We start from the raw sequence: 110721 nt of genomic DNA on the forward strand, positions 1-110721 counted from the left end.
AGGTCCGGAGCTGTCATGACCCCGCCTACCGACCCGTGCGGTATAATGACGGTGCCCACGGACGGTGCTGCCGGCACTCGGTCGCCCTCGCGTCCGCGCCGGCGTCGATGCCCGCGGGCTCAGGCCGCTGGTTTGCCCGCTGCGTCGTCCCCGCGGACGCGAGCGCGCTGCTCGGGGACCGCGTCCAGGTCGGGGTCGACGTCGCCGAGGACGAGCATCGCGTAGTACCGGAGGTACGTCTGCACTGGCACCTGGGCGAGCGCGAGGACAGCGAGCACCGCGAGCGCGTACACCACGCCGACGACCACCAGGAGCGCGATACCCGCGGGCTCGGAGACGAACGCGAGGACGGCGCCACCGACCGCGAACAGGACGCCGAACGGGACGAGGAGTGCGAGCGCGAGCACGAGCGTGACGACGGCGACGAGGATGCCACCGAGGATGCTGAGGAAGAACGACGCGACGAGGTACGCGAGGAACTGGAGCGGTTCGGTCCGGACCGACGGCCAGAGGCGCCGCCAGCCCGCGAGGACGCCGCACTCCTCGAGGAGCATGATGGGGACGACGAACACGGTCGTGAACCCGTTCACGAGCCCGACCGTGATGGCGAGCACGACGAAGATCGGGAGGAGCAGGAGGAAGAACGCGACCGCGACCCCGCCGCCGACGGTCCCGACGTCGAGCACGCCGACGATGACCGGGACGGCGAGCACGACGACGCTCCCGAGCACGAACGCGAACAGCGCGAGCCGGAACCCGAACAGTCGGAGGCCCTGACGCCAGTGCGCGCCCCAGTACTCGCGGACCTGAACGGCCTCCTCGCGGAGGGACCGGACGAACACGAACTCCATCACGGACCCGACGAACCCGAACAGGACGACAAGCGTCAGGGCGACCGCGACGATGGCGGCGGCGGCGAGGAGTTCGACGCCGCCGAGCGGCTCGAAGACGACGTTCGGCGGCCCGCCACCGCCGTTCCCGCCACCACCCCCGAACGTCCACTGGACGCTGTTCGCGTTCGCGCCCGGACCGCCGATGAAGAACGCGACGATCGCGAGCTTCACCCACGTCGAGCGGTCGACCGGTCTGAGGAACCCCGTCGTCGCGTCGAGCGCATCGTCGAGGTTCTCTAGAGCATGGAGCGGGGCCATGGCGCGCGTTTCACCGTGAATAGCTGTAGTAATACAGTAACAATCGGACGGTAACCGGTGCCTTCCCCGTCTTGCCGTGGCCGAATACGTCGGGACTCGTCCGGTGGTCGGCGACGGTATCTTGGACTGGACGTCTCGGTGTCGCGTGTCTCGGTGCTGGGGATAATGGATACCATTGCGCGTACGCGACCACGCGCGCCATCGCGAGCGTGAACGCGCGCCCGAAACGCCCGTGAGCGGGCGCGAGCGGACGTAACACGCACACACGCGCACATGACAGGAGAAATATATGTGTGGGCGGGGGTGTGTCTGTGGTGGTAGATCATGGCGAAGGTCATCGACGACAGATTCGGCGAGCGCATCGCGGCAGGACCGAACGACAGCTCCGAGGACGAACGCGAGAAGCGACGGCTGGCCGCCACCGGAATCCGCTGAACGGACGTTCAGGGGGTCGGAGCGGGAGACGATCGAGACGTGTCGACGGAAACTCACACTTTTTCGTGCGGACTCTCGAAGGAGCAGTCGTGCTCAACGTCAACATCTCCGACTTCATGGTCGAACTGAAGGACGGCTCCATCAAGAACGTCGGCGCGCCGACGAAGTCCGCGGAAGCGAAGCTCTTCGACCCCGACGACGTCGAGATCCGCGAGTTCGGTGACAGCCAGGTGAAGGTCGTCGCGACCGACGCCTCGGGGAACGAGGTCCAGATCGCGATGCTCGCCGACCAGTTCGAGGACGTGCTCGCGGACGCGAACGCGCTCCGCGAGGAGAGCCGCGTTTTCGAGTGACTGCGCGGTGCGGGCGGCGTCTTCGAGTGACTGCGCGGTGCGGGCGGCGTCACTCGGCGGTCGCGCGAACGCAGATGAAGACGGGGTTCGTGGCTTCCTTCTCGTAGCGTTCGGGTCGCTGTTCGCGGAACGCCTCGGTCGGCTGCGGTTCGAGGACGTCCGCAAGCCGGAAGCCGTTCGCGAGCAGCGGCCGGAGCAGCTTGCCGAACGGCCGTCGATAGTACGGGACGTCGACGTCCCACTCCTTCGTCAACCGCTCTATCTCGAAGTAGTTCTCGGCGGCCGGCGCGTCCGCGCCGAACTGGTCGAGCGGGTGGCCGGTCGAGAACACGAGGAACCCGCCGTCGCGGAGGACGCGCCGGAACTCCGCGAAGACGTGGTCCCAGTCCTGGACGTAGCTGAGCGCGAGTGCGCTCACGATACCGTCGAACGCGTCGTCCTCGAAGTCCAGTGGCTCGCCGAGGTCGCCCTGGACGAACTCGGCGGGCGCGTCGTCGGGGAGGGCGTCGCGAGCGTACGCGAGCATCTCGTCGCTCACGTCCACGCCGACGACGTCGGCGCCGCGCTCGACGAGCCACGCGGAGTAGACGCCGGTGCCACAGCCAGCGTCCAGGACGCGCTTCCCGTCGACGTCCGGGACGAGCGACGTCGTCCCGGGGAACTCCAGGTGCGCGTTGTACGCGTTCTCCCGGACGTCCACCGCGTACGAGTCCGCGAGTTCGTCGTACGCGTCCCGAGCGATGGGGTCGTCGGCGTCGTCTGGAGTCATGGGGACTCGAATCGCACGCGTCGGGGTGGAAAAAGTGCTGTGGTCACCGGGACCGCCCAGGGAAGCGTTGCCGGCCGGCGAACGCCTTTGTGGGTCGGCGTCGACGATTGCGACGATGCTCCAGGGAGTGCTGCCGGACGTCGCGACGCTCGCGGCGTACACGGTCGCCGCAGTCGGGCTCATCCTCGCGCCCGGCCCGGACACGGCGTTCGTGCTCGCGCAGTCCGTCGGCGGCGGCCGCACGGCCGGTGCGCGTGCGGCGCTCGGCGTCGCCGCGGGCGTGCTCGTGCACACCGTCGCCGCAGTCGCTGGCCTCTCCGTGCTCTTTCGCGTGTCCGCGGTCGCGTACGACGTCGTCCGACTTGCAGGCGCCGCGTACCTCGTCTACCTCGGCGTCGCGACGCTCCGCGGGGGCGACGGCGGGCTGTCGGTCGACGACCGGACTGCCAGCGGTAGCTTCCGGCAGGGCCTCGTGACGAACGTCCTGAACCCGAAGGTCGCGCTGTTCTTCCTCGCGTTCCTCCCGCAGTTCGGCGCCGGCGTCGAACTCCTCCCGCTCGGCGCGCTCTACGCCGCCATCACCGCCGTCTACCTCGGCGCGCTCGCGCTCGCCTCCGGGACCGCCCGTGCGCTCGTCGACCGCCCCGGCGTCCGCACGTGGCTGCGGCGCGGCTCCGGCGGGACGATGCTCGTACTCGGCGCGGTCGTCGCACTCGGCGAGGACGTCATCGCTTGAGACCGCCATCGACCGGCTGCTGGAGTGCTCGCTCGAGACCGTCGTCGAGCGGCTGCTGGAGTCCTCGGCTGTCACCTCGACCGACCGGCTGCCGGGTGCGACGCGGTCGCATCCAGTTCCGAGGGCCTTTAGGCCGCGAACCGACTGAATCCGCTAATGACCGATACCGCCGCCATCGAGGTCTCCGACCTCGTGAAGGAGTACGGCGACCTCCGCGCGCTCGACGGCCTCGACCTCCGCGTCGAGGACGGCGAGTTCTTCGGCCTGCTCGGGCCGAACGGCGCGGGGAAGACGACGTTCATCGAGATACTCGTCGGGCTCACGCGGAAGACGAGCGGGCACGCCGAAGTGTTCGGGCACGACGTCGTCGACGACTACCGCAACGCCCGGGACGCCATCGGGCTCGCGCCCCAGGAGTTCAACGTCGACCGCTTCTTCCCCATCCGCGAAGTGCTGGAGCACAAGGCCGGCTATCACGGCATCCCGCCGGAGGAAGCCGGCGAGCGCGCGGACGAGGCGCTGAAGCGAGTGGGGATCTACGACAAGCGCGACGAGCGCTTCGACTGGCTCTCCGGCGGGATGAAGCGCCGGCTCCTGCTCGCTCGCGCGCTCGTCACCGACCCCGACCTCCTCATCCTCGACGAGCCGACCGCGGGCGTCGACGTCCAGCTCCGCCGGGACCTCTGGAACGTCGTCCGCGACCTGAACGCGAACGGGACCACGGTCCTCCTGACGACGCACTACATCGAGGAGGCCGAACGCCTCTGCGACCGCGTCGCCGTCATGGACGAAGGGAGCGTGCTGGACGTCGCGACCCCCGAGGACCTGATGAGTCGCGGCACCGACACCATCACCATCACGCTCGCGGACCAGCCCCGCGAGGTCCCCGCGTTCGACCGCGACGCGGTGCTGGACGCCGCGGTCGACGGCGACCGCCTCACGGTCCGCGTCGAGGACGGCGGGCGCGCGGTCGCGGACGTCGTCACCGCGCTCCAGGCCGCCGGCCACCAGGTCGTCGACCTCGACGTCTCCCGGACGAGCCTCGAGGAGATCTTCGTGCAGATGACCGGCGACGACGCCAGCACCGCGCGCGACGGTGACGCGGGCGACGGCGGCGCGAGCGACGAGGAGTCTCCCGCCCAAGCGGAGGTGTCCCAGGCGTGAGCGTCGCCTCGAGCATCCCTGGCCTCTCGACCGGGACCGTGACGCTCGTCCGCCGCGAGATACTCCGGTACGTCCGTCGCCCCCGGAACACGTTCCTGCCGCCGTTCATCAACAACGTGCTGTACTTCGCGGTGTTCGGCGTTATCCTCGGCGAACGCATCGGAAGCTACGGCGACGCCATCCCCTACATCCTCTTCGTGCTCCCGGGTCTCGTCGTCCTCGGCGCGGTCTCGAACGGCTTCGAGAACGCGTCGTTCTCGATATTCCACGGCCGCTGGAACGAGTACATCCACGAAGTGCTGACGAGCCCGCTGAGTTACGGCCAGACGACGTTCGCGTACGTCGCCGCCAGCACCCTCCGCGGCGTCCTCGTCGGCGTCATCATCGCGGTCGTCGGCGTCGCGTTCACCGTCGCGCACCCCGCGTACGACCTCGTCTCCATCGCGCACCCCCTCTACCTCGCGGTGGCCTTGACGCTCGTCGCGGCGCTGTTCGCGTGCATCGGCGTCGTCGGCGGCCTCTGGGCGCGGGACTTCGACTACCTCACCGTCCTCAACCAGTTCCTCATCCGCCCGCTCGTCTTCTTCGGCGGCGTCTTCTACCCGCTCGACGCCCTCGACGGCCTCTTCTACACGCTGAGCTTCCTGAACCCGATGGTGTTCACGGTCGACGCCGTCCGCTATGGCTTCCTCGACGTGAACGTCCTGAACCCGTGGCTGTCCCTGGGCGTGCTCGCCGGCGCGACCGCGGTCGTGTTCGCCATCGACGTCGCACTCGTCAAGCGCGGGTACGGCCTCACCGAGTGAGGACGAACCCGGCTTGCGCCATCACCGCGTCCGCTCGACTCGGCGTTCGAACGTCCGGGTCCGTCACCGCTTGCGTTCGCGTCGTTCTTCCTCGCTGAGGACGCGCACGTACGACCGCCCGACGAGCCCGCCGAACAGGACTTCGCGGATCGACAACTTCCGATCGGGGCCCTGGAACCGTATCTGTTCGAGACGTTCGCGAGTCGTCTGGAAGTAGTTCACGGCGGTCACGAGGACGACGCCCCCGACGGTGTTCCCGAGGAGCACGGGAAGGACGAACTGCGAGAGTCCCGTCGCGAGCGCGATCTCGCCGAGCACGACGAGGTAGACGACCTCGGTGAACGAGACCACGACGTGGTAAAGGTCGCTCAGTGGAATCGCCAAGAACGCGAGGTACACGATGAGTAGTCGAGACACCGTGTCCTGGACCGCGTAGTCGATCCAGACGACGCCGCCGACGATCAATCCCGCGAAGACGGCCTTGAAGAACAGGCTCCCCCAGGGCGTCTGGACGCCGGCCAGTGCGATGTCGACGGCCGTGGCCTCCTGCGACGCCGAGAAGACGCCGGTGCCAGCGAGCACGAGCGCGCCGAGGAGACCGCCGGTGAAGTTCCCTGCGAGCACGACCAGCCACTTCCCGAGGAGTTTCGGGACGCTCACGAGGCGTTCGAGGACCAGGGCGACGGGCGGGAGCGTGTTCTCGGTGTACAGCTGGTAGCCGCCGAGGATGATGTAGATGAACCCAAGCGGGTACAGAACGAGGCTCGCGAGCGGAGCGCCGCCGGTCGACGCGGTCCCGGAGACGTACAGCAGGAACGTGAGCGTGATGGCGAACCCGGCGGCCAGGCCGCTGAAGAACAGTTCTCGCCGCGTCGACGTGATCTCCTCGTCGGCCGCGAAGACGATTCGCTGGAACACCTCGTCGGTCGAGAACCGGTCGCGGAGCAAGGTCCCCCTCGCCGGCGCACCGCTATGGGACTTGTCGACGACTTCCCGAATCGGGATGTCCTCCTCTGGATCGTCAGGTGCGGTCATTGAACGTCAGCACTTCCGGGAGAACGATACTTATTCTCCTGGGATGGACGCTCCCTCGACGCACGCCGCGTTCGTCGACGCGAAGTCCGGTCGCGGACGCGCTCACTGTTGGTTCTTCGTAGCGTCGGCGTCGCGTCGATCCTGGTCCGCGTCGTCGGATTCGATGGCGTCGAGGGAGTCGGGGATGCGGTTGGTGACCACCCAGATGGTCACCCGGTAGACGCCGTACCCGAACGCGACGAACAACAGGAGGTCGAGGAGGTAGAGTTCGACGAACACGAGTGGCGTGATCTGGTCGAGCACGATCTCGGTGGTGAGAGAGAGCACCGCGAAGCTGAGGATGATGAGGATTGCCGGGGTGAAGAGGAGCAGGAGCCCGATGGCGATCGCGATCAACCGGTTTCGAGGGGGTGACAATCCCATACGTGGTCTATGTCACCTGACGGCAAATACTATTTGTAGCGACGACGGACGACCTCGCGGCCAGGAGTACTCGCGTCGCGGCCCGGGCTACCCGTCGCCGTGGGTCGCGACCGGCCCGGTCGGACGGGCGTCGACGCGCTCAGAGGTCAGCCGTTGACCGTGGACGGGCCGGTCGCACACGAGGGTACGGGCGGGCGCGACGAACCACTCGGGTCCTCCGCAATCGGCCGTTCCGTGTGCCATGCCTCGACCGACGTCGCGACGGACACCTCAACTCGCTGATTCCACCACGGTTAGGATGGCGGCGGTCGTAGCGTCGTGCATGTCGAGTTTCGAGACGCTCGCCGCGAACGTGGACGCCGACCTCGAACGCGAGGACGTCGCGGTCAATGGGGTCCGCCTCAGCGTCGTCACCGCCGGTCCCGAAGACGGCGACGTCGTCGTCTTGCTCCACGGGTTCCCGGAGTTCTGGTACTCGTGGCGCGAACAGATCCCCGAGCTCGTCGACGCCGGGTTCCGCGTCGTCGTCCCGGACATGCGCGGGTACAACGAGAGCGAGAAGCCACGTGGTATCGACGCGTACCGGGTGGACCGGCTCGTCGAGGACGTCGTCGGCCTCGTCGAGCACTACTCGTCGACCGGCTCGGCGCACGTCGTCGGCCACGACTGGGGTGGTGCGGTCGCGTGGTCTGTCGCCATCCGGCGGCCCGACGTCGTGGACCGCCTCGCCATCCTGGACGCGCCCCACCCCGAGCGGTTCCGCGAGCTCCTGCGGACGCCCGCGCAACTCCGGCGCTCGTGGTACATGCTGGCGTTCCAGCTGCCCTGGCTGCCCGAGTTCGGGCTCACTCGCGAGGACGCACAGGCGGTCGGGCGGCTGTTCGCGGGGTCGATGCCGCGCGAGGAGACCAGACACTACCGCGAGGCGTTCCTCCAGCCAGGTGCGGCGACCGCGACGGTGAACTACTATCGGTCGTTCGTCCGCGAGGGCGCTCGCGACGAACTCCCGCTCTCGTCCGCGCGCATCCCCATGCCCGAGGGGCGCGTGGACGCGCCGACGCTCGTCTGCTGGGGGCTCGACGACGAAGCGCTCGTCCCCGCGAACGCCGACGGCCTCGGCGAGTGGATCCCGGACCTGACCGTCGAACGCATCCCGGACGCGAGTCACTGGGTCCAGCTCGACGCCGCCGACCGCGTGAACGACGCGCTCCTCGCCCACCTCCAGACCGCGTGACGCGGCCGGCCCGGGACGCAAAACGGTAAGGCGCGCCGCCCCGAACCGGCTGGTATGACAGACGACGCCGACCCGCTGGCGTGGGAGACCCACGCCAGCGACGTCGCGTACGCGTGCCCCGGGTTCGAGGTCGTCCACCAGGACGTCCGGCTGCCCGACGGCACCGACACGGACTTCGATTACCTGACCGAGCCCGAAGCGGTCGTCGTCCTGCCGTTCGCCGCGACCGGGAACGACAGCGACGAGGACGCCGCCGCGGGGGACGACGACGCGGCCGAGGTCGTGGTCATCGAGGAGTGGCGCCAGGCCGTCTCGCGCGTGAACCGCGGGCTCCCGGCGGGCAGCATCGAACCCGACGACGACGACCTCGCGGTCGCTGCGCGCCGCGAACTCCGCGAGGAGACCGGGTACGAGGCCGACGCCGTCGACCACCTCTGCACGGTCGAGCCCGCGAACGGCCTCCTGGACTCCGTGCATCACGTCTACGTCGCCACCGGCTGCGAGCCAGCGGGCGAGCAGGACCTCGACTTCAACGAGAGCATCCGCGTCGACACGACCGGGTTCGACGACCTCCTCGCCGCGGTGCGGGACGGCCGGATACGGGACGGCCGGACGCACGTCGCCGTCACGCGGTACGCGCTCGAACGCGCGCTCGACGACGGTTCGAGAGACGGCGGTGCGAGAGCCGGAGCGAGCGCAGCCGTCGACGCGGACGCCGCCCCGACCCAGGGAGGTGATGGGGCGTGAGCGACGACCACGGGAGGGACGACGGTGCAGAGTCCGAACTGGGCGAGGACACCGGCTGGGCCGACGACGGTGACGAGTGGAACGACCCCGCGAGCCTCCACGAGGACGACTCGGGGCGCGACAGCGCCGACGACGTCAGCGGTCGTCCAGTCGAGGTCGGCGCCGATAGCTCCCTCGCCCCCTGGGAGACCGGCGTCGGCGAGGGCGGGTTCCTGCGGGCGCTCGGCGAAGCCGTCGGCGCCATCGTGCTCTCGCTCGTCGTCGCCGTCGTGCTCGCGCTCGGCACCGGGCTCGCGATGCTCCTCGCCGGATTCGAGGTGACGTCCACGCCGACGCTCCTCGTCTCCCTGACCGGCACCCAGGCGGGGTTCGCGGTCGGCGTCTACGCGTACCTGCGCTGGCGGAACGAACCGGCGTCGAACCTCGGCATCGCCGTCCCCGACCTCAAGGGCCTCGTGCTCGTCGTCGTCGGCCTGCTCGCGACGCTCGCCCTGTCGCTCACGGCGAGCCTCGCGGTCACGCTCCTCGACCTCCAGCCGGCGCAGAACGCGACCACGTCCCAGGCCTCGAGCGACCCGACGTCGCTCCTGTTGCTCATCCCCGTCATGCTCCTCGTCGTCGGCCCGTGCGAGGAACTGCTGTTCCGCGGGGTCGTCCAGCGCCGCATCCGCGAACGGGCGTCCGCGCCGGTCGCCATCGTCCTCGGCGGCGCGCTGTTCGCGAGCATCCACTTCATCGCGCTCGTCGGCGACCTCTCCGCGATCGCGACGACCATCGGCATCCTGTTCTTCCCGTCGCTCGTGTTCGGCGCGATCTACGAGTACGGGAAGAACATCGTCGTGAACGCGCTCGTGCACGGACTCTACAACTCGGTGCTGTTGGCGCTGTCGTACCTCGCGCTCCAGTTCGCGCCCGAGAGCGCGCAGTCCGACGGCGCCGCCGCGATACTGGACGTGGTCGCGGTACTGCTCTGAGCGCCTCCGCGACCGCCTGGTGCCACTGACCGGCACCAGAACGACTACGCTCGCCGAGCGCCTATCGTGGGTCGTGAAGGCAGCTAACGCATCCGTCGCGGGCGTCGTCGTCGCCGCACTCGTCTTCGTCGCGTACGGCACGCTCGTCTTCGAGGGCATCGTCGGTACCGCCGTCATCGTCGTGGCGCTCGCTGCGGTCGTCGCAGCGTTCGCGCTCTCGAGGCGCGAATCGACCTGAAGCGGCCCTGGCGACGTCCATCGCGGCCACGAGCGTGCGCGGTCGTGGCACGTTCGACGCGTCCGGGGCGGCGAAGACGACACCCTTACCGACGCGAGGAGCGAAGCGCGGGGCAATGAGAGACCACTTCGAGGCGCGCGACTTCGACGGCGCGGGTCGCGTCGGGCGACTCGACGTCCCGCGCGCCGGCGTCACGGTGGAGACGCCCGCGCTCCTCCCCGTCGTGAACCCGAACATCCAGACGCTCGAACCCCGGCGGATGGAGACGGAGTTCGGCGCGCAGATACTCATCACGAACAGCTACATCATCAAGACCTCCGAGGGCCTCCGCGAGGACGCGCTCGAACGCGGCCTGCACGACCTGCTCGACTTCCACGGCGCCATCATGACGGACTCCGGGAGCTTCCAGCTCGCGGAGTACGGCGACATCGACGTGACGACCGAGGAGATCCTCCAGTTCCAGTACGACATCGGGAGCGACGTGGGGACGCCCGTGGACATCCCGACGCCACCGGACGCGAGCCACGAACAGGCGAGCGATGAACTTCGGACGACCCAGGAGCGCCTCGCGGTCGCGGAGGGCGTCGACGTCGGCGACATGCTCGTGAACGCGCCCGTGCAGGGGTCGACGCACGCGGACCTCCGCGAGGAAGCCGGGCGGCACGCCGCGAGCACGGACCTGGACGTGTTCCCGGTCGGTGCGGTCGTCCCGCTGATGAACGACTACCGGTACGGCGACATGGTGGACGTCGTCGCCGCCGCGAAGCGCGGCCTCGACCAGGACTGTCCCGTGCACCTCTTCGGTGCCGGGCATCCGATGATGTTCGCGCTCGCCGCGGCGATGGGCTGTGACCTCTTCGACTCCGCCGCGTACGCGCTCTACGCCCGCGACGACCGCTACCTCACCGTGCGGGGCACGAAGCACCTCGACGACCTCGAGCACCTCCCGTGTCCGTGTCCGGTGTGCAGCGAGTACACGCCCGCGGAACTGCGTGCGCTCGGCGAGCGCGAACGCGGCGACGAGCTCGCCGCGCACAACCTCCACGTGTCGTTCGCGGAGATGCGTCGCGTCCGCCAGGCCATCCGGACCGGGTCGCTCATGGAACTCGTCGAGGCACGCGCCAGGGCGCACCCGGCGATGCTCGACGGGTATCGCGCGGCGCTCGACCACGCCGAACAGCTAGAGCGCACGGATTCCGCATCGAAGGACACGTTCTTCTACCTCTCCGGGGAGAGCGCACGCCGGCCGGAGGTCGTCCGGCACCACGAGCGGCTCGACCGCCTCGCGCCCGAGGGCGACGTGCTCCTCACCGAGGGCGACAACGACGACGACTTCGACGCGTCCTGGACGGTGGAACCGCCGTTCGGGCCGTTCCCGCGCGCCCTCCGGAACACGTACCCGCTGACCGCGGAGGTCCCCGACAGGCTGGACGGCGCGGCGTTCGACGCGGCCGCGGACGGCGTCGCCGCGCTCTGTGCGGGCAGCGACGCGGCGTTCACGCTCGCACACCGCGACTGGCCCGAGCGCGCGCTGGAGCGCGTCCCCGAGGGCGTATCGCTCGTGAACCTTCACGGCCGCGAGCACTGAGGGAACCCCTCGAGAACCTCGGTTCGCTCGTCGTCGCAGCTCGTGGCGACGCTCGCTCGCGCGCTGGTCGACGTGCGCCGAACGCTCCCCGTCGAGGGCGCGCGAACGCACTGTCGCACTCCTCTCTGGCGGTAACACTCGGTGCTCGCGGACGATTCTCGTCGTGCCAGTGGCTCCTGGTTCGTCGAAAGGGGGGGAATGGGGGAAGTGAAAGAGGGAGTGCCTCTGACACGGATGCCCACCTCGGCATCCACAACCGAAGACGTAGTACCGGTTAATTAATTTTTGGGCGCCGGGCATCTGGGACGCATCCGGGGACGTGACGACGACACTCGCTCGAAGATTATTAAGAGAATACCCGGGTAGTATTTTCGGAACCTCTTGGTATTCGTTGGTGGTGGTCGACCGTTCGACGACCGGTCGCTCGACCGACCCGCGCGCCCGGCGCGCAGAAGGGAAGATACAGGGGAGCGCGGCCCCGACGACGCGTCATGACCGAGTACTTCGAGGTGCTCTCGCGCGACGGCGCCGCGAGAGCCGCCGAACTCCGCCTCGCCGACCCCGTGGCGACGCCGGGGCTCGTCGACGACGTCGTCGAGAACGCCGGCGGCATGTGGCCCGAACACCAGGACGTCCCCGACGGCGACGAGCGCACGCTCACCGTCCTTCCCCACCGCGGCCTCCCCGCCGGCACCGCCGACGAGGTCGCCGACTCCTTCGCCGTCACCGCGCCAGACGTCGACTACCCGAGCGCCGCCGTCGTCAGTTCGAACCACGTCGAAGCCAGCGGCGCGGACGCGTACGTCCTCTCGGACGTCCAGGGGTTCCTCGGGCACGCTCGCGGCTTCAAGGACGCCATCCTCTCCGTGAAGGACGCGGTTCCGGAGGACGCCGCCGTCTACCTCTCGGGCGCGGCAACACCGCGGAACGTCGCCGTCCTCGCGTACGCCGGCGTCGATTTATTCGACACCGATCGCGCCGTCGCGCTCGGCACCCAGGGTCGCTACCTGACGACCGACGAGAACCACTTCCTCGACGACCTCGACGAACTACCGTGCGCGTGCGAGGCGTGCCGGCAGCCCCGCGAGGAGTTCGACCGCCAGGACTGCGTCGACCACAACGTCGCCGTCCTCGAAGCCGAACTCGCTCGCGTCCGCCGCCGCATCCGCGACGGCCGCCTCCGCGACTACGTCGAAGGCCAGGCACGCCAGGACCAGTGGCTGACCGCCCTCGTGCGCGAACTCGACCAGGAGTGGGGGTACCTCGAAGCGCGGACGCCCGTCTACCGGAACGCGCACATGGACGCGACGACCGAGGACACCCTCAATCGCGTCGAGATACAGCGCTTCGCCCAGCGCGTCACCGAACGCTACGAGAACCGGTTCGACGCGCCGCTCGTCCTCGTCCCGTGCTCGGCGACGAAGCCCTACAGCGACTCCCAGAGCCACTACCAGTTCCGCGAGGTCATCCGGTACCGCGCGCACCTCGCCTCGATCACCTCGCCCATCGGCGTCGTCCCCCAGGAGCTCGAGCTCACGTATCCCGCCCAGCACTACGACACCGTCGTCACGGGCGAGTGGACCGCGGGCGAGGTCGAGTTCGTCGCCGAGGTCCTCCGCCGGTACCTCGACGCGAACGACTACCCGCGCGTCGTCGCACACGTCCCCGACGACTACCGCCCCATCGTCGAACGCGCGCTCGAAGCGCACCCCGACCTCGACGTCGAGTTCACGGTCGCCGACCACCCGACGACCGACGAGAGCCTCGCGAACCTCGCGGCCGCACTCGAGGGCGAGTCCGCGTACGGGAAGCGCGAACGCCAGCGCAACACCGTCCGCGCACTCGCGGACTACCAGTTCGGCGCTGGCGCCGGCGACGACCTCTTCGGCGACTTCCAGGTGACGAGCCGCTACCCGAAGCTCCAGATTCGCGCGGACGAACCGCCGACCGCGGGCGACGACCAGAACGCCGCACCCCAGCTCGCGACGATGGTCCCGAACTACGGGACGCTCTCGTTCACGCTCCGCGGCGCGCGCCGCTGGCTGGAGAGCGACGTGCCGACGAAGCGCGTGCAGATCGACGCGTTCGTGCCCCACGGGAGCGTGCTCGCGCCCGGCGTCGTCGACGCGGACTCGGACATCCGCGAGGGCGACGAGGTCGTCGTCGAGGGCCCGAAGGCGTTCGCCATCGGTCGCGCACAGATGCACGGCGACGCGATGGTCGAATCGACGCGCGGCGAAGCCTGCAGCGTCCGCCACGTCGAGGAGACCTGACGCGCCAGACGGACTCCCGGCGCGCGAGGATGAAGGCTGGCACGCGAGGATGAGGCCTGGAACGCCAGGGGCCGGGAGCGACGGGCTCGCACGGACGAACCTGTTGCGCACCGTCTTTATGAGGCCACGAACGCTGGATACGGTATGATTCTCGATGCGGTCGAGAGGACAATCACGGGTGGGTCGCCGTGAAGGACCACCCGTTCCCGGAGGAGGTGCTGTTGCTGACGGCCGGCGACGGCCGCGTCCGCCCCGGGCGGCTCCCGGAACTCCTGTCGGTCGTGCAAGCTGACCTCTCGCTGCGCCTGCAGGAGTACCGCGAGCAACACGAGTGCGCGTACGAGGACGACCACCTCGTCGCGTTCTTCGTCGCGGCCGACCACTGGCTCGCCATCGCCGACCGCCTCGGGTTCGAGACGGGTGCGGTCGACGCGACCCGGTCCGCGCACGCCCGCCTCCTCGTCGGCCTCGGCGCGGACGTCGGGCGGACCGACGAGTTCGAGACCGCGCTCGACGTCCAGGACTGCGTCGTCATCGAGAAGACCGCTGCCTGAGTCGCCCCGCCCCGGTCGCTCGCTCTTGCTCGCCGGCGCCGTCACGCCTCGACGACTCTTCACGCCTCGTCGTCAGTTGCGTCGGTCGCGGCGACCGCGTCCCGGTGTGCGCGGGCGACGGCGTCGCGGGTGACGCCGGCGGCGAGGTGGCCGTCGCAGTCGCAGTCCGACGCCCCGAACCCCTCGGGGCCCGCTGGGAGGCGACGCGCGACCGCGCACTCGACGTCGCGCTCGGGCGTGGTGACGACGTCGCGGACGCTCGCGGCGTCGTGTGCGAGGAGGTAGTCGACGTGCCAGTGCGTCCCCGTTCGCTCGCCGGCAGCGAGCTCGCGGTGCCGGTCGACGCGAGCGAACCCGCCCGGTCCGAACGCGCTCCCCGTGTACGCGTACGTCCCGGCGTCGAACGCGACGCTCCCGAGCGCACCCACCGCGAGCTCGACATCGCGGGCGACGTCGACGACGAGCGTGTACGTCCCGACGGTCACGCCCGGTCGTTCGGCGGGCGTCGCCAAGAGTCCGGCGGGCGTCGTCAAGGGTCCACCGGACGACGGGTCGCCTCCTGGGCCACGTCGGTATCGGACCCACCGCAAGGTTTCTGCCCGCTGGCGTCCACGACCGAACGTGACCGCTCGCTCGCGCTGGCTCGTCGTCGCCGTCCTCGCCGTGGTCGTGCTCGTCGCGTCGCTCGTCCCCGGCGGTGGCGGGTCGTTCTCGAGTCCGTTCGGCGTCGTCGGCGCCGACAAGTGGCTGCACGCGGTCGGGTACATGGTGCTCGCCGGCGCCGTCACGTACGCCGACGGTCGCGCACTCGTCGGCGTCGCCGCGGCGCTCGCGTACGGCGTGCTCGTCGAACTCCTCCAGCTCGGCGTCCCCTACCGCTCCGCGAGCGCGCTGGACGCGGTCGCTGACGGCGTCGGCGCGCTCGTCGGCGCTGGCGTCGTCGCAGCGCTATCCGCCGCGTTCGAGCGCTACGCCGGCGACGCCGCGGCGCGCTCGACGCGCGACAGGTAGCGTTCGAGGACCGCGGCCGCGGCCGCCCGCACCCGCTGCGCGCCCAGTGACGCGACTCGCCCGGCGACGTCCATCGTCGCGTCCACGCGCACCACCGCCCCGTCGCGGACGTCCGCGACCGCGACCACGACGCGCGCGTCGAACGACCCCGCGTCCCCGTCGCCGCCGCCCGAGAGGACGAGCCGGCCCGCGTCGTGCTCCTCGACCGTGAAGTACGACTCGAAGGACGCACCGCTCCCGACCGCGGAACCGTCACCGACGTCGGGACCGCGGTCGGCGTCCCGCCCTCCGGGCACCGCAACCGGCCCGACGAACGTGTCGCCGCGGCGCACTCGAGGTGGCGGGTCGCGGACGCCAGCCCCCGGCGTCCCAGCGCGACCCGTCGACTCCCGCGTCTCCTCGCGTGCCACGCGCTCTGCGCCCCCGAGCGTCTCCGGGTCCGCGAGCACGTCGAACACCGTCTCACCGTCCACGTCGAGCGTCCGTTCGACCGAAACCGTCAGGTCACCGATGACGTTCGTCATACCACCGCTTCGGGTCCCACGACGGTGAGCGCGCCCCCAAGGTGGCTTGGGCGAGCGCGCCACGGTTCGCGCGCTGAGGCCGACTACTCGCCCGCAGTCGTGCGGATCTCGAAGCGCGCCCCGTCGTCCGCCGACGCCGCGACCGTCACCGACCAGTCGTGCGCTCGCGCGATCTCCGTGACGATACCGAGCCCGAACCCGGTCCCGTCGGCCGCCGTCGAGTACCCCATCTCCATCACCGCGTCCCGGTCGTCCTCGGGGATGCCGACGCCGTCGTCCGCGACGAAGAACCCGGCCCCGTCCGCGAGCGCCCCGACCGACACCGTCAACGCGTCACGGCCGCCGTCCGAAGCGGACACCGGTTCCCCGTCGGCGACCCTCTGGGAGCCAGCGGAACCGTGTTCGACCGCGTTCTCGGACTGCGTCTGAGAGCAGGGAGAACCGTGTTCGACCGCGTTCTCGGACTGCGTCTGAGAGCAGGGAGAACCGTGTTCGACCGAGTTCCGGAACAGGTTCTCGAGGAGTTCCTGGAGTCGGTTCGGGTCCGCGTCGACGACGAGGTCGTCCGCGCGGACGTCGAGCGTCGCATCGTCGGTGTCGACGTGGCGCCACGCGAGCGTCGCCGCGGCGCCGACGTCCACGCGTTCGGTGTCGCCGACGACGTCGCCCTGGCGGGCGAGCGTGAGGAGTTCGTCGAGCATCCCCTCCATCCGCGTGAGTTGCGTGCGGACCTCCTCGACGGCGGTCACGTCCCCGGTGTCGAGCGCGAGGTCCGCGTAGCCGCGTGCGACGCTCAGCGGGTTCCGGAGGTCGTGACTGACGACGCCCGTGAACGCGTCCAGTCGCTCGTTCTGTCGTTCGAGCTCGCGTTCGCGCTCCTTCAGCGGCGTGATGTCCGTGTAGATGAAGTACCCCGACCGGGTGTCGTCGTCGCCGGCGACCGGAACGCTCCGCAGGAGGAATCGCCGCGTCCCCGTCTCCGTTCGCCGCTCGACCTCGTCGTCGAGTCGTTCGCCGTCGTTCACCGCCGCGTGCAACTCCTTGGCAGCGTCCCGGTCGGCCGCCGGGACGAGCAGGTCGGTCACCGGTTCGTCGATAGCGTCCGCGGGCTCGTACCCGAACGCCCGGACGAACGCGGAGTTCACGCGGTCGACGACCGGGCGGCCGTCGACGAGCCGGTACTGGAGCGCGGGGTCCGGGACGTTCTCGAACAGCGCCGCGAACCGGTCGCGTTCGCGCGTCACGAGCGCCTCGTAGCTCACGCGCTCCCGGGCGTGCTCGACGTACGTCACGAGCAACTCGGCGAGCTCGCGGTCGGTGTCCGTGAACGCGCCCACGTCCGTCGACAGCGCCTGGAACACGGCGTCGTCACCGACGGGTATCGAGAGTGCGGACTGATACGACGGGTCCGTCGGCGCCGCGTCCGCGTCCGCGTCCAGGTCCGGCACCACCTCGGTCTCGCCGCGACGGAGCGTCCGCCCGGCGATACCCTCGTTCGCGTCGAGCGTCGGCGCGCTCGGCTGGAGTTCCACCGCCACCGCGGCCGCCGGCACGAGCCGGTCGTCCTCGACGCGGCAGACGACGCACGCGTCGAACGCGAGCACGTCCGCCGCGGACTCAACCGCGATGTCGAAGATCTCCGATTCGGTGCCAGCGCCCGAGAGCGCCGTCGCTGCGTCGTGTAGGCGCTCGATCCGTTCGCGCGTCGCCCCCATTCTGCATCCCGTACGCCGGCCGCACTCTTGACTGTACGGGCTCGATGAATCGGTACCCGCGAGTGCGGACGGTCCCCCGAGCAGCCGCTCCGCTCACGCGACCGGGTAGAACGGCGGGGTGAGTCAGGCGACCGGGTAGAACGGCGGGGTGAGTCAGGCGACCGGGTAGAACGGCGGGGTGAGTCAGGCGACCGGGTAGAACGGCGTGAGTTCGTTCGACCAGTGAAGTTCGCCGTCGTACACGACGAGGTACCCCTCGTCGTCGAGGAAGTCCGCGAGTTCGGTCGCCGACAGCTCGAACGCGAGCCCGTTCGCGAGCAGCCGCGGTCGGACCTCCGGGACGTCGGGATGCCAGAACAAGCCCGCGGTCGGCCCACCTGCCTGCCCCGTGACGGTGAACGTCCCGTCGCCGTTCGCGACCACGTGCAGCGGCATGTAGTTCACGCTATCGTCCGCCTGGAGCGTGTGCGTGCCGTCGCCCGCGACCACCACGTCGAACGCGCCGTCGACGTACCGGTCGACGAGTCGACGCGACAGCTCCAGCCCGAACCCGTTCACGAGCAGGCGGACGAACGACTGCGCGGCCGCTCGCGATACCGCGCCCGTCCGGGACGCCCCGGCGACCGCGCCAGCGTCGACCAGCGACTGCACGACCGCGCTCGCGGCGTCCGCGTCCGTCGACGCGCCCGTCAGGTCGAGCGCGAACAATCGTGCACCGACCGCCTCGACCGTCTCCAGGTCGAGGACGCCGTCGGCGCACACGACGCCACCGTCGGGCGCGCGCTCGGCGACGACGTGCACGAACGCACGCCGGTCGGCGAGCGCCGCCGCGAGCCCCGCGGTCGTCGCATCCCGTCGCTCGGTCACGGACAGGTCGACGAGCCCGTCGTAGTGCCGGTAGAACGCCATCACCGCCTCCCGGTCGCCGTCCCGCCGGTGCCCGACGACGAGGACCTCCGGCGTCCCGTCGTCCAGGCCCGCGTCGAGATGCGCGAGATAGTTCTCGTACGCCGCGGGCGACGCCGCGTACGTCCCCGGGCGCGTCCCCGGTGCGAGCCACGCGGACGTCACGGACGGGTCCGCGCTCGCACCGACCGCGTCGAACCCCGACGGCAGGTAGACGCGCGCCTCGTGGTGCACGAGATGCGGGAGCGCGGTCGCGTACGCCGCGGTCGGCTCGACGAACGCGACGTGCGAGCGCTCCGGGAGGCGACTCCGGATCCGCTCGAACGGCGCGTCCAGGTACGCCACGAGGCGCTCCGCGGGCGTCGCGTCGAACAGCGCGTCCGCGTCCAGGTCGACGTCGTCGAGGAACTCGACCTCCGCGAGGTCCGTCCCGCCGCGCGCGGCGTTCACGAGACAGTCCGCGTAGAACGTCCGCTGGAAGACGTCGTTCGCCGCCACCCCGAACTCGGGGAGCGCCGGGAACTCGTGGACGACGTCGTGCTCGGGAACCCGGAGTTCGGGCGTCTCGCGGTCCGCGACGCGGACGTCGGCCGCGAGGTGGTACGCGAGCGGCGCCGCCGGAATCCCGTACGCGAACTCGTCGGGGAGCACCAGCTCGATGCCGGTGTCCGGCACGGCGTCCGCGACCGCGTCCGGGACGTCGGTCTCGTCGCCGAACGCGAGCCGCGGCGGGTACTCGCGCCACCCCGGGAGCGTCCGGTCCGGGCCGAGCGACAGGTACGCCGACGACAGCGTCGACAGCGCGGTCGCGAGCCCGCTCGCCGTCGCCGGCACCGTCACGGTCTCTTCGGGGTAATCGACGAGGCTCCAGTACCCGAACGTCACCGCCGTCGGATGCTCGAACGACAACCGGACGCGGCCGTCCGCGAGCCGCGAGAGCGTCCCCGCGCCCGTGAACTTCAGGTACGCGCCGAGCTGCGAGGTGACCTTCAACAGGTGCGCGTCCTCGGCGAGCGACCACGTCTGCGTTCCTTCGCCGAGCTTCTCGAACCCCTCCGCGTCCGCGTTCCCAAGCTCGACGAGGTCCTCGCCGAACGTCAACTGGGTCGCGCGCGCCGCCACGAACTCGTCCAATCCCTTCACCGGGATGGCTTCGGGCGTCGCGTCGTCGTCCCACCCGACGACGTCGATGGCGAGTTCGTGACCGATGCGGTCGACCGCGCGTAGCGTCGCGTCCGACAGCCCCACGTCGACCATTACGCTCAGTCCGTCGGCGACCGTAATACGTTTGCTGGCACTCGAAGAGGATTTGAGCGTTCGACTCGTGGACCCGATAATGAGCGAACCGAGTCCGGAGGTCTACGAGCGCGGTCGCGGGATGGACGCGCACAACGAGGTGATGCGCGGCATCCGCGCGCAGAAGGACGCGACGTACGACCCCCACGAACCCACGCGGGTGTGGCTCGACGAGGACAACACGCCCGGCGGCGTCTACGACAGCCTCACCATCATCCTCAACACCGGTGGGTGTCGGTGGGCGCGAGCGGGCGGCTGCACGATGTGCGGGTACGTCGCGGAGTCCGTCGAGGGCGGGAGCGTCGCGCACGACGCGCTTATGGACCAAATCGACGTGTGCCTCGACCACGAGCGCGAGAACCTCGGCGAGCCCGGCGAGGACGACGAGCAGGCGGGTCTCATCAAGATCTACACCTCGGGGAGCTTCCTCGACGAGCGCGAGGTCGGCGCCCAGACCAGGCAGGCCATCGCCGAGACCTTCGGGGACCGCGAGCGCATCGTCGTCGAGAGCCTCCCTGACTTCGTCGACGCGGAGAAAGTTCAGGACTTCACGCAGCACGGCCTGGACGTCGACGTCGCCGTCGGCCTGGAGACCGCGACCGACCGCGTCCGGCACGACTGCGTGAACAAGTACTTCGACTTCGCGGACTTCGAGGACGCCGCGATGGCCGCGAAGGAAGCGGGCGCTGGCGTGAAAGCGTACCTCCTGATGAAGCCGCCGTTCCTCACGGAACCCGAAGCGCTCGCGGACATGAAGGCGAGCGTCCGGAAGTGCGCGGACGTCGAGGGCTGTCACACCGTCTCGATGAACCCGTGTAACGTCCAGCGGTACACGATGGTGGACGAACTCTACTTCCGCGGGGGCTACCGGCCGCCGTGGCTCTGGTCGGTCGCGGACGTCCTCGAGTCGACCGCCGACGAGGACGTCATCGTCGTCAGCGACCCCGTCGGGCACGGGTCCGAGCGCGGCCCGCACAACTGCGGCGAGTGCGACGACAACGTCCAGACGGCCATCAAGGACTTCGACCTCCGCCAGGACCCGTCGGTGTTCGAGCAGGTCAGCTGCGAGTGCGAGGCGACGTGGGAGACGGTGCTCGAACGCGAGACCGAGTACAACGCACCGCTGGTCGACTGACCGCGGCGCGTCTCCTGGCCGACGGTGTGACCGCGGCGCGTCTCCTGGCCGACGGTGTGACCGCGGCGCGTCTCCTGGCCGACGGTGTGACCGCGGCGCGTCTCCTGGCCGACGGTGTGACCGCGGCGCGTCTCTTATCCGGGACCTCTCGTTCGTCGTTCGCGCGTCGAGTCCTCAGTCGTCGCCGAGCGTTCGTCCGCCGTTCACGTGGGCGTCGGCGCGCTCGTCGAGGGTGACGGTCCCGGTCTCGTCGACGGTGACGTCCACGCCGGCGTAGGGGAACGTGAGGACCGCGCTTGAGTCGTCCGCGATGGCGTCCAGGGCCTCGGGGTCCACGGTCTCCGCGAGCGGTGGGAGGTCCAGCGCGTCGCGGTCGGTCCTGGCTGCGGTCGCTTCGATCACGCGCGCCGACGCGCTCCCGTCTGCGCTACTCATGCGCGTCCCCGGGAACGGACGCCACATAAGCGTTCGTCAGACAACTCGAAACGCCGCGTTCGTTCCCCGGCCGTTCACGGCGTCACCCGGGGTATTCAGGGTGGTTTCGTCGCTGCCCGGTAACTCGAACCGGATCGCTGGAGAAGACACTTCACGTCGGCGTCCACACGTCGGCGCGATGCCTCGCCCGCGAGCACCGACGGCGACCATCGCCTGCATCGTCCTCGTGGCGACCGCCGGCTGCGTCGCCGGGCCGCTCGGCGGCAGCGACCGGGTCTCGACCGTCGACTGCACGCACCGACTCGACAGCGCGAACGCGACGACCGGCCCCGCGCTCCCCGACGAGCAGGACGTCGCGAACGGGACCGAACGTCGGTCGCTCGTCCGCGCCGCTGAACGCCACGTCGCGTGGCACGCGTACAGCGCCGGCGAAGGCGAGGACCCGGACGTCGACCTCCGTGGAATCACCGTCGAGAACCAGTCGAGCGGGTTCGTCGTCCACGTCGCCACGGTCGCCGTCGGTCCGGCGCACGTCGACGACCCCGCCGTCACGGACGAGTGGTCCGCGCACTACCACGTGGACCGGAGGTCGATCCGACGTGCGGTCGCGCCCGTGAACGAGAGCGCCGACCCGGAGCGAAACGGGACCGTCGTCTGTGGGTAGCACAGCGGACGCGTTCCGATACTGCCGTCTGCCGGTCGGTCGTGCCGACGCGGACGGCGTCGTGACTCCGGAACAGGACACCACAGGAACGAGTGCGTGACGCCGCCCGATGCGGCGCCAACCTCCTCACTATGACCCATTGCGACCAGAATGACTTAAAGAGCGTGCGGGAGCGTCTCACGATTGGGATTCGTGAGACTGGAGGTGGACGGAAGTCGTCACTGACGGATCGAACGACCGTAGAAACGCGTGCGACGCCGACGATGTCGGAGTCAACCTCCTCACTATGACCCATTGCGACCAGAATGACTTAAAGAACCGTGCGGGTCGTTCTCGCGGAGCCCGTTGTCCGGTGCGTCGACGAACTACGCTGGGTCCGCTGCATGACTTGACAACACGCGTCGCTGTACGAACGAACGACCGTAGAAACGCGTTCGACGCCGCGCGATGCGGCGCCATCCTCCTCACTACCGCCCATTGCGACCAGAATGACTTAAAGAACCGTGTGGATGAGTCCCAACCGACCGCGAGAATCCGGTACCCGGACTGGCGTGATGCATGCTAACGTTCGCCCCAGTATCGGTGGCGTCACCTACGGACACCGGTGTCCGCGTCTCGTTAAGTACGGCAAGCGGCTACGAGTCGACCACGACCATGTCCCAGCAAAAGTCCGACTACGCAGACGACGCCGACATCGACGCCGCCCTCGACGACCAGCCCGACGAGGAGACGCTCGCCGAGACCGTCGACAACCTCGAAGCGAACGGGTTCGAGGTCGTCGTCGTCGACACCGCCGACGACGCGCTCGACGCCGTCGTCGACCACATCCCCGCCGGCGCGTCCGTGATGAACGGGCACTCGACGACGCTCGAAGAGATCGGGTTCGACGACTACCTCGGCGGCGACGACCACGACTGGGAGAGCCTCCCCGACCACGTCTGGAGCATCGACGACGACGCCGAACGCCAGGCCGCGCGCCGCGACGCCCAGACCGCCGACTACTTCCTCGGCAGCGTCAACGCCATCGCGTCGACGGGCGAACTCGTCGCCGCGGACATGTCCGGGAGCCGCATCGGCGCCTATCCGTTCGCCGCCGGGAACGTCGTCATCGTCTCCGGCGTGAACAAGATCGTCGACACGCTCGACGACGCGTTCGACCGCCTCGAGAACGTCGCGTACCCCCTCGAGAACGAGCGCGCACAGGAAGCGTACGGCGTCGGCTCCGCCATCGCGAAGCAACTCGTCTTCCGCAAGGAGATGGAGGACGGCCGGACGACGGTCGTCCTCGTCCGCGACCAACTCGGGTACTGACGACGAGACCCGGCCGGACCGCACCTCCTCTCAATCGTCGGCCTGGATGACGTCCGCCTCGGTCGCGATGGGGACCGAGAGCGTGACGACGGTGCCACGCGGCTCGTTCGGCTCGAACTCGATGGAGCCGCCGGACTGACTGACGACCCAGTCGACGAGCCAGAGCCCGAGCCCGCTCGCGTGCCGGAGTTGCGTTATCTCGCGTTCCTCGCCGATGAGTTCGCGCTCCGTCTCCGGGATACCGGGGCCGTCGTCCGCGACCTGCAAGCGGAGCATGTCGTCGCGGTCGCCCGCGTAATCCGCGCGCACCGTCACCGTCGGCGTCGACGAGTCGTTGTGCTGGACGGCGTTCTCCATCACGTGATAGATCGCGGTGCGGAGCATGTCGTCCGCCCGAACCGCGACGTCCGCGGTCACCTCCACGTCGATGACCGCGTTCGGGTACTCCTCGCGGATGCGTGCCGCGCTCGTCTCCACGCTCTCGGTGACGCTCACTGGTCCCGTCGCCTCCGTGTCCCGGTCGAGCGTCCGTTCGACCGCGCGCGTCTTCTCCGCGAGCCCGAGCAGGTCGTCCGCGCGCTCGATGACCTGGTCCGCGTACCCGACCGCCGTCGAGTCCGTCACCGCGTCCTGGAGCATCTCCGCCGACCCCTTGATGATGTTCATGCCGTTCCGGAGGTCGTGCCGGAGGACGCGGTTCAGTATCTCGACGCGCTTCTGGCGTTCCTTGCGCTGCGTGATGTCCGTGTACACGAAGAACGTCACCGGTTCGTCGGCGTCCGAGTCCACCGGGACCGCCGTCAACTGGAAGTCACGCAGCCCGTCGGTCGTCCGGCGTTTGACCTCCTGCTCGACGACGTGTCCCTCGCGACCACGGCGGTCGATGTCCTGGGCTTCCGCCAGGCGGTCGACGGGCACCACGAAGTCGTTCAGGTTCCCGCCGACGAGGTCGCCCGACCCGTACCCGAACACGCCCTCGAACGCCGGATTCACTGCCTCCACGATGGCGCCCTCGTCGGTGTGACGCGTCTGCACGACCGGGTCCGGGACGTTCTCGAACAGCGCCGCGAACCGGTCGCGTTCCCCACGCAACCGCCCCTCGAACTCGATGCGTTCCAGGGCGTCCTCGACGTGCCGCATGAGGAGTTCCGCGAGCTCCAGGTCGTCCTCGCCGAACCCACCGACCTCGTCGCTGACCGCCTGGAACACGCCGTGTTCGCCGATCGGAACCGAGACGAGCGACCGGTACGTGCGTTTCTCCGGCGTCGCCTCGTTGTCCGCCCTGACGTCCTCGAACAGGAACGACTCGCTCGTCCGGTGGGTCTTTCCAGCGATGCCGTCGCTGACGTGCGCGGTCTGCTTGTAGCCCTCCGGCTCGATCTCCGAGGACAACCCGACCGAGTACAGGTACTCGCCGCGGACCTCGTCGACACCGCAGACGTCGAAGTCGAGGATGCCTTCGGCCGCCTCCACCGTCAACCGCCACACGTCCTCGCGTCGCTCGCAGTCGTCCAGCAGCGACGCGACCTCGTGGAGGTGCTCGATCTTCCGGCGTTTCTCGCCGAGCTCGGACTGGATGCGTTTCCGCTCGCGGACGTCCCGGACGACGCCCGCGACCCCGCCCTCGCCCACGCCACCGGGGAGGACGCCGACGCTCGCCTCGCAGGGTATCTCCGTCCCGTCCGCCGCCCGTATCCGCACCTCGAGCGTCACCACGCCCGTCGTCTCGCCCTCGTCGTCCGTCATCTCGGACAGCTGCTCGGTCGCGTTCGCGTACGTGTCCTCGCCGACGAGCGTCGACGCGTGCATCCCGACGAGTTCGTCGCGATCGTACCCCGTCATGTCGGTGAGCGTGTCGTTGACGGTCTCGACGAACCCGTCGCTGTCGAGCGCGAACACGCCCGCGCCGACGGTCTCGACGATCGTCTGCTGGAAGCGCAGTTCCGCCTCCCGACTCGTCCGGTCGAGCGCCGCGGTCGCCGCGGACGCGAGGATGGTCGACAACTGGATGGCCGTCTCGTCGAACCCGTGTTCGTCGCGCGAGCCGAGTGCGAGCGTCCCGTGTCCGTCGAGCGGATGCACGACCGCGCTCCGGATGGGGGTGTCGTCGGGAAGCGTCGTCGCCGACTGGATGTCGGACTGGACGACGCGACGGTCGCCGGACGCGAACACCTCCCAGTTCAGGCTCTCGCCGGCGACGACCTGCGGAGGGTCGCCGAACTCGGCCGTCGCCGCGGTCGCGTGCAGCGTCTCGCTGTCGTCGTCCGCGAGGTACACCGCGGAGTACGGCTGGTTCAGGATCTCCTCGACGGCCGTGACGACCGTCTCCGCGACCGTTTCGGCGTCGTCGGCGCGGACGAGGTCGCGCGTCACCGACCGTAACTGCGCGATGGTCTCCTTGCGTTGCTCGCGGTCGGTGACGTCGTGGACGAGCGACACGGAACTGCGGACGTTGCCGTCATCGTCGCTCGCGTTCGTCGAATGCCACTCGCACGTGATGCGCGTGCCGTCCTTCCGGACGTTCTCGTTGACGTTCGTCAACCGTCCGGGGGTCGACAGCGCCCTGTCGCAGACCGGTTCGACGTCGTCGCGCGCGTCCGGTGGGACGACGAGGTCGAGGAGATCTTCACCGACCGCTTCCTCGCTCGTGTACCCGAACAGCGCCTCTGCGCCGTTGTTCCAGCGGACGATGACGTCGTCCGCGTCGACCTCGACGAGCGCGAGCGGCGCCTCCTCGACGACGACGGCCGGGTCGGCCGGCACCGAGTCGGTCGGGACCGAATCGCGCGGGCTCGAATCGGTCGGTCTCGAGTCCACGGCCGCGTCGTCGTCGACGAGAGCCGCGACGCGCTCGGCGAGCACGGACACGTCGTCGGTCTTCGGGACGTACGCGTCGGCGCCTGCGGCGACGACGTCGCCGGCGACGCGTTCGTCGCCGTGCGCCGTGTAGACGACGACGGACGTCCCCGGGACGTGCTCGTCGACGTGCTCGCAGAAGGACGTCGTCCCGTCGTCGGCGGGGTCGGCGTCCGGGAGCGCGTACTCGGTGACGACGACGTCGAACCGTGCGTCGGCGAGCGCTGCACGCGCCGCTGCTGCTGTCTCGACGGTCGTCACGTCCGCGGACAGTGCCGACGTCACGGCCGGCACGTCCGGAGACCCGTCGACGTACAGGACGCGAGGCCCGCCTCCCCGCTCGTCCGGATCCGATGCCACCACTACTCGTCTTGTGTACTGGTGGCCCAGGGTTTAAGCTTTGAGGCAGGTTCACACGCGTGGTGTCGTCGCCACGCCGTCACCGATTATTCTGCGTCGACGGCGCGCACGAATCCCTCGAGGAGCGGGCGGCCGTCGGTGCCGCCGACGTCCGCGAGCGCTGCACGCTCGGGGTGGGGCATCAGGACAGCGGTGGTGTCGCGTTCGCCGAGGACGCCCGCGACGTTGTGCTTCGAGCCGTTCGGGTTCGCGTCGACGGACGGGTCGCCGTCTTCGTCGCAGTACCGGAAGAGCACGCGGTCGTTCGTCTCCAGTTGCGTGAGGCGGTCGTCGTCGATCTCGTAGCGGCCTTCGCCGTGCGCGATGGGGAGCGAGATGACGTCCCCGGGTTCGTAGCCGGCGGTCCACGGCGTGTCGGCGTTCTCGACGCGCAGGTGGACGTGCTCGCACTGGAAGCGCGCCGATTCGTTCGTCGTGAACGCGCCGTCGGTGAGGCCGCTCTCGCAGCCGACCTGCGCGCCGTTACAGACGCCGAGGACGGGGACGCCGTCGGCGGCGGCGTCGCGGACGTCGTTCATGATCGGCGAGCGGGCGGCCATCGCGCCGGCGCGGAGGTAGTCGCCGTAACTGAAGCCGCCGGGGAGCATCACGCCCGTGACGTCCTCGGGGAGGCCGTCCTCGTGCCAGACGATCTCGGCGTCGACGCCGACGGACTCGAGCGCGCGGAGTGCGTCGCGGTCGCAGTTCGATCCGCCGAAGCGGACGATGGCGACGGTCATGCGTCGCGTTCGGCGACCGCGACCTCGTAGTCGTGGATGGTCGGGTTCGCGAGCAGTCGTTCGGCCATCTCGCCCGCGCGGTCGCGGGCGGCGGCCTCGTCCTCGGCGTCGAGGTCGACCTCGAAGCGGTCGGCGGCCCGCAGGTCCTCGAGGTCGAAGCCGAGGCGTTCGAGCGCGCGCTGGGTCGTCTCGGCCTCCGGGTCGAGCACCCCGTGCTTCAGCCGGACGGTCACCGTGGCGGTGTACGCGGTCATCGACTGGAAGCGCGCGTTCGTGGTCAAAAACTCTTGTGCAATCCGCCTGTGATACACGTTTGTGGATAACGTGGCGACCGGAGGGAGCCACGTCGCTGCCGAGCGGCGAGTGGAGCGAGCCGTGAGGCTGTATACCAACGGGAGTCCCGCGGCGGAACGGGCCGACCGCTGGGAGGTCCGTGGAGGGTCGTGGCGACCGGAGGGAGCCACGTCGCTGCCGAGCGGTTCGACGGGTGCTCGACGCTGTTCCCCGGGTGGTTGGCGGGTCCCGGTACGACTATACTGCGGCGCGTGCTGCCAGTGAACGCATGACAGACAGCTCCGGAAAGTCGCTGCGTGCCGGCGTCGTGCAGGGCTATCGGTGGGTGCTCGGGCTCGGGCACGAGCGGAACGTCGGTGGCCTCGAGCGGACGATACGGTACCTCTTCGGGTTCGGGTGTCTCGCCGCCGCGGCCGGCGTGCTGCTCGCCCCCGTCCTCGAGAGCGGGGTCGGTAACGTGCCCTTCGCGGCCGTCCTCGCCGTCAGCGGTCTCTACCTCGTCTACGAGGCGCAGGTCCAGTACTGTCCGCTCAACCACACCGTCGGCAGGAGCACGTACCGCCCGTACGAGTGACGCACCGAACCCCGGCGCGGCATCGAGTGCGTCCACTGGCTGACCGTCCACAGCGGCGTGGCAGGCGCGGCCGCGACACCGGGGGGCGCGCTTATACTCGCAGCACCCGTACCTGTCGACATGAAGCGAGCCCTCAAGGTTCTCGGTGGCGCGCTCGGCGCGACGGCTGTCGCCGTCGCCGTCTGGGACGCGTGGGCGCGGTTCGGGCAGTCCGACGTGGAGACGGTTCCGTACACGGTCGTCGAACGCGACGGTGCGTTCGAACTCCGCGAGTACCCGGACGTCGTGGTGGCGCGGACCGTCGCGCCGAGCCAGCGCGAGGCGTTCCGCCGGTTGTTCGCGTACATCGACGGCGCGAACGAGCGCACGCAGGGCGTCGCGATGACGGCGCCGGTGACGACCACGCACGGCGTCGACGTCGCGATGACCGCGCCCGTCACCACCGAACCCGTCGAAGCTGGCGTCGAGATGGCGTTCTTCCTGCCGTCGACGTACACGCTCGACGGCGCGCCGACGCCGACCGACGACCGCGTCGAACTCGACGTCGTCGAACATCGCCGCGTCGCGGTCTACCGGTTCTCGTGGTTCGCGACCGACGCCAGCGTCGACCGCGGCCGCCGCCGCCTCGACCGTGCGCTCGCCGACCGTGGCCTCGCCCCCGCCGGCGACCACGAACTCCACCGGTACGACGACCCGCGAACCCCGCCCTGGCAGCGCCGGAACGAACTCGTCGTCGAACTCGCCTGACCGGTCGTCGAGACTCGTCACGAAGCTATCTTTAAGCTCTGAGCGAGCGTCCGGTTCGGCACGTTAGAGCTGCTCGTCGCCGCGCTCGTCGTCCTCGTCGTCGTCGCAGTCGTCGCGCTCGGCGCCGCCGCGGTCGGCCTCGTCTCCGTCCGCGAGTTCTACCGCGGCCGGACCGAGGGCATCGACGTCTCCACCGTCGACGACACCGACCCCGCGGACCCGACCGTCCGCTGAACGGGCTCCTCGGACCCAGGCGGTGACGAAGACCCCTGGCGGTACGTGACGCGTTAGCGTCCACGCACCCCGTCCACGGTTGCGTGGAAGGGAACCCTTTTGCTCGCGGGTGGCCTCAGCGTCGACTGATGTCTCAGTCGACCAGCAGTCGGAGGTGGCACCGATGACCAGTGACTTCGCCGAGATCACGGTCGTCGGAGGAGACAAGACCGGACTCATCGCGAGAGTGACCTCCCTGCTGTTCGAGCGCGGAATCAACATCGAGGACCTCGACCAGGCGGTCCGCGAGGACGTCTTCCGGATGACGCTGCACGCCGACATCGACGAGATGGTGTGCACGCAGGACAAGCTCCGCGAGGACCTCGGCGACCTCGGCGACGAACTCGGCGTCGACATCCAGGTCCGGTTCCCCGAGGACCGCGAGACCCAGCAGATCGCGGTACTCGTCACGCAGGAGAGTCACTGCCTCGAACGATTGTTCCAGGCGTGGGCGAGCGGCGACCTCGGCGCGGACATCTCGGTCGTCATCGGGAATCACGACGACCTGGAGCCCCTCGCCGAGAAGTACGACGTGCCGTTCCACGACGTCGGCGACGAGAAGGGGACGCCCGACGAGAGCGAACTCCTCGACCTCCTCGCGGAGTACGACGCGGACCTCATCGTGCTCGCGCGGTACATGCGTATCCTCAGTCCGGACGTCGTGTTCCGGTACGAGGACCGCATCATCAACGTCCACCCGAGCCTCCTCCCGTCGTTCCCGGGCGCGAAAGCGTACCGGCAGGCCCTGGAGGAGGGCGTCCGTATCGCGGGCGTCACCGCGCACTACGTGACGACGGACCTCGACCAAGGGCCGATCATCACGCAGCGCGCGTTCGACGTCCCCGACGACGGCGGCATCGAGGACCTCCGCGAGCGCGGGCAGCCCCTCGAAGCCGAAGCGCTGCTCGAAGCCGTCCGCTTGCATCTGAACGACGAGGTGAGCGTGCATCGCGGGCGCACCCGCCTCCGCGAGAACCGCGAGGGATCCTACCAGCTCGGCCTCCCCGACGAGGCCGACCGCGCGAACCCCGACCGGCCCGTCGACGGCCTCGGGGACGTCGTCAGCGACGACGACTGACCCGGACTGTCACGTCGACGTCGGTTCGTTCTAGCCCTGCTCCCAGTTCTCGAGGCAGTCGTCGTCGCAGAAGTGAGCGTGTTCGCTGTCGCCGTCGACGATTCGCGAGCGGACGCGGTGACTGTCGCCCGTCACGGGTGCACCGCATTCGGTGCACGCGGGGGCGTCGTCGGCGTCCACGTCGCCGACGTCGGACGTAGGGTCGACCATGCTACCGGACATCATGCTCCGGACTGGCTTGAACCACCGGAGGCCGGCAATTATTCGGAGTCGGCGGCGTCCTCGTCGTCGTCGTCCGCGACCGCGTCGTCACTGTCGTCGTCCGTCGACTCCGCGTCGCCGGTTGCGTCCTCGGTGACGGCGACGAGGCCGTCGGTCCCGGCGAAGGCCTTGGCGTCGCCGTCGCGGACGCTGATGCCCTTCGAGGCGAGGTGCCGGGTCTGGTTCTGCGCGAAGTCCTCCTCGGTCGTCCCCCTGGTGGCGAGGACGACGACGTGCGCCGAGCCCTCGGGTCGCATCGTTCGGCCCGCGCGCTGGGTGCCCTGCCGTCGGGATCCGCCGAGGCCGGACGCGACGACCGCGACCTCGGCGTCCGGGAGGTCGATGCCTTCGTCCGCGACGCGGGAGACGACGAGGACCCTGCGGTCGCCGTTCCGGAACTCGCGGAACAATCTGTCGCGTTCGCTGTGGGCCATCTCGCCGGAGATGAACGGCGCGTCGAGCGCCTCCGCGAGCTCGCGCCCGTGGTCGAGGTACTCGACGAACACGAGCGCCTTCTTGTCGGGGTGCTCGCGGTCGAGGACGTGCTCGGTCTCCGCGATCTTCGCGGGGTTCGCGGCCGCCGCCTGACGCTTGTCGTGGCCGTCGCGCTTCGCGTGGCGCTCCTGTGCCTCGTCGCTCCCCCACGGCACGTACCGCACCTCGACCTCGGGGTCCTGGACGAACCCGGCGTCGAACAGTGCGTCCCAGTCGGTGCCGATAGGTGGGCCGACGAGCGTGAAGATCTCCTCCTCGCGGTCGTCGCCGCGGACGGGGGAGGCGGTGAGGCCGAGCCGGTGCTTGCTCTGGAGGTCGACGCTCCGCCGGTGGATGGGGGCGGGGACGTGATGCACCTCGTCGTAGACGACGAGCCCCCACTCGCGGTCGTCGAACAGCTGGCGGTGCCGGTCCATGCCCGCGGTCTGGTACGTCGCGATGGTGACGGGTCGGATCTGCTTCTTCCCGCCGTGGTACTCGCCTACTTGAGAGTCACGCAGGTTCGTGTGCGTCAGCAGTTCCTCGCGCCACTGCGTCGCCAGTTCGCGACTCGGAACGAGTACCAGGGTTTCGCCGCCGACGGCCTCGATGCAGCCCATCGCGGCGACGGTCTTCCCGCTCCCGGGTGGGCCGACGAGGACGCCCGCGCCCTGCTCGTCGAACCGGTCCACCCACTCCTGCTGGTAGTCCCGCAAGCGAAGGTAGAGTTCGACGTCGAGGTCGTCGCCGGTCTCGAGGTCGCGGCCGTCCTCGACGGGATACCCCGCCTCGTACAGCACGCGCTTCACTTCTGCGACGCGGTCCTCGGCCACCCACGCCTCGGTGTCCGAGATGACCGCACGCAGCGCGCCCTCCGGGAGGCGTTGCTCGGCGACGTTCCCCAGCAGGCTCTCGTTTGCCGCGACGAGCACGACGTAGCCGTCCTCGTGCGTCCGGAGCTCGAACCGGTGCGCGCGCTTGTACTGCTCGACCACCCACTCCTCGAACGTCGACGGCCACACCGGCAGCACCGACTTCATCGTCGCCACCAGCTCCTCGTGCGTGTCGTACGGCGCCTGCCAGACGTCCTCGCGGCGGACCTCGTAGAGGTACCCGCCGGTCCGCGTGGTGTCCTTGAGGCGCGCGAACTGCGCGAGTTGCGCTCGCGTGAACTGCTCGGGCTGGTCGACGACGATCTCGCGGCGCTCCGGGAAGAACACGACGCGTTCGCGTTCGACCATCCGCGCCCAGTCGCTCGCGTAGAACACCGTCGGGTCCTCCGCGACGCTCGCACGCTCGACGTCGCCGCGCTCCTCCAGGGCGTCCAGCGCCTGCATCGCGCGCTCCTGGCTGACGTCGAGGCGGCGCGCGAGTGCCGTCGCCGTGATGACGGGCCGCCCGTGGTCCTCCAGCGCGTCGTAGAACCGGTCGACGGACAGCTCCTCTGTCTCCGTATCGCTCTCGGTCACTACCCGCCGGTAGCGGCCGCGCAGGCAAAGGGATACCGTCCCATCGTCGACCCGACGCGGCCGGTCGCGTCGAGGTCCGTCGGCGCGACCGACGACGCCGTCGCAATCGCCCGTTCCCACGCGTTGAGAACGGTTTCGGCCTCCTGAGAACCACGGTCTCTTTATATGCGGTTGGTGGTCGAATCCTGAAGTGTAGAGGTGCAAGCCAATGTCCGCACAAACCCGGCAACTGGACGCAGAACTGTTCGGCCGAGAGACCAACTTCGAGTATAGCGAGCACTGGATCGGCTACGCGCTCGTCGGCCTCCGCGTCGTGATGGGATGGGTCCTCCTCCAGGGCGGGCTCACCAAGCTCGTCACGTACCTGGACGCGAACCCCGAGAACAACTGGACGGCCGCGGGCTACCTCGCGAACGCCATCCCCGAAGGCAACCCGTTCATGGATATGTTCACCAGCATGGCCGGGAGCGGACTCGTCGACATCCTCGTGATGTGGGGCCTCACCCTCACTGGCATCGGCATCATCCTCGGCGCGTTCGTCCGCTGGAACGCGTTCTGGGCAGCGGTCATGATGATGATGTTCTGGGCGGCGAGCCTCACCGGCGGCCTCATGCAGGGGCTTCCCCTGGCGCACGGCTGGGTCGTCGACGACCACGTCGTGTACGCGATGCTCCTGTTCGGTCTCGGCGCCATCGGCGCGGGCCGCATCCTCGGCGTGGACGGGTTCCTCGAGGAACTCGACTTCGTCAAGGAGAACCGCTGGGTCCGCCTCCTCATGGGCTGACCCCGTCGACGCCCTCCAGTTGCGCGCGGGTTGCGCGCACCAGCCGACGTTCTTCGGCGACTACGCTGCTGAGACGCAACGCCGTCGTCCGTCCCTGAACTGGACCGTTGTCGTCGGTGCGCTACGTCGCTGTCCTACTGGTTGTCGAGTCGGCGGACCTTCCCGACCGCAGACGAGAGCGGGGGTGCATCGAACAGTTCGAGGCCGGTGTAGGCGTTCGTGCCGGCTGCGTACATGTCCCGAGCGATCTCGACGACCTCGTCGTCGAGCGGCTGGGGGTCGACGTCGCACAACGCCTTCCAGTCCGCCTCGTCGCGTTCCTTCGCCGCCGCCTTCGCGTCCGCGACGGCACGCACCCAGTCCGGTTGCGTGCGCTTGTGGTACTGGCGGATGACCTCCTTGGAGAGCTGGGTGCCCTCGTAACTGAACCGGTTCTCGTCGAACGTCCCGACGACGTCCGCGACGCGGATCTCGCCCTGGTAGTAGAGGCACTCTATCTTCCCGTCCTCGTGCGTGAGGCCCTGCGACGCCGCTTGCTCGGTGACGACGTCGTTCACGTCGCGCGCGACGCGCTCGAGGTCGTCGACGCTCGCGACGCCCGCGATGGCGTCCGCCTCCTCGCGGGAGAGATAGCGGTCCGAGCGCTCGTACTTCGTGGAGAACTCGACGACGGGTTCGGCGAGGTCGACGGCTTCGTCGGGCCACGCGTCGTACGCGAGGCCGTGGTCCTCGGGGTCGGTCCGCGAGCGGAGACTGGAGCCGACGGGAACCTCGTTCCGGAACACGATCTCGAGGGGCACGAGGTAGTTCTCGCCGGCGTCGGCGTGGTACGCGTCGTAGTCGTAGTCCCGGCCGTCCACGGGGAGGTCCGGTACTTGCGTCAGGTCGATCGCCATCTCCCAGGGCGGACTGGTGGCGTCCTGTAGCGCGACGACGTCGCCGTCGTCGACGACGCCGCGGTAGTGCGTGGAGATTCCGGCGTCCTCCAGCAGTTCGAAGTTGAACGCGCCCATCGAGCACAGCGAGGCGCCCTTGTCGGGGATGCGGTCGGGCATCTTCCCCCAGTCGAACACGGAGTAGTCGTCGGTGAACACGAACGCGCCACGGCCGAGGTCGTCCTCGCTCGCGGGTTGTTCGACGCGGAAGTCCTTCACCGAGGTCACGACTCGCACCCTCCGGTTGCGGCGACGGTCATGTCTCGAACGCGGATTCGCGGGGTAATCAACTTTCATGACTGCGCGTCGCGAGCCAGGGGGTCGACCTGGGACCGAACCGGGCGCCCGAAGGATTAATTTTCCATACATTCGTGGGTCGGTCCAACGATGCACGTAATCACAGCATTACAGGTGGCTGGGTGGGGACGGTGACGCTCGTCGACACGCTCGTCGGTGGGAGCTTCTACCTCGTCCTGCCACTGCTCGTGTTCGGGTACTGGCTGACGATGCGGGACGCGCGCATCGGCGCGGCGATCGCGGGCTACGCGCTCGGCGTGGGCGTCGGCGTGGGCGTCGGGAAACCGATCGCGCTCGCCGCGGGCGTCGGGCTCGCGGCCGCGTTCGCAGGCGTGGCGCACGTCGACGACCGTCTCGGGTGGGGCGTCTCCGCGGGTGCGGCCGGCGCGCTGCTCGGTGCGGTCGCGGGCGGTGGCGCAGCGACGCTCGTCGGTGCCGGCGCCGCGGTCGCTCTCGGGCTCGCGGTCGGCGCGCTCGCCTGGAAGTTCCCGCGCGGCACGCTCCCGATCGCGACGAGCGTCCTCGGCGGCGTCCTCGTCGTCGTCCTCCTCACCGCACAGGACGGCGGTGGCGGGGGCGAGACGACGATCACGAACGGTCTCGCCGCCGCGGTCGCCGTGAGCGCGCTCGTCGGACTCATGATCCAGCCGTGGTCCGCGGAGATCGGCGACAGCGTCCCGCCGCTGCTCCCGCTCCGCGTGCGGAACTGGTTCGACCTCGTTCCCGAGGGCGGCGTGGAGGACGCGGTCTGCCCGAACTGCGGGCAGCGCGTCGACCCGGGCGCGCCGTACTGCGGGAACTGCGACGCGTCGCTCGCCGGCATCGTCGGACCCGCCGACGGCGCCACCGGGGACGCGACCGGGACGACCGTCACGGACGTTCCCGACGACGCCGTCGCGGTCGACATCCCGTGCCCCGAGTGCGGCGACCGCCCCATCGAGGAGGCGGCGACCGGGTACGGCGTCGTCGGGATGCTGCTCGCGTACCGGTGGAGTTCCCGGACCGTCATGGGCTGTCATCAGTGCAATCGCTCGCGGCTCTGGGGGCTCGCCGGGAAGAACCTCCTCCTGGGATGGTGGAGCATCGCGTCGCTGTTCGCGAACCCGTTCACGGTCCTCTGGAACCTCGGCCGTGGCGCGGTGAACCGCGGGCCGACGACGAAGCTCGCGCGGACGCTCGCGGAGTCCGGCGTCGACTTCCGGTACCTCGCGGACGCGAGCGAGTTCGACGCGAGCGACTACGGCCAGCACGAACTCCTCCAGCGCGGCCTCCTCCGGCTCGGCGTCGCCGTGATGGTCGCGGACGGGCACGCGGACCCGAGCGAAGCTGCCGCCATCCGCGACAACGCCCTCGAGTTGTTCCCGGACGCCGACCGGAACGCGATCGAGGGGCGCGTGACGGAGTACGCGAACGCGACGACGAACGCTGCGAAGGTCGCCGACGGCCTCGCGGAGACGCTCACGCGCGACGGCCGCCAGCTCGCGCTGCGGTTCGCGGCGCAGGTCGCGGTCGCCGACGGCGACGTCGACGACGCGGAGGCCCAGCTCCTGGCGACGATGGCTGACGAGCTCGAACTCGACGACGGCGCCGTCCAGAACGCCATCGGCTCGGGCGTCTCGACGGAAACCGCGCCCGACCCGTCCGCGGCACTCTGAGCGCGCTCGAGCCCGGAGCGCTCGCGGTCGTGGGGCGTCCGACGGGGGCCGGTTCCATCACGCTTTTGCCGTCTACTCGCCTGGTTCGAGTCGATGACCAGCGCGCTCGACCCCGAGGCCGTCCCCGACGACGGCGACTTCGAGTTCGACGTCGTCCCCGAGACAGACCAGGGCTTCGAGAACGCGCTGGCGAAAGCACGCTCCGGCGAGCGACTCGACGTCGCGGACGGCATCGAACTCATCACGACCGGGACCGACGTCGACGGCATCGACCACGAGCGCAAGGAGCGCGTCCTGCAGGCCGCGGACGAACGGCGTCGCGACGTCGTCGGCGAGGACGTGACGTTCGTCGCGAACCTGAACAACAACGTCACGACCGCGTGCAACACCGGGTGCCTGTTCTGTAACTTCAAGGACACCGCGCACACGTTCGAGGACGACTACGAGGGCGAGACGGACGGGTTCACGAAGACGCCCGCGGAGTCCCGTGCGGTCGTCGCGGACGCGCTCGACATGGGTATCTACGAGGTGACGTCGGTGTCGGGGCTGCATCCGGCGTTCGCGCTCGACGACGAGCACCACGAGATACTGCGGGCGAGCGACTGGCGGGAGACGAACTACAAGCCCCCCGAGCGGTACGCGACGGATCCGGGGACGTACGTCGAGCAGATGGACGCGATGAGCGTCGGCGACGTCCACCTGCACTCGATGACGCCCGAGGAGGGCTATCACGCGCGACGCGGCACGGACTGGACGTACGAGGACGTCTACGGTCGGCTCGCGGACGCCGGCCTGGATTCGGTGCCGGGGACCGCAGCCGAGATCCTCGTCGACGAGGTCCGGGACGTCATCTGTCCCGGGAAGATAGATACCGGCGAGTGGCTCGCGGCGATGGAGGCTGCCGGGAACGTCGGCCTCGACCTCACCGCGACCATCATGTACGGGCACGTCGAGAACGAAGCGCATCGCGTCGTCCACCTCGACGAGGTCCGCGCGCTCCAGGACCGCGTCGACGGCGCAATCACGGAGTTCGTCCCGCTCTCGTTCGTCCACCAGCAGACGCCGCTGTTCGAGCACGGCGTCGTCGACGGCGGCGCGTCCCCTGCCGAAGACGCGCTCATGATCGCGGTGTCGCGGCTCTACCTCGACAACGTCGACCACGTCCAGTCGTCGTGGGTGAAGTACGGCGACGAACGCGGCCTCAAGTACCTGCACTGCGGCGCGGACGACTTCATGGGCACCATCCTGAGCGAGGAGATAACGAAGCGCGCGGGCGGCGAGTACGGCGAGTTCCGGAGCTTCGACGACTACGTCGAGATGATCCGCTCCATCGGCCGCCGTCCCGTCGAGCGGTCGACGGACTACCGACAGCGTCGCCCCATCGAGGGCGAGGGCCCGCACGGGCCGCTGCTCGGGCCGCGCGCGGACGGCACGCCGATGCTCGCGCGCCGGGACGCCGACGGCGAGAGCGTCGCCGCGGACGACTGACCGCGCCCACTCGCCGTGCTGTCTCCCGGTGGGGTGAACCGTGGCGGCTTTCGTGCTCGACCTCCTCGGTCCTCGCGTGAATCACCTCGCGCCCGCGCCGACCGACGACGCCGACGAGAGCGACGGCGACCGGTCCCTCCTCCCCCGGCACGCTCACATCGTCGTCTACGAGCGCGAGGACCCCGACGCGGACGCCACCGCCAGCGGCGCGAGCCAGCTCGTGACGATATACGACTGCGGCGCGGCCCAGAAGCCGCCGTCGGCGCAGTTGCTCGGGGAGCTCGGGAGCGTCCGCGCGGCCTGCGAGACCACGGGGAATCCGACGGGGTACGTCGTCAGCATGCGCGAGCCGAGCGTGCTCGTCGACGAGGGCGACGGCCACTACGTCGTGCGGCCGCGGTAGCTCCGCACGCGAGGTATCCGTTCGCTGATAGCATCGAACGGGCTTTGTGTCGACGGGTCGAACGTCCGAGCGATGACGCGACGGTTGGTCCCCGTCCTCGTCGTCGCCCTCGTCGTGCTCGCGGGCTGTACCGCGCCGAGCACGCCCGCCAGCGACACCGAGGCGACCGGGAACGGAACGACGGCAGACGGTATCGACACCACGACTGACGACGCGAACGCGACCGGTCCACTCGAACGCGGGCCGACGCCGCCGGGCGTTTCGACGGACGCGAAGGCCGCTGGCGTCGTCGTGAACGCCAGCGCACTCCTCGATGCCCACGAGCGCGTCCTGCTCGCGGACGGCTTCCGGGCGACCGTGGACTCGCGGACGGCGTACGGGCCCGGGCCGATGCGGAACGCGACCGCGATGGTCGCCGCCGGTCCGGACGCGACGCTCGTCCGCACCGAATCGGTCGTCCATCGCGGTAACGGCACCGTCGCGTACGAGATCTGGCAGAACGAGTCCACCACGCTCGTCCGCACGACGACCAACGGCAGCAGCCGGATCCAGACGCTCCGCGACGACCCCGAGGAACGGGAGCTCACGGGCGCGTCGACGCTCGAGGGCGTGCTCGAGGACCTGAACTTCTCCGTCGCGAACGTCACGACCGAGGACGGGAGACGCGTGTTCACGCTCACCGCGTCGCACGCCGCCGCGAACACCACCACGAACGGGACGTACACCGCGCGCGTCGTCGTCGACGAACGCGGCGTCGTCTCCGCGTACCACGTCCGACAGAACGCGACCGGGCGGGACGTGACCCACGAGTGGACGCTCGAATCGCTCGACGTCACGCCGACGCGCCCGGACTGGGTCGCGAACGCGACCGAGCGGACGCGCCGGAACGCGACCGTCGACGCGACCCGGACGGTAGGGATGGAGGCGGTCAGCGGGTGGTGATGAGGGTGCGGAGGCGGCGTTCGCCCTTCGCGGTGATGCTGTAGAGGCCGGCGGTGCGCGAGCGCACGCAGCCGTCGACCTCGAGTTCGTGACAGACCTGGTCGACGAGCCGTGGGTCGCCGCCGACGCGTTCGGCGAGTTCGCTCACGTGCAGGGTCGGGTTCGCGTCGAGCGCGGTCAGGACGGTCGTCTCCGGTGGGTCGTCCGCGTGCATCGGTCACGTCTTGGGCGACGTGACACATGAACGTCTCTAGGAGGGATACGTACCGGTAGGCAACGCTCTATGGTCGTTCGGAGCGGTCGGGACGCTCGCGGTCGACGCGCTCGTCGCGAACGCGAGCGCGTGCTCGACTCGGCGTCTCCGACGTGGCTGCGTGACCGACCGGGAGACTACAGGACCTCTCTAAGTAACCGAATTACTTTTCTCTCGATAGGACGGAGTCGGAGTCGATGACGCGACGGTTGGTCCCCGTCCTCGTCGTCGCCCTCGTCGTGCTCGCGGGCTGTACCGCGCCGAGCACGCAACCGGCCCCGACCGACGGGTCGACGACGGTGGCGACCGGGACGCCCACGACTGACGCATCGACGACGACCGGAAGCGGCGGCGACGACGCCGACGACGGCTCGACCGACGGCGACGCCGCCGACGCGAACGCGACGGCGGCGAACCCGGGCGACGAGGCGCCACCCGGCGTGACGCTCGCCGGGAACGCCTCGGGAGCGCTCGCGAACGCGAGCGCGCTCCTCGCCGCACACGAGCGCGTCCTCTACGCCGACGGCTACCGGGCGACGCTCGTTTCCCAGGTCGCGTACGGGCCCGGACCGGCGACGAACGCGACCGCCGCCGTCGTCGCCGGCCCCGGCGGCGACCGACTTCGGGTATCGATGACGCGGACGCTCGGGAACCAGAGCGCGGGATACGAACTGTTCGCGAACGAATCGACCGCCGTGATGCGGCTCGACGTCCGCAACGAGACCCAGTACCGGAACGCGGGCGGGCCGTACACGACGACGCAGTACACGGGCGTCGCGCAACTGGCGAACCGTCTCGACGCGCTGAACTTCTCGGTCGCGAACGTCACCGAGCGCGACGGCCGCGACGTCTACACGCTCACCGCATCGAAGACGGTCAGCGCGCACCCGAACGCCTCCGCCGCGCGGACGAACGGGACGTACGACGCGACGCTCGTCGTCGACGAGCGCGGTCTCCTCGCGTCGTACCGCGTGGCCGCGAACACCACGCGCCTGACGCGGAGCTACGAGTGGACCGTCGAGTCCCTCGACGCCTCGCCGACGCGCCCGGACTGGCTGTCGGCGGTCCCGACCGCCGCCCGCCGGAACGTAAGCGTCGAGGTGGACGTCCGCCGCGAGCACTACCCGAACCCGAACGGGACGGGGTACGTGGAGAACCACGGCACGTTCACCGTGACGAACGACGGGCCGGACGCGCTCCCGCCGGGGACGAACGTCTCCATCACGAGCAACGGGACGACGTACGCGACGACCGTCGACCGCGCCATCGCGGCGGGCGAGACGGTCGCGTTCGCGCGCGTCGACGGGGACCTCGTCGTTCGCGCGAACGCGTCGGCGTTCGACGACCCGCCGAACTTCGCGAACGAGATCGACGTGTCCGTCAGTGCCGGCGGCGTCTCCCTGGTCTCGCTGTCGTCGAGCTACAGTTCGGTCTCGGTCGGCGGCGACGACGGCCCCGACGACGAGGTGACCGAGAACGCGACGCAGTACGCGCCCGGGGTGACGAGCGACGGCGTCGTGTACGCCGACCGCCTCGTCGACAACCACACCGCGGCCGTGACCGCGACCGGGTTCAAGGTCCGCGGGACCGAGACGGACGTGTTCAGCGAGAACGGGACGACGACGAGTCGGTCCAGCGAGCGCGTCGTCGTGGTCGCGTCGACGAACCGGACGCGCGTCCTCGAGCGCACGGTCCACGACGACGGGCGCGTCGTCACCGCCTGGAAGCGCGGCCGGCATCGGTTGACGCGCGTCGACGGTAACGAGACGCTGTACCGGCCGCGGACGACCATCCACCCGGCGTCGTCGCTCGCCGTGCCGGTGTCCACGTCGCGCGCGCTGGCGGCCGGGGAGTTCGAGGTCGTGAACGTCACCGAGCGCGACGGCCGGACGTTCGTGACGCTCACCGCCGATAGCGCCGACCCGCCGTACGACGGCGTGGACGTGCAGTCCTTCGACGCGCGCGTCGTGGTCGACGAAACCGGTCGCATCCACGCGTTCCGCGCGAACGCGACGTACGTCGACGCCGAGGACGGCGACGTCTGGGGTGGCTCGGCCTCGTTCGAGCTCGTGAGCACCAGTGAGGGTGCGCCGTTGCGACCGTCCTGGGTCGAGGACGTGCCGGCGAACGCTCGTCGCGACGTCGCCGCGAGCACGGACGTCGACGACCGGTCGCGCGTCGCGCTCACGGCGTACGGCGAGCACGCGGTCCCCGCGGGGACGACGGTCGTCGTGACGATCGCGGGCGACAGGTACGAGACGACGCTCGACAGCGCGCTCGACCCCGAGACGACGCGGTACCTCTACGTCGTCGACGACGAACTCCGGGTCGCGACCGAGCGCGCGGACGCCGTCGGTCGTCGCCTCGTCGACCCGTCTTCGGTACGCGTCGTCACGCCCGACGGCGTCCTCCTCGAGGACGACGACCTCTACCTGCCGGCGACGAACGACTCCGCGACCGTCGCGCCCGCGGTCGTCTGAGGCCGCGAGCGTTCTCGGTGAACGGTGCGAGCGCTGTCGGTCGACGTCGAGGGCCTCGTCGTCACCGGTGGTCTCGCGTCCGCTGGTCGTTCGTGCGGCGAGCACTCGGTGTGATCGAAAGAAGGGCCACGACGCCCCCTGGGCAGGGGGGCGTTCGCGTAGCGGGGGGTCGGGAGATGACAGGCGATGGTGGACGCGAGTGGGCTGCTCGCGGCCGTTCGTCAGAGGTGTTCCCGACGCCTTCTCGTAGTCGCCCGGGCAGCGTAACGCTGTTGCGCCGGATACGAGGGTATCTTAAGTACCTGGTGCGATGGAGTTTAGTTCCCGGCCGGCGGAGCAAGGTGGGTATGCGGTACGTCACTGCGGTGTACTATCCGGCGTCCGGGGAGGCGTTCCAGGCGTGGGGGCAGGTGCTCGCTGACACGGATGGCGTTACGCGCGAGTACATCCATCGCGTGGAACTCCACGACGATGGTACCGTCGCCGCGCTCGTCTCGGTCCGCGGGGACGTCGCTGCGGCGGAGACCGCGCTCCGCGAGTGCTCGAGCGTCCACGACGTCGCCGTTCAGAATCCCGAGGACGGTGGGGCGCTCGCGTACCTCCATCACGACACGAACCCGCGGGCGGCGGCGATGCTGCGGGCGCGCCGCCAGACGTGCGTCGTCATGGACCACCCGATCGTCGTCCGGGAGTCGGGCGCGTTCGAGGTGACGTACCTCGGGACTGACGCGGCGTTCGCGGAGACGTTCGGGGAGGTCCCGGACTTCGACGTTCCGTTCGACGTCCTGGAGACCGGCGAGTACACGCCGTGTCGGCGCGACGCGTTCGACTGTCTCACGGACCGCCAGGAGGACGTCGTCGCCACCGCGGTCGAACTCGGGTACTACCAGAATCCGCGCGAGGCGACCCAGGAGGACGTCGCGGACGCGCTCGGGTGTTCGCCCGGGACCGTCGGCGAGCACCTCCGGAAGGCCGAAGAACGTGTGTTCTCGCAGTTCCTCACCGACTGACCAAGCATCCGGCGGCCTGGCGGCCGCCGGTTCTTGGGGCCGCTGACTGATCGAGCATCCGGCGGCCGCGAGGCTGCCGGTTCCGGTATTTTCGACTGAGCGAGCGTCCGGCGGCCGCGAGGCTGCCGGTTCGCGTCGAGCGCGCTCGTCAGGGCGTGACGATGGGGTCGCCGTGGTAGACGCGTCGGTAGCGTTCGCTGGCGGGGCCGTCGTCGTGGAGGGCGTCGAGGACGGGGTCGTCGAGCCAGTCGTCGCCGGGGGCTGGGGTGCCGTCGAAGTCGTCGTGGCGGAACTCGGTGGGGAGGTAGCGTTCGTGGACGGGGAGGCGTTCTCTGAGGGGGACGTCGGCGTCGCGTGCGATGGCTTCGAGTTCGCGGAGTGCGGGCCAGGCGTACTCGGGGTTGATGTGGTCGTCGGTGACGGGGGAGACGCCGCCGAGGTCGTCGATGCCGCACTCGAGGAGGTCGCGGACGGGTGCGAGGTTCGGGGGGACCTGGACGGAGACCTCGTCGGGGAGGACCCAGCGCGCCATCGCGGTGACGCGACGCATCGTGTCGACGTCGGGCGTGCCGCCGTTCCAGCGGTCGTTCTCGACGACGGGTTGGACGATGACCTCCTGGACGTGGCCGTGGCGTTCGTGGAGGTCGCGGATGACGAGGAGGCTCTCCGCGCGAGCTCGCCAGCCCTCGCCGACGCCGACGAGGATGCCGGTCGTGAACGGCACCCGTAACTCGCCCGCGGTGTCGATGGTTCGGACGCGCTGTGCGGGCGACTTCTGCCGTGGGCCGGCGTGTGCGTCGACGTCCGCGGTCGTCTCCAGCATCACGCCCATGCTCGCGTTGTACGGCGCGACCGCCGCCATCTCCGCCTTGGTCTGGTCGCCGGGGTTCGAGTGCGGGAGCACGCCCGATTCGAGCGTGTGCTCGCAGACCGCGGCGAGGTACTCGTGGACGTCGTCGTACCCCCAGTCGTCGAGCTGGCGGTGGATCTCGGTGTAGCGGTCGTCGGGGTCGTCGCCGAACGTGAACAACGCCTCCGTACAGCCGGCGGCGCGGCCGCGTTCGAGGACGGCGTCGACGTCGTCGTCGTCCATCAGCGTCGCTTCGCCGGGCGGGTCGAAGAACGTGCAGTACGTGCACGTGTACCGGCACGCCGTCGTCAACGGCAGGAAGACGTTCCGCGCGAACGTCAACTCGTCGGCGGGCTCGACGTCCGCGGGCGTCACCGACAGCGCCGCGTCGACGTCGCGCTCGCTGACGGCGACGTCGACGTCGTACTCGTCGGCGCCCGGAAGCATACCGCGTCCTCCGGGACCCGCGGCCAAAAGGATGACTCACCGCGGCGACGCCTGCCGGCGCCGTCACTCGACCGTCGCCGCCGTGGCCCTCGAACGAGACTGTCCCGACGCCGTGGCTAGCAGTCGATAGGCCGACGACCGCCCGAACCCCACCCCTTGGGATAGCGGGTCGGTGGAGCGGTCGTCGTGCAGGGAAGGTGACGATGCGCGACCGTTCCGCGCACTCCACTCTCTCTCGAAGACCCACTTCAAGGGTATGCCTGAATCGACAGCCGTCTCCGTGTTCGTTCACCGTCGCGAGTCGAGTGTCGTCGCGAGCGTCGACTCGGGCGGCGACTCCGCGGTCGACTCACTCGTCGTGTCGAACCGCGTGCACCGACCCGTCGGCGCGCTCCGCGAGTGCGAACCCGTGGTCGCGGAGCCAGTCCGCGCTCGCACCCGCGCCGTGGGCGAGCACCTCCGCGAGGTCACCGGGTTCGTCCACGTCCGTCGCGAGCCGATGCGAGTCCACGACCGACAGCGTCGCACCGACCTGCGCCGCCGCCTCGCGGTGATCGACGAACGACGCGCCGTGGTAGTCCACGCGGAACGCCGGGTGGCGAGCGACGAGCGCGTTCGTCCCGACGCGCCGCCCCGGTGCCAGCACCACGTCCGCGTCGCTCGCGAACAAGCCTCGGAGCGCGGTCGGCGTCGCCAACGCCAGGTCCGCCATCACGACCGCCACCGGCTCCGTGCGCGACGCCAGCACGTCGTTCACTGCCGACGTCAACGCACGTTCGTCGACGGTCACGTCGACGTCGACGTCGACGTCGTCCGCGAGCGACGCCGTCGACAGCACCGACGGCGTGGGCACGCCCCGCGTCCGCGACAACGCATCGAGAACGTCCTCGAGCATGACGCCAGCGAACTCGCGGCGCTCGGCGGTCGTGAGTACGTCAGCGAGCCGCGTCTTCGGGTTCGTCGGCGAGAACGGAACGACGACCTCCACGAGAGAACCCCCGGGCGTCAGCCCAGGCGACTGGTGTCCTGCTGGTTCTGCCGGTACCAGTACACGCCCCCGCCGATGAGGAGGAGGACGACGACACCGACGCCCGCGTAGATGAGTAACTGCTGGGTCTGCTGGCTGGACTGCGCCGCCTGCTCGGCATCGTTCGCCTGCTGTTCGGCCTCCTCGGCATTCGTCACGGCCGCCTCGAAGTCCTCGTTCGAGTAGAACCGCTTCGCGTCCTCGAGCGAGTTCTCGGCAGCACCGACGTCACCGTCCGCTTCGTCCGCGCTCGCGATGGCGTCCTCGGCGGACGTGATCGCGTCCCGCGCTTCCTTGGAATCAGCCGTGTAGTGTGCGGCCGTCCACGTTTCGATGGTCGACGGCGCGCCAGTCGAGCCGTCGCTCGTCACCGGCACCTGCGCGAGTTCCATCGCCAGGAACGACGGCTGGGGATCGTACGACCAGTTGCCGACCTCGGGCACCGTGCCCTCGACGGTCACGCGAACTTCACTGATCGGCGACTCGACGTTCCGTTCGCTCACGGTGACGTTCTGCCCGGTTCGCGTCACCTCGTCCGTCACGTCCCCGTCGACGCCGACGTACTCGACGGTCCAGAGCGGGTCTCCGGTGAGTTCGGTGGACACGTTCAGTTGCCAGTTGTTGTTCTCCGAGTACAGGTCGGTGAGCGTCACCGACGCCTCGTACTGCGTCCCAACCTCCGCCTCGCTCGGGACGTCCTCGGAGTCGACGCTCACCGCCATCACCGGCGTGGCGACGGCCGAAAGCGCGAGCATCGCGACCAGACAACAGGCGAACAGCCTAGAATAACGGGTCGAGTTCATCTTCGTCATCTTCCACCAACTCCTCCAAATTATCTTCGCTCTCCTCCCGGATCGACTCGATGTTGTCCTGCGCTTCGATCGCGACCTGCTGGAGTTCCTTGATGCGGGGCACGTCGTTCACGCCCGACAGCAGGATACAGGCCGCGACCTGGGGCTCCTTCACGGGGAAGTCGCCGCCGCGCACCTCCATCGACCCGGTCTGCTCCTCGAGCCACTTCCGCCCGCGCTCTATGCCTTTCCGGTTCAGGTGCTTCGGCGGGCCGGACATGACGAGGAGTGCGCGCTCGGCGCCCTCGATCTCGCACGGCAGCGTCAGGCGGCCGAGTGCGGCCTTCCGGACGAGGCTCGTGATGCGGTTCGTCGTGTGCGCGGTGTCGACCTGTTCGTCGCTCCCCGTGAATCGGGAGAGGAGACCGCCGCTGTCGTCGAGGTCGACGCCTTCGCTCGCGTACCCGACGGTGGAGACGCCACCGCCCGCGAGCGTGTTGATGATCTCCGAGGAGTCGACGACGGATTCGGCGACCTCGTCGCCTTCACCGACCTCGCCCGCGCCGAACAGCACGCCGAAGCGCGTGACGATCTCCTTGTTGATGTCGTCGTAACCGCCTTCGACTGATTCACCGGCTTGGCGCCAGGAGTCGTTGTCGAACACGAGGAGGTTGTCGACCTCGCGCACGAACGTCTGGAACGAGCGTGCGGCGTTCAGCGTGTAGATGCCGCCCTCGTCGCTGCCCGGCAGGACGCCGAGGCCGTACACGGGTATCGTGTAGATGCGCTTGAGGTGTTTGGCGAGGACCGGGGCTCCACCCGAGCCGGTCCCGCCACCCATCCCGGCGACGACGAGGAACGCGTCGACCTCGTGGGTCGGGATGGCGTCGATCGCACCCTGGACCTCGTCGACGTCCTCCTCGGCGATCTCCGCGCCGAGCTCGTTGTCCGCACCCACACCGTGTCCTTTGACGCGGGATTGCCCGATGAGTACCCGGTTCTCCTGCTCGATGTTCTCGAGGCCCATCAGGTCCGCTTTCGCGGTGTTCACCGCGATAGCGGCGCGGACGATGCCGCTCCCGGTCCGCTCGTCGTACTCGACGAAACGGTCCACGATCTTCCCGCCTGCCTGACCGAATCCGATCATCGCCAGTTTCATGGTTTGAAGGGGGGCTCCGTTGGCTTGATTAGAGAGTGATGAACGACATAAGGCTTTGGATGGTTTAAATATACACGTGCCATCACTTTCGAGGCGATAATCGCCCGACGGTGCGTGCTTCGAGCGGAATGTAGGCACACGTTATCGAGAAAATTCCGTGACACGAACCCGTTCTATTTAAGTCGGGGCGCGTTCCGGGGTGCCGTGGTGCTGCCCCGCCGCCCGTTCAAGCCGTCCTTGGCTCGAATCCGGACGTTTCAGGCGGCCCTTGGGAAGGGCGAGTCGACGATACCGAGCGCGGAACGAGCGCTCGGACGGCGTGGCGTCGACGACCGCGACCTGTCGGTGCGCGCTCAGGCGGCGCTCGCGGAGTCCGTCCGCGAGGTCGCCGCACCGCCGTCGTCGGTGACGCCGAGGTAGTCCGCGAGCGTCCGCAGGTCGGCCTCGTCGACGCCGAACGCGGTCACGTCGTTCTCGGCGACCGTGTTCTGTATCTTCAGCGCCTTCGCTTGCTCCGGACCGAACGGGAAGAACGGGACCGGGCCGGCGACGGTGAGTCCGGTCTTCATGAACCACATCGGCAGGGTCACCATCTTCGGGTTCTTGCCCTCTGCCGCCCACGCGAGCTCGGTGACCTCGCGCATCGTCAGGACCTCGGGGCCGCCGATCTCGTAGACCTCGCCGCGGTGGGCGTCGTCCTCGACGGCGCTCGCGACGAGCGGCGCGAAGTCCTCGATCCAGATCGGCTGGAACTCGTTCGTCCCGCCCGCGGGTAGCGGTGCGACGACGGGCGTCGTCAACTGCTTGGTGAACCCGACGAACTCGCCGCCGTCACCGAAGATGACGGACGGCCGGAGGATGGTCCATTCGAGGTCGGACTCGCGGACGATGCGCTCGGCGTCGCCCTTCGACCGGATGTAGGACGTCAGTCCCTCGGAGTCCGCGCCGAGCGCGCTCTGCTGGACGAGGTGCTCGACGCCGTGGTTCTCGCAGGCCTCGACGACGTTCGCGGTGCCCTGCGTGTGCACGAGGTCGTGACTCAGGCCGCGTGGCGGCTTGAACAGTGGGGAGAGCGCGACGAGGTTCACGGCCGCGTCCATCCCCTCGAAGTGACTCTCGAAGGAGTCGTACGCGGTCACGTCCCCCATCGCGGTGTCGACGGTGTCGGGGAGGTCGGCCTCGCTCGGGTTGCGCGCGAGCGCGACGACGTCGTGCCCGCGGTCGGCGAGTACGCGACAGACGTGTCGTCCAACGAATCCGGTTCCGCCAGCGACGATAACTTTCATATCCGATATATGATGCGGGGGGCAGATAAGCGCTAGCCCAACGCGACGCCGTGGTCGAAGGGCACACCAGCGCGGGCGGGCACGGCGATGCCGGCGTCGAGGATGACGGCGTCGAGCGCGAACGGGGCGTGGACGCGTCGCGAGCGGGGAGCGGAAGCGTAACGTGTGCGCGTCCGCTACTCGGGCGCATGCTCGTCACGCTCGAAGGCCTCGACGGGAGCGGGAAGACGACCGTCTGGGAGGCCCTGCACGACGTCTACCCGGACGCGGTCTTCACGCGCGAACCCACGGACTCGCCGTACGGCGAGGCGGTCTACCGGTCCATCGAGGACGACGACGCGGACCCGCTCGCGGAGCTGTTCACGTTCGTCGCGGACCACGCCGACCACCTGTCGCGCGTCGTCCGGCCGGCGCTCGCCGACGGCGACCTCGTCGTCTCCGACCGCTACGTGGACTCGCGGTGCGCGTACCAGGGCGCGAGCCTCGAGGGCGTCGTCGACCGCCCTGTCGAGTACGTGCGGGGCGTCCACCAGCCGTTCACCGTCCAGCCCGACCTCACGATCTATCTCGACGTGGACCCGGAGACGGCCGTGGACCGGTCGGGCGCGACGAACAAGTTCGAGCAGTTCCAGTACCTCTCGGCGGTCAGCGAGAACTACGACCGACTCCAGGAGTGGATGCCTGAGCGGTTCGTGCGCGTGGACGCGACGCAGTCCCCGGAAGCGGTGCTGGACGAGGTCGAGCACGTCATCGAGGCGGTCGTCGAGGCCGGCGGGCGTCGCGCGGCGGGGTACGACCCGCTCGATACGGGCGAGGGCGAACGCGAGGACTACCAGGGCGTCGGCGACGGGCTCGGCGAGGGCGTCCGCGACCCCGACGCCTGAGCTCGGGGCCGGAACTCGACGCCGCGACCAGCAGTCCGTCGCTGCGAGTGGCTGGGCGTCACCGCGAGTGGCTGGGCGTCACCGCGAGTCGCCGGGAATCACCGCGAGTCGAGGGATTCGGGGAGTTCGACCTCGTCGGGCGACGGCATCCAGAAGTAGTCGAACGTGATACCGAGCATGAGTGGCATCGCGATGACGACGAGGACGGCGGTGTACCGCGACCCGAGGTTCCCGCCGATACCGAAGATGCCCGAGAGGACGAGCGTGGAGACGAAGAGCACGAACGCACCGCCGACGGCGGCGTAGATCGCACTCCCCCACCCGGTCTCCAGCCGGTTCCTGAACAGTCGCGTGACGAGGGCGGCCAGCGCGGTGTGCACCACCACGAGCACGCCGATACCGACGAGGCCGACGGTCGTGACCATACCCGAGTGTGGGGGCTCCACGAACTAACCCCCATCGACGCCGCGTCTCCGCTGGCGGTCGCGTCGAGGTCGGCGTGACCGACCGCGACGACGAGGGGTTTACGTCACACGTAAATATCCGTCGCGACCCGTGACCCCGCGACGGACTTACTCGCGGTCGAAGGAGCGTTCTCGGGGACGGACCGCAAGTGCTTTTTCCGGAGCGGTGGGAGGCGAGAGCATGCATCGGGTCATCGGCGAGCGCGACCTCGCGGACACGCCGTTCTCGGCGGACGAGGCGCGCGCGCTCTATCGGGACATGGTACGAGCACGACGGTTCGACGAGCGCGCGCTGGCGCTCCAGCGCCGCGGGTGGATGAGCGGCTACCCGCCGTACAAGGGCCAGGAGGCGTCGCAGGTCGGCGCCGCGCACGCGATGGCGGCGTCCGATTGGTTGTTCCCGACGTACCGCTCGAACGGCATGCAGATCGCGCGCGACGTCCCGATGAGCGACGTCCTGCTCTTCCGCCGCGGGTTCCCGGAGTACGAGAGCGACCACGACGTCCCGAACTTCCCGCAGGCGGTCCCCATCGCGACCCAGATCCCGCACGCGGCGGGCGCGGGCATGGCGATGAACTACCGCGGCGAGGACGACAAGGCCGCGCTCTGTTACTTCGGTGACGGCGCGACCTCCGAGGGCGACTTCCACGAGGGCCTGAACTTCGCGGGCGTGTTCGACGCGCCCGTCGTCTTCTTCTGCGAGAACAACAACTGGGCGATCTCGCTGCCGCGCGAGCGCCAGACGGCCGCGGACTCCATCGCGCAACGCGGCGAGGCGTACGGGATGATGGGCGGGCAGGTCGACGGGAACGACCCGCTCGCCGTCCGCGAGTTCACCGAGAGCGCGCTCGAGTCGGCGCGCGACGGCGAACCCGTGCTCGTCGAGAGCCTCACGTACCGACAGGGCGCACACACGACGAGCGACGACCCGTCGCGGTACCGCGACGAGGCCGAGGACCTCCCGGAGTGGCGGACCCGGGACCCGCTCGAGCGCTACGAGGAGTACCTCTTCGAGCAGGACGTCCTCACCGACGAGTACGTCGACACCATCTACGAGGAGGCCGACGAGGAACTCGACGACGCCATCGAGACCGCGGAGAACACGGAGCCCGAGGACGTCGCTGACGTCTTCGAGCACGTCTACGACGAGGTACCCGAGGGGCTCCGCGAGCAGCAGGCGTTCATGGAGTCGTTCGCGGCCGAGCACGACGTGATGGAACTCGACCACTAGGCGCGCTGCGCGCTGTCTAGGGTCGCTCTCTGGCGTCGAGTCGCAAGGTCTGGGCGAGGAGTGGCGCGGTTCGGTCGTTCCTCTGGTCTCGAACCTGCTGGCTCGTTCGGGAGGCGGTGAGCGTCGGTGCCCGCGGTCAGTTCATCGAGATGTAGGTCTTGGTGTCCGAGACGCCGTCGAGTCGCTGCATCTCCGAGGAGACGGTGTGGAGGACGTCGTACACCTCGGGGGCGTCGACCTCGCTGATGATGTCGTAGTTCCCGGCGACGATGTGGGCGGCGTGGACGAGCTCGATGTCGCGGATCTGCGCGAGGAGGTCCTCGGATTTCCCGGCGGCGGTCTTGACCATGATGAACGCGTGAACCATCGACGTGTGGTACACGTTGGCACGTCAAAAAACTTCCCCTCGACCACCAGACGACGGCGGGGTAAGGTACTTGAAGGGGTCCGTCGTACACGGTAGTATGCGGTTCGTTATCATAGGAGCTGGCCGAGTCGGTCTTCGGACGGCCCGCGTCCTCCGCGAGGAGGGCCACGACGTGACGTTGCTCGAACGCGACGAACGGAAGGTAGAACGCGCTCGCGACCAGGAGTTCACCGTCGTCCAGGGCGACGGCTCCCACGAGGACCGCCTCGAGGAAGCCGGCATCGCCGACGCCGACGCCGTCGGCGCACTCACCGGCGACCTGAACACGAACTTCGCCGCGTGCATGATCGCGAAACACCACGGCGCGCGCACCATCATGCGCATCGACGAGGACTACCGCGAGGACATCTACCGGAAGTACGCCGACGAGGTCGACGAGATCGTCTACCCCGAGCGTCTCGGCGCCATCGGCGCGAAGAACGCCTTACTGGGCGGCGACATCCGCGCCATCGCCGACATCGCCCAGAACCTCCAGATCGTCGAACTCTCCGTCACCGAAGCCTCGCCCGTCAAGGGCTACACGATCAGCGAACTCCAACTCCCCGCGGACGCCACCGTCCTCGCGTTCGGGAAGGAAGGTCAATCCGTCGGCATCCCGAACCCCGACGAGTCCCTCGAACTCGGCGACAGACTCGTCGTCCTCGCGGACTTCGACGTGCTCGGCGACGTCAGACAGATAATCGTCGGCGACGCGGGCGGTCGCGCCGCCACCCTCACCGGAGGTGCTTGAGATGCCAGTCACCGCGTACATCATGATCAAGGCGAACACGGGCGAGGCGGATCGACTCAGAGACGACATCGAAGCGCTCGACGGCGTCGAGCACGCGTACATCGTCGCCGGCGACGTCGACATCATCGCGAAGGTGTCCGTGGAATCGCCCGGCGAGGTCAAGGACGTCGCCGCGACACAGATCCAGGGCATCAGCGGCGTCGAGGACACCCAGACGTACATCGCGATGGACTGACGCCGACCCGCCAGTTCCGCTCTCACCCCTGCTTCGCCTACGGACCGCACGCCGCGAGCGCGCTGGCTGTACCGACCGCACGCCGCGAGCGCTCGCGGCCTACAGCGGCGTGCCGCTGCGGTCGCCACCGTCGTCGCCGGCGGTGTTCTGTGACGCCTGCGACCGGAGGTCGGCGGCGACGCCGACGTAGTCGTACCCCGGGATGAGGCCCTGCACCCACGTCCCCTCGACGTACTCCGCGAGCGCCTTCGCGTCCGCGACGCCCTCGGTGGCGTCCCAGGACTCGTACGCGAGCTCGACGCGAACCGTCTCGGGGCCGCGGTCGACGACCGGCGGGTCGCCGTAGCTCGTCTTCGCGACGTCGAACGCGTCCTCGAGCCGTCGCTCGAACGTGTCGAACCAGCCGTCCTCGACGACGGGCGCGACCGCTTCTGGGTCGGCGACGGTCGCCGACAGCGTCGGCACGGGGACGAGGACGGTGAACGCACCGGCCTTCCCGGAGTCGGTGGCGGTTACGGTGACTGTCACGTCGAACGCGGTCGAGTCCAGCGCATAGCGGTCGTCGTCGGTCGGCGCGAACGCGTCGTGACGCTCGAACGCGCTCGCGACGTCGCTCGGCGTACTCGCGGCGTCGGAATCGGTCATGGGGTCGTTTCGAACTCCGCGGAGAAGGGGGTTGCGTTCGCGGCCGTCCCGCTGTCGAGTCGACTACCGCGAGTCGAGGACCTCGCGGAGCGCGCCCGCGAGCTCCTCGAAGTCCTTCAGGGTGAGGCCGTCGGTCGTGACGAACACGCCGCCGCGGTCGACGGCGATGCGGATGAGGAACCCGTTCTCGAACACGCGGATGGTGTACTCGTGCGCGCCGAGCTCGCTCCCCGCGTACGCGGACTGCGTGGTCTCCCACTCGCGCCACTCGTGACCGACGAACGTCCCGAGGTCCGCATCCCGCTCCAGGTCCCCGCGGAGGTACAGTTGCTCGTAGTCGTCGCGCGAGAAGTACGTCACCGACCGGAGGCTGTCCCCGACGGCGGTCCGCGCCGTGGTCACGACCTGGTCCGCGACGCCGTCGTCGAGCAGAGTCGTCATATCTCTCCCCTCTACCTACATGGTGAAAAACCACCCGCCACGCGCCGACGACCGCGAGCGGTCGCGACCGCGACCCTTCGCAGCGTCCGGCCGTTCGAGATTCGACGAACGTGTACAGCGGTACCCGCGTCGACGCATTCTCCGACCGGCCTGCCCGCTACTACCCTGGAATCGCAGGTCTCGGGCGCTCTCTGCGGCGACCGGGGGTTTTACCTGGGTTCGTCGTGCACGTGAAGGTGGTCTTCGAGGATTCGGGGGCCCAGTCGCCGACCGATTCAGGCACAGGTCGTCGACTGCAGGCGGCCGCCCCCGCCATGCCCACTTCGGGCGGCCGCCAGGACCGCGTCGCGAGGGACGGCTCCCGAACGAAGCGTCCGTGGCGGTCGTGACCCCGGGCTCCCTCGCGACCGGTTCGTAGCCCAACGTTTTTGCTCGCGACCATGGAACGACGACGTGATGCTGCTCGCGCTCGCGCTCGCCGTCGCGTTCGCGGCCGTCGTCGGTATCGTCGCCGGCCGCCAGCGCCGCCGTTCGACCACCGTGGAGTCGCTCCCTGGCGTCGTCGGCGCCACGAGCGCCGCTGCGCTCGCCGGGTACGCGCTCGGCGACGGCCTCGGCGCGTTCGAGACCCTACTCGGGTACGGCGCCCTCGCGCTCGCCGTCCTCGCCGTCCTCGTCGGCCACGCCGCGACGCTCTCGGCACGCGACACGAACGCCGACGCCTGACCGGGGTTCCAGTCATCGCGACCACCGCTGTCGTTCACACGTCGTTTCTCGCGGAAACTGCCTCATAACGATACGCCGCTGGCGCCTCGTATGGGACGCCATGCCACGACACCTCGAGTGCGTCGTCGACGGCTGCGACGCCGTCATCGAAGCCGACACCGACGACGCCATCATCGAACAGGCCACAGCGCACGCACGAGAAGCCCATCCGGACGTCGACATCGACGACGAGATGGAACGCGAGCTCCGCTCGCACATCACCACCATCTGACGTGACGGGCCACGAAGCGACCGGGTCCGTCAGCGGCCGCCGAGTCCGTCAGCGGTCGCCGGCGAGCGGCGCGTACCCGTCGTCGAGCATGAACGCCGTGTACCAGCGCGCGCCCCGAGCGAGCAGGTTCAGCGCGTGCAGCCCGAGGACGATGAGGAGCGCGCCCGCGGCCGCGACGAAGACGGCGTCCCCGAACGTGCGGACGCGCCAGGCGTCGAGCGTCCACACCGCCTCGAACCCGACGAGGAGCTTGTTCCACGCGACGTACAACGACGGATGTAGCTCGACGGGACGGTCCGTCACGACGCCGACGTACAGCCCCGGCTCCTGGTAGTAAAGCGGCACGAGGAGCATGCTGACGCCGGTCGTGAGGACGCTCGTCGCGAGCACGAACGCGAGCGTCCCGAACGCGAGCTTCGAGGGCAGGTAGACGACGGTCTTCCACGTCGAGACGTCGGTCAGGACGGCGACCGTGCGCTCGCGGAGCGACGCGTCCGCGGGGAGGGCGCGCGACCCCAGGTCGATGTCGAGGAGGGACCTGGCGAGGACGCGCTCGATCGACCCGGCGACGAGCGCCCCGACGACCGTCAGGAGGAAGATCGGAACGCCGACGAGGAGGACGGCGAGGGCGACGCCGAGACTCAGGCCGACCGCGACGAACACCAGGTACGCGATACCGAGCGGGAACGCCAGGCAGAGATAACAGAGGTTCAGGTACGTCTGCGCGCGGACGGGAACGCCGAGGAACGCGCGGAGGTGAGCGGTGAGCGAACTGGACCGCGTGGCGGACATCGGTACCTAACTCAGCCGGTAGTTCGAGTATAAACGTTCGGGTCGAGTTGGCGAGCGAGCAACTCGCCACGGGGATTCCTGGTTCCGGCCGAGAGCGGTCGACGTGACGTGTTCGTCGCGCTCTCGCTCGCCGCCGTCGCTCGCCCGCCCGACCACGACGCTTTTGTCGACGCTCCAAGTAGTCGCGTGACGATGCCGCCGGAGGGCGAGGTCGACGAGGTCGACGAGGTCGTGGACCTCATCAGCGACGGCTACGCGTGGCGCATCCTCGTGCAGACGCGTAACGAGGCGAAGTCCGTGGACGCGCTCAGCGAGGCGTGCGACGCGGACCCCTCCACGATATACCGGCGCGTCGAACGCCTCCAGGACGCCGACCTCCTCACCGACGACCAGATGCTCGACCCCGACGGCCACCACTACAAGGTCTACAGCGCGAACCTCGACGCCGTCCACGTCTACCTCGAAGAGCACGGGTTCGACGTCGACGTCGACCGCCGCGAGGACCCGAGCGACCGCTTCACGCGCCTCTACGAGGGATTCAAATGACCGGGAGCGAACTCCAGTTGGCCGTGGGCCCGATGCAGACGACGACCGGTGGGGACCCGCTCGTCGTGCTCGCGGCACTCGGCGCGCTGTTCGTCGCGACCGTCCTCTCGCTGTACCTCGCGCTCCGCCTCTACCGGGGCTATCAGGACGGCGGCCAGCCGGGGATGGCGGCGCTCGGCGTCGGCCTCGTCCTCCTGACGACCGTCCCGATGACGCTCCGCGTCGTGCTCGCGACCGTCCCGGGCGTCGACGGGACGGCGCGCGTCCTCGCGGTGACCGCCAGCCAGCTCGCGGGCCTCCTGCTCATCCTGGGGGTGGTCTACGGTGGGCGTTGAAGCGTACGGCCGGCTCCAGGCGGCCGTTTCCGGCTCGAAGGGGGTGAGGTATGGCGGGCGTTGACCCCGGGGCGATAGCGGCGGTGGCGGCGGCCGCGACCGCGCTCGCGGGGACCGTCGTCGCCGCGCTCGCGTACCGCGGCGCGAGACGGAACGACAGCGCGACGATGCGGTACCTCGCCGTCGGTATCGCGTGCATCGCCGTCGTCCCGTTCGTGCTCCTGTACGGCGTCATGCCGACGCTCGCGCTCTCGGACGCACAGTCGCTGCTGGCGGTGTCGCTCGCGAACGTCGCCGGCCTGCTCGCCATCCTCTACTCGCTCGACGGCACCTGACGCAACGTTCTCTTACTTATACCTTTGGGTCAGTTGGTGGGCGGACAACTCGCCAGCGCTTGATATGGGGCGTTCGCACGAACTCCGAGTTGCCCATGCACCAATCGACCTCGTCGAGTGCGCGCCGGTCGTTCCTGGCCGCACCCGTCGACCCGTTCACGTACCGCACGCTCGGCTACCTCGCGCTCGCCGCCCCCGTCGGCCTCGCGTACACGGTGCTCCTGAGCGTCGGCCTCGGGCTCTCGCTCGGACTGAGCATCACGCCGCTCGGCCCCGTCGTCGTCGTCGCGACGCTCCTCGCCGTCGTCACGCTCGCGTGGCTCGACGCCCGCCTCACCGGCGGCGTCCTCGGCGTCGACGTCGCCCCCGAGTTCCCCGCCGTCGACCAGGGCGTCGTCGCGTTCCTGACGGAACTGGCAGTCGGCCGGGCGACGTGGACGAGCGTCGCGTTCCTCTGCTATCGCGCCGTCCTCGGCCTCGTCGCGTTCGTCGTCCTCGTCACCGGCCTCTCCCTCACGGCCGCGCTCCTCGTCGCACCGTTCGCGTACGGCGACACGCTCGTCGTCCAGACCACGACCACGCACGTCGTCGACACCTTCGCGGAGAGCGTCCTCGTCGCCGCCGCCGGCGTCCTCACGGGCCTCGGCACGCTCTACGCGACGAACCTCCTCGGCCGCGCCAGCGCGCACGTCACCGGCGCGCTCTTCGCCGACGCCTGAGCACAGCGCGTTCTCGACCCCGCCGCTTCGGCCCGCAGCCCCCGTACCCGTTCTCCACCGGCTCTCCCCGCCTCGACGACGGACACCGACCGCCAGCACCTGCCGCCGGGACGAAAGTCACTGCGCTCTCGAAGCACTCGGCTCTCTCGTCACGTGCGTCGGCATCGCAGCGAGACCGCAGAAGGAGTCCGCGCGCCGACCTACTCGAGCGCCGACACCGTCACGTCACCCGTGCTCGTCTCGAACACGAGTTCGGGGCCGCCGTCGCCGAGCGTCCCCGACGCGGACTGCTCGCGAACCGACCCGTCCGCGAGCGACAGGTCGTTCACGACGACGTCGCCCGTGCTCGTCGACGCCCGCAGTTCCGCGTCGACGTCGGCACCGACGGCCGCCGTCACGTCGCCAGTGCTCGTCTCGACGGTCGTGTCGCCGTCGATCGCAGGGACCTCGACGGTGACGTCGCCCGTGCTCGCGTCCGCACCGCCGAACGCGTCCACGTCCTCGACGACGACGTCGCCCGTGCTCGTCGACGCGCGCGCCGTGCCCGCGACCGACCGCAGCGTCACGTCACCGGTCGAACTCGCAGCCGTCACGTCCCCGGTCACGCCCTCCACGTCGACGTCACCGACCTGCGTCTCGGTCTCGGCGACCGCGAGCGACGACGGCACCGTCACGTCCAGGTCCATCGACGGCTTCCCGGACAACCCGCCGTCGCCCGTCCAGACGCCCCGCAACCGCACGCGGTCCTCGGGGCGCGCCACGCGGAACTCGAGCTTCGAGAGGTCCGCGTTCACCGAACTCGACTGCTTCACCACGTCCACGTGGACGTCCTCGCGGTCCGCCGAACGAACCGTGACGTCGCCGACGTCGATCGCCACCGCGAGCGCCGAAGCGCCCTCGACGGGGACGCGCTCCGTCGACTCCTCGCGCTTCCCTACGAAAGGCGTCAGGCCACTGCAGCCCGCCAGCGCGGCCGACAACGCCGCACCGGCACCAGCGAGCAACCGCCGTCTGGAGGTCATTCCTACCATACCACAACCAACCCACCACGCATATTTCAACCGGAACGCACGACTGCGGACGCACCAACTCCACCAAAGATTCAAATACGAAGACTCGCCCCGGCTGGCTGGGAGTGGGCCGCGTCGAGACCGCTAGTTCGCCGCGATGTCCATGAGCGCCCGGAGCTCCTCGGCGTCCTCCAGTTGCTTCCGGCGGAGTTGCTCCTCGATACCCGGCTCGTCCAGTCCCTCGAGCGCGTTCAGCGCGCGGTCGATACCGCGCACGCGCCGCACGATGGCCTCGCCGTCCGCGACCGAGAGGTCCTCGCGCTCCAGGCGCTGCTTTCGCTGCAGGCGCTCGCGCTTCAACGCCCGCTTCAACGACTCCAGGCGCTCGCGCTCGCTCTCGGGGATCCCGTCGAGGTCGTCGCACTCGAAGAGGAAGGCCTTCACGTCCACCGTCTCCCCCTGCACGGTCAACTCGTCGGGGATGTCGCCGCCGACCGTCCCCGACCGCCGCTGCAACTTCGACAGCAACCGCTGGCGCTCGCTGTCGTTCATGGGTCTACTCGAACCGACGGACGGAGGTGAATTAGGCGTTCCGAGCAACGCATTACTCTAACGCACCCGACACGAACGCTTACCGGGGCCGCGACGAACGACGGAACGATGGACCGCGCCGACGCCGACACCACGACCCTCGCCGACGCGACCGCCGTCTTCGAGCGCGTCACCCACCCCACGCGCGTCGCCGTCCTCCGCGCGCTCGCCGACGCCCACGCCGACGCCCCCACCGACCCCTGGCTTGCGTACACCGACCTCAAGGACGCCGTCGACGTCCGCGACAACGGGAACTTCAACTACCACCTCGACGCGCTCGACGACCTCGTCGTCAAAGCCGACGCCGGCTACCGGCTCTCCCGCGTCGGCATGGAACTCCTCACCACCGCCGCCAGCGGCGTCCTCGACACCGACTGGACGTGGGGCCCCAGGGACGCCCCCGGCACCTGCCCGTTCTGCGACGCCGACCTCCAGTTCCACTACACCGACGGCAAACTCCAACTCACCTGCGGCACCCCCGAGCACGCGATGGCGCTCTCCGCCCCACCCAGCCTCCTCCAGACCACTCCCGAGAGCGACCTCGTCGACAACGTCGCGTTCCTCGGCTACCAGTGGAGCGAAAGCACCCGCCAGGGCGTCTGCGCCGACTGCCACGGCCACCTCACGGGCGAACTCGAACACGGCGGCCTCCAACCCGACCACCACCACTACCGCGCCGACTGCCAGCGCTGCGGCTACCAGCACGGCGTCCCACTCGGCCTCCACCTCCTCACGCACCCCACCGTCACCCACTTCCACCACGACCACGACATCGACGCCCGCACCACCCCCTGGTGGACGCTCGACTGGACCACCCCCGGCACCGAAAGCGTCATCGAGACCGACCCCCTCCGCCTCCAAGTCGACGTCGAACTCGACGACGAACGCCTCACCCTCACCATCGACGACGACGGCACCATCGCTTCCACCACCCGAACCACGACCACCGATTAACTGACCATTTACGCCTCCCGACCGTCTTGGAAGCGGATTTCGATGGATTCCGGTGGCCGAACACCATTCACCCCCTCCGAAAGTGCGAACGTCGTCACTCACGGGAACTCGAACCGAGCTAGAAGAACCCTCACTCGACAGCCGCTGCTCACCGTCGTTCGCAGCGGCAGTGCGAGGGGAGGGATTCGAACCACAGTCACACGGCCGTCCTCACTTCGTTCGGACGCTGCGTGCTCCCTGGTTCGAACCCTCGTTCGACAGCCGCTGCTCACCGTCGTTCGCAGCGGCAGTGCGAGGGGAGGGATTCGAACCGAAACCAGACGTGCTCGCTCACATCCGTTCGCTGCGCGCGACTACTAGGGTTCGAACCCTCGTTCGACAGCTGCTGCTCACCGTCGTTCGCGACAGCGATGCGAGGGGAGGGATTCGAACCCACGAACTCCTACGAGAGCGGATCTTAAGTCCGCCGCCTTTGGCCTGGCTCAGCCACCCTCGCTCGTCCGGGCTTACCGCCGGGGGTGCAAAGTCGGTTTCGCTTGCCGGTCCCTCGCAGGATTTATTCAGGAACGCCGACAACTCGATGGCGATGCCCTCCGATACGCCGTTCGTCGACCCGCGAACGAACGAGATCGACGCACTACAGGTCCTCCGAGAGGCGATACCGCTCGCGAAACTCGTCGCGCTCGTCGCCGCGACCGCACTCGTCCCGTTCCTCTTCGTCGTCCTCTTCGGCGCGGGGTCGACGCTCGGCACCGTCTTCCTCGTCGCCGCCCAGTTCGTGCTCGCCGTCGGCACCGGCCTCGTCCTCATGTACGTCGTCGCTCGCGCTCGCGAGCTCACCGACGACGACCGCCGCGACCGGCGCTAGCTACCAGTCGACGCTCAGCGTCCCGTCGCCGTGCGGGTTCGGCGCGATCTCCTCGTCCGTGCGACGGTCGACGACGTGGATGATACCGACGTCCTTCTTCGCCGGACACGCCTCCGCGGCGGCGAGGTTGTGCTCCAGGTCCTCCTCGCCGAAGAAGTACGTATTCGGCGTGCCGAGGCCGCTGTCGATACTCATCTCCCAGTTCGTCGACTTCTCCGCGCACTTCCCCGCGCCGAAGCACTTGTTCGCCTCGAAGATGATCTTGTACGGCGCCTCCTCCACGGGCGGCGCGTTCGCCTCCCCGATCTCGCTCGGCGCGTGCGCGTCCTCGCTGTCGCTCATTGCGCGAGACTCGGGGCCGCGGGAACTTTCGGTTGTCGGTCCCGCGCTCGCGGTCGAAGCCCTCGCAGCCGCCGGGCGCGAGCGCTACTCGCCCGCGGATTCGCCGAACAGCACGGGCGGGTCGCGGTTCTGTGTGACGACGAGCTTGTCCAGCGCCGCGTCGTCCTCGCGGAAGGCAACTGTGAGCGTGTGGGGGCCCGCGTCGAGCGCGAACCGCTTCGGTGGTGCACCCTCGCGGTCGTGGTCGGGGACAGACTCCCACTCCCAGCTCCCGCGCCGCGAGCGCATCCGGTCCCAGCGCACCCACTCGCGGTCGTCGACGCGCACCCAGAACGAATCGCTCTCGTCGTCCGGGACCTGCACGCGACCGCGGACCTCGTACTCGCCGCCGCGTTCGACGTCGAACTCGTAGGTCGCGTACCCCTCTCTCGGCGGTTCGCCGCCGGCGTCCACGCCGCAGGTCGTGATGTACTTCCCGCCGCTCGCGTTCGGCGACTCCTCGACGACCCACGGTCGCTCGACGTCGCCGTCCTGGGCCTCCAGCCACGCTTCCGCGCCGTTGGCCGCTGCCGGCGACTGGAGCTTCCCGGGAACGCGGTCGTCGCTCACGGCGTCGCGCGGCGTGATCGCGCCCTTCGTCGCGATACCGTACGCGTCCAGCAGCTCGCGGTTCGTCTTCCCGACGACGCCGTCCGCGTTCCCGCCCGTGAGTTCGTTCAGCGTCGACGAATCCCCGAGCGCCTCCATCGCCTTCCGGTCGGGGATGGGAACGTAGTCCGCGCGCTGCTCGGGATAGTACACGGTTCGGCCGTCGAGCGTCACCGTGGAGCGATGCGGCGTGAACAGCTCGGTCGCGCCGAGGTCCTCGAGCGGCGCGAGCTCGGTGGCGACGTGCCCGCCGTCGCCGCCGCGCTCGAACTCGCAGTCCGCGACGGCTATCTTCCGCGTCGGCCATCGATGCTCGTCGCGGACCGCGACGTTCGTCGCGTTCGCGAACCGCGACCCCGTGACGCGAGTCACGCCACGGACCGCCGTCAGGAGGCCCTCGCGGAACCCCTCGACGTCGCTGTCCTCGATACTGAGATGGAACGGATAGGGCACGTTCCGCCCGATGCCGACGCGGTCGCGGCCGCGGCCGCTCACGAGCCGCAGCCACTTGAGGCGGACGTTGTTCGAGTACCGGACGTTCACGCCCGTGTTCCCGCCGCGGTGATTCGCGAACTCGGGCTCGACCTCCTTGTCCCAGTGCGTGACGAACGGCCCGACGTTGAACGCCGTGAAGTCCTCGACGACGCTCCAGTTCGCGACCCTGATGTGGCTCCACCCGAACTGGTGGCGGGAGACGTCGAGGCCGCCCGCGGACGCGAACGCCGTGTTCCCCGCGACCGAGTTCAGGGAGACGTACGCGCTCGATACCGCGTCGTCGACGACGTGGTCGGACTCGGCGAGCTCGGGCTGGTCGACGAACGCCAGGGGCGTGTTCGGGACGGTCCCGCGGAGGCGGTCTATCTTCTCGCCGGGGCGGAGTTCTCGGTCGATGAGCGGCCGGTTCCAGAAGACGTACGCGAAGTAGCGGTGGCCGGCGGCGACGTTGTCCTCGACGGCGACCATCGGGCCCTGCAGCCAGAAGCCGTGGCCGCCGTGCCCGAAGTCGTCGACCTCGCCGGGTTCGTGGTCGTCGTCGCTGTGGAACTCGCGGCTGTCGAGCGCCTCGCCCGACCCCGTCGAGCGTAGCGCGAAGTTCCGGCGGAACGCGCCGCGCTCGTTCCCGGCTTCGGAGACGAACCCGGCGCCGAAGACGCCGTGCGTGACGGAGTCGGTGACCTCGGCGTGACTGTGGTGGTTGACGGCGCCCCACCCGGGGGAGCCGTCGACGGCGAGGCCCTCCGCGACGTGCGGGTCGGCGCTGATGCCCGTGCGGTGGTAGTGGAACGCGTACCGCGCTCGCGGGTTCGGCGGGACGTCCTCTGGTGGCTTCCCGTGTTCGGGGTCCGTGAACGCGTAGGACTTGTCGGTGCGTCCGAGCCCCTCGAAGGCGGCGTACTTCACGGTCGTCTCCGCGGCCATGATCATCACGTGCCCGCGACGGTCGACCGCCCGGTTCGCGGAGCGAAAGCGCACGGGGCGGTCGAGCGCGACGACGTACGCCGACAGGTCGTCGGCGGGCGGGACGTGGTCGTACGCGAGTTCGCGGTCGAGGTACACCGTCGACCCGTCGACGCGCTCGACGAACACCTCCTCGTCCTGGTCCTTCCGGGGGTGCATGCCGGGGACGACGAGGCGGTCGCCGGCCGACCAGTTCGTCGGTGCTTCCGGGAGCGTGAGCGTCTCGTCGCCCGCGCCGGGGGCGTTCGCGAGCGCGCTCCACGTCGTCGTCTCCGCGCCGTGGACGTCGAGACTCCCCATCACGACGAGCCCCGTCCCGACGCGCTCGGGGTCGACGGACTCGTCGATGGGGCCGAAGTCCGCGAACGTCACGAGCGCCTCCGCGTCCGGCCCCACGGGGTCGTCGGCGTACCCGACCTGGAGCGCGCTCTCGGGCGTCGTCACGAGCGTCTCGGCCTGCAGATGGGTGTCCGCGTCCGGCGACAGCACGAGCGCGCCGTCGACTCGCACCCACTTCAGTTGGGCCGCGTCCCGATGCCGCAGGGTCACCTCGACTCCCTCGGGGACGTGCACGCGGCCACCGTCGGTCGGCACCTCGCCTTGCCACGTTCCGGGGTCGTCCCACGCGCCCGAGCGTTTCGCGACGTGCGTCGCCTCCTCGGTCGGCACGAGCGCGAGCGCCGCCTCGTGGCCGTTCCCTGCCGTCCCGGGCAGGAGGTCCGACCCGCCACCGGCACCCGTCACCCCACCGACCGCTCGCGAGACGTCCTCGTGGCGCGCGAGCGCCGCGCCCGCCCCGGCGGACGCCAGCATCGTCAGCATCGTCCGCCGACTCGGCTTCGCGCGGTCGACCGCGTCCTCGGCCGACTCGCGGACGCCCGCCGCGACGCCGCCCGCCGCGTCGCGCGCCTCGTCGAGGACGCCACCATCGTCGCTCGATTCGTCACCCCTGTCACCGCTGTGTTCCCCACTCATCGTCCTTTGTGTTACCGTTGGTTACGGCGTGCTTGTGGATTCAGGACACTCCACCAGTAAAAACCTCGCCACGACGTGTCAACGACGACGATGGACGCGGCTACGGGGCCGTCCAGAGTGGGAACTTCGAAAGCGAACGCGAGCGGTCGTCGCGCGAGTTAGACGTCGGCGCCGGCGAGGTCGAGGTGACTGACGTCGTCGTGGAAGTCGATGGATTCGATGCCGGCGTCCGTGTTGGGGTTGTCGCGGCCGTCGGTGTCGAGCGCGCCGAGTTCCTCGACGACGTCCATGCCGTCGGTGACCTTCCCGAAGACGGCGTGCTTGCCGTCGAGGTGCGGGGTGGCGCCGAGGGTGATGAAGAACTGGCTGCCGTTCGTGTCCGGGCCGGCGTTCGCCATCGAGAGGACGCCGGGGCCGTCGTGCGTGAGGTCGTCGACGAACTCGTCGTCGAACTGGTAGCCGGGGCCGCCGCGACCGGTGCCCTCGGGGTCGCCGCCCTGGATCATGAAGTCCTCGATGATGCGGTGGAAGTCAGCGCCGGCGTACAGCGAGTCGCCGCGTGTCTCGCCGGATTCGGGGTCGGCCCACGTGGTCGTGTCGGGTGCGGGGTCGGCGTTCGCGGCGGGGTCGTGGAGTGCGAGCCCGACGAAGTTCGTGACCGTGCGCGGGGCCTGCTCGTCGTAGAGCTCGATGTCGATGTCGCCGTGCGTCGTGTGGATGGTCGCAGCTATCGTCATGCCCGAAAGGACGGCCGCCTCCGGGATAACGTTGCCCCATCGTGCTCGCGGTGACGCTCGGCGGACTCGGTTCGACGGGCGGTCGTTCGTGTCGCCGCGAGTGGGGTTGGGGTGAGATTCAAGATGCGGCGCGCCGAAAACTGGCGTAACCGATGACGCGTTCGGCTCGCCATCGTCGCGAGGACGTGACGCTCGCTCGACTGCCGTCGGGCGTTCGAGTGTCGACGACGGTGCACGTGTACGAGGGGCCGGAGGCGGGGCCGACGGTGTACGTGCAGGGCGCCCAACATGGCCGGGAGGTGAACGGCACGGAGGTGCTGCGGCGCGTGCACGAGAAGCTCCCGCTGTCTGAGCTCGCGGGGCGCGTGGTCGCGGTGCCGGTCGCGAACCCGGTGACGTTCGACCGCGTCGGGTACACGGCGCCGGCGTCCCTGGATTCCGTGAACGGGAACATGAATCGCGTGTGGCCGGGCGACGACGAAGGGTCGCTGCACGAGCGGATGGCGGCGGCGCTCTGGCCGTACGTCGCGGACGCCGACGCGGTCGTCGACCTCCACACGGGCAGTCCGGACCTCCTCACGCACGTCGTGTACCCCCACGACGACGCCGAGGCGCGAGCGCTCGCCGAAGCGTTCGGCACCGACCTCCTGCTCGGCGAGCGCCGCGGCGAGGACGCTCCGGAGGAGTGGCATCGCCGGGACTTCGACGGGAAGCTCCGGGTCGCTGCGGCACGCGAGGGCATCCCCGCCATCACCCCGGAGCTCGCGCACTGCCGCGAGCTCGTCGAACCCGCGGTCGAAGCGGGCGTCCGTGGCGTGCTGAACGTGCTCCGGCACGTCGGCGTGCTCGACGGCCAACCCATCACGACCGACCCCGTCGTCGCCCGCAACCACCTCGGGCGCGTCGACGCCACCGACAGCGGCCTCTTCCGGCCGAATCCCGCGCTCGAACTCGGCGAGCACGTCGACGCGGGCGACGACGTCGGGACCGTCTACGACCCGTCGACGTACGAGGTCCTGCACCGCGTGACGTTCGACCGCGACGGCCTCCTCTACGCCATCTCCCGCGAAGCCACGGTGAAGGCCGGTGACCGACTCGCGAGTGTGGCGATCCCCGACTGAAGAGCAGACGGCGGCCGCGAGGCTGCGGTTTCGGTTCGGATTGCAGTGACTGCAGGACGGCTGGGGTCGACGAGAGCGTCGTGTCGGGTGGAATCGTTACGCTCTTGCAACCGTCCAGCGTTGCTCTCGAATCCATGGCCGACGACTCCCCGAACAGCGACGACGGCGACGGCTGGGAGGGCGCGTACGCGAGCACGGACGTGGTGGGGTGGGATACCGGCGACCCGCAGCCAGCGGTGACGGCGCTCGTCGACGCGGACGCGTTCGCGTCGCCCGTGCTCGACGTCGGCTGCGGGCTCGGCACCGAATCGTGCCTCCTGGCGAGCGCGGGCTACGACGTCCGCGGCGTCGACGTCGCGCCGACGGCTATCGAGCGCGCCCGCGACCGCGCCGCCGACCGCGACCTCGACGACTGCGTCACGTTCACCGTCGGCGACGCGTTCGCACTCGGCACGCCCGCTGGCGTCGTCGACGCCGACCGGGCGGGCTCGATCCTCGACGTCGGCGTGTTCCACGCGCTCCCGGGTCCCGGCAGCGACCACGGCAATCGACGCGGCGAGTACGCGGACGCGCTCGCTCGCGTCCTCGAACCCGGCGGGCGCGCGTTCGTCCTCGCGTTCGGTCCGGACGCGCCCGCGGACTGGCCGCCGAACCGCATCTCGCGCGAGGCCGTCCGCGACGCGTTCGGTACCGACGACCCCACCGGCGACTGGCGGGTCGTCGACCTGCGCGACGAGACGTACGTGTCCCGGGGTGGCGAGGTCCCCGCGCTGCTCGCGGTGCTCGAACGGAACGGCGGGCGATAGCGCGCTTCGCATCCCGTCGCGTCCACCTAGGGACGAACGAATCAGCGGGTAGTCGCGGCCTGTCGCGCTACCGATTCGAGCCGCTCCGCGTCACGGTCGGCGGAGGCGGCCGTCTTCGACCAACTGGCAACAGCGATTAAGTGTGGGTCGCGTGACACGGGCAGTATGCCATTCGTCGAACTGAACGGGCTCGAAACGTACTACGAGGAGTACGGGGAGGGTCACCCCGTCGTGGTGCTTCACGGCGCGGGCGTCGACCATCAGGTGTGGGCCGAGCAGTTACGACCGCTCGCCGACCAGTGCCGGGTCCTGCTGTACGACCTCCGCGGTCACGGGCGGACCGAGACGGCAGCGACGGAGACGTTCACCATGGACCAGTACGTCGACGACCTCGGCGCGTTCCTCGACGAACTCGACCTCGATTCGCCGACGGTCCTCGGCCACTCCTTCGGCGGCATGATCGGGTACCGGTTCGCGGCCGACTCCCCTGACCGTCTCTCGGGACTGGTGACCGTCGGCTCGGCGACACCCGAGATGTTCTCTACCGGCGAGTGGTTCGCTCGCAGCGCGATGCCGCGCGTGGTGGCGCCCGTCTCCAGTAACGAGTGGGTGATGAACGCCCTGCACTGGCTCGGCGAGAAACTCTTCGTAGCGGACTCGGCCGCGGACGAGGACGAGTTCGAGGAGATTCGAGCGGCGCATACGTGCGACGCCGCTGCCGATTCGGATCCCGACCTCCCGAAGATCAATCGAGCGCTGCAAACGTACCTCCAAAGCGAACTGGACCCGTCCAGCATCGAGGTCGAACTGCTGGTGCTGTACGGCGAGAACGAGGCGTTCCTCGAGCGGCACGCCGACCACTTCGAGGCACAACTCGAGGACTGCGAGACCGCCGCGGTCCCGGACGGGTCCCACATGGGTCACGTCGACGATCCAGGGTTCGTACAGGACAAGCTGCGGGCGTTCGTGACGGACGCCTCGCGCGGACCCGACAGCAGCGAGTGACTGAGCGTTCTCTCGCAAACGTGGTCGAGGAACCGTAGACTGAGCCGGTCAGAACGCCCGACGCCCCTCGAGCCCCGCGTCGACGCTCCCGTCGCACTCGGCGCCCGCCGGCACCGTTATTGACCAGGCGTGCGGATGCGCTCTATATGACAGCTGGATCCGGTGTGGACGACATGGACCTGCTCGCACGGGTCCTCCTCCCGGTCGCGAACGAGGCGGATGCACGGGCGACTGCCATCGCGCTCGAGCCGTACGACCCGGCGCACGTGACGGCGGTCCACGTGGTCGAGAAAGGCGAGGGCGTCCCCGATAAGACGCCCGTCGAACAGTCCGAAGCCGTCGCCGAGTCGGCGTACGCGGCCGTTCGAACCGTCTTCCCGGACGCCGACGATAGCACCGCGTACGCCCGAGACGTCGTCGCTGCGATCATCGAGACCGCCGAAGCGACCGACGCGACCGCGATCGCGGTCCGGCCTCGCGGCGGCGGCCGGCTCACACAGTTGCTCTCCGGGGACCTCACCCGGCAGCTCGTCACGGACGCACCACTCCCCGTCATCGTCCTTCCGAGCACAGAGGACCCGACATGAGCGAGACCGAACTCGCCAAGGACCTCGGTCTCGTCTCCGCGATGACGATCGGCATCGGCACCATGATCGGCGCTGGCATCTTCGTCCTCCCGGGCGTCGCCGCGAATACGGCCGGTCCGGTCGTCGTCGTCTCGTTCGTCGTCGGGGGCGTGATCGCGATGGTGAACGCGCTCTCGGTGGCGGAACTCGGCACCGCCATGCCGAAGGCCGGCGGTGGCTACTACTACATCAACAAGGCACTCGGGCCGCTGTTCGGGTCCATCGCCGGCATGGGCGACTGGATGGGGCTGGCGTTCGCGTCCGCGTTCTACTGCATCGGGTTCGGACAGTACCTGACGGTGTTCGCCCCGCTGCCGGAGGTCGCGTTCCTCAACCCGAACCAGGTCGGCGCGCTCTTCGCGGGCCTGGCGTTCACGGCCGTCAACTACCTCGGCGCGAAGGAGACCGGGAACGTCCAGAACGTCATCGTGTTCGTCCTGCTGGCCATCCTCACCGCGTTCGCCTTCGCGGGCTTCCTCTCGTTCGACTACGCCACCCTCACCGGCGACGGCGGCCTGGCGCCGTTAGGGACCAGCAAGATCCTGCCCGCGACGGCGCTCGTGTTCGTCTCCTTCCTCGGATACGCGAAGATCGCGACCGTCGCGGAGGAACTGAAGAACCCGGGCCGGAACCTCCCGATCGCGATCGTCGGGAGCGTCGCCATCGTCACCGTCATCTACGCCATCCTCGTCACGACGATGCTCGGCGTGGTGCCGTGGCCCGACCTCAGTCTCGACGCACCGGTCGCCCAGGCCGCGGAACTGTCGTTCCCCGCGTCCATCGGCCCCATCGGTGGCGTAGCTGCTGGCGCAGCCGCGGTGATGACCGCCGGCGCGCTCCTGGCGACCGCTTCCTCGGCGAACGCCTCCATCCTCGCGTCCGCACGCATCAACTTCGCGATGGGGCGGGACGGCATCGTCACCAACTGGCTCAACGAGATCCACCCCGACTACTCGACGCCGTACCGCTCGATCTTCCTCACCGGCGCACTCATCGTCGTCTTCATCGCCGCACTCGGCCAGGACATCGAGGTGCTCGCGAAGGCCGCCAGCGTCCTGCACCTCATCGTCTACGCGCTCATGAACGCCGCCCTGATCGTGTTCCGGGAGGCCGACGTCGAAGAGTACGACCCGGACTTTACCGTCCCGCTGTACCCCCTGACACCCATCCTCGGAGCGGGCCTGTCGCTCGGCCTCGTCGCGTTCATGGACGGTATCGAGATCGCGCTCTCCGCGGGGTTCGTCCTCGCCGCGATGCTCTGGTACTTCCTGTACGCGCGTCGCGAAGCGACCGAAGACGGCGTGCTCTCGGAGTTCATCCGGGAGCGAGAGGACGCGCTCCCCGACCAGATCGTCTCCGCGACGGACGCGGTCGCCCCGTCCGGCAGCGACGGGCCGACGATCATGGTCGCCGTCGCGAACCCGCGGACCGAGCGCGCGCTGATGACGCTCGCCGGCGCGCTGGCCAGTCAAGCCGGCGGGCGCGTACTCGCGACGCACATCGTCACCGTCCCCGACCAGACGTCGCTCGCCGCCGCCGCCGAGAACAGGGACCGCATCGACAGCACCTCCGAAGAACTGCTCGAAGCGGCGAAAGCGGACGTCGAACGGTTCGACGTCCCCGTGGAGACGCGGACCATCCTCTCCCATCGCGGCCTGGAGGAGGTGTTCGGTGCTGCACGAGCACACGACGTCGACACCGTCGTCATGGGGTACGGCGGCACGCGGTTCGTCGGCGGGCGCATCGAGTCCGCGATCGACGAACTGACGCACGACCTCCCCTGTGACTTCCTCGTGCTGGACGGCGAGGAGGTGCCGACGTCGGACGTCCTCGTCCCCACGGCTGGCGGCAACTCGTCGGACCTTTCGGCGGAAGTGGCCTCGGCGTTACGCGAAACCATCGGGATGGACGTCTCCCTCCTGCACGTCGTCGACGAGGGCGAGGAGGCGGCCGGCCGCGAGTTCCTGGAGGGGTGGGCTGGCGACCACCAGCTGGCGGACGCCGAGCTACGGGTCGAAACGGGAGACGTGGAAACCGTCATCGAGCGCCTCAGCGACGAGTACGGGCTCGTCATCGTCGGTGCGACCGACCGCGGGCTGCTGTCGCGAATCGTCCGGGACTCCCTCGCGTTCGAGGTCATCGAATCGCTCGACACCCCGGTCCTGTTGGCCGAACGACCGACCCGCCGGCCGCTCAGAGAACGCCTGTTCGGCCCTCGCTGACCGAGAACCCGCGAACCGCTCCGTTCGTCCCCCGAACCCGTCGACCGGGGCGCTCAGAAGTCCCGGAGGTCCTCGAGGACTGCCTGCGCGCTCCCGTCGGCGATGACTTCGCGGGCGTCGTCGATACCGGATTCGATGCTGTCGACGTCGTCGCGAGCGTACATCCGCAGCGCAGCGTTCAGCGCGACCGCGTCCGCGAACGCGTCCTCGCGCTCGCCGGCCAGCACCTCCTCCGTGATCTGTGCCGATTCGACGGCGACATCGTCGACCTGGAGGTCCTCCTCCTCGACGTCCATCCCGTACTCGGCGGTCTCGATCTCGTAGTCGGTGAGCTCGTCGCTCTCGGCGCGCCACTCGGCGACCTTCGTGTACCCGGGGCGGACGTCGTCGTACCCCTCCATCCCCTGGAACATCACGACCTTCGAGACGTCGCTCTCCCGGCTCTCCCCGAACGTGTTACAGACCTTCTTCGCGAACGCCAGGTGGTAGAACGACCCGAGGTGGACGTCCGCGTTCGCGGGGTTCGCGAGCGTCTCCACGGTGTTCACGAACGTCCGCACGCCCATGTTGTCCCGGCGCTCCCAGAGGTCCTGGATGCCGGGCGCGAACGCCGGCTGGTAGTAGAACCCGAACCCGGTCTCGTCGACCATCGCGGCCGAATCTCCCGGCGTGAGTTCGGTGTGAACGCCGAGTTCGTCGAGGACGTGCTTGTACGCGTCCTGCTTCTGCGTCGGGACGCGGTCGCCGCTGTGGACGACGACGGGCGTCCCGGCGGCGGCGGCGACGACCCCGGCGGCGACGCCGAAGATCATCGACCGGCCCTTCCCGTCGTAGTTCGCGCCGCAGTCCACGGGGTCGCAGTCGGGTTCGGCGACCTCGACGGTCTCCTCGCGCATCACGTCGACGTACGCGCCGAGCTCCTCGGGGCTGTTGCGCTTCCAGCGGTTCGCGAGCCAGAACGCGCCCAGGGTCGTGTGGTCGGGTTCGCCAGCGAGGATGCGCTGGAACGCCTCCCGTGCCTGGTCGCGCGTCATGTCCTCGGCGGACTTGTGTCCGCTCCCGACGACCTCCGTCATCAGGCGCTTCAACGGCCACTCGCCGAACCGCTGCTCTCCTGTTGCCATGCCCAGTGGTTGGAGCGGTCGCCGCAAAAGCCCCTCGGAAGCCCCCAGGAACTGGGAACGACCGCAGTCGTCCACGGGTCCCGCGAGCGGCCGGGAACGCTCGACCGAGAACCGGGAACGACATGACCCCGTGGGCGCGTAGGACGATACATGACTGATGCCGTCGACGCCGTCCTCTTCGACCTCGACGACACCCTCTGCGAGTATCGACGGACGAGCGCGGAACTGCTCCACGAGTCGTTCGACGCGGTCGGCGTCGACCCGTTCTTCGACGTCGAGGAGTACTACGCCGCCTACGAGCGCGTGGTGAACGACGACGACGACCACGACGGGATGCGCGAGCTTCGCGAGATCTGTTTCGCGGACCTCGCCGACGAGTACGGGTACTCGCGGGACCTCGCGTACGCGATGGCGGACCACTACGCGGAGAGCCGCGACCACACGGACGTCGACCCGCTCCCCGGTGCGCACGAGGCCGTGGAGGCGCTCGCGGCCGACCACGCGCTCGGCGTCGTCACGAACGGCGCGCCCGAGATGCAGGCCGAGAAGCTGTCCGCGCTCGACTTCGCCGACCGCTTCCAGACCGTCGTCTACGCTGGCTACGACGCGCCGGCGAAACCGGAGCCGGACGCGTATCACGCCGCGCTCGCGGACCTGGACGTCACCGCCGACCGCGCGGTCCACGTCGGGAACTCCCTGCGGACGGACGTCCCGGGCGCGCACAACGCTGGCGTGCGCTCCGCGTGGCTCCACGACGGTACCGCGAACCCGGACCCGGAACCGCACTACACGGTCGAGCGTCTCGACGACCTCGCGACGCCACCGTGGTCGGTGTGAGCGCACGAGCCGCGTGAGGGAAGCGGCCAGCGACCGATTCGAGCCCCGTGAGTGCGCCGGTCAGCGAACCTGGACGGGGAGTCGTTCGCTGGGTTCGGCCCTCTCGCGGAGACGCTCGATGCGGTCGTCCATCGGGGGATGCGTCGCGAGGAGTTTCGAGAGTGCGTCCTCGTCGCCGTGGACGAACAGCGAACTCCAGAGCCCGCGGTAGGGGTCGCTGGCGCGCTGGATGCGCCGGAGGCCGCGGGCGAGCGCGAGCGGGTCGCCGGTGACGTCGACGGCGCGGTCGTCGGCAACGAGTTCGCGACGCCGGGAGTGCGCGCGGAGTGCGAGCGTGAACGCCAGGAGCGCGAGGACGACGAGCTGGCCGACGCGATAGTGCGTGCGCCGGAGGTGGACGCGGAACGGCACGGGTTGGCGAGCGGAGAGATAGGTCGCGGTCCGGGAGACGCCGGCGACGAGCACGCCGACCGGGAGGAGTGCGAGGAACGCGACGCCGGCGACGGACTGGAGGACGCTCGACGCGAGCGTCTGCACGAGACCGTCGTACCCTTCGAGGTGCGCGAGCTCGTGCGCGAGGATCGCGTCGAGCTCCTCTGGGCGGAGGATGCGCGCGAGGCGATAATCGAGGACGACGACGCCACCGCCACGTGCACCGACCGCGAGCGCGTTCGGCGCGTCGAGCACCGCGACGTACACCGACGGCCGCTGGACGCCCATCCGTGCGGCAATCTCGTCGAGTCGCTCGTGGAGCCGCGGCGCCATCTCCGGCGGCACGTACTGCGCGTCCAACGCCGCCAGGATGCGCGTCGCACCGGCACGATAGCTCGCGTACCCGAAGAGGAGCGCACTCCCGACGACCCCCGTCACCACCAGCCAGAGCGACGGCGGGTCGGCGAGCACCGCCGACACCACGACCGCCAACGCCACCGCCAGCACCGCGTACAACGCGAGCGACAGCACGCCCGTGAGGACCAGCAACACGCGACGCCCACCGGAATCCATACCACAACCTACGCCCGCAGCGAGTAAAACACCACCGAGCGCAGCGAACGAACCGCCACCGAACCCGAACCCGACCGCACGACACGGCGGCCTGGCGGCCGCCGTATGCTCGTGCAGTCAGTCAGGCATGGAAACGGCGGCCTGGCGGCCGCCGTATGCTCGTGCAGTCAGTTGCGTTCCACCCTCGTGACCGTCCCGACGCCCTTGCTCTGGCCTTCGCGGAACACGAACCGCTGGCCTTCCTCGACGAGGTACGGCCGGAACTTGAACCGGACCGTCGTCTTGCCCTTGTCGCCGGGGAGAAGCTGGCCGCCCTCGGGGTGGAATATCGCGGCTTCGCTTATGGTCTCCAAGTGCACGACGGGCTCGTAGCCGTCGCCGATACGGGTCGGGTGGTTGAGTACCATCACCTCCGCCTCGAACTCGCGGACCGGCTCGGGGTCGCTGTCCCGGGGCACCAGCACCATCCCGCGCTCGATGTCGACCTCGCGAACGCCCTTGAGCGCGATACCGACGATGCGTCCGGCCTTCGCCTCGTCCACGCGGTGATAGTGCATCTCGATGCTCCTGGCTTCGACCTCGCGGAAGCTCCCGTCGGGCATCGGCCCCAGCAGGAGTTCGTCGCCCGCCTCCACCTCGCCGCGCATGATCGTGCCCGAAGCGACCGCGCCGACCCCGGTGACGGCGTACGTCCGATCGATGTACATCCGGAAGTCGCCGTCGCTCCCCGCGGTCTTCGGGAGACGCCGGAACACCTCGTCGAGCGTGTCCATCCCGCGGCCCTCGACGCTCGACGTGACGAACAGCGGGACGACGCCGTCGCCGACCTCGTCGACCGCAGCGTCGACGCCGTGGCGTTCGACGCGCAGCGGCGTCTTCCCGACGTCCCGCAGCAGCCCCTCGACCTCGCGCTCGACCTCCTCGAGGCGGTCGTCCGTGACGAGGTCCGCCTTCGTGATGGCGACCATCGTCGGCAGTTCCGTCGCGAGCAACACCCCGAGGTGCTCGCGCGTCGTCTTCGTCGGCCCGTCGTCCGCGGCGACCGTCAGCAGCCCGTAGTCGAGCTTCTGGCCGACGAGCCCGCGGATGGTCGTCCGCAGCCACGGTTCGTGCCCGACGGTGTCGACGAACGACACGAGCTTGTCGGACTCGTCGACCACGCGAGCGCGATCGGACTTCCGATGCGGGTTCTGCATCCTGACGGCCTGGTCGTCGCCGTCGAACCCGTAGACGGCGTAGGAGAGGTCCGCGGAGAGGCCGCGTTCGACCTCGTGCGGTTTCACGTCCAGGTAGCCTCGCGTCGCGCCCTCGCCGTCGTCCGCTTCGCCCGTGACGAGGGACCCGACGAGCGTCGACTTCCCGTGGTCGACGTGCCCGGCGGTCCCGACGACGATGTGCGCGTCGTCCGTCGAAAGCACGGCACCTTCGCGGATGGTGGCGACGCCGACGATGCCCTCGGCGTCGTCGACGGCGCCGGTGCCGGCGGACGCGCCGGCGTCGTCGACGCTCCACGTCTGCACGTCGTCGATGTGCGCGCCCGCCTCCTCGGCGAGCAAGCTCAGGACGTCCATGGACTCGGAGAACTCCGCGGGGGGAACGCCGGCGAGTCCGCCGTCGTCGGTGACGCCGACGACGTACGTTGCCTCGCCGTCCCCGGAGAGGACGCGATGCCGGAGTTGCGCCGCGAGCGATTCGCGACGGCCGTCCGACAGGTGGAGGTCCTTCCGGAGCCGCTCCTTGAACTCGACGCTCCCACCCTCGGACTCGCCGCGGTCGAGGGCGCGCTGCAACACGGCCCTGTCAGGGCTCATGTCGCCGCGTAAGGGAGAGACTCGCATAAGGCTTCCCGTCACACGGGTGTGTTTGTCACACGAGGGGTGGGGAGCGGGGTCGACCGCAACCTGTCGGCGCGCGACGCGGTCCGGCCGCGGCCGTCCCAGCGTGCGCGGCGTGCTCGCTACTGGGTGGCGTTCTGCGCGCTCTCGACGTTCCACAGCTCGATGCGTGCGCCGCCGTCGACGCTCTCGGTCGCCCCGACCGACCAGTCGTGCGCGTCCGCTATCTCCGCGACGATGGCGAGCCCGAACCCGGTGCCGTCGTCGCTCGTCGTCACGCCCGACTCGAAGACGGTCTCGTGGTCGTCCTCGGGGATACCCGGGCCGTCGTCCTCGACGTAGAACCCGTCCCCGTCCGGGAGCGCGCCGACCGTCACCGACACCGCGTTCTCGCTCCCGTCGTCCTCGACTGCGTTCCCGGACTGCGTGCGGGAGCAGGGAGAGCTGTGCTCGACCGAGTTCCGGAACAGGTTCTCGCAGAGTCGTTGGAGGCGACGTTCGTCCGCGTGGATGCGAGCGTCGTCGGCGACGGTGAACGTCGCGTCTCCGGTTTCGACGTTCGACCAGGCGGCGCTCGCGACCGCCGACAGGAAGACGCCGTCGGGGTCGACGACCGCACTCCCTTCGCGAGCGAGCGCGAGGACGTCCGTGATGAGCGTCGACATCCGATCGAGCGCGTCGCTCGCGTTCTCGAAGTGCACGGCGTCACCGGTCTCTCGTGCCAGCCGCAGACTTCCTTCGGCGACCGCGAGCGGGTTCTTCAGGTCGTGACTCACGACGTTCGCGAACTGCTCTAAGCGCTCGTTCGTCCGCTCCAACTCCGCCTCGCGGCGCTTCCGGTCCGTGACGTCGCGCGCCGCGCCCATGAACGCCGACTCGCCGTCGTACGTTATCTTCGCCGTCGACAACGCCATGTGGCGGACCTCGCCGTCCGCCCGAACGACTCGTGCCTCGCGCACGATCGGCCCCTCGTCCGCCGTTCGCGCGGTCTCCTGGACGTACTTGCGGTCGTCCTCGTGCACGAGCTCCCAGAGGTCCATCTCGTGCAGCTCCGCGACGTCGTACCCGGTGAGTTCGGAGACGCGGTCGTTCACGAACGCGAACGACGACCCCTGGTAGACGTAGATGCCGTCGTGACTCTGCTCGACGAGCGTCCGGTACAGTTGCTCGTTCTCGATGCGGTCGAGCGCCGCCGCTGCGTGCGACGCCAACAGCTCCGCGTGCTCGCGGTCGTACTCGTCGAACGCTCCCGGTTCGTCGCTGACCGCCTGCAGTACCGCCTTGTCGCCGACCGGAACCGAGAGCCCGCCGCGGAACGCGTCGTTCGACGGCTTCGCGACCGACGACGCCTGGAGGTCGTCGATGCGCGCGGACTCGCCCGTCTGGAACGTCTCCGCGACGACGCCCTCGTCGAGCCCGAACCCGTCGTTCGGCAGGTAGTCGCCCTCGTGGTCTCGCGGTCGCGTCTCGAAGCGGTCGCTGACGGGCGCCAGCACGAACACCCACTCGAAGTCGAGGATGTCCTCCGCGGCGTCCAGGGTCGTCCGGTAGACGTCCTCGTCGGTCGTGCACGTCTCGAGCTCGCGAGCGACCGCGTGCAGTCGTCGGACGCGCTGCCGGCTCTCCTGGAGTCGCGCTCGCGTCCGCGCTTCGCTCACCGCGCTCTCGATCCGGTTCGCGAGCAACTCGAACTCGCTCGAACTCCCGCTGCCTTTCTGGAGGTAGTCCGTCGCGCCCGCGGCGATCGCGTCGCTCGCCACGCGCTCCGAGCCCTTCGCGGTGAACAGGAGGAACGGCACGTCCGGGTCGTCGTCGCGGACGGCCTCCAGGACGTCCAGGCCGTCGTACTCGCCGAGGTCGTAATCGCAGACCACGCAGTCGAACGATGCCTCGTCGATGGCGTCGACAGCATCCTCGTAGCGCTGGTGAGTCCACACGTCGAACGTCCCGAAACGATCGAGGAAGGACGCAGTGAGCGCCCCGAACTGTTCGTCGTCGTCGACGTGGAGGACCCGAATCCCCCCCTCCATTCCTTACGAACCGCATACACCTGGGGGTACATAGCCCTAGTGGCTGTTGCTCGCGCGAACGCACGCACCTGGACGTCGATCGGTCGGTCGGGCAGGCGTTGGGGCGGTCTGGCAGGCGTTGGGTCGTTCAGTCGTCGGTCAGGCGTTCGTAGGCGGCGGTCACGCGCTTGAACGCCTCCTCGTCGCCGTCGGCGGTGTCCGGATGCACCTCCTTCACGCGCTCGCGGTACGCCGCGCGGACGGCGTCCTCGTCCGCGGTCGGGTCGAGGCCGAGGCGTCGGTACGCCTCTTCGGCGCTCGGGCCGTCCTGGCGCGCGACGCGACGGCCGCCGCGGCGCGCGCCCCCACGACCGCCGGCGGCGGCGCTCGCACGCGCTCGTCGACCGCCAGCGCGCGCCTCCCGGCGTCGTTCGCGGTTGATGCGACGACGCGCCTCGCGAGCGAACCGACTTCGGCCGCGCTGCGCGCCCTCCCTGGCTTTCTGCTCCGCGAACCGCGACCCGTCCGCGTTCACGCCTTCGGCGACGCGTTCGCGCATCCGACCGGTCGCCTGATACCACATGAAGTAGCCGGTTGCTGCGAACGGCAAGGCGACCGCGAGCACGAACGCCTCCTTGGTGACGATGGCGACGACGGCGAGCATCGTCGTCAGACCGGCGAACACCGACGCCAGCCCGAACAGGAGCGGGGAATCCCTCACGTCTCGACGGAAGGGCTCCGAACGCGTAAATCGCTCGGCTCCCCACCCCCTGCGAGTCACTCGGTCGCACCCCCATACCGACGCCCATGTGAATCAGACTCAAGAGGCGTCGCTGCGAAGACTGCCGTATGAGCGTCTCCGGGCTCTGCCAGATCTGCGAGTCGAACGCCGCCGAGGAGTCCTGCGAGCGCTGCGGTGCGCTCGTCTGCGAGCGGCACTACGACGGCGAGCACGCGATGTGCGTGTCCTGTGTCGCCGAGATCGCTCGCGGCGACCCCGGCGACCGCGGCGGCCGCGACGACGACCGCTCCAGACGCGACCCGGACGTCCCCGGCGAGTACCAGTTCTGACGGCCTCGTCGCGCCGTCGACTCAGCGGTCGTGACTGAACCACGCGGTCGACGGCGGCACGAGCCCGACCGCGACGCACGCGAGCAGTCCCAGGTACGCGAGCAGGCCGCCGGCGAGCGCGTTCAGGCCAGCTTCCGGGCGGAACGCCACAGCGCCTGCGGCCGCGAGCACGACGACGCCCACAGATAGCACGCGCACCCCCGCTCGCGCCCAGAGCGCCCTGACGGTCGCTGCGCGAGCGCTCAGGACGACCTCGAACAGGACTGCAGCGACCGCGCCCGCTGCGAGCGCGCCCGGTGACGCGTCCACGCCGACCGCCGCGGCGAGCGCGACGACGCCCGCGAGAACGCTCGCGGCGAGCGCACCGTCCTCGAGCCGACTCACGCGTCGAGGAACCCGTCCACGAAGAGACCGATACCGAGCAGCCAGAGCCCCACCGCGACCGCGATGGCGCTCACGTGCACGACCACCGAAGTCGTCCCGGTACCCAGTATCGGCGCGCCGAGCGCGTTCGCCGCCATCGCCGTACTGCGCTGGACCGACCCGGTCGCCTCCAGGACCGATGCCCACGCGAGCACGCCAGCGACGAACCCGACGCCGACGAGCGCGAGCCCGGCGCTGTACAACGACCGGACGACGCCGTCGAGCGGGCCGGCGGCGAACGGCCGCCCATCACGCGTAGCCATGGCAATAAATGACACGCTCGATGGTGATAAATCTGGCTCGACGACCCACGAACGCGACCAAACTGACAGACCCAGCGCGCGAACGCCCGTCCCAGCCCCGCGCTCGAGTCAGTCCCGATACACCGTCGCGCCCTCGCCGATCTCCGTCTGGTACGCGCGCGCCGACACCCCCGCATCGTCGAACGCCGAAAGCATCGCGCTCGCGACCGCTCGACGGTCACCGTCGCGACACACCGCGAGGACGCTCGGCCCCGCACCACTGATCGTCACACCCGTCGCCCCCGCCGCTTGCGCCGCGGCCTTCACCTCGTCGTACCCGTCGACGAGCTTCGCCCGACGCGGTGTCACCACGTGCTCCTCCAATCCACGCCCCACCAGCTCGGGGTCATCGCGATGCATCCCCGAGACGAGCGTCGCCGCCGACCCGACCGTCGCCACCAGGTCGTCCATCGACGCCGACTGCGGCACGACCTGGCGCGCGTCGCGCGTCGACACCACGACCTCCGGGAGGCACGCGACCAGGCTCACCGACGCATCCACCTGCAGCACGCCGTCGTCGCGCGCGATCGTGAACCCGCCGAGGATCGACGGCGCGACGTTGTCCGCGTGCGCATCACCCGACACCACCGCCTCGCCCTTCGCCGCGACGTGCACGAGTTCCTCCCGCGACCGCCCGCGGTCGTACAGCTCGTTCAACGCCACCGCCGCCGCCGCAGCACTCGCCGCGGACGACCCGAGGCCGGACGCCGGCCGCACGCCCTTGTCGATGTGGATGTGAGCCGGCGCGTCGAGCGCCTCCGCGACCGCACCGACCGTGTTCCCCTTCGGGTCCTCCGGGATGTACTGGCTCCCGACGCCAGTCACCGATATCGTCGTCTCAGCGGCGCGCTCGACGCGCACCACGTCCGCGGGCACACCGAGCGCCACGCCGAACACGTCGAACCCACTCCCCAGATTCGCGGAACTCGCCGGCGCCCGAACCGTCAGCATGCCCCCGACTTACCCGCCCCCTACGAAAAACCTAGCGGAGACCGCAACCGTCACTACCCGGTCCAGCGGAACTCGAACCCATCACCGCCCGGTCCGACGGAGCCCGTGACCGTAACCCGCCGATTCGACTCCCAGCGGGTCGGCGGCGGCACGTCGCCGACTCCGACGGGACTCCAACAGACCCATACCGACCGACGCCCTCGCCTCGCACATGACTGTCGGCATCGTCGGCGGCGGCATCGCCGGGCTCGCGGCCGCCCATCGCCTCCAGGAACGCGGCCACGACGTCCGCGTCTTCGAGGCGAGCGACGACCTCGGCGGGCTCGCCGCCGTCTACGAGACGCGCGGCGACCCCATCGAGAAGTTCTACCATCACCTCTCCAAGAGCGAGGAGACCATCGTCTCCCTCGCGGAGGACCTCGGCGTCGGCGACCGCGTCGAGTGGATCTACGGGAACGACGGCTACTACGTCGACGGCGTCGTCCACCCCCTGAACACCATCTGGGAGATCGCAGCCTACCCCCACATGAGCCTCTACGACAAGTTCCGGCTCGGGATGCTCACCATGGAGGTGGACGTCCGCGGCGGCATCCCGAGCTTCGACACGTACGACGACCTCGAATCCTTCGAGGACGTCCCGATCAAGAACTTCCTGCTCGAACACACCACGCGCGGCGTCTACGAGAACTTCTTCGAACCGCTGCTGGACGCGAAGTTCGGCGACCGCGTCGAGGACGTCTCCGCCGCGTGGCTGCTCGGCCGCATCAAGTTCCGCGGGGAACGCGACCTCCTCAAAGGGGAACAGCTCGGGTACTTCGACGGGAGCTTCGCGGTGCTCGTCGACGCACTCATCGACGCCGTCGGCCGCGAGAACGTCCAGACTGGTGCGCGCGTCGTCGACCTCGACGCGACCGACACCGATGCCGCCAGCGACGGCACGGTCGAATCCGTCACCGTCGAGACCGCCGACGGCCGCGAGCGCCACGACGTCGACGGCGTCGTCGTCGCCGCGATGCCGAACGTCCTGGAAGACCTCACGGGCTACCCCTGCGACGTCGACTTCCAGGGCGCCGTCTGCGCGGTCGTCACCATGGACCGCGCGCTCATGGACGAGACGTACTGGCTGAACGTCGCCCACGACGCGCCGTTCGGCGCGCTCATCGAACACACGAACTTCGTGCCACCCGAGCGCTACGGCGGCGACCACCTGCTGTACGTCGCGAGCTACGTGCAGTCCCAGGACGAATGGCTCTGGCAGGCCGACGACGACGAGGTCAGCGACCGCTGGCTCGACCACATCGCGGACATGTTCCCCGACCAGTTCCACGAGAGCATGGTCGAAGACGTCCGCATCTCGCGGAACCCACGCGCCGCGCCCGTCTACGAACGCGGCTACCTCGACATGGTCGTCCCCTACGACGTCGGCGGCGAAGCCACGGACGTCCCCGACGGCGTCTACTACGCCGGCATGGCCAGTCGCGCCCAGTACCCAGAGCGCTCGCTGAACGGCGGTATCGTCGCCGGCTACGAGTGCGCCGACCGCATCCACGACCGCGTGGACACCGACCGCTCGACGGTCGAAGCCAGCACGCAGTAACCCCCCGAGAACGAACTCGGGACTGGAAGGAACGAGCGACGCGAACGCCACGCGAGGCGCTCGCTCTGGAATCGGTACCCGAAAAACCGGGAATCGAAGTTTGGACCCGGACGGGAGACGTTTTCCACGGACCACGCGACCAGTGCTAGCTTTCGGTGGGCTCGCACCACCTCGGTCGACTACTGCCGACTTCGGCCGGGCTTACACCGGCGTGCTTGCGTATTCACGAAGATCGCTTACGCGACCTCCGTTACTTGGTCTTCGCCGCCGACCACCATGGTGGTCGACCAACGGTCCGCTACGGTTCTCCTTCGGAGCGACGACTTTGGAACCCTGTTACGGGCCCTTCAGTTGCTGCCCCTACTCCGACACGTCTCACCCACTTGCGCGGGTCGATTCGTGCCTTGAGCGTCCGGTGAGTCCCTTCGACTCCCGGCGACGTCCATACAGAGGGTCGCGGAGATAGTAAACCTATCTGCCTGTTACTGACCAGTTAGCCACAGCGTCTGTCGATTTCGACGTCCAAAATAGCTGGCGCTAACGCGGGCTGGCCCGACGATGGACCACGCGACCGAACGCCAGATCTGAGCAGACGTGGACGTAGGCGGCGAGAGGACGTATAGATTGCTGTGAGCCGTGGTCGACCCGCGCGTGTGTCGTGGCTGAGTCGACCGGACCTCGCTGGCGAACAGGCGGTGCAGTGGTCGAGCCCGCGAGTGACCGGGTCGACCGACGGCTGGCGCGAGGGTGCACCGCGCTCCCGTCCGGGCCGCTCGCGCCCGCGACTCACGTCACGTCGACCGTGGCCGCGGCTTCGTCCTTGAACCCTCGCAGGAACCGTCCCGGTGCGCACGCCGTCAGTCGTCGGCGACGTACTCCTCGGGGTCGACGTCGTCGGGTTCCTCCTGCCCGCCGACGACGATCTCGCCGTCCGCGGTCTCGACGTACACGTCGTCCGCGAACCCGCCCTCGGCGTAGGGATGGACCGGGTCTTCGAGCTTCTCCGGCGTCGACGGCGCGTCGGCGACGCCGTCCTCGGGATAGAAGTCGCCGAGCGGGTCGTCGACGGTGATGCCGTGGTCGTCGAAGAACTCCGCGTACCGGTCGCGGTGCTCGCCGAGCTCGTCGCTCGGGAACTCCATCATCTCCGTCCAGCCGTGGTTGTAGAAGTCGAAGTTCGCCTGGACGTGCGTGACCTCCCGGGCCTTCGCCTCCGGGTAGTAGTCGAGCGCGGCGACGTACGTGTCCATCGTCGCGTCGAAGAAGTCGTCGAGGTGGTCGCGGCGGTCCTCGCGATGGGTCTCGTCGGCCTTCCCGAGGAAGATGTCCGTGTGCATGTCGACGAGCTTCCCGCGAGCGACGTCCCCGAGCACCGGCGCGGTGAGCGCCTGCTTGAACGCGAAGTGCTTGACGTTCTGGCGTATCTTCATCTGTACGTCGACGTAGCGACTCCGCAACCAAGAACGTCCCGCTGGCGGCACCGTTCGGTCGCTCGCGGGGCCGTCGAGCGCCCGATGCGGCGCTCGTCCCAGGTGTCTCTCGGGCACGTCCGGCCACCCGACCGGTCGCGTCGCGGTCAGTCCACGTACGCCATCGCGTCCTCGGAGTCGCTCGGCGTTTCGACGCTGATCTCCTGGACGGGCTTGAGGTACGTGACGCGCACGTATCCCGCCCCCGCCGGTTCCACCGAGACCGTCTTCGCGGCCGCTGGCAGGTCCAGCACTTGCCCGTGTTTACGCAGTTCCGAATCGATTTTGAAGTTGGTTCCGTGCATGGTAACGCTCCGTTACTCGAGAAACACCCACTTTCCTCGAGTTCCGGCTTCACGAACCGTATCCCTCGGGGTCTTATGTCCCTTCCGAGAACGCCGCTAAACGTCACCCAACCGTCCGTTAGAATCATTCAACTGTCTGTAACGAGTCCGCAATCGTCTGCATCTGGTAACCAACGTATCGGTCGTACTCGACGAGGGACGCGCGAACGTGCGCCGGGCGTCCCGCACGCGCAGTCACGGCTCGACGAGACGAATAACGAAGCAAAGACCGACCGGGCGGAAACGCGGTCGCCGGCGAGGCGACCGCACGTGCACGCTACCGGTCGTGCCCGGTCACTGGAAGCCGATGCGCTTGCGTTCCTCCGCGTCGCCCTTCGGCACCTCGATGGCGCACATCCCGGCGTCGTACGTCGCCTTCGTCTCCTCGACGTCGATGGCGACGGGGAGCTGGATGGTGCGTTCGAGCCGCTGCGGGCACTCGCGCTGGAGGACGCGGTGGCCTTGCTTCGGTTCCTCGCTGCCGCGTTCCCCGGCGACGATGAGCTGGTTCTCGTCGGCGTACACCGAGATGTCGGCCTTCTCGAACCCCGGCATCTCGAGTTCGACGAGGTACGATTCGGGCGTCTCCGTGACGTCCGCACGCGGCATCGCGACCTCGGGCCCGCCGGCCGTCGGCTGCTGACCGCCGCTCGTTGCGCCAGCGGCGGCCTGTCCGCTCTCGGCGTGCATCCCGGCGTGCATCCCGCCGACGTCGCCGGCTTCAACGCCCGGCGACGCACTCATCGCGGCCTGTGCGGGCTGGGGGATACCCATGCTCTGCTGGGCGACGGGTATACCCTGCGGCGCGAATCGCGGATCGCCTCGATACGGGTTCGCCGCTGGATTCCACGCCATCAGTACGCCACCGGCATCGCGCCGTAGCGGACGCCCTGCACGCCCGGAGCCACGGCACCGCTAGCGCCCATGGTGACGTCACCGTACGGCCGGCTCGGCATCGATTGCGTCATCGACGCCTGCGAGAGCAGCGACCCGACCGTGGTCACGGTCCCGTCCTGGAGCGTCACGAGCTCGTCGACCATCGGCTTCGGGCTCGCGGTCTGGAAGCCCTGCTGGATGGGTGCGGGCGTGGAGACCCCGGACTGGACGCCCGGCGCCTGCGCGGAGTGGGCCTGCTGGTTCGGCTGCGACGCCCAGTCGAGCTGCTGGATGGGGAGGTCACCGCCGGTCGCCTGTAGCGGGATCTTCGATGCCGTCGACGCGTCAGCGCCGAAGCGCGCTCCCGTGGGCGACCGCTGGCGCTGTTCACCGACGGGTTCCTGAACGGACTGCTGGACGGACGACGGGAACTGGCGACCGGATGCGGACGCCATCGGGAGCTGGGTCTGGAACGCACCGACAGCTGCCTGGCGCGACGCGTCCAGCGACCGGTCGTCGATCCCGCCTCCGTGCGCCAGCGGGGCGTCGATCGCGCTCACGCCACCTGTCGAGAGCCACTGGCTCCCGACGCCCATCGCGGGTTGCTGAGCGAGGCCCTGCTGGCTGGGTTGCTGAGCGAGGCCCTGCTGGCTGGGCTGCTGGGCGAGGCCCTGCTGGCTGGGTTGCTGAGCGAGGCCCTGCTGGATGGGCTGCTGGGCGAGGCCTTGCTGGTTGGGTTGCTGAGCGAGGCTCTGCTGGTTGGGTTGCTGAGCGAGGCTCTGCTGAATGGGCTGCTGGGGGAGGGCTTGCTGGACGGGTTGGGACGCCTGGTGCCCTCCCGGCGCCTGGAACTGCTGGCTCGCGTACGTGGGCTGGGACGCTGTCGTATCGAACGCCTGCCTGCGCGACTCGACGCCGATGCTGGCCTGCGGGCCGTACCCCTGGGCCTGTAACTGCTGGTCGGACACCGGGATTCCACGCGGGTCCGTCAGCTGCCCCGGCGCCTGCTGGGTTCCGTACTGCTGTTGTGGGTGCTGCTGTTGGGTTCCGTACTGTTGCTGTGGGTTCTGCTGTTGAGTTGCGTACCGTTGCTGGGGGTACTGCTGCTGCTGGCTTCCGTACTGTTGGGAACCGAAGTTCGCGTCCGGGACGGACGCCTGTGCTCCTTGGCGCGCGCCGCGTGTCGCTTCGAGGGTTTGCTGGTCGGTGAACTGTGGGTCGGTCGACGCCATCGGATTGATGCTAGTGTTCTGGTACATTCGTTGATCTGTGGCTCGCGCGCTTACCGCTCGGCGCTTCGTGGAGCCACGACGAGACGAGGCGCGAAAACAGCATAAAGCGAGCCGATAGTTCACCGGAGTAGGTGCCTGGTTCGTGTTGGTAAGCCCGATAGCGGGGGCCGCATAACGACGTGGATACGAATTCCGTTCATCGTGACCTATCAGGGTAATCTACAGTTTCCGAGCGGTGGTGATTCGCAGGGTAACCGAGTCGCGCCAGTCGGGACGAACCGACGAGCAACCGGCCGCGAACGGACGGCAGTCGAATCCCCGTCGCCGTCACCTGGTCGGTACTGGACCAGTACCTCCACGACGCCAGTGCGACCGCGGACACCGTACCTCGCGCCGAGGGCGGCGCTTGCACGCGAAACGAACAGTTCACGCGGCCGTGTTTTCGGAGATAGCAACCCACTTTAACCCCCGTACCGAACGGTTCGGACATGACCGAATCGTACGTGATCATCGGCGACGGCATCGCGGGGTCCTCTGCAGCGGAGACACTCCGAGAGGAGGCGCCGGACGCCGACATCACCGTCATCACGGACGAGGGGGAAGCCCTCTACAATCGCATCCTCATCAAGGAGTTCGCGAAGGGCAAGATGCCCGAAGCACCCATCTCCATCCACGACGGGAGCTGGTACGAGGAGCGGGACATCGAGCTGGAACTGAACACGCACGTCACGACCATCGACGTCGACGGGCACGAGATCGAGACGCACTCCGGGGACGTCATCGAGTACGACAAGCTCCTGGTGGCGACGGGTGGGACGCCGACGCAGCTGCCGGTGGATAACTCCGACGCCGAGGGCGTCCATCACTTCTGGACGTTCCAGGACGCACGCGGTATCGAGGAGCACGCGAGCGAGGCCGACACGGGGCTCGTCGTCGGCGCTGGCTTGCTCGGCATCGACCTCGCGGCGATCTGTGGGGCGCAGGACGTCGACGCGAAGTACCTGATGCGCGGGGACTGCTGGTGGCGGTACGCGCTCAGCGAGGAGGGCGCGGAGATCATCCACGACGGCCTCCGCGAGAAGGGCGTCGAGCCCGTGTTCCAGTCGGGCGTCGACCACTTCACGGTCGACGACGACGGCGCGGTGACGGGCGCGGTCGACCCGAACGGCGTCGAGTACGACGGCGACTTCGTCGGCGTCGCCATCGGCCTGAACTTCAACACGGAGTTCCTCCGCGGGACCGGTATCGAACTCGACGACGGTATCGTCGTCGACGAGTACATGCAGACGAACGTCGAGGACGTGTACGCGGCGGGTGACCTGACGCAGTTCCACGACGTCCTGCTCGGCGAGCAGGCCCAGAACGGGTCGTGGGGGAGTGCGAAGGAGCAGGGCCAGATCGCGGCGAAGAACATGGTCGCGGACGCGGAGGAGGCGGTGTTCGAGTGGGTGTCGTCGTACTCCATCACGCACTTCGACTTCCCGTTCCTCTCCTTCGGGCATCCGACCCTGGGCGACGATTACGTGGAGAAGAAGTACTCGGACACGGAGTGGCGGCGCGTCGTGTTCAAGGACGGGAAGGTCATCGGTGGCGTGCTCATCGGCGACCTGGCGCCGCAGACGAAGCTGAAGAAGCTCGCTCGCGAGCAGCGTGACCTCACGGGCCAGAAGGAGGTCTTGCTCGACGAAGAGCTCGACCTCGACCGGCTCGAGGCGCCGGAAGCCGAGCAGTAGTCGGTCGCTAGTTCTCGTCGCGGTCGTTCGCGTTTGCTCGTTTTCGTCAGTGCCGACTGGGGGTTCGTCGCGTTCGGGTGCTGTGGGGTGATTCGAGGCGGGTGTCGTGGTGGGCTTCCGGGTCGTCAACGCCAAGCTTTAATAGAAACCGTGGTATACTATACCATGCCCCATGGCAGTTAGTGACACCAAGAGCGGTGCTCTGCGGTTACGCCGCACCGAATCCGTCCCCGCGGACGCGACGGTCAAGCACGTCGACCAGCTCCGAGACCAAACGTACCGCCAGATCGCACGGACGACCGACGGCTCGGTCGTCGAGCTAGACGCAGCGTCGACGCAACTCTCCGCGGGAGACGTCGTGGTGTTCACCGACTACCTACGCGTCGAACGCGCCTGACCCGGGGGCGAGGGCGTTCTCTCCGAGCACGACCACGTAGCGACAGCGCCACCCGGCGACCAGAAAGTGGACGCGAGCGGCGGCTGTCGGCCACCAGAAAGTGGGCGCGAGCGGTATCGGTCGGGGAGCGAGCAGTCGGGCCAGACCGACACGTTCTTTCGCCGCGACCGGCCATCTTGGTACATGAACGGGCCCGACAGTGGCACGATGACGCTGGCGTTCGAGCTCTCCGCGCTCCAGGCGCTCGCGGACCCCGAGGCCGTCTTCGACGACGCGCGACGCTGGGCGAAGTACGTCGGCGTCGTCTCGGACGAACCGACGTACGTCGTCACGAACTTCACGCGGAAGAACCGCGTCCGCCAGGACTTCTTCAGCGGGCCGCGCGGTCGCGAGGAGAGCCTGGAGAGCGTCCACGAGCAGTTCGACACCGACCGGCACGTGTTCGTCGGCACCGCCGAGGGCGACGTGGACCTCGCCGACCGCGTCGACTGGGAGTACCTCGCCGTCGAGGACGCCGCCGACGCCGCCGGCTGGACGCTCGCGACCGACACCGCGAGCGAGGACGCCGCCGACGAGGAGCCGGTTCGCGACGACTGGCCCTGACCTCGGGACGCCTCGGAGCGTCACGACCACTCGTCGCGTGCCCTGGCGACCGGGAGTCACGTGCCCGTGGCGACCGGGAGTCGCGGCCCTTTTACGCGCTCGTTCCGAACGCGCTCGTATGCCTGAGCCGCGGGTTCCGGGTGACGACGCCCCGAGTAGCGCGCTCGAACTGCCCTGCGGTGAGTCCGTCGACGTGAAGGACCTGGACATGGGCGTCCGCGATATCTCGTGTGCCTGTGGTGGGACGCACGCGGTCGTCCAGGACGTCCATCCGCCGTCGCGGTTCTTCCCCGAGAGCCTCGTCGCGGTCCTCCAGGAGACCATCGAACCGGAGGACGACTTCGACGAGTTCGACACCATCCACCTCATGGGGGTCGTCCTCGAGGAGTTCCCGGAGGACGTCGCCGTGAAGGACGTGAGCGACGACGGGAGCGTCGGGTACTCGATGGTGTGGGTGACCGAGTTCGACTCGCGACGCCTCCACGAGATCGTCGTCGAGTTGATCGTCGAGCTGATGGAGCACGCGGTCAGCCACGCCGAGGACCAGAACGCGGTCGAGGAGTTCGAACGGCAGATGCTCGAGTTCGACGTCGCCGAGTTCGTCGAGGCGTACCGCGCCGACCGCGACTTCGCGGACGAGCACGACACCGCGCTGTAGGGAGTGTCGACGGCGCGACGATAGAACCCGCGCTGTAGGGAGTGTCGACGGCGCGACGATAGAACCCGCGCTGTAGGGCGGTGTCGACGGCGCGACGATGGCACGCGCCACCCGCGACTCGCGTGTGTCTCTGTCGCACCCTGGGTGCCATTTTATACTCCTCGCGCGCGTGAGATTACGTGTGACTCCCGTGGACCACGGCGAGTTCGAGCGGATCCGTGACGTACTGGCGAGTGCAGGTATCGAGGAGCCGCTGTCGGCGAGCGATATCGTCGCGGTGCTCGACGAGCACGGCGTCGACGTCGATAGCACGCATCGCGTCGCGACGGTGCTCGGGCGGCGCGCCGAGTCGGGCGCGGTCGAGGTGGTCGGCGAGAACCCGCCGTATCGGTATCGGTTCGTCGACGAGTAGCGGTCGCGGTCAGTGGAAGGTGACGGTCTTGTTCTCCGGGTCGAGGTCGACGCGTGCGCCGAGTGGAACCGGGGCGTGCGGGTCGGTGTGGCCGACGTCGAAGTCGAACACGATGGGGACGTCCGCGAACGCGCGTATCGTCTCGTGGACGGCGTCGTGCTGCCGGTCGCGGTAGGCGTCGCGTTCGCTGTGGGGTGGGACGCGGACCTGCTGGTCGCCGCCGGTTGCAGCGACGACCGCGCCGACCGTCGGGTCTTCGAACGCCGACTCGAACGCGTCCGCGATGGCTGCGGGGTCGTCGTCGGCGTCGATGAGCGGGGAGCGGTCGACGGCGACGCCGAAGCGCTCGCGGAGGCGCGTGGTGACGCGGTCGACGACGAAATCCGGCCCGTTCCGGGAGGTCGGGTGGCGGCGCGGTCGACGACGAAATCCGGCCCGTTCCGGGAGGTCGGGTGGACGACGACGACCTGGTCGTCCCCGACCGGTGGGGGCGTGACGGGTGCGTCGGCGGTCGCTTCCATGTCCTCGCGTGCTGGCCGCGAGCGGGTGGTTCTTCCGCGGGCGTGGGAGTCTCTGGCGTGGGTCGGCCGCCTTCCTTCCGGCAAGATTTCGAAGTTCGAAATCGAATTACGCTCCTCGTAATCTATCGTGGGTCTTATTACGATGTACGGACTGAGAATCGATAAGCAACCATGACCGGCGGGACACCAACCGACGACGACGCGGACGGACGCACAATCCTCCTCATCGGCTCCGGCCCCATCCAGATCGGGCAGGCCGCGGAGTTCGACTACTCCGGCGCGCAGGCGTGCCGCGCGCTCCAGGAGGAGGGTGCGCGAGTCGTCCTCGTGAACTCGAACCCCGCGACCATCATGACCGACCCCGAGATGGCGGACAAGGTCTACATCGAACCCATCACGACCGACGCCATCGCGGAGGTCATCGCGCGCGAGGAACCCGACGGCGTCATCGCCGGGCTCGGCGGCCAGACCGGCCTGAACGTCACCGCGGAACTCGCCGAAGAGGGCGTCCTCGACGAGTACGACGTCGAGATCATGGGGACGCCGCTCGACACCATCTACGCGACCGAGGACCGCGACCTCTTCCGCGAACGCATGGAGTCCATCGGCGAACCCGTCCCGAAGTCCGTCACCATCAACAGCGTCGACGAGATCGAGGACGCCGTCGACCAGGTCGGCGGCCTCCCCGTCATCATGCGGACGACGTACACGCTCGGCGGCGCCGGGTCCGGCGTCGTCGAGGAGATGGACGAACTCAAGGAGCGCGTCCGCAAGGGCCTGCGCCTGTCGCGGAACAACGAGGTGATGATCACCGAGTCGATCGACGGCTGGGTCGAACTCGAGTACGAGGTGATGCGGGACGGCGACGACTCCTGTATCATCATCTGTAACATGGAGAACATCGACCCGATGGGCATCCACACCGGCGAGAGCACGGTCGTCACGCCCAGTCAGGTCATCCCGGACGAAGGCCACCAGCAGATGCGCGACTCCGCGCTGAAGGTCATCCGCGAACTCGGCATCGAGGGCGGGTGTAACATCCAGCACGCGTGGCGGGACGACGGCACGCCAGGCGGCGAGTACCGCGTCGTCGAGGTGAACCCGCGCGTCTCGCGGTCCTCGGCGCTCGCGTCGAAGGCGACCGGGTACCCGATCGCGCGCGTCACCGCGAAGGTCGCGCTCGGCAAGCGCCTGCACGAGATCACGAACGAGATCACGGGCGAGACGACCGCGGCGTTCGAGCCCGCCATCGACTACGTCGTGACGAAGGTCCCGCGCTGGCCCCAGGACAAGTTCCCGGAGACGGACTTCGAGCTGTCGACGGCGATGAAGAGCACGGGCGAGGCGATGGCGATCGGGCGGACGTTCGAGGAATCCCTGTTGAAGGCGCTGCGGTCCTCGGAGTACGAGCCGGACGTCGACTGGCCGGACCTCGCGGACGAGGAACTCGAGCGCGAGTTCCTGGTGCGGCCGAGCCCGGACCGGCCGTACGCGATGTTCGAGGCGTTCGACCGCGGGTACAGCGTCGAGGACGTCATCGAGATGACGGACATCCACGAGTGGTACGTGGAGCGGTTCGCGAACGTCGCGAACGCGGCGAAGGCCGCGCAGGACGGCGACTTCGAGCGCGCGGGCGAGGTCGGGTTCACGAACGCGGAGGTCGCGGAACTGGCGGGCGACGGCGGTCGCGTCGCGGAGGCACCGACCGGTGACGGTGGGACGGCGGCGACCGTCGAGGCGGTCGAGGCGGCGACGCCCGAGCGCTCGTTCAAACAGGTGGACACGTGCGCGGGCGAGTTCGCGGCGTCGACGCCGTACTACTACTCGGCGCGTCAGCCCTCGCACGTCTCGAGCCGGTACCGGAACGAGCTCCAGGTCGACCCGGAGATGGAGAGCGTCGTCGTCGTCGGCGGCGGCCCCATCCGCATCGGGCAGGGCGTCGAGTTCGACTACTGTTCGGTGCACGCGGTCCAGGCCCTGGAGGAGCTCGGTATCGACGCGCACGTCGTGAACAACAACCCGGAGACGGTGTCGACGGACTACGACACCTCCGACGGGTTGTTCTTCGAGCCGATCACCGCCGAGGAGATCGCTGACGTCGTCGAAGCGACGGACGCGGACGGCGTGATGGTGCAGTTCGGCGGGCAGACGTCGGTGAACGTCGGCGAGCCGCTCGAGGCCGAGCTCGAACGTCGTGGCCTCGACTGCTCGGTCCTGGGGACGAGCGTGGAGGCGATGGACCTCGCGGAGGACCGCGACCGCTTCAACGTCCTGATGGACGAGCTCGGTATCGCCCAGCCCGAGGGCGGAAGTGCGACGAGCGAGGCGGAGGCGCTCGAACTCGCTCGCGACATCGGGTATCCGGTGCTCGTTCGCCCGAGCTACGTGCTCGGAGGCCGTGCGATGGAGGTCGTGCACGACGACGCGGACCTGAAGCAGTACGTCGAGGAGGCGGTCCGCGTGAGCCCGGACAAGCCGATCCTCGTCGACGAGTTCCTCGCGGGCGCGGTCGAACTTGACGTCGACGCCGTCTCGGACGGGGAGGACGTCCTCATCGGCGGTATCATGGAGCACATCGAGACGGCTGGCGTGCACTCGGGTGACTCGGCGTGCGTCATCCCGCCGCGGTCGCTCGACGACGAGACGAAGCAGCGCGTTCGCGGGGTCGTCGAGGACATCGCGAGCGCGCTCGACACGGTCGGTCTCATGAACGTCCAGCTCGCCGTGAAGGACGACGAGGTGTACGTCCTGGAGGCGAACCCGCGTTCCTCGCGCACGGTGCCCTACGTGTCGAAGGCGACGGGCGTCCCCATCGCTAAGGTCGCGGCGAAGGTGATGGCCGGGGAGACGCTCGCGGACCTCGACGTCGCCGAGCAGGTCCCCGACCACTACTCGGTGAAGGAGGTCGTGCTGCCGTTCGACCGCTTGCCGAACTCGGACCCGCGCCTGGGGCCGGAGATGAAGTCGACGGGCGAGGTCATGGGGACGGCGAGTTCGTTCGGGATGGCCTACTGGAAGGCTCAGGACGCTGCCGGGAACGCCGTGAACACTGGCGGGAAGGCCGTGGTCGCGCTCGCGGGCGACGACGACGACCTCCCCGAGCGCTTCGGCGAGTACTTCACGGTCGTCGAGTTCGACGACGTCTCGCAGGCGATCATCGACGGGGCGGTCGACTTCCTCGTCAGCGACGACCCGGAGGCGTTGAAGACCGCGGTCGAGGAGGACATCGCGTACCTCTCCACGGAAGCAGCGGCCGAAGCGTACCTCGAGGGACTCGCGGTGTGCGAGGGCGACCTCGAGGTGCTTCCGGTGGGCGAGCGTCCGCGCCGCACCGAGGACTGGGGCTGACGGCGGGGACGCGTCCCCGAGGTCCCTCGTCGCGCCGCCGGCGAAAGGTGCCTCGTCGCGCAGCCGGCGAACGTATCTTCCGATTGCTGGTGGCTGCGTATTATCGTCCGTTGGCGTGATTTTGGTGCGAATTTGGGAGAGATTAGGCAAAATCCCCTTTATGTCGTGGGTGATGGTACGGGTATGGCAAGAGGGGTCATTGGAGCGACAGTTGGGGCTGGTTGGCGGCGGGTCCGGCGCGGGGTCGATCCGCGCGCGTCGCTGACGGGGAAGTTCGTCGTGGCAGCGCTCGCCGCCATCGCGGTGGCGTTCGTCGTCGTCGCCGTGGCGGTGTGGCGGGCGACGGTCGCGCTCGACGCGAACTACGCGCAAGCACAGGCGATCTACCGCGGCGGCATCCTCGCGTTCGCGACGATGACCGTCGGTATCGTGGTGGCGTTCGCGTTCGTCGAGCGTTCCGTGGTCACGGGACTGCGCGACCTCGACCGGGAGACGCGGACGGCGGTCGAGACCGGGCGGTACGACGCGGCGTTCGAGCCGACGCGGCGCGACGAGGTCGGCCAGCTCGCCTGGAGCGTCGCGGAGTTACGCGACCAGCTCGGCGAGCAGGTCGCGACCGTCGAGTCGTTGAACCGCGAACTGGCGACGACGGCGACCGCGCAGACGCGGACGCTGTCATCGGTGCGGCGCGGCGACCTGACGGGGCGGATGGACGAGGAGACGGGCGTCCCGCAGTTCGACGCGCTCGCCACCGGGTTCAACGAGATGATGGACCAGATGGAGACGATGGTGGCGGAGGTCCGTTCGTTCTCGCGGTCGGTCGCAGACGCGGCGCGGGAGGCCGACGAGAACGCCGGGGCGGCGAAAGCGGGAACGCGGCGCGTGACCGAGGCGACGGCGTCCATCAGCGACGGCGTGGAGGCCCAGCACGCGGAGCTGGAGGAGACCGCGGACGCGATGGCGGACCTCCTGGAGCAGGTGCGGACGGTGGCGCGGTCGGCGGGTGCGGTCGCCGAGCAGTCCGAGCGCGCGGCGGCGACGACCAGTGAGGGCGCGGACGCGGCGACGGACGCGCTCGCGGAACTCGACGAGATAGAGGCGCGGATGGCGGCGTCGGTCGACGGCATCGAGTCGCTCTCGGAGACGGTCGAAGAAGTCGCGGACGTCGCGGACGAGGTCCGGGACCTGACGAACCAGACCGAGCACCTCGCGATGAACACGACGCTGGAGGCGAAGAAGACGAGCGACGACGGGAGCATGACGCACCTCGGCGAGCAGATCCAGCAGCTGTCGAACGATACGGAGGCGGCCGCGGCGGCCATCGAGGCCGGGCTCGGTGACGTGGCGACGGACACGGAGGCGGCGCTCGCGGAGATAGAGCGCACGCAGGCGGCGCTCGACAGGGGCGCGGACACCATCGAGGACGCGCTCGGGGCGTTCGAGGACGTCGAGCGCGTGGTCGTCGAGACGGCGGCGGACGCGAACCGCATCGACGAGGCGACGGACGCGGGGACCGAGCGCGCGGCGGCGGTCCGCGAGAACGTCGCGTCGGTCCGCGAGATCGGCGCGGAGACGGCGACGGAGGCGAGCGACGTGGCGGCGACGGCGCGCGAACAGCAGGCGGTCATCGAGCGCATCGAGCGTCGCGTCGACTGGCTCGCCGACGGCGCGGGGCAACTGGAGCGTGCGCTCGAGCAGTTCACGGTGCGGTCGACGGACGCCCCGGAGCCGGCAGTGGAGGGCTCGCGATGACGGACGAGGACGCGTCCGCGGCGGGCGGGAGCGACGACGAGCACGTCGACGGCGAGTTCGTGTTTGGTGCCGTCGCGGACGACGAGGAAGCGTCGGACGGGACGGCTGGTGCGGTCGGGCCGTCTCCCGCGCTCGGCCCGGGCGATGCGCTCCGCGTGCAGCTCGACGCCATCGAGGCGGGCGACGTGGACGCGGCGGCGGCGCGCGCCGCCGGCGACGTCCCGGGGAGCGTCCGGACGTTGTTCGACTTCGCGGCACCGGCGTTCCGCGAGACGCACGGGGACCTGGACGGGTTCGCGGCGACGTTCCTCGGCGCGATCTACGACCGGCTCGTCGGTGCGCGCACCGTCGAGCGCGGCCCCGGCGAGCGCGACGGCGACCGGTACGTGCAGGCGGTGCTGGCGCGCCACCCCGACGGCGACCGAACGTACGAGTTCGTGCTCGCGAAGCAGGCGGGCGGGAAGTACGACGGCTGCTGGCTCACGGCGGCGGTGGACATGACCTACGACGGCGAGAGTCCGTCCTTCCGGCGGACGCCGACCGTGACGTTCGGCGACCGGTCGGTGACGTGCGAGGTCGGCGACCAGTTGCGTGCGGTCCTGCTCGCGGCCGAGGGGTACTCGCCGCACAACGACGTGACGCAGGTCGCGAACTGTGGCGGGAACGGCCTCTGCGGGACGTGCGCGGTGGCGTGCGACGGCGAGGTCGACGAGATGGGCGAACGCGAGGAACGCCGACTGTCGCTCCCACCGCACGAGACCGAGAGCGGCCTCCGGCTCTCCTGCCAGACGCACGTCCAGGGCGACGTCGTCGTCGAGAAGGGCGGCGGCTACTGGGGCCAGCACGTCGAGGACGTCGCAGAACCCGACGACGGCGACGCGGGCGGTGACGACGCGGTCGACGGCGAGGCGACAGCCGACGGCGACGCGCTCGTCGACCCGGCGTCCGTGGTCGCGGTGACCGAGGCGGAGTACGCTGGCGAGTACGACTACGCCACCGACGGCCCGGGGACGGCGGCGGCGAACGGGGGTGGTGGGCGATGATGGACACCGCCGCGAGCCAGACCGACGCGTCGATGCGCGACGGCCTCGGGCTGGACGCGTTCCTCGTCGTCGGCGCGGTCCTGGCCGCGGTCGGCTGGGGCGGCACGCAGTTCCTGGCGTCCTCGCCGGGGCTCGCACTCGAGGTCCTCGGGTTCGAGGCGGCGGTGGTCGTGGTCGCGTACTGGCTCGTCGCGAGCGTCGGGATGGTCGCGCTCGCACTCGCCGCCGGCCAGCGCGTCGTCCGGTACAGCCCGCTGCTGTGGGCGTGGGGCGCCCTCGTCTCGCTCGCGCTCCTCGTGGACGTCGCGGTCGTCCTGGGCGCGTTCGGGCCGTCGCTCGGCCGGACGCTCCTGTGGACGCCGTGGCCCGTCGTCATCGGCGTCGGGTTCGCGCTCACCGGCCTCCTCGCGGCGCACCGCGCCCGGGGCGCGTACCTCGTCGGCGCGCTCGCCGCCGGCCTCGTCGTCCTCGCCGCGGTCCTGTTCCCTTCGACGGTCGGGGACTGGGCGTTCGCTGCGACCGGCGTCGTCCACGCCGTCCCGCTGCTCGTGGACGCACGCGTCGGCGACCGGGACACCGACGCGGCCGACGACGCCGCGAGCCCCTACGAGTTCCGGGAACTCGACCGCGAGCGCGCCGGCGACGACGCCGAGGAGGGCGGCGCATGACCGACCGCGAACCCCGCAAAGAGGGTCGCGACGACGCCCGCGACTCCGGGCGCCGTCGTGTGCTCGCCGCCGCCGGCGCGTCGCTGTCGGCGCTCGCGACCGCCGGCTGTCTCTCGAACCCGTGGGGGCCGTCCCGGCCCGGCGCGGGCGCGGCGACGACCGGTGACGACCCGGCCGGGACGGCGACGACGCGCGGCGACGGCGGGGGCGCGGACGCGGACACGACGCGCGCCGACGCGACGACCGCCGACGCCGGAACGACCGACGGCGGCGATACCACTGCGGACGACACCACTGCGCCCGGCGAGCCGACGACCGAGGACACCGAGACCGCGACGGCGACGGCGACCGAGGTTCCACCGGAAGCGAAGGAGCCCGATCAGGTCGTCGAGGTCGCGCCCGACGGCTTCCGGTTCTCGCCGGAGACGTTCACGATCGACGCCGGCGACACCGTCCACTGGCAGTGGAAGGACTCCGGGCACAACGTCCGCGTCCGCGAGAAACCCGAGGACTCGGACTGGACGGGCACCCCCGGCGACGCGTCGGACACCTACGGCGAGGGCTACCTGCACGCGCACACGTTCGACGCACCGGGCGAGTACGAGTGCTTCTGCGCACCCCACCAGACGCTCGGGCTGGAGGGGTCGTTCACCGTCCGTTGACCGCACTCGGCCCAGCGTAGACGGCGCGACGGCGACGCCCGAAACTACGTATTTTGGCCGCATCTACTCCGAGCGCGGCGTGCTCGGCGTTCGTACACAATGGGGCCACCCGATAGCGACGACGGTTCCGGGGAGGGTGCGCGCGACCCCGTCACCGACGGCGGGTACGAGGTATCGACGTGGGAACCACGAACGGCGCTCGACCGGCTGGCGGTCGCGGTGTACTCGGGGATCGTCGCGAGCGCGCGCTGGGCGGTCGTCGCGCTCGCCGTGCTCGCGTTCACCGCCCAGCTCGGCTTGGTCGTGTTCGGCATCACGGTCCGGCCGACGCTCGGCGTCCTGACGCTCGCGTCCATCCTGCCGGCGCTCGTCATCGTCGGCGTCATCTGGTACCAGAACCCGACGATGCGCGAACCCGTCTGGCCGCTGGCCGCGACCTTCCTGCTCTCCATCCTCCTCGCGAGCTTCGCGGCGCTCGCGAACTCCGCGCTCAAGTCCGTCGTCACTGCGTACGTCCCGAGCGTGCTCGCGCTCGTCGTGTTCTTCTTCCTCGTCGTCGGCCCCGTCGAGGAGACCGTGAAGTGGCTCGCGGTGCGCCTGTACGCGTACCGGAGCGCGGCGTTCGACGCCGTCATCGACGGCGCGGTCTACGGCGCGGTCGCCGGCCTCGGGTTCGCGACCATCGAGAACGCGCTGTACATCTCGCGCGCGGTCATCGACGCCGGCGGCTTCCAGGCCGCCCAGAGCCTCCAGGGCGCGTTCGAGGTCGCGACCTCCCGGTCGTTCGTCGGCCCCGGCCACGTGCTGTACTCCGCGATATCCGGCTACTACCTCGGGCTCGCGAAGTTCAGCGACGACCACTGGGGCCCCATCGTCGTCAAGGGCCTGCTCATCGCGGCGGGCATCCACGCGACGTACAACTCGATTGTGACGCTCGTCGACTTCGGCGCGTTCCCGCTCGTCGACGGCGGCGTCGGCTTCGTCCTGTTCGTGTTCGCGTTCGAGGGCGCCGTCGGGTACGTCCTCTACCGGAAGCTCTCGAAGTACAACCGGTACTATCGAGCGGGCGCCACCCAGGCGAACGCGGACTGACCGGGCGACTGGGAACGCGGACTGACCGGGCGACTGGGAACGCGGACTGAGCGGCGACCCGCTCCGTCGGTCCGTGGGCGTCGCAGCACCAGCCGCGCGACCCGCTCGCCGTTCGCCGCGCGCGAGCTCGCTGCCTCCTGCTCGGGGCGGTTCGTCACGTTCAGATATTATTCTCGAATAATCGGAACGGCCACCGAGGGGATTCGTTGGCGGTTCGCTGGCGGTTGTTCGGCGGTTCGTGCGTGGCTTTCGACGAAATGTTTACTATGGAATCGTCCGTACGTCGTGACCGGATAGAGCTATGGAACGCACGGATACCGACCAGCGAACGATGGTATCGCGTACGACACCGACGGACGTGGCGTTGTCTCGACACGACGTCGCGCTGGGCGTTATCCCAGTGTTCCTCGCGCTGCCGGCACTCGCCGCCGTCCTCTCGGGGCTGCCGGTGCCGCCGCTCCTCGGCGCTGGCGCCGTCGCGTGCGCGCTCGTCGTCGCGGACGTCTGCTTCCTGCATCCGCCCGCCGGCACCGGCGTCGTCGGTCGTCGCGACGACGCCACCGGTCGCCCCGAGGAGGCGACCCGTCGCCGCCGTCGGACCGGGTAAGTAAGTCGCTCGGAACCGGCACCGAAGTGGTCGCACGGAACGTTTTACCTCCCCCAGAACGTAGTGTGTGAATGTGCCACACGAATCGTATCGCGTCCTGGTTGCAGACGCCGCAACGCCCGTCGGCACCGCCCTCCTGACGTACCTCGGCGAGACCGAGTACGTCCTCCGCGCCCTCGTCGCGGACGCCGACGCCGAGCGTCGCGCACGCAACGCCGGCGCGGACGAGGTCGTTCACGCCGACTTCGCGAACCACCGCGCGCTCGCCGACGCCGTCGCCGACGTCGACGCGTTCTGCTGTACGACCACCGACGGCGGCCTCGGGCGCGTCGTCGGCCCGCTCGACGGCGGTCGCGGCCTCCGGAACCTCCTCGACGCCGTCGACGAGAACAGTCGCCCGTACGTCGTCCTGCACTCCACCATCGGCGTCGGCGACTCCGCGTCGGGGATGGTGCTCCCGCGCCGCCTCTACAACTACCGCATCCTTCGCGCGCTCGACGACACGGAACGACACCTCCGCGAGCGCGGCGTTCCCTACACGATACTCAGAACCGGTGCGACGACCGACGACGCACGCAGCCACGACGTCGTCACGGGCGAAGGCGGCGACGACGTGTCCGGCCGCATCGGTCGTGCGGACCTCGCGTGGCTGATGACCGCCACCCTCACCACGCCCGAAGCCCGGAACCGGACGTTCGAGGTCGCGAGCAGCGACGCGACGACCGCGACCGACGCCGTCGACTTCGCGTGGAGCGGCCCCGAGACGGGACTCGTCGCGCGCCGCTCCGGCTACTCCATCCCGTCCTGAACGCGACGGCGAGCGTCCCTCGTGTTCTCCGCCGCTCGGACGTTCTCGGCGAGCGTCCGGTAGTGCCCGGCGCTCTCGACGTCCCACCGGTCGTCGGTCGCGTAGTAGACGTTCATTCCCGCGAGCGTCGGGCCGCTGTACGGCCCGTTCTCTTGCGTCCACGCGACGTCGTCGAGGTCGACCAGCTGCGTTATCTGGCCGTTCTCGTCGACGACGAAGTGACTGGAGACGTTCGCGTCGGGGTTCTGGAACCAGTTGATGCCGCTGCTGGCCGAGCCCTCGATGGTGTGGACGACGATCCATCGCAGGTCGCTCGCGTCGCGACTCGCGCTCGCGTAGTTCGAGTCGTGCGCGCTCACGTACTCCATAGCGGGTTCGTCGGCCGCGGCGGCGCTCCCGGCGGCTCCGAGGGCGTCCCCGCCGCGACGGCTCCGGTGCTCGTCTACAGGAATCTTCACCGACGCATAGTTACACAGACGAATCTCGGTACGTAAAACAGCACTCGCGTGGCATTCTACTCGCCGACTGGAGACGACGGTCTGCCCGACCGTACGTCGTGGACAGCACCGAGAGCGCCGGACGCGAGCGTGGCGGTCGCTCGCGGTCGAAGTGCTCGAAGGAGCTGGACGCCTACGTCCTGGTTCAGTCCGCGAGGACCGTTCGCTTCGCCTCGGCCATCCCGAGCACGTCGTCGAAGAAGCTCAGCGAGTCGTTCGGGCCGGGGTTGGCTTCGGGGTGGTACTGGCGCGTGATGACGTCGAGGTCGTCGCTGTCGAGACCCTCGGGCGTCCCGTCGTTGACGTTGATCTGGGAGACCTCGAGCGCCTCGGGGGCGTCCGCGACCGTGTACCCGTGGTTCTGCGTGGTCATGACGACCTTCCCGGAGTCGACGTCCTGCACGGGCTGGTTGACGCCACGGTGGCCAAAGGCCATCTTCTCCGTGGTGCCGCCGAGCGCGCGAGCGACGATCTGCTGGCCGAGACAGATGCCGGCGACGGGGACGTCGCCGACGAAGGCGTCGACGACCTCGACGGCGGCGTCGAAGTTCGCGGGGTCGCCGGGCCCGTTCGAGACGAACAGGACGTCGGGGTCGACGGCCTCGACCTCCGCGGGCGTCGCGTCGTAGGGCATGCGGTGCACGGTCGCGCCGCGCTCGTTCAGCGAGTCGACGATCGCTTGCTTCGCGCCGCAGTCGATGAGCGCGACGGTCTCGCCGTCAGCGGTGCCCTCGGTGACCTCGACCTCGTCGACGGAGACCTGCGCGCCGATGTCGGTGTGGTCGCTCATCGCCGTGCAGTCCTCGAGTTCCGCGAGCGCGTCCTCGGGCGTCACGTCGTCGCCGACGGCGATACCGCACGCCATGGCGCCGTCCTCGCGGACGTCCGTGACGAGGTCGCGCGTGTCGATCTGGTCGACTGCGGGCACGCCCTCCTCGGTGAGCCACTCGGCGACGTCGTCGGTGAGCTCGCGAGCGACCGCGGCGTTGGGGTGCACGCGGCCGGACTCGAAGCGCTCCTCGCGCACGCCGTAGTTCCCGATGAGGGGGTACGCGAAGGTGAGGATCTGTTCCTCGTAGGACGGGTCGGTGAGACTCTCCTCGTATCCCGTGTACGCTGTTGTGAAGACCAGTTCGCCGTTCGTCGTTCCTGGAGCGCGGCCACGTGCTTCGATCACGTGTCCGCCCTCGATGGCTACGTAGGCGTCCATCGTTACGAGATACGTATCGACCCCGACCTCATAAGCGTTGCTTTCGTAGCATCGTTACGAATTTCGTAATCGTTTAGGTTGGGGGTGGTGTACGTACGAATCTACATGGACGAACTCGACCGCCGCATCCTCAACATCCTCCGGCGAGACGCTCGCACGCCGTACACGGAGATCGCGGAGGAGGTCGGCACGAGCGAGGGAACGGTCCGGAACCGCGTCGAACGAATGACCGAGGACGACGTCATCGAACGGTTCACCGTGTCCACGCGCACGGGGAACGTGAAGGCGATGATAGAGGTCGGCGTCGCCGTCGACGTCGCGACGGGCGAGGTCGCGGACCGGATGGCCGACTGGGACGAGGTCGACTTCGTCTGGATGGTCTCGGGCGAGGAGGACATCGTGCTCGTCGTCGACGCCGCCGACACCCAGGGCGTGAACGAACTCATCACGCAGGCGCGCGAACTCGAGGAGGTCGACGCGACGAAGACCCGGCTCATCCTCGACGAACGCCTCGGGTAGCGTTCGCGGCCGCCTGGCGGACGGTCGTCGTTTCTGCCCTCGTCTCCACCGTCGTCGCTGGTCTCTCGCCCGGCCGATTCGTCGACCCGGGCGCCCCGTGGCCTTTCGCATCCATGCCGGCTGGAATTTCGCGGTCGTCGCCTGCAACCAAGGGATAGCCCTATTACGTTGCCATTGGTGTTCACCATTAGCTACCATGCCTGCCCCAAGCGAACGGACGTGGGACCTCGACGGGTCCGGCGAGATGGACGAAACCCTCAACACCGGCGCCGCGTTCACCATGATGGCGCTCGGCCAGCTCATCCTCCTGTTCACGTTCTGGTTCAGCGTCTGGCCCCACGCGTTCGGCATCCCGCGGGACGTCCGCATCATCACCATGCTCGGCGGGTTCTTCTCCGCCGCCGCCGTCCTCGGCATCTACTGGGGCTTCCAGCACCTCGTCGACGCCACCAACTGACCACGCAACCCATCCCCCGACCTCTCCCCTCGACTCCTCCTTCGACCTTCGCTCTCGGACTCCCTCTCCTACCGTCGCTCTCAATCACCGGATTCGAGCCAGGGAGCGACGCGTCGCCGTCGCGAGTCGAAGGTGGTTTCACTTCGGTTCGCGTTCCGTTGACGTATGAGCGCACCCGATTCGCCCGCCGACGCAGCCGGCGGGGACCTCGAGCACGAGAACGCCTCGCAGGACGTCATCGCCGTCGACGCCGACGACGAACCACAGGGCCTGGTCAACCGGCTGGACGCGCACACCGGCGACGGCATCCGGCATCGCGCGTTCACGGCGCTCCTGTTCGACGAGAACGACCGCATCCTCCTCGCGCAGCGCGCCCCCGGCAAGCGCCTGTGGGGGACGTGGTGGGACGGCACCGTCGCCTCTCACCCCCGCGAGGGCGAGACCCAGGAGGAGGCGACCCGCCAGCGCCTCGACGACGAGCTCGGTATCACGCCCGACCAGTACGACGACCTCCGCGTCACCGACCGCTTCGAGTACAAGCGCTACTTCGAGAACGCGGGCGTCGAGCACGAGGTCTGCGCGGTCCTCCAGGCGACGCTGCACGACACCGACCTCGACCCGAACCCCGAGGAGGTCGGCGGCCTCATGTGGGTGCCCTACGAGCGCCTCCACGAGGAACCCGAGTTCTACCGGCAGCTCCGACTCTGCCCGTGGTTCGAGATCGCGATGCGTCGCGACGTCGAGTAATCGACTGTCGGAAGGAGCGGTTTCGTGCGGTAGAGTAGTCGACTGCTGGAGGACGCGGTCTCGTGCGGTCGAGTAACCGCTTTCTTCCGTTCGTTCTCCGCCGGTGACCTGTCCGCTGGAGCGACCGCGTTCGCGTTCGCGGGTCGGTCTCGGGTTCGCGATGCGTCTTCGGGCGTCGATAACCCCACGTGAACCGCGTGCCAGCGTTGCGGTCGACCCGAGGGTCGGGGGGCGAGGGTAGATAACCCCATCCCGGTCGTGCGTGGGTTGTTAACACACGCCAATGCTTATGAGGGTGTCCGTCGTACTGACACGTGAGGCTCACGGGCCTCGTGACAGCAAGTGTCGACCGATACCGTCCCGAACCAGCCGCCGACGAACCGCCTCGCGCTCTCACGAGCCGAAGCCTGGGTCGTCCACCACGTCGTACTCGAGCACCTCCTCGACGAGGACGCCGACACCGACGAACAGCCGTGGTGGGCGCTCGAGGCCGCCGAAAAGCTCGAAGAAGACGACGCGCGGTTCACAGCGTTCGAAGCCTGGCGGCTGCGCTGCGCCCTGCTTGCCTACGCGGGCGCGGACGGGACGCCGGACGCCGACGTCGCCCTCTCCGTGGCGATCGTCGACCGCATCGAACGCGAGTTCGACGGCCCACCGGCCGCACTCTGCTAGCGAGGCCGGACCTCACCGCACCCGTCGCTGTCATCCCACAACGGCGACCCCCCCTCTTCCCCCTACCCGTTCCCCGACCGACGAGCGACGGCCAGCCCCTCGTGCGACCCGCTCAGGGTCGTCGACCGCGCGTGATTCAGGGGCGCGTCGTCGCCCACACGCCGACCGCGCCAAGCAGTATCGCCGGGAGCATCGGGAGCGCGAGCAACGCCGCCCAGTACGGCAGCGACGGCGGCCGGAAGAGGATCAAAAGCGGCGCGCCGATGAGGGAGAACGCGAGCACGCCCAGGAGGACCCAGCCGCGAGACCCGACGCTCCGGTCCGCGGTCTCGGGATGCGCACCCTGGAGGTCGCCGTCGGTCCCGGCGGCGCGACCGCCGTCGCTCGCGTCACCCGCGCGGTCGCCGTCATCGTCGGTCTCACGGGCCGCACCCGGCCGGTGCGTGTACCCGTCGTCGTCAGCGCTCACTATCCGGGATTACGACCACCTTGCCAAAGCCCTCACGGTTCTCGAGGAGTTCGTGCGCTCGCGCCGTCTCGCTCATCGGGAGCGTCTCCCGGACCCGCGGTTCGAACGTCCCGTCCCACACCTTCGAGAGCGCGCGTTCCGCGCTCCCGTGACTCGCCATCGTCGACCCGCGCACGTCCAGCTGGTTCCAGAAGATGCGGCCGATGTGCGTCTCCGGACGCGGCCCCGTGGTCGCACCGCAGGTCACGATACGGCCACCCTTCGCGAGGCTCTTCAGGGAGTCGTACCACGTCGACGCGCCGATGTGGTCGACGACGACGTCCACGCCACGGTCACCGGTCTGCTCGTGGATTGCCTCGGAGAACGACTCGGTCTCGTAGTTCACGACGTGGTCCGCGCCACAGTCGCGAGCGTACTCCAGCTTCTCGTCGGTCGAGGCGGTCGCGTACACCTCCGCGCCCGCGTCCGCCGCAATCTGGACCGCTGCGTGCCCGACGCCGCCCGATGCGCCGAGGACGAGCACGCGCTCGCCGGACTGGAGCTCGCCGCGTTCGAGGAGCATCCGCCACGCGGTCTGGAAGACCAGCGGTGCCGCGGCCGCCGTCGCGAAGTCCACGTGCTCGGGGACGGACGCGAGCTGGTCCTCGTGGACCGCGGCCTGCTCGGCGTGCACGCCCTGCGTGTGCTCGCCGATGACGTGATACGTCTCGCAGAGCGTCGGTTCCCCGCGGCGACAGAACTCGCATTTCCCACAGGAGACGCCCGCCAGCAGCGCGACGTGGTCGCCCGGCGAGAAGCGCGTGACGTCGTCGCCGACCGCTTCGACGACCCCCGCCATGTCGCTCCCCGGGACGTGGGGCATCTCGAGGTCGAGGCGCCCGGTCGCGCCGAGCCCCTGGCGCGTCCACACGTCGAGGTGATTCAGCGCCCCCGCCTTCACGTCCACGAGGACGTCCTCGGGGCCGACCTCGGGGTCGGGGAACTCGCTGTACTCGATGACGTCGCGGTCGCCGTGCTCGCTGAACTGGACCGCCTTCATGCGCGGAGCGTCACGCGGTCGACCCAAGAACGTTCCGACCCCGGCAGCATCCCGTCGTCGACGCCTGCCCGGTCTCGGCGGAGGGCTTACGTCCGTCCGCGGGGAACGCGCGAGACATGACCGACGGTGAACGCGGCCAGGAACCGACGTCGACGGGCGGCGACGGCGAGCACGCCGGCGACCACGTCGCGGACAGCGAACGCGGACACGACCACGCCACGGACGACGACCGCGGACACGATCACGCCACGGACGGCGACCACGACCATCACGCCGACGATGCGGCGGGCGTCGGCGCGGCGGTCGTGACGGTGTCGTCGTCCCGGAGCCTCGACGACGACCCGAGTGGCGACGTCATCGCGACCGAACTCGAACGCGACGGCCACGAGGTCGCGACGCGAGAGCTCGTCCGCGACGACTTCGACGGCGTGCAGGGAACGGTCGCTCGCCTCGTGACGCGGGACGACGTCGACGTCGTCGTCACCACCGGTGGGACGGGCGTGACGCCGGACGACGTGACGCCGGAGGCGGTCGAACCGCTGTTCGACAAGCACCTGCCTGGATTCGGCGAGGAGTTCCGACGGCGGTCGGTCGCGGCGGTCGGCGAGATGGGGATGCTCTCGCGCGCGACCGCCGGCGTCGTCGACGAGGCAGTCGTCGTCGTCCTCCCCGGCAGCGAGTCCGCGGCGAGAACCGGCATCACGCTGCTCGCGACCGTCCTCGGGCACCTCGTCGGGCTCGCGAGCGACGACAGGACGCACTGACTGGCGGTCGAGAACGACGACGGGACGCACTGACTGGCGCCCGTGAGCGACGGATCGGTCGACCGGCCGACCGCGACTGGCGCGAGCGCTGTCGCTCCCTGGGTGGACTGCGACGAGAGGGGAATCCTGGCACGCTGCCAGTCGGAGAGGGGTGGATGAGGGGGGGAGTGGAGGGCGTGCCCCGAGCGGGGTGCCTCTGACGCGCGGTCGCCCAGGGGAGTGGACGACCGCTCCGTGGGGGGAGGCTTCCGCCTCCACGCACGACTAGCGGCCGTTCCTACATGAACCGTCGAGACCCTCCACGCGAGTTCACGCGGTGAACGGTCGTGAACGGTGTGAAACGACGGACGGCGCGGTCGTAAAACGAACTAATCGTCGTAAATTCCCGTAACCTGTCTCGGGATTTAATCCCCCTCCGTTCGTTCACGGCCGAACGGGTGAACTCAGATGACGGAACGTACCCTCACGCGACGGAACGCGCTGAAGACGCTCGGTGCCGCGGCCGCCGCGACGACGTTCGCGGGTGCCGCGACCGCAGCCGATAGCGACGGCACCGAGTCCGGGTGGACGACGCGAGAGTCGCCGACCGGGAGCACGCTCTACGACGTCGAGGAGACCACTGGTGGCGTGTACGCCGTCGGCGCGGGCGGGGTCGTCCTCGAACGCACGCCGAAGGGCTACGTGAAGGTGCTCGACGGCGGCCCGACCGGGAACGGGAACTCGCTGTACGGCGCGGACGTCACCGACGACGGCAAGCGCCTGTGGTTCGTCGGCTCCAGCGGTGCCATCGGCGAGTACGACGTCGAGACCGGGACGCTCCAGTCGCATTCGGCGCCGATGGACGTCACGAACAACTTCAACGACGTCTCCGTGACCGGCGAGGCCGACGAGGCGAACGTGTACGTCGCCGGCGACAGCGGGAAAATGTACTACAGCTTCGAGAACGGCCGCAGCCAGAGCTGGGAGTACGTCACGCCCGCGAGCGGCGCGGCGATCAACGCGGTGGACTTCCACGACGCGAAGAGCGGGCACATCGTCGACGGGAACCAGACGGTGCTGTACACGCGCGACGGTGCGACCTGGGACCGCCTGGGTATCGAGAACGCGAACCACAACTTCTACGGCGTCGACGCCGTCGGCTTCGACGACGTCTGGGTGAGCGGCGGCGGTGGCACCATCTTCCACTGGAACGGCTCCGAGTGGCTCCGCTCGGACACCGGCGACGCCGGCCAGCGCGACATCGAGGTCGCCGGCGAGGATGCAGGCTACGTCGTCGGCGGCGGCGGGAAGGTCTACGACCGCGAGAACCAGAAGTGGACCGCTGACGCGACGCCGACCGGCCAGAACCTCAAAGCCGTGGTACTGCTCGGCGGCGAATCCGCGGTCGCGGTCGGCGCCGGCGGCACCATCGTCGAGCGGTAACGTGCGTCGCCCGTAGCGAGAACAGCCATCGACTGCCGCGTCGTCGCCTCAGTCGTCGCGGACGGCGGTGAGGATGACGATGCCCTTCTCGGCGTCCTCGACGCCGCGGTCGACGACGTCGTAGCCCAGGCGGTCGAGTTCGGCGCGCACGTCCGCTTCGGGCGCGTCGAAGTTCGCGTGCGCCTCGACGACGACGACGCGCGGTCGAACCCGAAGTCCGCGGAGGATACCGACCTCCGCGCCCTCGCAATCCATCTCCAGCACGTCGCACGTCGGGAGGTCGCGGGCGTCGACCACGGTCGCGTCCCCCGGTGGCGTGTACGTCGACACCGCCGACCCGACGATGGCGTGCTCGACGTCGACGCGGTCCTGGACGTCGTTTATCTCCAGGGTCTCCGCGACGAGGTCGTACTGTTCCGCGCCCGCCTCGTAGGTCGTCACCGACCCGGCGTCCCCGACGCGGCGGGCCGCGACGACCGAGGACACGCCGAACCCGCCGCCGACGACGACGACGTCGTCGCCGTCGCGGACGCGCTCGCGTAACGCCGCGACGATGTCAGCCTCGTACTCCGGGAAGCGATCCGTGAGGTCGAAGAGCTTCGCGCCGCGAGCGGTGACGCCGTTGTGCGTGCTGAGCTTGTACGGCAGATGCGAGCGCACGAATCGATTGTACACCGACTGGACGGTCCCTGGACCGTCCTCGGTCGGCGAGTCCGCGGGTTCGCTGGTCGACGTGACGCGACTGGTGACGCTCCCGATCATGAACGAACGGTCGCGTCCCGACGGCATCAACTCGCGTTCGTCCTCGTGCGTCGACTCGGCGCTCGTTTCGACGCTCGATACGCACGACTGCCGGGGGACACCTCGAAGAACGGGCTGGTGGGTGCTCGCGACGGCGCCCGCGAGCGGTCAGGGCGTGTGCCTCGGGGCGCTCAGGCGGCGAGCTCCTCGGCGACGGTCGCGGAGTCGAGGAGTGCGGGGTCGACAGACAGCACCTCTTGGCCGGAGACGAACTCCGGGAGGGAGTCGTCGGTGTAGCAGACGACGCGGACGTCCTCGTTCAGGTCCTTCGCGACGGGGATCGACGTCGCCTGCCCGACGTCCGTGAGCACGAACAGGTCGGCGTCGTGTACGCCCGCTTCCTCCAGCGCGGGCCGGTTCGCGACGTCCGGGACGACCGTGACGTCGTACCCCACCGCTTCGAGTTCACCCACGAGTTCGTGTTCGTCGACACCAGCGAAAATCGCGTGCATCACGTCGATAGTGGACCCGAGACGGTATGTGCCTTTTCCCCCGCAGCGGCCGTGAGTCGCGGTCCCGTGGGACGTCCACGCTGTCCGTGAGGCCGGTCGCGAGTCGTTACTCGTATTCGATGGTCGCGGGCGGTTTGTGCGTGACGTCGTAGACGACGCGCGCGACGTTGTCGTGTCCGCCCGTGATGCGGGACTGGATGCGCTGGAGGGTCTCCCAGTCGATCTCCTGCGCTCTGGCGGTCATCCCGTCGCGGGATTCGACCGAGCGCACGCTCACGACCCAGCCGTGCACGCGGTTGTCGCCTTTGACGCCCGTCGCTTTTCCGATCACCGCGGCGAGCGCCTGCCAGGGCTCGTACTCTTCGAGTTCGTCCTCGACGACGTGGTTCGCCATGCGGGCAACGTCGAGTTTCTCCTCGGTGACCTCGCCGATGATTCGCACCGCGAGTCCGGGGCCGGGGAACGGCATGCGTTCGGCGATGATCTCCTCGAGGTCGAGGTCGCGTGCGACCTCCCGGACCTCGTCCTTGTAGAGGTCGCGCATCGGTTCGACGATGCCCTCGAAGTCCACGACGTCCGGGAGTCCGCCGACGTTGTGGTGGCTCTTGATGGTGCCTTCGCTCTCGATGCGGTCCGGGTAGATGGTGCCCTGGACGAGGTAGTCCGCGTCCACGTCCTTCGCGACCGTCTCGAACTCGCGGATGAACTGCTCGCCGATGACGTGACGCTTCTCTTCGGGGTCGGTCACGCCCTCGAGTTCGTCGAGGAAGCGGTCCTTCGCGTCGACGATCCGGAGTGAGTCCATGTAGGAGAAGACCTCCCGGATCTGGTCGGTCTCGCCCTCGCGCATCAACCCGGTGTCGACGTAGACGGGCGTGAGCTGGCTCCCGATCGCTTCGTACGCGAGCGCGGCGGCGGTCGAGGAGTCCACGCCACCCGAGAGTGCGATGACGGCGTTCGCGTCGCCAACCTGACTGCTTATTTCCTCGATTTTCTCGTCGATGAAGGAGTCGACGTCCACCATCAGGCGGTCACCTCCTCGTGTTCGTCGGCGTCGCCATCGACTGCGCCGTTGTCGGCGCCGTCGACGCCGGCGCGCTCCATGACGGCGTCGAGCAGGCCGACGAACGGCGGACTCGGGCGGCCGGGTCGAGAGCGGAACTCGGGGTGGAACTGCGTTCCGAGGAAGTACGGGTGGTCCTCGTGCTCAAGTATCTCCATGCGGTTACCCGCGCGCCCGGAGAAGACGAGTGGCGTCTCCTCGAAGTCCTCGAAGTACTCGGGGTTGACCTCGTAGCGGTGGCGGTGGCGTTCGGTGCAGACGTTCGCGTCGTAGACGTCCGCGGCGAGCGTCCCCGGCGTGATGTCGGTCTGGTGCGCGCCGAGACGCATCGTTCCACCCATGTCGTTGACCTCGTACTGCTCGGGGAGGATGTCGATGACGGGGTCGGGTGTGTCCGGGTCCATCTCCGCGGAGTCCGCCTCGTCGTACCCGAGGACGTTCCGCGCGTGCTCGACGACCGCCATCTGGAAGCCGAGACAGAGCCCGAGGAACGGCACGTCGTTCTCCCGCGCGTAACGGATCGCCTCGACCTTCCCCTGGGTGCCTCGCGACCCGAAGCCGCCGGGGACGACGACGCCGTCGCACTCGCGGAGGCGCTCGCGGTTCTCGCCGTCGTCGTCGCCGTCGATCATCTCGT

General features: G+C 69.4%; 116 protein-coding genes, 1 tRNA gene and 2 pseudogenes (2 of these 119 only partly in view). 64 read left to right on the plus strand and 55 right to left on the minus strand.

The window, feature by feature from the left end; genetic code table 11:
• Together ggt and LI336_RS12045 are read right to left on the minus strand one after the other, a co-directional pair.
• Window positions 1-17, minus strand: the 5' end (the start) of a protein-coding gene (ggt, locus tag LI336_RS12040) for a gamma-glutamyltransferase (RefSeq protein ID WP_227133380.1). 1609 nt of this gene lie to the left of the window's left edge; the window shows 17 of its 1626 coding nt (coding positions 1-17); the start codon lies at window positions 15-17; the stop codon falls past the left edge of the window.
• 102 nt (window positions 18-119) lie between these two features.
• Window positions 120-1151 (minus strand): DUF7544 domain-containing protein, encoded by a 1032-nt coding sequence (locus LI336_RS12045; protein ID WP_227133381.1) that lies wholly within the window; start codon window positions 1149-1151, stop codon window positions 120-122.
• Window positions 1152-1675: 524 nt separating this feature from the next.
• Between LI336_RS12045 and LI336_RS12050 the strand changes: the two genes are divergently transcribed.
• Window positions 1676-1939, plus strand: a complete 264-nt coding sequence (locus LI336_RS12050; RefSeq protein WP_227133382.1) for a hypothetical protein — start codon at window positions 1676-1678, stop codon at window positions 1937-1939.
• Window positions 1940-1988: 49 nt separating this feature from the next.
• Here the strand turns inward: LI336_RS12050 and LI336_RS12055 are convergent, their stop codons facing one another.
• Window positions 1989-2708, minus strand: coding sequence for a class I SAM-dependent methyltransferase (locus LI336_RS12055; RefSeq protein WP_227133383.1), 720 nt, complete (start codon window positions 2706-2708; stop codon window positions 1989-1991).
• 115 nt (window positions 2709-2823) lie between these two features.
• Between LI336_RS12055 and LI336_RS12060 the strand changes: the two genes are divergently transcribed.
• The 3 genes from LI336_RS12060 to LI336_RS12070 all read left to right on the plus strand — a co-directional run bounded on the left by LI336_RS12060 (window position 2824) and on the right by LI336_RS12070 (window position 5414).
• Complete coding sequence (locus LI336_RS12060; protein WP_227133384.1) at window positions 2824-3444, plus strand: LysE family translocator; 621 nt, start codon at window positions 2824-2826, stop codon at window positions 3442-3444.
• A gap of 156 nt (window positions 3445-3600) precedes the next feature.
• The gene (locus LI336_RS12065) at window positions 3601-4608 is read left to right on the plus strand and encodes an ABC transporter ATP-binding protein (RefSeq protein ID WP_227133385.1); all 1008 of its coding nucleotides are present in this window, start codon (window positions 3601-3603) and stop codon (window positions 4606-4608) included.
• Window positions 4609-4622: 14 nt separating this feature from the next.
• Window positions 4623-5414: an ABC transporter permease gene (locus LI336_RS12070; protein WP_227133790.1), complete on the plus strand. Its 792-nt coding sequence runs from the start codon at window positions 4623-4625 to the stop codon at window positions 5412-5414.
• 84 nt (window positions 5415-5498) lie between these two features.
• On the opposite strand, the pseudogene LI336_RS12075 reads toward LI336_RS12070, so the two are convergent.
• Together LI336_RS12075 and LI336_RS12080 are read right to left on the minus strand one after the other, a co-directional pair.
• Window positions 5499-6449, minus strand: a pseudogene (locus LI336_RS12075) (formate/nitrite transporter family protein); the annotation flags it as partial.
• 102 nt (window positions 6450-6551) lie between these two features.
• A complete protein-coding gene (locus LI336_RS12080; RefSeq protein ID WP_227133387.1) occupies window positions 6552-6872 on the minus strand; it encodes a hypothetical protein in 321 nt (106 codons plus the stop codon).
• Between the two features lie 322 nt (window positions 6873-7194).
• Between LI336_RS12080 and LI336_RS12085 the strand changes: the two genes are divergently transcribed.
• From LI336_RS12085 to LI336_RS12115, 7 genes are all read left to right on the plus strand, one after another.
• Window positions 7195-8106: an alpha/beta fold hydrolase gene (locus LI336_RS12085; RefSeq protein ID WP_227133388.1), complete on the plus strand. Its 912-nt coding sequence runs from the start codon at window positions 7195-7197 to the stop codon at window positions 8104-8106.
• A 54-nt stretch (window positions 8107-8160) separates the two neighbouring features.
• The gene (locus tag LI336_RS12090) at window positions 8161-8853 is read left to right on the plus strand and encodes an NUDIX hydrolase (protein WP_227133389.1); all 693 of its coding nucleotides are present in this window, start codon (window positions 8161-8163) and stop codon (window positions 8851-8853) included.
• Window positions 8850-9827 carry a CPBP family intramembrane glutamic endopeptidase gene (locus tag LI336_RS12095; RefSeq protein ID WP_227133390.1) on the plus strand — a complete coding sequence of 326 codons (978 nt, stop codon included), beginning with the start codon at window positions 8850-8852 and terminating at the stop codon, window positions 9825-9827. The genes LI336_RS12090 and LI336_RS12095 overlap by 4 nt, the downstream gene beginning before the upstream one ends.
• Before the next feature lie 73 nt (window positions 9828-9900).
• A complete protein-coding gene (locus LI336_RS12100) occupies window positions 9901-10065 on the plus strand; it encodes a hypothetical protein (protein ID WP_227133391.1) in 165 nt (54 codons plus the stop codon).
• Window positions 10066-10180: 115 nt separating this feature from the next.
• On the plus strand, window positions 10181-11653 hold the full coding sequence (tgtA, locus tag LI336_RS12105) for a tRNA guanosine(15) transglycosylase TgtA (RefSeq protein ID WP_227133392.1): 1473 nt from the start codon (window positions 10181-10183) through the stop codon (window positions 11651-11653).
• Between the two features lie 491 nt (window positions 11654-12144).
• Window positions 12145-13926, plus strand: a complete 1782-nt coding sequence (arcS, locus tag LI336_RS12110; RefSeq protein ID WP_227133393.1) for an archaeosine synthase subunit alpha — start codon at window positions 12145-12147, stop codon at window positions 13924-13926.
• A 188-nt stretch (window positions 13927-14114) separates the two neighbouring features.
• Window positions 14115-14480: a DUF8048 family protein gene (locus tag LI336_RS12115; RefSeq protein ID WP_227133394.1), complete on the plus strand. Its 366-nt coding sequence runs from the start codon at window positions 14115-14117 to the stop codon at window positions 14478-14480.
• Window positions 14481-14539: 59 nt separating this feature from the next.
• Here the strand turns inward: LI336_RS12115 and LI336_RS12120 are convergent, their stop codons facing one another.
• Entirely contained in the window at window positions 14540-15013 is a 474-nt protein-coding gene (locus LI336_RS12120; RefSeq protein ID WP_227133395.1) for a GIY-YIG nuclease family protein, read from the minus strand.
• A gap of 88 nt (window positions 15014-15101) precedes the next feature.
• Here LI336_RS12120 and LI336_RS12125 point away from each other — a divergent pair, with 88 nt between their 5' ends.
• Window positions 15102-15491: a VanZ family protein gene (locus tag LI336_RS12125; protein ID WP_227133396.1), complete on the plus strand. Its 390-nt coding sequence runs from the start codon at window positions 15102-15104 to the stop codon at window positions 15489-15491.
• Here the strand turns inward: LI336_RS12125 and LI336_RS12130 are convergent.
• The 3 genes from LI336_RS12130 to LI336_RS12140 form a co-directional block, all read right to left on the minus strand.
• Window positions 15449-16015, minus strand: a complete 567-nt coding sequence (locus tag LI336_RS12130; RefSeq protein ID WP_227133397.1) for a hypothetical protein — start codon at window positions 16013-16015, stop codon at window positions 15449-15451. The two genes, LI336_RS12125 and LI336_RS12130, sit on opposite strands and share 43 nt — an antisense overlap.
• An 83-nt stretch (window positions 16016-16098) precedes the next feature.
• The gene (locus LI336_RS12135; protein WP_227133398.1) at window positions 16099-17730 is read right to left on the minus strand and encodes a sensor histidine kinase; all 1632 of its coding nucleotides are present in this window, start codon (window positions 17728-17730) and stop codon (window positions 16099-16101) included.
• Window positions 17731-17913: 183 nt separating this feature from the next.
• Window positions 17914-19893, minus strand: coding sequence for a hypothetical protein (locus LI336_RS12140; protein ID WP_227133399.1), 1980 nt, complete (start codon window positions 19891-19893; stop codon window positions 17914-17916).
• A gap of 79 nt (window positions 19894-19972) precedes the next feature.
• Between LI336_RS12140 and LI336_RS12145 the strand changes: the two genes are divergently transcribed.
• A complete protein-coding gene (locus LI336_RS12145) occupies window positions 19973-21067 on the plus strand; it encodes an archaeosine biosynthesis radical SAM protein RaSEA (RefSeq protein WP_227133400.1) in 1095 nt (364 codons plus the stop codon).
• Between the two features lie 174 nt (window positions 21068-21241).
• Here LI336_RS12145 and LI336_RS12150 read toward each other — a convergent pair whose 3' ends face one another.
• A complete protein-coding gene (locus tag LI336_RS12150) occupies window positions 21242-21502 on the minus strand; it encodes a HalOD1 output domain-containing protein (RefSeq protein WP_227133401.1) in 261 nt (86 codons plus the stop codon).
• 178 nt (window positions 21503-21680) lie between these two features.
• Here LI336_RS12150 and LI336_RS12155 point away from each other — a divergent pair, with 178 nt between their 5' ends.
• On the plus strand, window positions 21681-22166 hold the full coding sequence (locus LI336_RS12155) for a hypothetical protein (protein WP_227133402.1): 486 nt from the start codon (window positions 21681-21683) through the stop codon (window positions 22164-22166).
• 654 nt (window positions 22167-22820) lie between these two features.
• Window positions 22821-23477, plus strand: coding sequence for a lactate utilization protein (locus tag LI336_RS12160; RefSeq protein ID WP_227133403.1), 657 nt, complete (start codon window positions 22821-22823; stop codon window positions 23475-23477).
• 30 nt (window positions 23478-23507) lie between these two features.
• Here LI336_RS12160 and LI336_RS12165 read toward each other — a convergent pair whose 3' ends face one another.
• From LI336_RS12165 to purS, 3 genes are all read right to left on the minus strand, one after another.
• Window positions 23508-26618: a PAS domain S-box protein gene (locus LI336_RS12165; protein WP_227133404.1), complete on the minus strand. Its 3111-nt coding sequence runs from the start codon at window positions 26616-26618 to the stop codon at window positions 23508-23510.
• Window positions 26619-26779: 161 nt separating this feature from the next.
• Complete coding sequence (gene purQ, locus LI336_RS12170) at window positions 26780-27472, minus strand: phosphoribosylformylglycinamidine synthase I (protein WP_227133405.1); 693 nt, start codon at window positions 27470-27472, stop codon at window positions 26780-26782.
• A complete protein-coding gene (gene purS / locus LI336_RS12175) occupies window positions 27469-27726 on the minus strand; it encodes a phosphoribosylformylglycinamidine synthase subunit PurS (protein WP_227133406.1) in 258 nt (85 codons plus the stop codon). The genes purQ and purS overlap by 4 nt, the downstream gene beginning before the upstream one ends.
• Window positions 27727-28034: 308 nt before the next feature.
• On the opposite strand from purS, the gene LI336_RS12180 reads away from it, so the two are divergent.
• Complete coding sequence (locus tag LI336_RS12180; RefSeq protein WP_227133407.1) at window positions 28035-28340, plus strand: YgaP-like transmembrane domain; 306 nt, start codon at window positions 28035-28037, stop codon at window positions 28338-28340.
• A gap of 120 nt (window positions 28341-28460) precedes the next feature.
• The gene (locus LI336_RS12185; protein WP_227133408.1) at window positions 28461-29087 is read left to right on the plus strand and encodes an SOUL family heme-binding protein; all 627 of its coding nucleotides are present in this window, start codon (window positions 28461-28463) and stop codon (window positions 29085-29087) included.
• Window positions 29088-29150: 63 nt separating this feature from the next.
• Here the strand turns inward: LI336_RS12185 and LI336_RS12190 are convergent, their stop codons facing one another.
• Window positions 29151-29510: a hypothetical protein gene (locus LI336_RS12190; protein WP_227133803.1), complete on the minus strand. Its 360-nt coding sequence runs from the start codon at window positions 29508-29510 to the stop codon at window positions 29151-29153.
• Between LI336_RS12190 and LI336_RS12195 the strand changes: the two genes are divergently transcribed.
• Window positions 29485-30438 (plus strand): formyltetrahydrofolate deformylase, encoded by a 954-nt coding sequence (locus LI336_RS12195; RefSeq protein WP_264475410.1) that lies wholly within the window; start codon window positions 29485-29487, stop codon window positions 30436-30438. The two genes, LI336_RS12190 and LI336_RS12195, sit on opposite strands and share 26 nt — an antisense overlap.
• Window positions 30439-30468: 30 nt before the next feature.
• Here LI336_RS12195 and LI336_RS12200 read toward each other — a convergent pair whose 3' ends face one another.
• Together LI336_RS12200 and LI336_RS12205 are read right to left on the minus strand one after the other, a co-directional pair.
• Window positions 30469-30648: a DUF7576 family protein gene (locus LI336_RS12200; protein ID WP_227133410.1), complete on the minus strand. Its 180-nt coding sequence runs from the start codon at window positions 30646-30648 to the stop codon at window positions 30469-30471.
• Window positions 30649-30698: 50 nt separating this feature from the next.
• Entirely contained in the window at window positions 30699-32642 is a 1944-nt protein-coding gene (locus LI336_RS12205) for a DEAD/DEAH box helicase family protein (RefSeq protein WP_227133411.1), read from the minus strand.
• Window positions 32643-32850: 208 nt separating this feature from the next.
• Here LI336_RS12205 and LI336_RS12210 point away from each other — a divergent pair, with 208 nt between their 5' ends.
• Complete coding sequence (locus LI336_RS12210) at window positions 32851-33426, plus strand: DoxX family protein (protein ID WP_227133412.1); 576 nt, start codon at window positions 32851-32853, stop codon at window positions 33424-33426.
• 134 nt (window positions 33427-33560) lie between these two features.
• Here LI336_RS12210 and LI336_RS12215 read toward each other — a convergent pair whose 3' ends face one another.
• Window positions 33561-34589, minus strand: a complete 1029-nt coding sequence (locus LI336_RS12215) for a phosphoribosylaminoimidazolesuccinocarboxamide synthase (protein WP_227133413.1) — start codon at window positions 34587-34589, stop codon at window positions 33561-33563.
• A gap of 200 nt (window positions 34590-34789) precedes the next feature.
• Between LI336_RS12215 and LI336_RS20420 the strand changes: the two genes are divergently transcribed.
• The 4 genes from LI336_RS20420 to LI336_RS12235 all read left to right on the plus strand — a co-directional run bounded on the left by LI336_RS20420 (window position 34790) and on the right by LI336_RS12235 (window position 39146).
• On the plus strand, window positions 34790-36313 hold the full coding sequence (locus LI336_RS20420) for a TerB family tellurite resistance protein (RefSeq protein WP_227133414.1): 1524 nt from the start codon (window positions 34790-34792) through the stop codon (window positions 36311-36313).
• A gap of 93 nt (window positions 36314-36406) precedes the next feature.
• A complete protein-coding gene (gene cofH, locus LI336_RS12225) occupies window positions 36407-37801 on the plus strand; it encodes a 7,8-didemethyl-8-hydroxy-5-deazariboflavin synthase subunit CofH (protein ID WP_227133415.1) in 1395 nt (464 codons plus the stop codon).
• 52 nt (window positions 37802-37853) lie between these two features.
• Window positions 37854-38204, plus strand: a complete 351-nt coding sequence (locus LI336_RS12230; protein ID WP_227133416.1) for a hypothetical protein — start codon at window positions 37854-37856, stop codon at window positions 38202-38204.
• A gap of 72 nt (window positions 38205-38276) precedes the next feature.
• Window positions 38277-39146, plus strand: coding sequence for a hypothetical protein (locus LI336_RS12235; protein WP_227133417.1), 870 nt, complete (start codon window positions 38277-38279; stop codon window positions 39144-39146).
• On the opposite strand, the gene LI336_RS12240 is transcribed toward LI336_RS12235, so the two are convergent.
• Window positions 39133-39360, minus strand: coding sequence for a DprA-like winged helix domain-containing protein (locus LI336_RS12240; RefSeq protein WP_227133418.1), 228 nt, complete (start codon window positions 39358-39360; stop codon window positions 39133-39135). The two genes, LI336_RS12235 and LI336_RS12240, sit on opposite strands and share 14 nt — an antisense overlap.
• Window positions 39361-39596: 236 nt before the next feature.
• On the opposite strand from LI336_RS12240, the gene LI336_RS12245 reads away from it, so the two are divergent.
• Window positions 39597-41879, plus strand: a complete 2283-nt coding sequence (locus tag LI336_RS12245) for a magnesium transporter (protein ID WP_227133419.1) — start codon at window positions 39597-39599, stop codon at window positions 41877-41879.
• 347 nt (window positions 41880-42226) lie between these two features.
• Complete coding sequence (locus LI336_RS12250; protein WP_227133420.1) at window positions 42227-42889, plus strand: helix-turn-helix domain-containing protein; 663 nt, start codon at window positions 42227-42229, stop codon at window positions 42887-42889.
• A gap of 148 nt (window positions 42890-43037) precedes the next feature.
• Here LI336_RS12250 and cofG read toward each other — a convergent pair whose 3' ends face one another.
• From cofG to LI336_RS12275, 5 genes are all read right to left on the minus strand, one after another.
• The gene (gene cofG, locus LI336_RS12255; RefSeq protein ID WP_227133421.1) at window positions 43038-44186 is read right to left on the minus strand and encodes a 7,8-didemethyl-8-hydroxy-5-deazariboflavin synthase subunit CofG; all 1149 of its coding nucleotides are present in this window, start codon (window positions 44184-44186) and stop codon (window positions 43038-43040) included.
• Window positions 44187-44535: 349 nt separating this feature from the next.
• The gene (gene cofC, locus LI336_RS12260; RefSeq protein WP_227133422.1) at window positions 44536-45174 is read right to left on the minus strand and encodes a 2-phospho-L-lactate guanylyltransferase; all 639 of its coding nucleotides are present in this window, start codon (window positions 45172-45174) and stop codon (window positions 44536-44538) included.
• 17 nt (window positions 45175-45191) lie between these two features.
• A complete protein-coding gene (locus tag LI336_RS12265; RefSeq protein WP_227133423.1) occupies window positions 45192-45968 on the minus strand; it encodes a DUF4398 domain-containing protein in 777 nt (258 codons plus the stop codon).
• Window positions 45969-45993: 25 nt separating this feature from the next.
• Window positions 45994-47163, minus strand: a complete 1170-nt coding sequence (locus LI336_RS12270; protein WP_227133424.1) for a tubulin/FtsZ family protein — start codon at window positions 47161-47163, stop codon at window positions 45994-45996.
• Between the two features lie 353 nt (window positions 47164-47516).
• Entirely contained in the window at window positions 47517-48449 is a 933-nt protein-coding gene (locus LI336_RS12275; RefSeq protein WP_227133425.1) for a complex I NDUFA9 subunit family protein, read from the minus strand.
• Between the two features lie 188 nt (window positions 48450-48637).
• On the opposite strand from LI336_RS12275, the pseudogene tmk reads away from it, so the two are divergent.
• Window positions 48638-49213, plus strand: a pseudogene (gene tmk, locus LI336_RS12280) (dTMP kinase); the annotation flags it as partial.
• A gap of 218 nt (window positions 49214-49431) precedes the next feature.
• Here the strand turns inward: tmk and LI336_RS12285 are convergent.
• Window positions 49432-49758: a DUF7991 family protein gene (locus tag LI336_RS12285; protein WP_227133426.1), complete on the minus strand. Its 327-nt coding sequence runs from the start codon at window positions 49756-49758 to the stop codon at window positions 49432-49434.
• A 220-nt stretch (window positions 49759-49978) separates the two neighbouring features.
• Between LI336_RS12285 and LI336_RS12290 the strand changes: the two genes are divergently transcribed.
• Window positions 49979-51028 (plus strand): thiamine pyrophosphate-dependent dehydrogenase E1 component subunit alpha, encoded by a 1050-nt coding sequence (locus tag LI336_RS12290; protein WP_227133427.1) that lies wholly within the window; start codon window positions 49979-49981, stop codon window positions 51026-51028.
• A 136-nt stretch (window positions 51029-51164) separates the two neighbouring features.
• Here LI336_RS12290 and LI336_RS12295 read toward each other — a convergent pair whose 3' ends face one another.
• Window positions 51165-51395, minus strand: a complete 231-nt coding sequence (locus LI336_RS12295) for an Lrp/AsnC ligand binding domain-containing protein (protein WP_227133428.1) — start codon at window positions 51393-51395, stop codon at window positions 51165-51167.
• Window positions 51396-51492: 97 nt separating this feature from the next.
• Between LI336_RS12295 and LI336_RS12300 the strand changes: the two genes are divergently transcribed.
• Together LI336_RS12300 and LI336_RS12305 are read left to right on the plus strand one after the other, a co-directional pair.
• The gene (locus LI336_RS12300; RefSeq protein ID WP_227133429.1) at window positions 51493-52185 is read left to right on the plus strand and encodes a potassium channel family protein; all 693 of its coding nucleotides are present in this window, start codon (window positions 51493-51495) and stop codon (window positions 52183-52185) included.
• A 1-nt stretch (window position 52186) separates the two neighbouring features.
• Entirely contained in the window at window positions 52187-52420 is a 234-nt protein-coding gene (locus tag LI336_RS12305) for an Lrp/AsnC family transcriptional regulator (RefSeq protein WP_227133430.1), read from the plus strand.
• Between the two features lie 99 nt (window positions 52421-52519).
• Here the strand turns inward: LI336_RS12305 and LI336_RS12310 are convergent, their stop codons facing one another.
• Window positions 52520-53065, minus strand: coding sequence for a DUF5813 family protein (locus LI336_RS12310; protein ID WP_227133431.1), 546 nt, complete (start codon window positions 53063-53065; stop codon window positions 52520-52522).
• A 63-nt stretch (window positions 53066-53128) separates the two neighbouring features.
• Window positions 53129-53506 carry a DUF7522 family protein gene (locus LI336_RS12315; RefSeq protein WP_227133432.1) on the minus strand — a complete coding sequence of 126 codons (378 nt, stop codon included), beginning with the start codon at window positions 53504-53506 and terminating at the stop codon, window positions 53129-53131.
• A 456-nt stretch (window positions 53507-53962) separates the two neighbouring features.
• Here LI336_RS12315 and LI336_RS12320 point away from each other — a divergent pair, with 456 nt between their 5' ends.
• Both LI336_RS12320 and LI336_RS12325 read left to right on the plus strand, forming a co-directional pair.
• Window positions 53963-54232 carry a hypothetical protein gene (locus LI336_RS12320; protein WP_227133433.1) on the plus strand — a complete coding sequence of 90 codons (270 nt, stop codon included), beginning with the start codon at window positions 53963-53965 and terminating at the stop codon, window positions 54230-54232.
• Between the two features lie 100 nt (window positions 54233-54332).
• Window positions 54333-54503 carry a DUF1059 domain-containing protein gene (locus LI336_RS12325; RefSeq protein ID WP_227133434.1) on the plus strand — a complete coding sequence of 57 codons (171 nt, stop codon included), beginning with the start codon at window positions 54333-54335 and terminating at the stop codon, window positions 54501-54503.
• A 48-nt stretch (window positions 54504-54551) separates the two neighbouring features.
• Here the strand turns inward: LI336_RS12325 and LI336_RS12330 are convergent, their stop codons facing one another.
• The gene (locus LI336_RS12330) at window positions 54552-55295 is read right to left on the minus strand and encodes a sensor domain-containing protein (protein WP_227133435.1); all 744 of its coding nucleotides are present in this window, start codon (window positions 55293-55295) and stop codon (window positions 54552-54554) included.
• Between the two features lie 192 nt (window positions 55296-55487).
• Here LI336_RS12330 and LI336_RS12335 point away from each other — a divergent pair, with 192 nt between their 5' ends.
• The 4 genes from LI336_RS12335 to LI336_RS12350 all read left to right on the plus strand — a co-directional run bounded on the left by LI336_RS12335 (window position 55488) and on the right by LI336_RS12350 (window position 57230).
• The gene (locus tag LI336_RS12335; RefSeq protein ID WP_264475449.1) at window positions 55488-55841 is read left to right on the plus strand and encodes a helix-turn-helix domain-containing protein; all 354 of its coding nucleotides are present in this window, start codon (window positions 55488-55490) and stop codon (window positions 55839-55841) included.
• Window positions 55838-56176 (plus strand): hypothetical protein, encoded by a 339-nt coding sequence (locus tag LI336_RS12340; protein ID WP_227133437.1) that lies wholly within the window; start codon window positions 55838-55840, stop codon window positions 56174-56176. Before LI336_RS12335 ends, LI336_RS12340 begins: the two co-directional genes overlap by 4 nt.
• Before the next feature lie 50 nt (window positions 56177-56226).
• Complete coding sequence (locus LI336_RS12345) at window positions 56227-56511, plus strand: DUF7521 family protein (protein ID WP_227133438.1); 285 nt, start codon at window positions 56227-56229, stop codon at window positions 56509-56511.
• Window positions 56512-56606: 95 nt separating this feature from the next.
• Window positions 56607-57230, plus strand: a complete 624-nt coding sequence (locus tag LI336_RS12350; protein WP_227133439.1) for a sensor domain-containing protein — start codon at window positions 56607-56609, stop codon at window positions 57228-57230.
• Window positions 57231-57430: 200 nt separating this feature from the next.
• On the opposite strand, the gene LI336_RS12355 is transcribed toward LI336_RS12350, so the two are convergent.
• A complete protein-coding gene (locus LI336_RS12355; RefSeq protein WP_227133440.1) occupies window positions 57431-58261 on the minus strand; it encodes a DUF4097 family beta strand repeat-containing protein in 831 nt (276 codons plus the stop codon).
• A 123-nt stretch (window positions 58262-58384) separates the two neighbouring features.
• Complete coding sequence (locus LI336_RS12360; RefSeq protein WP_227133441.1) at window positions 58385-58792, minus strand: DUF5788 family protein; 408 nt, start codon at window positions 58790-58792, stop codon at window positions 58385-58387.
• 108 nt (window positions 58793-58900) lie between these two features.
• On the opposite strand from LI336_RS12360, the gene LI336_RS12365 reads away from it, so the two are divergent.
• Window positions 58901-59785: a DUF7351 domain-containing protein gene (locus tag LI336_RS12365; protein WP_227133442.1), complete on the plus strand. Its 885-nt coding sequence runs from the start codon at window positions 58901-58903 to the stop codon at window positions 59783-59785.
• Between the two features lie 411 nt (window positions 59786-60196).
• On the opposite strand, the gene LI336_RS12370 is transcribed toward LI336_RS12365, so the two are convergent.
• Window positions 60197-60281 (minus strand) — tRNA-Leu (locus LI336_RS12370).
• Window positions 60282-60371: 90 nt separating this feature from the next.
• On the opposite strand from LI336_RS12370, the gene LI336_RS12375 reads away from it, so the two are divergent.
• The gene (locus LI336_RS12375) at window positions 60372-60653 is read left to right on the plus strand and encodes a hypothetical protein (protein ID WP_227133443.1); all 282 of its coding nucleotides are present in this window, start codon (window positions 60372-60374) and stop codon (window positions 60651-60653) included.
• On the opposite strand, the gene LI336_RS12380 is transcribed toward LI336_RS12375, so the two are convergent.
• The 3 genes from LI336_RS12380 to LI336_RS12390 all read right to left on the minus strand — a co-directional run bounded on the left by LI336_RS12380 (window position 60654) and on the right by LI336_RS12390 (window position 64813).
• Window positions 60654-60995 (minus strand): ferredoxin, encoded by a 342-nt coding sequence (locus LI336_RS12380; protein WP_227133444.1) that lies wholly within the window; start codon window positions 60993-60995, stop codon window positions 60654-60656.
• Between the two features lie 84 nt (window positions 60996-61079).
• Window positions 61080-64076, minus strand: a complete 2997-nt coding sequence (locus LI336_RS12385; RefSeq protein ID WP_227133445.1) for a G8 domain-containing protein — start codon at window positions 64074-64076, stop codon at window positions 61080-61082.
• Window positions 64077-64234: 158 nt separating this feature from the next.
• The gene (locus tag LI336_RS12390; RefSeq protein ID WP_227133446.1) at window positions 64235-64813 is read right to left on the minus strand and encodes a peptidylprolyl isomerase; all 579 of its coding nucleotides are present in this window, start codon (window positions 64811-64813) and stop codon (window positions 64235-64237) included.
• Window positions 64814-64965: 152 nt separating this feature from the next.
• Here LI336_RS12390 and LI336_RS12395 point away from each other — a divergent pair, with 152 nt between their 5' ends.
• From LI336_RS12395 to LI336_RS12415, 5 genes are all read left to right on the plus strand, one after another.
• The gene (locus LI336_RS12395; protein ID WP_227133447.1) at window positions 64966-65934 is read left to right on the plus strand and encodes a succinylglutamate desuccinylase/aspartoacylase family protein; all 969 of its coding nucleotides are present in this window, start codon (window positions 64966-64968) and stop codon (window positions 65932-65934) included.
• 134 nt (window positions 65935-66068) lie between these two features.
• Window positions 66069-66740 (plus strand): class I SAM-dependent methyltransferase, encoded by a 672-nt coding sequence (locus LI336_RS12400; RefSeq protein ID WP_227133448.1) that lies wholly within the window; start codon window positions 66069-66071, stop codon window positions 66738-66740.
• 165 nt (window positions 66741-66905) lie between these two features.
• Window positions 66906-67745: an alpha/beta fold hydrolase gene (locus LI336_RS12405; protein ID WP_227133449.1), complete on the plus strand. Its 840-nt coding sequence runs from the start codon at window positions 66906-66908 to the stop codon at window positions 67743-67745.
• Between the two features lie 146 nt (window positions 67746-67891).
• Window positions 67892-68332: a universal stress protein gene (locus LI336_RS12410; protein WP_227133450.1), complete on the plus strand. Its 441-nt coding sequence runs from the start codon at window positions 67892-67894 to the stop codon at window positions 68330-68332.
• Window positions 68329-70593 carry an amino acid permease gene (locus LI336_RS12415; protein WP_227133451.1) on the plus strand — a complete coding sequence of 755 codons (2265 nt, stop codon included), beginning with the start codon at window positions 68329-68331 and terminating at the stop codon, window positions 70591-70593. The genes LI336_RS12410 and LI336_RS12415 overlap by 4 nt, the downstream gene beginning before the upstream one ends.
• 53 nt (window positions 70594-70646) lie before the next feature.
• Here LI336_RS12415 and LI336_RS12420 read toward each other — a convergent pair whose 3' ends face one another.
• Entirely contained in the window at window positions 70647-71717 is a 1071-nt protein-coding gene (locus tag LI336_RS12420; RefSeq protein WP_227133452.1) for an anthranilate phosphoribosyltransferase, read from the minus strand.
• 150 nt (window positions 71718-71867) lie between these two features.
• On the opposite strand from LI336_RS12420, the gene LI336_RS12425 reads away from it, so the two are divergent.
• Window positions 71868-72554: an HAD family hydrolase gene (locus LI336_RS12425; protein WP_227133453.1), complete on the plus strand. Its 687-nt coding sequence runs from the start codon at window positions 71868-71870 to the stop codon at window positions 72552-72554.
• A 60-nt stretch (window positions 72555-72614) separates the two neighbouring features.
• Here LI336_RS12425 and LI336_RS12430 read toward each other — a convergent pair whose 3' ends face one another.
• The 4 genes from LI336_RS12430 to LI336_RS12445 form a co-directional block, all read right to left on the minus strand.
• On the minus strand, window positions 72615-73559 hold the full coding sequence (locus LI336_RS12430; RefSeq protein ID WP_227133454.1) for a M48 family metallopeptidase: 945 nt from the start codon (window positions 73557-73559) through the stop codon (window positions 72615-72617).
• Window positions 73560-73726: 167 nt separating this feature from the next.
• Complete coding sequence (locus tag LI336_RS12435) at window positions 73727-75370, minus strand: GTPBP1 family GTP-binding protein (RefSeq protein WP_227133455.1); 1644 nt, start codon at window positions 75368-75370, stop codon at window positions 73727-73729.
• 146 nt (window positions 75371-75516) lie between these two features.
• Complete coding sequence (locus tag LI336_RS12440) at window positions 75517-77424, minus strand: PAS domain S-box protein (RefSeq protein WP_227133456.1); 1908 nt, start codon at window positions 77422-77424, stop codon at window positions 75517-75519.
• A 127-nt stretch (window positions 77425-77551) separates the two neighbouring features.
• Window positions 77552-78124 carry a J domain-containing protein gene (locus LI336_RS12445; RefSeq protein ID WP_227133457.1) on the minus strand — a complete coding sequence of 191 codons (573 nt, stop codon included), beginning with the start codon at window positions 78122-78124 and terminating at the stop codon, window positions 77552-77554.
• A gap of 128 nt (window positions 78125-78252) precedes the next feature.
• Here LI336_RS12445 and LI336_RS12450 point away from each other — a divergent pair, with 128 nt between their 5' ends.
• Window positions 78253-78474 (plus strand): hypothetical protein, encoded by a 222-nt coding sequence (locus tag LI336_RS12450; RefSeq protein WP_227133458.1) that lies wholly within the window; start codon window positions 78253-78255, stop codon window positions 78472-78474.
• Window positions 78475-78495: 21 nt separating this feature from the next.
• Here the strand turns inward: LI336_RS12450 and LI336_RS12455 are convergent, their stop codons facing one another.
• The 3 genes from LI336_RS12455 to LI336_RS12465 form a co-directional block, all read right to left on the minus strand.
• Window positions 78496-78858: a hypothetical protein gene (locus tag LI336_RS12455; RefSeq protein ID WP_227133459.1), complete on the minus strand. Its 363-nt coding sequence runs from the start codon at window positions 78856-78858 to the stop codon at window positions 78496-78498.
• Window positions 78855-79160 (minus strand): hypothetical protein, encoded by a 306-nt coding sequence (locus tag LI336_RS12460; protein ID WP_227133460.1) that lies wholly within the window; start codon window positions 79158-79160, stop codon window positions 78855-78857. Before LI336_RS12460 ends, LI336_RS12455 begins: the two co-directional genes overlap by 4 nt.
• Window positions 79161-79268: 108 nt before the next feature.
• The gene (locus tag LI336_RS12465; RefSeq protein ID WP_227133461.1) at window positions 79269-80150 is read right to left on the minus strand and encodes a homoserine kinase; all 882 of its coding nucleotides are present in this window, start codon (window positions 80148-80150) and stop codon (window positions 79269-79271) included.
• A gap of 211 nt (window positions 80151-80361) precedes the next feature.
• On the opposite strand from LI336_RS12465, the gene LI336_RS12470 reads away from it, so the two are divergent.
• Window positions 80362-81747 carry an NAD(P)/FAD-dependent oxidoreductase gene (locus LI336_RS12470; protein ID WP_227133462.1) on the plus strand — a complete coding sequence of 462 codons (1386 nt, stop codon included), beginning with the start codon at window positions 80362-80364 and terminating at the stop codon, window positions 81745-81747.
• An 857-nt stretch (window positions 81748-82604) separates the two neighbouring features.
• On the opposite strand, the gene LI336_RS12475 is transcribed toward LI336_RS12470, so the two are convergent.
• The 4 genes from LI336_RS12475 to LI336_RS12490 form a co-directional block, all read right to left on the minus strand.
• Window positions 82605-83177: a DUF6149 family protein gene (locus tag LI336_RS12475; protein ID WP_227133463.1), complete on the minus strand. Its 573-nt coding sequence runs from the start codon at window positions 83175-83177 to the stop codon at window positions 82605-82607.
• Between the two features lie 146 nt (window positions 83178-83323).
• Window positions 83324-83470, minus strand: a complete 147-nt coding sequence (locus LI336_RS12480; RefSeq protein WP_227133464.1) for a hypothetical protein — start codon at window positions 83468-83470, stop codon at window positions 83324-83326.
• A gap of 384 nt (window positions 83471-83854) precedes the next feature.
• Window positions 83855-84415 (minus strand): Hsp20/alpha crystallin family protein, encoded by a 561-nt coding sequence (locus LI336_RS12485; protein ID WP_227133465.1) that lies wholly within the window; start codon window positions 84413-84415, stop codon window positions 83855-83857.
• Window positions 84415-85695, minus strand: a complete 1281-nt coding sequence (locus LI336_RS12490) for a hypothetical protein (RefSeq protein WP_227133466.1) — start codon at window positions 85693-85695, stop codon at window positions 84415-84417. The genes LI336_RS12485 and LI336_RS12490 overlap by 1 nt, the downstream gene beginning before the upstream one ends.
• Before the next feature lie 461 nt (window positions 85696-86156).
• Between LI336_RS12490 and LI336_RS12495 the strand changes: the two genes are divergently transcribed.
• From LI336_RS12495 to LI336_RS12515, 5 genes are all read left to right on the plus strand, one after another.
• Window positions 86157-87401 carry an NAD(P)/FAD-dependent oxidoreductase gene (locus tag LI336_RS12495; protein ID WP_227133467.1) on the plus strand — a complete coding sequence of 415 codons (1245 nt, stop codon included), beginning with the start codon at window positions 86157-86159 and terminating at the stop codon, window positions 87399-87401.
• Between the two features lie 172 nt (window positions 87402-87573).
• Window positions 87574-87798: a hypothetical protein gene (locus LI336_RS12500; RefSeq protein ID WP_227133468.1), complete on the plus strand. Its 225-nt coding sequence runs from the start codon at window positions 87574-87576 to the stop codon at window positions 87796-87798.
• Between the two features lie 183 nt (window positions 87799-87981).
• On the plus strand, window positions 87982-88401 hold the full coding sequence (locus LI336_RS12505) for a DUF7124 domain-containing protein (RefSeq protein ID WP_227133469.1): 420 nt from the start codon (window positions 87982-87984) through the stop codon (window positions 88399-88401).
• Window positions 88402-88519: 118 nt separating this feature from the next.
• A complete protein-coding gene (locus LI336_RS12510; RefSeq protein ID WP_227133470.1) occupies window positions 88520-89059 on the plus strand; it encodes a DUF5815 family protein in 540 nt (179 codons plus the stop codon).
• Window positions 89060-89240: 181 nt separating this feature from the next.
• Window positions 89241-89471, plus strand: coding sequence for a hypothetical protein (locus tag LI336_RS12515; protein ID WP_227133471.1), 231 nt, complete (start codon window positions 89241-89243; stop codon window positions 89469-89471).
• 9 nt (window positions 89472-89480) lie between these two features.
• Here LI336_RS12515 and LI336_RS20425 read toward each other — a convergent pair whose 3' ends face one another.
• On the minus strand, window positions 89481-89783 hold the full coding sequence (locus LI336_RS20425) for a hypothetical protein (protein ID WP_368408383.1): 303 nt from the start codon (window positions 89781-89783) through the stop codon (window positions 89481-89483).
• 380 nt (window positions 89784-90163) lie between these two features.
• Between LI336_RS20425 and carB the strand changes: the two genes are divergently transcribed.
• The 8 genes from carB (at window position 90164) to LI336_RS12560 (ending at window position 99972) form a co-directional block, all read left to right on the plus strand.
• Window positions 90164-93340, plus strand: coding sequence for a carbamoyl-phosphate synthase large subunit (carB, locus tag LI336_RS12525; RefSeq protein WP_227133472.1), 3177 nt, complete (start codon window positions 90164-90166; stop codon window positions 93338-93340).
• Window positions 93341-93619: 279 nt separating this feature from the next.
• Window positions 93620-95092 carry a methyl-accepting chemotaxis protein gene (locus tag LI336_RS12530; protein WP_227133473.1) on the plus strand — a complete coding sequence of 491 codons (1473 nt, stop codon included), beginning with the start codon at window positions 93620-93622 and terminating at the stop codon, window positions 95090-95092.
• A complete protein-coding gene (locus tag LI336_RS12535; protein WP_227133474.1) occupies window positions 95089-96135 on the plus strand; it encodes a 2Fe-2S iron-sulfur cluster-binding protein in 1047 nt (348 codons plus the stop codon). The genes LI336_RS12530 and LI336_RS12535 overlap by 4 nt, the downstream gene beginning before the upstream one ends.
• Entirely contained in the window at window positions 96132-96803 is a 672-nt protein-coding gene (locus LI336_RS12540; protein WP_227133475.1) for a hypothetical protein, read from the plus strand. The genes LI336_RS12535 and LI336_RS12540 overlap by 4 nt, the downstream gene beginning before the upstream one ends.
• Entirely contained in the window at window positions 96800-97465 is a 666-nt protein-coding gene (locus LI336_RS12545) for a plastocyanin/azurin family copper-binding protein (protein WP_227133476.1), read from the plus strand. Before LI336_RS12540 ends, LI336_RS12545 begins: the two co-directional genes overlap by 4 nt.
• Window positions 97466-97564: 99 nt before the next feature.
• Window positions 97565-98557, plus strand: a complete 993-nt coding sequence (locus LI336_RS12550) for a PrsW family intramembrane metalloprotease (protein ID WP_227133477.1) — start codon at window positions 97565-97567, stop codon at window positions 98555-98557.
• A 331-nt stretch (window positions 98558-98888) separates the two neighbouring features.
• Window positions 98889-99164, plus strand: a complete 276-nt coding sequence (locus LI336_RS12555) for a DUF8015 family protein (RefSeq protein ID WP_227133478.1) — start codon at window positions 98889-98891, stop codon at window positions 99162-99164.
• A 73-nt stretch (window positions 99165-99237) separates the two neighbouring features.
• On the plus strand, window positions 99238-99972 hold the full coding sequence (locus LI336_RS12560) for an SDR family oxidoreductase (protein ID WP_227133479.1): 735 nt from the start codon (window positions 99238-99240) through the stop codon (window positions 99970-99972).
• Here LI336_RS12560 and LI336_RS12565 read toward each other — a convergent pair.
• Window positions 99954-100340: an N-acetylmuramoyl-L-alanine amidase gene (locus LI336_RS12565; RefSeq protein WP_227133480.1), complete on the minus strand. Its 387-nt coding sequence runs from the start codon at window positions 100338-100340 to the stop codon at window positions 99954-99956. The two genes, LI336_RS12560 and LI336_RS12565, sit on opposite strands and share 19 nt — an antisense overlap.
• Before the next feature lie 274 nt (window positions 100341-100614).
• Window positions 100615-101679 carry a glutamine-hydrolyzing carbamoyl-phosphate synthase small subunit gene (gene carA, locus LI336_RS12570; protein ID WP_227133481.1) on the minus strand — a complete coding sequence of 355 codons (1065 nt, stop codon included), beginning with the start codon at window positions 101677-101679 and terminating at the stop codon, window positions 100615-100617.
• Window positions 101680-101784: 105 nt separating this feature from the next.
• Here carA and LI336_RS12575 point away from each other — a divergent pair, with 105 nt between their 5' ends.
• From LI336_RS12575 to LI336_RS12590, 4 genes are all read left to right on the plus strand, one after another.
• Window positions 101785-102198: an Lrp/AsnC family transcriptional regulator gene (locus tag LI336_RS12575; protein WP_227133482.1), complete on the plus strand. Its 414-nt coding sequence runs from the start codon at window positions 101785-101787 to the stop codon at window positions 102196-102198.
• 196 nt (window positions 102199-102394) lie between these two features.
• Window positions 102395-102655, plus strand: a complete 261-nt coding sequence (locus tag LI336_RS12580) for a hypothetical protein (protein WP_227133483.1) — start codon at window positions 102395-102397, stop codon at window positions 102653-102655.
• A gap of 165 nt (window positions 102656-102820) precedes the next feature.
• Complete coding sequence (idi, locus tag LI336_RS12585) at window positions 102821-103402, plus strand: isopentenyl-diphosphate Delta-isomerase (protein WP_227133484.1); 582 nt, start codon at window positions 102821-102823, stop codon at window positions 103400-103402.
• A gap of 342 nt (window positions 103403-103744) precedes the next feature.
• The gene (locus LI336_RS12590) at window positions 103745-104074 is read left to right on the plus strand and encodes a DUF7853 family protein (RefSeq protein ID WP_227133485.1); all 330 of its coding nucleotides are present in this window, start codon (window positions 103745-103747) and stop codon (window positions 104072-104074) included.
• Between the two features lie 136 nt (window positions 104075-104210).
• Here LI336_RS12590 and LI336_RS12595 read toward each other — a convergent pair whose 3' ends face one another.
• Entirely contained in the window at window positions 104211-104543 is a 333-nt protein-coding gene (locus LI336_RS12595) for a DUF7977 family protein (RefSeq protein WP_227133486.1), read from the minus strand.
• A complete protein-coding gene (locus LI336_RS12600; RefSeq protein WP_227133487.1) occupies window positions 104533-105582 on the minus strand; it encodes a zinc-binding dehydrogenase in 1050 nt (349 codons plus the stop codon). The genes LI336_RS12595 and LI336_RS12600 overlap by 11 nt, the downstream gene beginning before the upstream one ends.
• A 116-nt stretch (window positions 105583-105698) precedes the next feature.
• Here LI336_RS12600 and LI336_RS12605 point away from each other — a divergent pair, with 116 nt between their 5' ends.
• Window positions 105699-106346 (plus strand): molybdenum cofactor synthesis domain-containing protein, encoded by a 648-nt coding sequence (locus tag LI336_RS12605; RefSeq protein WP_227133488.1) that lies wholly within the window; start codon window positions 105699-105701, stop codon window positions 106344-106346.
• 447 nt (window positions 106347-106793) lie between these two features.
• Window positions 106794-107768 carry a WD40/YVTN/BNR-like repeat-containing protein gene (locus tag LI336_RS12610; RefSeq protein ID WP_227133489.1) on the plus strand — a complete coding sequence of 325 codons (975 nt, stop codon included), beginning with the start codon at window positions 106794-106796 and terminating at the stop codon, window positions 107766-107768.
• A 48-nt stretch (window positions 107769-107816) separates the two neighbouring features.
• Here LI336_RS12610 and LI336_RS12615 read toward each other — a convergent pair whose 3' ends face one another.
• The 4 genes from LI336_RS12615 to pyrG all read right to left on the minus strand — a co-directional run.
• Window positions 107817-108557, minus strand: a complete 741-nt coding sequence (locus tag LI336_RS12615) for an FkbM family methyltransferase (protein WP_227133490.1) — start codon at window positions 108555-108557, stop codon at window positions 107817-107819.
• A 143-nt stretch (window positions 108558-108700) separates the two neighbouring features.
• Window positions 108701-109021 carry a DUF7126 family protein gene (locus LI336_RS12620; RefSeq protein WP_227133491.1) on the minus strand — a complete coding sequence of 107 codons (321 nt, stop codon included), beginning with the start codon at window positions 109019-109021 and terminating at the stop codon, window positions 108701-108703.
• Between the two features lie 106 nt (window positions 109022-109127).
• A complete protein-coding gene (gene guaA, locus LI336_RS12625) occupies window positions 109128-110045 on the minus strand; it encodes a glutamine-hydrolyzing GMP synthase (RefSeq protein ID WP_227133492.1) in 918 nt (305 codons plus the stop codon).
• A protein-coding gene (gene pyrG / locus LI336_RS12630) for a CTP synthase (RefSeq protein WP_227133493.1) crosses the window boundary here: on the minus strand, window positions 110045-110721 show its 3' portion. 1027 nt of this gene lie beyond the right edge of the window; only the last 677 of its 1704 coding nucleotides appear in the window; the start codon falls outside the window, past its right edge; its stop codon occupies window positions 110045-110047. The genes guaA and pyrG overlap by 1 nt, the downstream gene beginning before the upstream one ends.

This window comes from Halorubellus salinus (assembly GCF_020567525.1).
GTDB lineage: Archaea > Halobacteriota > Halobacteria > Halobacteriales > Natrialbaceae > Halorubellus > Halorubellus salinus.

Excerpts from the sequence above, each read along its gene's own strand:
- LI336_RS12045 (WP_227133381.1), bottom strand. The coding sequence starts at position 1,151 with ATGGCCCCGCTCCATGCTCTAGAGAACCTCGACGATGCGCTCGACGCG.
- LI336_RS12055 (WP_227133383.1), bottom strand. The coding sequence starts at position 2,708 with ATGACTCCAGACGACGCCGACGACCCCATCGCTCGGGACGCGTACGAC.
- LI336_RS12060 (WP_227133384.1), top strand. The coding sequence starts at position 2,824 with ATGCTCCAGGGAGTGCTGCCGGACGTCGCGACGCTCGCGGCGTACACG.
- LI336_RS12065 (WP_227133385.1), top strand. The coding sequence starts at position 3,601 with ATGACCGATACCGCCGCCATCGAGGTCTCCGACCTCGTGAAGGAGTAC.
- LI336_RS12080 (WP_227133387.1), bottom strand. The coding sequence starts at position 6,872 with ATGGGATTGTCACCCCCTCGAAACCGGTTGATCGCGATCGCCATCGGG.
- LI336_RS12085 (WP_227133388.1), top strand. The coding sequence starts at position 7,195 with ATGTCGAGTTTCGAGACGCTCGCCGCGAACGTGGACGCCGACCTCGAA.
- LI336_RS12090 (WP_227133389.1), top strand. The coding sequence starts at position 8,161 with ATGACAGACGACGCCGACCCGCTGGCGTGGGAGACCCACGCCAGCGAC.
- tgtA (WP_227133392.1), top strand. The coding sequence starts at position 10,181 with ATGAGAGACCACTTCGAGGCGCGCGACTTCGACGGCGCGGGTCGCGTC.
- arcS (WP_227133393.1), top strand. The coding sequence starts at position 12,145 with ATGACCGAGTACTTCGAGGTGCTCTCGCGCGACGGCGCCGCGAGAGCC.
- LI336_RS12130 (WP_227133397.1), bottom strand. The coding sequence starts at position 16,015 with ATGACGAACGTCATCGGTGACCTGACGGTTTCGGTCGAACGGACGCTC.
- LI336_RS12135 (WP_227133398.1), bottom strand. The coding sequence starts at position 17,730 with ATGGGGGCGACGCGCGAACGGATCGAGCGCCTACACGACGCAGCGACG.
- LI336_RS12140 (WP_227133399.1), bottom strand. The coding sequence starts at position 19,893 with ATGGTCGACGTGGGGCTGTCGGACGCGACGCTACGCGCGGTCGACCGC.
- LI336_RS12145 (WP_227133400.1), top strand. The coding sequence starts at position 19,973 with ATGAGCGAACCGAGTCCGGAGGTCTACGAGCGCGGTCGCGGGATGGAC.
- LI336_RS12150 (WP_227133401.1), bottom strand. The coding sequence starts at position 21,502 with ATGAGTAGCGCAGACGGGAGCGCGTCGGCGCGCGTGATCGAAGCGACC.
- LI336_RS12155 (WP_227133402.1), top strand. The coding sequence starts at position 21,681 with ATGCCTCGCCCGCGAGCACCGACGGCGACCATCGCCTGCATCGTCCTC.
- LI336_RS12160 (WP_227133403.1), top strand. The coding sequence starts at position 22,821 with ATGTCCCAGCAAAAGTCCGACTACGCAGACGACGCCGACATCGACGCC.
- purQ (WP_227133405.1), bottom strand. The coding sequence starts at position 27,472 with ATGACCGTCGCCATCGTCCGCTTCGGCGGATCGAACTGCGACCGCGAC.
- purS (WP_227133406.1), bottom strand. The coding sequence starts at position 27,726 with ATGACCGCGTACACCGCCACGGTGACCGTCCGGCTGAAGCACGGGGTG.
- LI336_RS12180 (WP_227133407.1), top strand. The coding sequence starts at position 28,035 with ATGACAGACAGCTCCGGAAAGTCGCTGCGTGCCGGCGTCGTGCAGGGC.
- LI336_RS12185 (WP_227133408.1), top strand. The coding sequence starts at position 28,461 with ATGAAGCGAGCCCTCAAGGTTCTCGGTGGCGCGCTCGGCGCGACGGCT.
- LI336_RS12195 (WP_264475410.1), top strand. The coding sequence starts at position 29,485 with ATGACCAGTGACTTCGCCGAGATCACGGTCGTCGGAGGAGACAAGACC.
- LI336_RS12200 (WP_227133410.1), bottom strand. The coding sequence starts at position 30,648 with ATGGTCGACCCTACGTCCGACGTCGGCGACGTGGACGCCGACGACGCC.
- LI336_RS12210 (WP_227133412.1), top strand. The coding sequence starts at position 32,851 with ATGTCCGCACAAACCCGGCAACTGGACGCAGAACTGTTCGGCCGAGAG.
- cofH (WP_227133415.1), top strand. The coding sequence starts at position 36,407 with ATGACCAGCGCGCTCGACCCCGAGGCCGTCCCCGACGACGGCGACTTC.
- LI336_RS12235 (WP_227133417.1), top strand. The coding sequence starts at position 38,277 with ATGACGCGACGGTTGGTCCCCGTCCTCGTCGTCGCCCTCGTCGTGCTC.
- LI336_RS12240 (WP_227133418.1), bottom strand. The coding sequence starts at position 39,360 with ATGCACGCGGACGACCCACCGGAGACGACCGTCCTGACCGCGCTCGAC.
- LI336_RS12245 (WP_227133419.1), top strand. The coding sequence starts at position 39,597 with ATGACGCGACGGTTGGTCCCCGTCCTCGTCGTCGCCCTCGTCGTGCTC.
- LI336_RS12250 (WP_227133420.1), top strand. The coding sequence starts at position 42,227 with ATGCGGTACGTCACTGCGGTGTACTATCCGGCGTCCGGGGAGGCGTTC.
- cofG (WP_227133421.1), bottom strand. The coding sequence starts at position 44,186 with ATGCTTCCGGGCGCCGACGAGTACGACGTCGACGTCGCCGTCAGCGAG.
- LI336_RS12265 (WP_227133423.1), bottom strand. The coding sequence starts at position 45,968 with ATGCTCGCGCTTTCGGCCGTCGCCACGCCGGTGATGGCGGTGAGCGTC.
- LI336_RS12270 (WP_227133424.1), bottom strand. The coding sequence starts at position 47,163 with ATGAAACTGGCGATGATCGGATTCGGTCAGGCAGGCGGGAAGATCGTG.
- LI336_RS12275 (WP_227133425.1), bottom strand. The coding sequence starts at position 48,449 with ATGAAAGTTATCGTCGCTGGCGGAACCGGATTCGTTGGACGACACGTC.
- LI336_RS12285 (WP_227133426.1), bottom strand. The coding sequence starts at position 49,758 with ATGGTCACGACCGTCGGCCTCGTCGGTATCGGCGTGCTCGTGGTGGTG.
- LI336_RS12290 (WP_227133427.1), top strand. The coding sequence starts at position 49,979 with ATGCATCGGGTCATCGGCGAGCGCGACCTCGCGGACACGCCGTTCTCG.
- LI336_RS12295 (WP_227133428.1), bottom strand. The coding sequence starts at position 51,395 with ATGGTTCACGCGTTCATCATGGTCAAGACCGCCGCCGGGAAATCCGAG.
- LI336_RS12300 (WP_227133429.1), top strand. The coding sequence starts at position 51,493 with ATGCGGTTCGTTATCATAGGAGCTGGCCGAGTCGGTCTTCGGACGGCC.
- LI336_RS12305 (WP_227133430.1), top strand. The coding sequence starts at position 52,187 with ATGCCAGTCACCGCGTACATCATGATCAAGGCGAACACGGGCGAGGCG.
- LI336_RS12310 (WP_227133431.1), bottom strand. The coding sequence starts at position 53,065 with ATGACCGATTCCGACGCCGCGAGTACGCCGAGCGACGTCGCGAGCGCG.
- LI336_RS12315 (WP_227133432.1), bottom strand. The coding sequence starts at position 53,506 with ATGACGACTCTGCTCGACGACGGCGTCGCGGACCAGGTCGTGACCACG.
- LI336_RS12320 (WP_227133433.1), top strand. The coding sequence starts at position 53,963 with ATGCTGCTCGCGCTCGCGCTCGCCGTCGCGTTCGCGGCCGTCGTCGGT.
- LI336_RS12325 (WP_227133434.1), top strand. The coding sequence starts at position 54,333 with ATGCCACGACACCTCGAGTGCGTCGTCGACGGCTGCGACGCCGTCATC.
- LI336_RS12330 (WP_227133435.1), bottom strand. The coding sequence starts at position 55,295 with ATGTCCGCCACGCGGTCCAGTTCGCTCACCGCTCACCTCCGCGCGTTC.
- LI336_RS12335 (WP_264475449.1), top strand. The coding sequence starts at position 55,488 with ATGCCGCCGGAGGGCGAGGTCGACGAGGTCGACGAGGTCGTGGACCTC.
- LI336_RS12340 (WP_227133437.1), top strand. The coding sequence starts at position 55,838 with ATGACCGGGAGCGAACTCCAGTTGGCCGTGGGCCCGATGCAGACGACG.
- LI336_RS12345 (WP_227133438.1), top strand. The coding sequence starts at position 56,227 with ATGGCGGGCGTTGACCCCGGGGCGATAGCGGCGGTGGCGGCGGCCGCG.
- LI336_RS12350 (WP_227133439.1), top strand. The coding sequence starts at position 56,607 with ATGCACCAATCGACCTCGTCGAGTGCGCGCCGGTCGTTCCTGGCCGCA.
- LI336_RS12355 (WP_227133440.1), bottom strand. The coding sequence starts at position 58,261 with ATGGTAGGAATGACCTCCAGACGGCGGTTGCTCGCTGGTGCCGGTGCG.
- LI336_RS12360 (WP_227133441.1), bottom strand. The coding sequence starts at position 58,792 with ATGAACGACAGCGAGCGCCAGCGGTTGCTGTCGAAGTTGCAGCGGCGG.
- LI336_RS12365 (WP_227133442.1), top strand. The coding sequence starts at position 58,901 with ATGGACCGCGCCGACGCCGACACCACGACCCTCGCCGACGCGACCGCC.
- LI336_RS12375 (WP_227133443.1), top strand. The coding sequence starts at position 60,372 with ATGCCCTCCGATACGCCGTTCGTCGACCCGCGAACGAACGAGATCGAC.
- LI336_RS12380 (WP_227133444.1), bottom strand. The coding sequence starts at position 60,995 with ATGAGCGACAGCGAGGACGCGCACGCGCCGAGCGAGATCGGGGAGGCG.
- LI336_RS12385 (WP_227133445.1), bottom strand. The coding sequence starts at position 64,076 with ATGAGTGGGGAACACAGCGGTGACAGGGGTGACGAATCGAGCGACGAT.
- LI336_RS12390 (WP_227133446.1), bottom strand. The coding sequence starts at position 64,813 with ATGACGATAGCTGCGACCATCCACACGACGCACGGCGACATCGACATC.
- LI336_RS12395 (WP_227133447.1), top strand. The coding sequence starts at position 64,966 with ATGACGCGTTCGGCTCGCCATCGTCGCGAGGACGTGACGCTCGCTCGA.
- LI336_RS12400 (WP_227133448.1), top strand. The coding sequence starts at position 66,069 with ATGGCCGACGACTCCCCGAACAGCGACGACGGCGACGGCTGGGAGGGC.
- LI336_RS12405 (WP_227133449.1), top strand. The coding sequence starts at position 66,906 with ATGCCATTCGTCGAACTGAACGGGCTCGAAACGTACTACGAGGAGTAC.
- LI336_RS12410 (WP_227133450.1), top strand. The coding sequence starts at position 67,892 with ATGACAGCTGGATCCGGTGTGGACGACATGGACCTGCTCGCACGGGTC.
- LI336_RS12415 (WP_227133451.1), top strand. The coding sequence starts at position 68,329 with ATGAGCGAGACCGAACTCGCCAAGGACCTCGGTCTCGTCTCCGCGATG.
- LI336_RS12420 (WP_227133452.1), bottom strand. The coding sequence starts at position 71,717 with ATGGCAACAGGAGAGCAGCGGTTCGGCGAGTGGCCGTTGAAGCGCCTG.
- LI336_RS12425 (WP_227133453.1), top strand. The coding sequence starts at position 71,868 with ATGACTGATGCCGTCGACGCCGTCCTCTTCGACCTCGACGACACCCTC.
- LI336_RS12430 (WP_227133454.1), bottom strand. The coding sequence starts at position 73,559 with ATGGATTCCGGTGGGCGTCGCGTGTTGCTGGTCCTCACGGGCGTGCTG.
- LI336_RS12435 (WP_227133455.1), bottom strand. The coding sequence starts at position 75,370 with ATGAGCCCTGACAGGGCCGTGTTGCAGCGCGCCCTCGACCGCGGCGAG.
- LI336_RS12440 (WP_227133456.1), bottom strand. The coding sequence starts at position 77,424 with ATGGAGGGGGGGATTCGGGTCCTCCACGTCGACGACGACGAACAGTTC.
- LI336_RS12450 (WP_227133458.1), top strand. The coding sequence starts at position 78,253 with ATGAGCGTCTCCGGGCTCTGCCAGATCTGCGAGTCGAACGCCGCCGAG.
- LI336_RS12460 (WP_227133460.1), bottom strand. The coding sequence starts at position 79,160 with ATGGCTACGCGTGATGGGCGGCCGTTCGCCGCCGGCCCGCTCGACGGC.
- LI336_RS12465 (WP_227133461.1), bottom strand. The coding sequence starts at position 80,150 with ATGCTGACGGTTCGGGCGCCGGCGAGTTCCGCGAATCTGGGGAGTGGG.
- LI336_RS12470 (WP_227133462.1), top strand. The coding sequence starts at position 80,362 with ATGACTGTCGGCATCGTCGGCGGCGGCATCGCCGGGCTCGCGGCCGCC.
- LI336_RS12475 (WP_227133463.1), bottom strand. The coding sequence starts at position 83,177 with ATGAAGATACGCCAGAACGTCAAGCACTTCGCGTTCAAGCAGGCGCTC.
- LI336_RS12485 (WP_227133465.1), bottom strand. The coding sequence starts at position 84,415 with ATGGCGTGGAATCCAGCGGCGAACCCGTATCGAGGCGATCCGCGATTC.
- LI336_RS12490 (WP_227133466.1), bottom strand. The coding sequence starts at position 85,695 with ATGTACCAGAACACTAGCATCAATCCGATGGCGTCGACCGACCCACAG.
- LI336_RS12495 (WP_227133467.1), top strand. The coding sequence starts at position 86,157 with ATGACCGAATCGTACGTGATCATCGGCGACGGCATCGCGGGGTCCTCT.
- LI336_RS12500 (WP_227133468.1), top strand. The coding sequence starts at position 87,574 with ATGGCAGTTAGTGACACCAAGAGCGGTGCTCTGCGGTTACGCCGCACC.
- LI336_RS12505 (WP_227133469.1), top strand. The coding sequence starts at position 87,982 with ATGAACGGGCCCGACAGTGGCACGATGACGCTGGCGTTCGAGCTCTCC.
- LI336_RS12510 (WP_227133470.1), top strand. The coding sequence starts at position 88,520 with ATGCCTGAGCCGCGGGTTCCGGGTGACGACGCCCCGAGTAGCGCGCTC.
- carB (WP_227133472.1), top strand. The coding sequence starts at position 90,164 with ATGACCGGCGGGACACCAACCGACGACGACGCGGACGGACGCACAATC.
- LI336_RS12535 (WP_227133474.1), top strand. The coding sequence starts at position 95,089 with ATGACGGACGAGGACGCGTCCGCGGCGGGCGGGAGCGACGACGAGCAC.
- LI336_RS12540 (WP_227133475.1), top strand. The coding sequence starts at position 96,132 with ATGATGGACACCGCCGCGAGCCAGACCGACGCGTCGATGCGCGACGGC.
- LI336_RS12545 (WP_227133476.1), top strand. The coding sequence starts at position 96,800 with ATGACCGACCGCGAACCCCGCAAAGAGGGTCGCGACGACGCCCGCGAC.
- LI336_RS12550 (WP_227133477.1), top strand. The coding sequence starts at position 97,565 with ATGGGGCCACCCGATAGCGACGACGGTTCCGGGGAGGGTGCGCGCGAC.
- LI336_RS12555 (WP_227133478.1), top strand. The coding sequence starts at position 98,889 with ATGGTATCGCGTACGACACCGACGGACGTGGCGTTGTCTCGACACGAC.
- LI336_RS12565 (WP_227133480.1), bottom strand. The coding sequence starts at position 100,340 with ATGGAGTACGTGAGCGCGCACGACTCGAACTACGCGAGCGCGAGTCGC.
- carA (WP_227133481.1), bottom strand. The coding sequence starts at position 101,679 with ATGGACGCCTACGTAGCCATCGAGGGCGGACACGTGATCGAAGCACGT.
- LI336_RS12575 (WP_227133482.1), top strand. The coding sequence starts at position 101,785 with ATGGACGAACTCGACCGCCGCATCCTCAACATCCTCCGGCGAGACGCT.
- LI336_RS12580 (WP_227133483.1), top strand. The coding sequence starts at position 102,395 with ATGCCTGCCCCAAGCGAACGGACGTGGGACCTCGACGGGTCCGGCGAG.
- idi (WP_227133484.1), top strand. The coding sequence starts at position 102,821 with ATGAGCGCACCCGATTCGCCCGCCGACGCAGCCGGCGGGGACCTCGAG.
- LI336_RS12600 (WP_227133487.1), bottom strand. The coding sequence starts at position 105,582 with ATGAAGGCGGTCCAGTTCAGCGAGCACGGCGACCGCGACGTCATCGAG.
- LI336_RS12605 (WP_227133488.1), top strand. The coding sequence starts at position 105,699 with ATGACCGACGGTGAACGCGGCCAGGAACCGACGTCGACGGGCGGCGAC.
- LI336_RS12610 (WP_227133489.1), top strand. The coding sequence starts at position 106,794 with ATGACGGAACGTACCCTCACGCGACGGAACGCGCTGAAGACGCTCGGT.
- LI336_RS12615 (WP_227133490.1), bottom strand. The coding sequence starts at position 108,557 with ATGCCGTCGGGACGCGACCGTTCGTTCATGATCGGGAGCGTCACCAGT.
- LI336_RS12620 (WP_227133491.1), bottom strand. The coding sequence starts at position 109,021 with ATGCACGCGATTTTCGCTGGTGTCGACGAACACGAACTCGTGGGTGAA.
- guaA (WP_227133492.1), bottom strand. The coding sequence starts at position 110,045 with ATGGTGGACGTCGACTCCTTCATCGACGAGAAAATCGAGGAAATAAGC.